We start from the raw sequence: 113,884 nt of genomic DNA on the forward strand, positions 1-113,884 counted from the left end.
TAATCCTCGGCCGACCGAAGGTGCCCCGATATCGCATTCCAGGGCTCAGGCTGAAAGGGTCTAAGTACTACCGGACGCGTGTGTGCGTATGGTTACGTTCCTCTCCGGTGGCACCGGGACACCGAAGCTGGTCGACGGAGTGGAAGCTGTATATTCGCCCGACGAGATAACGATCGTCGCCAACACGGGCGACGATATCGAACTCGGCGGCTTGCTGGTCTGCCCGGACGTCGATACGCTTCTCTTTCAGGGCGGCGACGTGCTCGACCGCGAGACCTGGTGGGGGATCGAGGGCGACACGCACCGAACGAACGCCGAACTCATGGAGATCGCCGATGCGGCTGACCTCCCGGACGGACCGCAGTACCTCTCGGCGGATCGCCAGACTGCGGGTCGGGAAATCGCAAACTGGCGGCGCTTCTCGGGGGGTCGCCGAGTTCATGACGATCGGTGACCGTGATCGCGCCGTCCACATCACGCGAACGAGTCTCCTCGATCAGGGCCACTCGTTGAGCGAGGCCCTGGCCCGACTCTCTTCTGCGTTCGACCTCCCGTTCGATCTCCTTCCGATGAGCGACGACCCGGTCGCCAGCCTCGTCCACACCGAAGACGGGACGATGCACTTTCAGGAATACTGGGTCGATCAGCGCGCCGACCCGACCGTCGAAGACGTCGAATTCCGCGGCTCCGAGGAGGCAAAACCAGCTCCCGGCGTCCTCGAGGCGCTCGAGGAACCAGTCGTCGTCGGCCCGTCGAATCCGGTGACGAGCATCGGGCCGATGCTCGCTATCCCCGGTTTCGTCGACGCGCTCAGCCAGACGACCGTCGTCATCGTCTCGCCGTTCCTCGATGACGAGGCGTTCTCCGGACCCGCCGAAGAGCTGATGGAAGCCGTCGGCGCGGAGCCCTCGACGGCGGGACTCGCGACGACCTATCCGTTCGCCGATGCGTTCGTCGTCGACGAGAACGACGGGACCGAATTCGATCGCCCGACGATCCGGACCGACATCGAGATCGGCTCGAGCGAGGACGCCGAGCGCATCATCCGAACGATCGCCGAGGCCATCGAGACGGTCGAGTGAGCGCGATTATGTTCGACCCACCACTCGCATTGGCAAGTCTCAGCGGGGAGGCGGACGCCGACTGGGCTCGAGCCGGCTCAGAATTCGCCGGGTGTGCGTTCCTCGGCGGCATCGCCATCGACGAACGCTCGCGGACGGGGGCCGGCAAGCTGGTCGATCGAGACCGCGAAGAGTTCCTCCCCGAAGACCCGTTCGCGTTTATCGATAGTCAACTCGAGGCTCTCGAGACGGTCCCGATACGGCCCGCAGTAAACGTCAGGTCCGCAACGAGAGAACCGATAGCGCGTGTCGCCCGCGTCTGTCGAGACCGGGACGCACTGCTCGAAATCAACGCCCACTGCAGACAGGACGAGATGTGCGCCGTCGGCTGTGGCGAACGGCTACTGGCGGATACCGAACGCCTTCGATCGTACGTCGAGACCGCGGTCGAGACGGGAGCCGCGGTCGGCGTCAAGGTCCGGACGGAAGTACCGGGCGTCGATCTGCCGGCGCTCGCGAACGAATTCGAGACCGCCGGCGCGACGTTCGTTCACGTCGATGCGATGGACTCGGAGCACGTGATCGCCGACGTGGCCGAACGGACGGACCTGTTCGTCATCGCGAACAACGGCGTCCGAGACGACGAAACGGTCCGCGAGTACGTCGAATACGGCGCGGACGCGGTCAGCGTCGGCCGTCCCAGCGACAATCCCGTCGTACTCGAGCGGGTCCGAAGCGCCGTCGATACCCACCTCGGTCTCGAGTCGAATTCGATCGAGTCCTGAGAACGAACACCAGCACCAGAAGCGGAATCTGGGAGATAAACGCCTGATAGGCGATACTTCCAGCCATGAACGTCACGTTTTCCTGGCTGATTCCCCTGACCACCGTTTCGGCGAACGACCGCCCCCGCTGGAACGCGCTCGTTTCTCCGCGGCTATCGCTCATACCGAACGCTCGACACCGACGAAAAAACGGAGACGCTTGCGAGAACCGATGACGATCGAACGAACCGCGTCTCGAACCCGTTCCGATCGTCCAGCAAGTCCTAAGCCGACAGCCGACAGATTCGAACGTAGTGCATATGCGAAGTGCTTCCCAGAACGCGGAACTCGCGCTGTTGCTCGAGGTCTGTGGAACGCCGAAACCGGGGAACGTCGACCGGTCGCGGGACCTCGATGACCTGCTCTTCGAACACTTTTTGGCGGGTGCCGTCGCTCTCAGCGCGGACTTCGGATGGCCGAATCGGGAGAGCCGATCGGCCGGTCGTTCGAGCGGAGCGTCGAGGGGATGGCCGAACAGGGCGGCGGGAATACCCAGTTCGGCGCGCTGTTGTTGCTCGTCGCGCTCGTCAAAGCTTCGGACGACGGCGTCTCGCGATCCGCGGTCGAATCGGTCGTCGAGGACACCACCGTCGCGGATGCAAAAGGGTTTTACCGGGCGTTTGAACACGTCGATGTCTTCGTTTCCGAACCGCCCGCCGAACTCGAGGCCCTCGACGTTCGTCGGGGCGACGACGCGATTCCGGCGCTCGAGGCGCGCGGACTGACGCTGCTCGACGTGATGGATCGAAGCGTTCCCGGCGACGACGTGGCTCGCGAGTGGGTTACCGGATTCGAGCGATCGTTCGACGCGGCCAACCGACTCGCCGAAGCAACCGGGCCGGTTGCGGATCGGGCTGCGACGGTGTTTCTTTCCGTCCTCGCGGATCGTCCAGACACGCTCGTTGCGGGTCGCCACGGCGATTCCGTCGCGGCCGAAGTGACGGAACGAGCCGCCGTACTGGTCGAATCAGGCCCAATCGAGGCGAATCGGGACGCGGTCGAATCGTTCTCCGACGAACTCGTCTCCCGGGGTGTGAATCCGGGGACGACGGCGGATTTGACCGCCGCCGGACTGTTCATCGCGCTCGAGAACGAACTGATCGAACTATGAGCGGTGCTGACGGAGACGGCGACCAGGTCGACCGGACGAGCGGGTCAGAAGAGAGAGCGGACTGGCCGGTCACGCTCGAGGGAGTCACGGAGACGGTCGTCACCACGCTCGGGCCGAACGGCCGCTGGAACGCGGCTGCGCTCGGACTGTTCGCCGAAGCGGACGAGAGCGCAGGAGAGGACGACAGGTCGGATGACATCGAGTGCCCCGAAAATGCGATTACCGTGTCTGCGCGCACGTGGGGGAACACGCGGACCCGGCGGAACTTCCACAGGCAGGGGACGGGATACGTGCAGTTTACGCGCGATCCCGTCGACTTCGTCGATGCCGCTCTCTCGATTTCCGAACTCGAAGAGCCCGTCCTCGAGTCGACCGACGCGTGGGTTCGAGTTTCGGTCGAGCAAACCGATACCGGAAGCGAGGACGGCACCCGCTGGGAAGAATGGCAGGTTCGGCCCTCGAGTCGACGGTCGAAACCGAGACGGTACCGACGATAAATCGAGGATTCGGTGCCGTCATCGAAGCGACCGTCGCCGCGTCCAGACTCGACGTCGACGGGTACGACGAGTCCGTCCTTCACGACCGACTCGATCACTACGCATCGGTCGTCGAACGAGCCGGAAGCGACCGGGAACGGGAAGCGCTGTCTCGGGTACGCGAACTCGCGGAGTGGTAGGACCGTCCTGCCCGAGAGTAACAGGACACCAGCGGCCCGATCCCCAACCGTTCGACCAGCGGTTCCAGCGAATTCTCGTCGCCCCCGCACACTCGAATTTAAATGCGATTAGGCGGGACCCCTCCCGTAGATGAGGTTTCATTTCAGAACCGCGACGAGTGTGTTTCGGAAAACGCTCCCGTTCGTGATGCTTCGGCTTGGTATCGGACTGCTTTGTGGGCTTCTCGCCGTCGTCTACTTCGGGGCCATCGCCTGGTTCGGGCGCAGACTGCTCGAGTCGGGGTCGATTTCCGAATTCGTCGCGGTCGTCGGCCTGGTCCTCTCTATCGGACTGTTCGTAGCGGGGTGGCGACTGGTCAGCAGGTATGTACTGTATCTCGTCAAAGTAGCTCATATCGCAGTCATCGCTCACGTTATCGAAACCGGCGAGGTTCCCTCGAATCAGATCCAGTATGGAAAGTCGCAGGTGAGCGAGCACTTTACCGAAGCGAGCGCACTTTTTGCCGTCGACCAGCTGATCAAAGCGGTCATTACCCAGTTCAACGGGGCGGTCGTCTCGTTCTCGAGTCTGGTTTCTGTCGTTCCAAATCTGCAGAAACTCGTTCAGCTTCTCGGAAAGGCGATTGCGATCGCGGCGTCGTATATCGACGAAGCAATCATCGCATACATGTTCACGAATAGCGACCAAAATCGGTGGCGCTCGGCCAGAGACGGGGTGGTCCTCTACGGCAAGAACTGGAGGCCGGTGCTCGGGTCGACGCTGTTGATCGTCGTTGGAATGTACGCCGTGGCTTTCGTACTGGCTTTGGCGCTGATACCGGTTGCAACCACTCTCGGAAGTGTTTCCGGCCAGTACCAGCTACTAGGATGGGCGGTCGTCGTCGGGACGATTGTGACTATCTACACCGGATTTCTCAAACCGTGGGTCAAGACCGTCGTCATCACCACCTTCCTCCTCGAGTCCCGAGAAACGCAGCCCGACAGCGAAATGATGGACAGAGTTGCGGAACGATCGGAAAAGTTTCAGGAACTCGCCGGAAAGGCGGACGGGCGATCGGCTGAGGAGGGTTCTCAGCCACCGAGCGAGAGTATCGCCAGCGGAGACGGGATCCGATAGTCGCGTCCTTCGGTCGAACGAAAAGGGAGTCAATTAAGGCCCTCTAGACGGAAACCCCTCTATGGCAATCAAACCGGCCTACGTCAAAAAGACGGGAGCGCTCCTGTTAGAGCAGTACCCGGACGCGTTCACGACTGACTTCGAACAGAACAAAGATAGCGTCGATAAGCTCACGAACATCGAATCGAAGGGCGTTCGGAACCGGATTGCGGGCTACGTCACGCGAAAGAAGAGCGGAAAGGTCGCTGCCTGAATTTTTCGAGGTGTTATCGCGACGACTACTCTAGTACCGGAGAGTGGTTTCACTATCCATCCGAATGTCGTCCTACCCGGTGAGAAACGTCACAGCGGTCGTCTGTTATTCACCCGAACCGACTCGAGGGCCCCGTTCGATCACGGAGCCGGCCGATCAGTGCTCGTGATCGTCGCCGCCGAATCCGGGCTCCATATACGCGCCAGCAAACAGCGCGACGACGCCGATCCCGACACCGAACGTCAGGATGATGACCCCCTCGAGTATCGGGTCATCACCGGTGACGAGCATTCCCATCTCCGTGTAGCCGTCGACAGCGGCCAGGAGACCGATCAAGATACTCACGACACCGACGGCAGCCGCTCCGATACCGAATCCGCCGCTAAACGGTCCGACACCGGCCGAGTCAGAGGTCGAACCGCTCATTTGGACCACCCGGTCGAGCGATGGGTGGCAACTCGAGTGTCGATCGAATCCGTGTCATCGGCGGGCGACATCGTCATAACTGAACGATTCGGGCGCAGATTGTGTTCCATTGGTCGTACTGTTTGGCTACGTTTTCTTAATATCTTCTATGCTCGTCTCGTGGTCCCGGGTCGAACTCCCCAAAAGTCGACCAAATCAATTTTCGCTGACAGTAGCGTGCGAGGGAAATCCAAACGGTTTTGCGCGCACAAACCCGAGGTGCGGAAAATGACTGTACGTGTAGGAATTCTCGGTGCAACCGGCGCCGTCGGACAGCGGTTGATTCAGCTCCTTGACCCACACCCATCCTTCGAAATCGCGGCATTGACCGCGAGCGCGTCGAGTGCCGGTCGCTCCTACCGCGACGCCGCGAAGTGGCGCGTCGACTCGCCGATCCCTGCCGACGTTTCGGATATGACCGTGACTGGAACTGATCCGGACGAAGTTCCCGACGACATCGACCTCATATTCTCGTCTCTCCCCTCGAGCGTCGGTGCCGAAGTCGAACCGGAGTTCTGTGAGGCGGGCTACGTCCTCTCTTCGAACTCATCGAACGGGCGGATGGATCCGGACATCCCACTGGTGATCCCCGAAGTCAACGCAGAACACGTCGATCTCCTCGAAGTCCAGCGCGAGGAACGCGGCTGGGACGGCGCAATGCTCAAGAACCCGAACTGTTCGACGATCACTTTCGTTCCGACGCTCGCGGCGCTCGCACAGTTCGGGCTCGAGAAGGTCCACGTCTCGACTCTGCAGGCCGTTTCGGGGGCGGGCTACGACGGTGTGACATCGATGGAGATCATCGACAACGCGATCCCGCACATCGGGGGCGAAGAAGACAAACTCGAGACCGAATCGCGGAAACTGCTCGGCGAGTTCGACGGCGTCGAACTCGCGAACAACAGCGTCGAGGTCGCGGCCTCGTGTAACCGGATTCCGACCATCGACGGCCACCTCGAGAACGTCTGGGTCGAAACGGAGGAGGATATCACGGCCGAAGACGCCGCAGAGGCGATGCGGTCGTATCCCTCGCTGGATCTCCGATCCTCGCCCGATCAACTCATTCACGTCTTCGAGGAGCCGGACCGACCACAGCCGCGAATGGATCGCACCCTCGGCGGCGGCATGGCCATCGCCGCGGGCGGCATTCGCGAGTCGCCGTTCGGTCTGCAGTACAACTGTCTCGCACACAACACCATCCGCGGTGCCGCCGGAGCGAGCGTGCTCAACGGCGAACTGTTGCTCGAGAACGGGTTTCTGTAAGCACAAACGGCGTGGGAATTCGACCAGAGTACCGTTCTACTCGTCGAAGTACTCCTACTGTGGAAGCGAAACGACGGGAATGGACGCCTCCCTGACCAGCCGCCGAGCAACGTCTCCCGTAAGCAACTCCGTGATTCGGTTCCCGCTTCGGGGAATAAAGGCGATCGCATCGGCGTTTTTCTCCTGTGCCCCGTCGAACACCGTCTCGACGACATCGGTTCCGTAAAGGACGTCCGTCTCGATATCCCCGGGGGCGTCCGCGAGAGCGCCGCGTGCCGCTTCGAAAATTTCCTCGGCGTACTCCTGACGTTGACCCATCGGTGCCTTGTCTATCCCTCCGCCTGCCTTCTCGATCACGTTCACCAGTGTGACCGTCGCGGTCGGCTCGAGGCGCGGAGCGAGCGCGCTCGCAGTCCGCTCGGCGTCGTCGGGGTCCGCCAGCGGTACCACGATCGTCCCCTCGAACGTCAGTGTCATCGGCTCACCTCGTCGAACGAAGCAGGTCGGCGCGTGAGGCGTCGTGTCTGTGGGTCGGTCTGTCGGCCACTCATTAGAAAGGAGTTCGTCCTAGACGGTTATAAAAGCAATCGAGCGGAGCCGGTCGACGGGCGTTCGTGTTACTCGCTGCTGAGATCTGCATCGACGCGAAGTTCAGAATCGGTTACCGTCGCGACGTTGTCTGCCGGGACCTTGATGTCATCCTCACCCGCTTCTCCGAATCCGAGGCTCTGTATCCACGCGTTCGTGAGTTTCGGCTCGGGATCGACGTATGCGAACTGTTCGATCGCATCGACCTCCGTGACGATACCGATCTGTTCGCCGCGGACATCCATGAGGAACTTGCCTTCGTCTTCCGTCGAGAGAACCGTCATATTCGTCGTACTGTTTCGCCTATGTCACTAAATACATTGTGGAGTCGTCTCTGCAAGGATTCCCCCCTCCGCTCGCCACGAACGTCTCATAGGGTCGGTTGTCCCTGTTTACCAGTTCGTCGCCAGAGGGGGGTGGCGAACGACCGGAAATAACTGACAACCGACCCTATCAAGTCACAACGTGACGTGATTCTCGAGTTCGGCGTCCCATCCCGACTCTGCGATTCGTGTCGCGTTCGTCGCGACGATTTCCGCAAGTCGCTCGTAGTACTGGGGAGTGTGGCCGGCGTTGTGGGGCGTAATCTGGACGTTCCCGAGGTTCCACAGCGGGTGTTCTTCGGGAAGCGGCTCGGGGTCGGTCACGTCGAGCGACGCGCCTCGAATCCAACTCGAGCGCAGTGCATCGACCAGTTCGTCCGTTTCGATGACCGGTCCGCGCGCGACGTTTACGATAACGGCATCGGGATCGAGGGTGAGGAACTCGTCGTGACCGACCAGTCCTCGAGTGTCGTCGGTGAGTGGGCACGCGAGTACGAGGTAGTCGGTCTCGGAGAGTGCATCGTGGAACGCGTCAGCTTCGAACCCGATCACGTCGTCGGTCGGACCGCCCTTTTCGAGAGAGTATCGAACGCCGACCGTGTCGACGTCGAACGGCTCGAGCCGTCGGCAGACGGCCTCCCCGATCGCACCCAGACCGACGATAGTAACCGTCGAACCGCACAATTCGTGGGCCTGGTAGTGTCGCCACTCCCGCCGTCGTTGGCGGCGCTCGCCTTCGTGGAACCGGCGAGTAAAGTACAGTATCGAACCGAGCACGTGCTCGCCGATGTTCGGGCCGTGAACGCCCGAGGCGTTGGTCACCGTTACGCCCCTGTCGCGGAGTTCCTCGAGTGGAAGGTGACCGGTTCCCGCGTACGCGCAGGCGAACACCTCGAGGTTTTCAGCGTGTTCCAGTAGTTCCGAATCGAGCGTCATTCCGGTAACGAACGTCGCGTCGCGAATCTTCTTCCGTTCCGCCGCCGGCGTTCGGGCGAGTTCGACGGTTCGATTTGGGAGGCGGTCACGTAGCGTCTCAACGTACTGCTCGACGGGCATACCGTGCGTTCCTTGGCGAAGAACGAGAACGTCGAATTCGTCGGCCATATCCGTGCTGTTGGGTGGTATCCCCAAAAACGTTCGTTCCCATCCGACAATCGGATACTGTTCGTTGGGACGCTCTATCAACAATGCTGAACCACAGGATAGCGAATACGAATTTCAGGCAGTTTAATATGGCTCGCTGAGTCCGAACGGAGTATGGAACACGTCGACGTCGCGATTATCGGTGGTGGTCCCGCTGGTGCGAGCGCGGCCGAGCGGGCCGCCTACCACGACGCGGAGACCGTCCTGTTCGAACAGGGCGTCCCACGAGAGGACCGTGCGGAAGCCGGTCCCGATTCGACCGACGCCGCGGGGATGCTCGATTACTGGATCGATATCATGGACTTCGAGTTTGAAGAGATCCCAGACGAAGTCGTCCACCGGGAGCTCGATGGAACAGATTTCGTCGGACCCAGTTCGTCAGTGGAGTTGAACACGACCGGGATGGACGCCACCTATCAGAAATTCGGATACACCTTCCACCGTGCCCGAATGGACGACTGGCTCCACGAACGCGCCATCGATGCCGGTGCGGACCTGCGCGTCGGGACCAGCGTCAAATCGATCGATACCGATCTCTCCGGCCCATCACACACGCTGGCGCTCTCGAGCGGCGACGAGGTCGGAGCGGAGTACGTCGTTCTCGCCGACGGCCCACAGCGCCGGGTAACCCTCGATGCACTCGATCAGTTCACGAAACCCGGCTCGAGTATTTCCGAACAACTCTCGCCGCCCGAAGCGAACCATATTGCCTATCAGGAGTACCGAGAGTTCCCCGAGGAACTGTTCGAATCGGATCGACTCAAATTCTGGTGGGGCTACATGCCCGGCGAGACTGCGTACCCGTGGGTCTTCCCCAACGACGGAACGGTCGCCCGCGTTGGCCTCACGATGCCCATCGGAATGACCCTCGACGACGTCGACAACCCCGAGTCGTACAAGCTTCTGAAAGCCACCGACAATGGCATCCCGACCGGTTCGGAGTACATTCGCCGACTGCTCGAGCTCGAGTACGGCGACGAGTACGACATCGAGGAGGATTTCCCGATCGTCGAAGATCGGGGCAAGTCCAAGGGAACCGAGACGTATCCGATTTCGTCGACCCGGCCGGTCGAGTCACCCGTCGGCGCGAACATCGCTGTCGCGGGCGGCGCGATGGGAACGACCTCGGCGTTCCACGAAGGCGGCTACCACGTCGCCGTCCGAACCGGCAAAATCGCGGGTCGACTCGCCGCGACGGACTCGCTCGGGAACTACAACGACGTCTGGAAACGCGCGATCGGCGACGAAATCCGCCGGAACGTCGCGTTCGCCGATATCGTCGCCGACTACGAACCGGACGACTGGGATTGGGCATTCGAAACGGTACGCGAGATGCAGGGCTCGAGCGGCGGAGACTCGATCATTTCGAAGAAGTATTCCGCCGGAATCGGCGCGGCGAAAATCCTCGCGGCGTACAAGAAACGGAAGTTCGCGTACCGGAACGGAAACTACGTTCAGTTCAGCGAGGACGAATACATCTACTGAGTTCGGTTCGTTTTAGAGAGCGACGCTGGGACGACAGCTCGGTCCGCCGGCGGCTCCGTTGTTCGTTCCCGCGGTCACGCAATAGCCTTTAAACGCACGCGGACGCTACTGTCACATGCGTGCCTCAAGTCCCCGTCCGAGCTTACCCATTCGGGTGCGATGATAGAACGGCGAACCCGGGCGCGCGACACACGTTGGTGGTGCGTTTCATCACCGGTCTGGCGGTCCAAACCGCCACACGGATGGTGAGGCCGTCTAACTCACCCGCCCGGCACGAGGGTTAGCCAGCCGACGCGGCATGCCGCCACGGGATGAGGCTGGACGTTAGTGTTCCGGGTGACACTATTCATACCGGTTCGATACTATCCGAACGAGGGGTGTGCGTTCGTCACTGTTACTCGGCAGGTTCGGGCGTCGAAACCTGCACACGATCCTCGAGGACCGCCTGGTCCGGTAATTCGGGGTTCGGCTCTCGGCCGAGCGTGAGCAGTCGTTCGGTGAGCGTGAGTTCGTCGGCGCTGGGACTCGGTTTCTCGATCGCCTCGTGTTCGACGACGACGCCCTCGGATTCGGCGGCGATACGGACCGCACAGAGCTGATACGATGGATAAAACACCGGCGGGAGAAGCCCAGTCACACCGTCTCGACGGTGGAGCCGCTTTAACCAGGTGCCGGTGTTAACGAGCAATCCGCCGTCGATCTCTCGGACGTCGGGACGGTGGGTGTGTCCGTAACAGAATATCGTCGTCTCTGGATCGTCGTCGAAGACGTCTCGAGCGGCCTCCTCGTACGATGCGACGGGATCGACCGTCATCTCGGTATCCATAATCCCGAAGCGATCGATGGTCTTCTTGATATCGCGCTGTAGGAAGTACAGCGGAATCCCGACCAGGAGCAACAAGCCAGTGACGACGACGTTTATCGCGAGCACGTACCAGGCCGCCGTGCCGGCGGTACCGAACTGTCCGAGAAATGCGGTCGCTTCCTCGACGGGCGTCGACCAGACGCCGGCGAGATCGAGTCCCGCGAGGATCGCTAAAATCGCACTTACGTTGAACAACAGGAGGAACGGAACCATCGCGTACCGGATAAGCGGGTTCATCTCGCGGTAGAAGTACTTCGAAATGAGCCAGATCGGCATCCACTCGGTCGGCGTGACGGCCTGGACGTCCTTCAGCCAGTTATACCGTCCTCGGTCGGACACCTGGCCGGCGCGGCTCGTCACGAGCGTGTTATAATAGTATCCGAGCGGCGACGCGTGTGGATTTCCCCAGTCTTCGATACGGTTGTTCGGGTCCTGCTGGTGTCCGTGTTCGAAGTGAATTGCCTGCTCTCCGACGGGCCGGTTGATCGACTGGTCTTGAACGAGATCGATGTTATACTCGGCAAGCCGTTCGACGTATCCGTCGTAGGCGGCCAGTTCGTGGTCGTGATTTCCCGGCAACAGCGTGATCGGCGTGTTCTCGCCGGTCGCACGAAACTGCTCGAACAGCTCCGGATACGCACCTTTTAGCGCGTCGAACTTTTCGATTCCCTCGATGCGAGTGAATTCCCAGAGACCGAACGCGTCACCGTTTATTATCAGTTCGGCGTTCTCGTCGGTCCGCTCGAGACGTTCGAGAAACGAGAGGAGTTCGTCCAGAAACGCAGCCTCCTCGAGTTGCTCGTCGCCCCCGAGATGAATGTCGCTGATAACGTAGTAGACGCGATCGTCGTCACCGTCGACCATTGGGCGACGGTTTCGGGGCTCTCTTTAAAAATATTCGTACCCGGCGGCGTATATGGGTTCTCGAGCGCGAACATCGAATGGCTATGGTCGTCTCGCCGACCGCAGAACATGGTCGGCACGCTCCCGCCAATCGAAAATGTGGTGTCTTATTCACGTCTCCGGATTCGAATGCGTCTAGTATCGATGGCCGACATATCGACGACGCGACGACGGTTCTGTACGACATCGCTCGCGACGGTCGGGGGCGTTTCCGTTGCTGGCTGTCTGGGCGGCGTCTTCAGTGACCCCGACCCTGCCGACGGAAGCGGCGGCGTAACTGATCCGGAGGAATGGATCGACGGAGACGAAATCCACCTGCTCGGATACGCCAGACACTGGGAGGGAGTCGAGCCGGCGGACCTCATCGACGGCATCGAAAATCCCACGCTCGTCCTCGAGGCGGGATCGACCTACGAGATCAGCTGGGAGAACGCGAAAGGTATGCGACACAACCTCGAAATCTGGGACGAGAGCGGGGAAATCGTAGACGACTACGCGACGACAGGCGTGGAATCCGAGGGTGAGACCGAAACGCTCGAGGTTGAAGCGAGCGAGGCGATGGAACAGTACGTCTGTTACTATCACAACGGACATCAGGTCGGCGAAATCGATGTTATTGTGAAGTAAGCTACTCCGTCATCCTCGAACATCGGTCGATTGTGTTATTCGGGCAGAGTTTCAGGTCCAGAAACCGTTACTGAATGTTGATATGGTGGTAACACCTAGCCAGCCCCATGAGCTATTTCAGCCGCCTCAAGACCGGCTTCGTCCTGTCGGTTGCCAGCCTTCGAGTACTTCGATCTCACCCAAAACTCGCGTTGTACCCGCTCGTGAGCGGAATCGCGTCGGCCGTATTCATGGCTGCACTACTCGGACCGCTCTTTCTGGCCAGCGAGATGTCGCTCGGTGGCATCGAGATTGCGGTCTTGTTCGTCGTCTATCTCGGCACGACGTATATCACCGCGCTGTTCAACGCCGGACTGGTCTACTCCGTCGGAGAGGTCTTTCACGGAAACGACCCCCACATCGGGGATGGTCTGCGAGCCGCATCACGAAAGTCGGGAACGTTGCTCATCTGGTCGGTCGTGAGCGCAATCGTGGGTATCTTCATCCAGGCGCTCGAGTCTCGCGGCGGAGTCGGTGCGCAGATTGCCGCGATGATATTCAGCGTCGGTTGGGCCGTCGCGACGTTCTTCGTCATCCCGATTATCGTTTTCCAGGACGACGTATCTGCGACTTCGATGTTTACCGAGAGCGCATCGACGTTCAAAGAGACGTGGGGAGAAACCGTTGGGACCAAAGTTGGACTGGGAATCATCCCTGCACTCATCATGATTCCCGGCATCGTCCTCGCGGTTGGGATCATCGCTGTCTCCCAGAGCCTGGCAATGGTCGCGATTGCCCTCGCCATTGCCGTTTCGTTCGGCGTCCTCTCGATGCTCGTCGGCGGTGTCATTACCGGCGTTGCGAAGACAGCGCTCTACGTTTACGCCACCGAAGATCTCAAACCGGAGGAGTTCAACCAGTTCGACTTCGATTCCATGTTCGAACCGTCGAGCGGAGACACGCAGGACAAATCACGCGGTTCGGGCGGTATACAGGGAACGAAACGTGGAATTTAGCTCGTTCAAGGCGGATTTTCTGAAGTAGAAAAACCGGGCTCCTTTTCATATCAGTCCCGAAACGATAACTTACCAGTGAGTGAGGACTGCGACCTGACGGAATTGCTCGCTGTTCTCGACGACGAGTACGCACGAGCGATCCTCACCGAAACGAGCGTCGAACCCATGTCAGCCAGTACATTGAGCGACCGGTGTGACGCTTCATTGCCGACGATTTATCGTCGACTCGATCGGCTCACGGAGTGTCAACTCATCACCGAAGAAACAGAACTTGCACAGGACGGAAACCACTTCAGCGTCTACTCGGCCAATCTCGACAGCCTCGAGCTTTCACTCGAGGAAGGTGAGTTCTCTCTCGACCTCTCCTATCGCGATCAGGACGTTGCAGATAAGTTCACACAGATGTGGGAGGGGATGCGATGAGCCAGAACGTCGTCAGGCTCGACGAAGCACCACTGTTCGAGATACTGACGGTCGCAAGTCTCTTTCTCGTCGCCCTCGTCGGCACGGTCATCGCCTACCAGGCGTTCCGAGGGTACAGACGAAACGACAGCATGTCGATGCTGTACCTTTCGATCGGTCTTCTGTTACTCACGTTGTTCCCGTTCCTGATCAACGTCTTCATCACGACGGTTATCAGCCCGTCGCAGGTCGTCACCGTGTTCTTCGAGAACACGAGCCGGTTGCTCGGATTGTTGTCCATCATGTATTCGCTGTACGGGCGACACTGACACCGCCTTCGAGTTATGACGTGGGTTCGATTTTTCCGGGTGAGAGACGTGCCCGCCAGCAAGCGGTGCTGGCGAATTGGGTTACAGTCTCGACGTGAACAGATCTGTTCGAGTTAGCACTGAAATTCAGTCGGTTTGATGGAGTATGAGTGGCCCCGGTTGGGAATCGTCGAAATGTCAGAGGTGATTGTCAGAGGCACCTCCCAACCGAGTTGATGATCGAGGAACACGGTCCTTCAGAGCCGGACATCGCGCCCTCGTTCGATGATTGACTCATATAATAGTAATCCCACAACACGATTTTCTGGATCAGAAAACGCTCTTGATAACTATTTATAAACGTCTCGAAGGTGTCTTCCCGTTTATCCGTCGACGCGCTTGAGGAGACCCGTGAATACCTTGAAGCCTCCGACGACGAGATCTCGGGCTACCGGTGCACCGTCGTACAACCAGAGCAACCCGGCAAACACCCCGAGTCCGAGTTGGCCCCAGAGATACGTCGACGGATCACTTGAGAACAGCTCAGCCTGGTACTGATCGAACAGGATCGAAAATTGCTCGAGAAAACCGTGATTGTGCCCGCCGTCTGCAACCGTTACGACCGGCCACAGCATCAATTCGTAGTGAACGACATCTTCACGAACGTACGCGTCAAACACGTCCGACGGTAAATGGAGGAGATAGGCGAGTCCAAACGCGATCCCAGTTCGGGAACGCCCCACCGACCGTGTCCCGATACCGACGACTATCGCGAGCGGGATCGCAAAAAAGATCGAATGCCCGATGGCATACCCCGCCTCGAACACGCCGAACTCCCACGAGAGCGGCTTATCGATGAGGTCCGGGAGAACGGACGCGAAAACAGCGGCGAACGCCTCGAGACCGCCCGGCGAGTCACGATAATAGACGTGACAGAAGAGCGAATACGCCACATATCCAACGATTGCGTGTTCCCAGGGCCACATAGCGGATGGATGCAGTGAGTTGGGATTAGTTATGCATCGCCTGTCAACCGGAAATAGTCACTGACGAACCCGACCTACCGCTCGAGCGCTACGCAACTGCCACGACAAATCGAATCGATGGACGGCCTACTGCCCTCAGTCCGATCGATCCATTCGGTTCTCGTTACGATACTTACGCTCGTGATCTTTCGATACGACTTTCGGGGACCGGCCCGGACAGTGGCGTATGGACCGTGCGGGATTCGTCAAGCTCTCCGTCATCGCGTTCGGCCTCGTCATCTTCAGTTTCTTCGTCCGCGGGTTCAGCCAGTTGCTTTTCGGTCGCGAGATTGCCGAGATTCTCCAGGCCCCGATCGCCGTCATCGGGTTTTCGCTTCTCGTGTACCTGTTCGTCCGTGCGACGCTCGACGCAGTAGGGCTCTGGACCGTTGAAAAAGGCGACGCATAACGGAAGGAAACCGTTTTTCGCGATGCCCACATTAGCAGCGGTATGAGTATTCAGGAACGGGAGGTATCCGAACTCGGCCCCGACGAGCGTGTCGCCTTTTTCGAACGCGACGCCGGCGTCGAGTCCGTCCGTTCGGACGTTCGAGATATCGTCGAACGAGTGCACGAAGAAGGCGATGTCGCCGTTCGCGAGTTCACCGAGCAGTTCGACGACGTCTCGGTCGGAAACCTTGAGATTACGGACCAGTGTGAGCGCGCGTACGACGACCTCGATGGCGAACTACTCGAGGCAATCGATACCGCCGCCGCGAACGTCCGGGAGTTTCACGAGGCACAACTCCCTGAAGACTGGCGCGAGTCCTTCGACGACGGACGAGAACTCGGCAGGCGATTCCGTCCGATCGACCGCGTCGGCGTGTACGTGCCCGGCGGGAGCGCAGCCTACCCCTCGAGCGCGATCATGGGTATCGTTCCGGCCGTCGTCGCCGGTGTCGACCACGTCTCGGTGGTCACGCCCCCAGCGGAACAGATCAGTCCAGTAACGCTCGCGGCGATTCACGCCGCGGGTGCGGATGCCGTCTACAGCGTCGGCGGCGCACAGGGCATCGCAGCACTGGCTTACGGGACCGAGTCGGTTACTCGCGTCCAGAAAATCGTCGGCCCCGGAAACCGATGGGTAACGGCGGCCAAAGCCGAGGTCCGTGGTGACGTTGCGATAGATTTCCTGGCCGGGCCCAGTGAGGTCGTCGTCATCGCGGACGACACTGCCGACCCACAGTTCGTCGCGTCGGAACTAATCGCCCAAGCCGAACACGACGCCAACGCATCCGTCGTCGCAATCACCGATGATGAGACGACCGCCGAAGCCATCACCGAAGCGCTCGAGCGTCAAGCGGACGAGCGCGAGCGCGAAGAAACGATCCGATCAGCGCTCTCGAACGACGCGAGCGGCGTCCTGCTCGCGCGGTCGATGAGCGAAGCGATTCTGTTCACCGAAGAGTACGCCCCCGAACACCTCTCGATTATCGCCGACGACGATGAGGAACTCCTCGAGCGGATCGACAGTGCCGGAAGCGTCTTCCTCGGACCTCACACACCGGTTGCGGCGGGAGATTATGCTAGCGGAACGAACCATGTGCTCCCAACCAACGGCGGCGCACGCGTGACCGGCGGACTCTCGGTCGAAACATTCGTTCGGTCGACGACCGTCCAGCGGCTCTCCGAAACCGGACTCGAGAATCTAGAAAAGACCATCACAACGCTGGCGACAGCAGAGGGGCTCGAGGGCCACGCCGAGAGCGTCCGGATGCGATTCGATCACGAGTAATCTTTCAAAGAACTCTTCAGGGGTTCTCCTTTCGCAATCTGAACACTCTCAACCAGAGAATAGCAGGTGCTGGTTTTACGTGTGAGAATAATGGAGACGAAGACGAGATGCAACCGGACGTCGTCGATCCGACCGATCGGCGGGTGCTCGAACGTAACTACGATTACGCCCAGAAGAACCTCTGGATTCTCTCGATGTGGTACGAGTACGATGTCGAACGGATGGTTGAACTGCTGGCAGTCAACGGCATTCAGCTTTCCCCGAACGACAAAAAACGGTTCGGAGAGTATTACAACGCCGTTCAATCGGATGGTAACAGTACGATCTGATTTTTCATCTAAACTGATAGCCTCTCGAATGGCGTCAACGTTAACATCGTTGCGCGGGAATGGTAGTATATGAGCACCGAAAGTATGGATGGTGGGGACGCGCGACCCCAGATCGAGGTAACCGAGGAAGCCGCAGATCAGGCACGCTCACTGCTCGAGGGGGAAGGGTTAGATGACGATATCGCTGGGCTGCGATTGTTCGTCCAGCAAGGTGGCTGTGCGGGGCTCTCCTACGGGATGCGGTTCGACGACGAACCCGAGGACGACGACACGATATACGAACACCACGACCTGCGTGTCTTCGTCGATCCGGCAAGCCTGAAGTACATCGAAGGAAGCGTTCTCGACTTCGAAAGCGGACTACAAGCCGAAGGGTTTCACGTCGAGAATCCAAATGTCGTCAGCGAATGCGGTTGTGGCGAATCGTTTCGGACGTAAGCCGTTTCGTCGACTACCGGCTCGTTAGATGGCCTCCTCATCTCTCTGTCTCGCGACGGGCGGAAAACGCTTTTAATCAACTATTAGCTCGAGATATAGGTCACTACTCCTCGAGTTCGAACGCGACCGTTACTTCCGCTTGATACTCTCGGCCTTCAGCGTTTGCAATTTCGACGCCGAGTTCGTCGACTTCGATCCAGTACACGTTCTGGAGCGTGTCTTCGGCCCGATCGATCGCATTGTCAGCCGCCGCATCGAAGCTTTCAGTACTCGTCCCGATCAGCGTAATCTTCTTGAAGACCATTGCCTATGCTACTAAGACACAATATCCCTTAAACGTACGGCGAGCGAATTAATCGTCGCCGATGAATCAACGCTTTTGAGGGTTCCGATACCACATTCCGACATGACGACTACTGATGAGTCATGTTCCAAGCCCGCAGTTGGAGAACTCACCCCACCGAATCGGACGCTAATGGGGCCCGGACCGAGCGACGCCAACCCCCGCGTACTTCAGGCGATGAGTACGCCCCTCGTCGGGCACCTTGACCCCTCGTTCGTCGAGATTATGGACGAAGTCCAGGAATTACTGCGGTATACCTTCCAGACAGACAACAAATGGACGATTCCCGTCTCAGGTACCGGCTCGGCCTCGATGGAAGCCGCGATCGGAAACCTCGTCGAACCGGGCGATACGATGCTCGTTCCGACAAACGGATACTTCGGCGGACGGATGGCGTCGATGGCTCGTCGCGCCGGAGGAACCGTCGTTGAAGTCGATGCACCCTGGGGGGAACCGCTCGATCCGAGTACCGTCAAGGAAGCGCTCGCGGAACACGATCCGGACGTCTTCGGATTCGTCCACGCAGAGACGAGTACGGGAGTACTCCAGCCGAACGTTCCCGAACTCACGGCCGCGGCACACGATCACGATGCGCTCGTCATCGCCGACACGGTCACCTCTATCGGCGGTGTCAAACTTCGCGTCGACGAGTGGAACATCGATGTCGCCTACGCTGGCCCCCAAAAGTGTCTCTCCTGCCCGCCCGGTGCGAGCCCCCTCACGCTTTCCGACGAGGCGATGGACAAAGTTCTCGCACGCGAGGAGGAACCCCGATCCTGGTACCTTGACCTTTCATTGCTCGAGGGCTACTGGGGCGAGGAACGCGCGTACCATCACACCGCACCGATCACCAACGTCTACGCACTTCGGGAAGCGCTTCGCCTCGTCGCCGAAGAGGGGATCGAAGCGCGTTGGGCCCGCCACAAACGCCTCGCGGGCGCTCTGAAAGCTGGCGTCGAAGGCATGGGTCTCGAAATGAACGCTCCCGACGAGTACTGGCTCCCAAGTCTGAACGCAGTCCGCGTCCCCGCCGGAATCGACGATGGTGCCGTCTGTGACGCCCTGATCGAACAATATGATCTCGAGATCGCCGGCGGACTCGGTGATCTTTCAGGTGACATCTTCCGTATCGGCTGTATGGGCCACTCCGCTCGACCCGAAAACGTCATTTACGTCGTGACTGCACTCGGCGACGTTCTCGAGTCGATGGGAGCCAATGTCGACCCCGGGGAAGGGGTCACGGCGACGCGTCGCGCTCTCAACACCACTGAATAACCGAAAAACAGTGCCGGACTACGCTGTTGCACGCGGTCCCGGCGGGGCTCGTTCGACCTGATACTCGTCTCCGTCGACCACGATGATCGCCCACTCGTAGTCTGTATTTGTCTGTTTGAGTCGTCTCTCGAGTTCATCTACATCGCTTGGTTGTGCGACGAAACAGTGGAATTCTCCCGATTCGTTCGGGAGGGTTCCTGTCTCGAGGACGGTACTGACGTGGACGACTTTCCATTCTCGCTGGGCTCGAAACTCGGGGCCGTCTCCTTCAACAGTGTATCCGAGCTCTGCGAAGATCGACCTGGCCTGCTCGACGAGTTGCATGTTAACAGGTCCCATTCACTACACTGATACGACGGCACCCGTGATAAAGCTTGGTCTATCCGATACATTCGCCGATAGTAGTGGACGAGTATGGCCTAATTTGTATTAGAATCGCGGAGTAGCTAATAATATCAAGATATCCAATAAGGTTATCGTATAGGTAAGCTATGAATTATCTGTTTGTGATTTTTACTCTCGCTGCTCTTCGTTCGAGATCATGGTTGATTCCTCTGACACGGTGCCCATTCGGTATAGGCGGCTTACCGTCGAAAACTACCGAGACGGACGCCGTGTGAACGAGGATTGCGGAGCTACCGCTCCTCAAGCGTAAATAAAAAAGAGAGCCAACCACGATGGATGACTCTCTTTGGTGCGTAATAAAGTATGAATGGAGGCGGCGAATCAGATTTCCCAGAGGGTCTCCCACTCCAGTACTGACCGAAACGCAGGCAGGCTTATCTTCCGTGTTCGGGATGGGTACGGGAGGAACCCCGCCGCTATGGCCGCCGTAACGCCGAGCTACGGATTCGAACCGCCACACACGCCCACTAACGAGCGTGTGACTCCAGTCTCGGTTACGATGCCGAACCGTGTGTACGTGTAGTCCAGTTCACGCCTGGACCCGTTTCCGGGTCCGTACATGATCCAAATGCGTATGAATGGTGGCTCAATCTGTTAGTGCTCGCGGGCTCAACACCTCGTTGCCTTGGTGCGTACACCCCGAGTCTATCGAACTCGTCTTCTACGAGTGATTTCAGATGGTATCTCTTTTCCAAGTGGGTTTCGAGCTTAGATGCGTTCAGCTCTTACCCCGTGGTGCGTGGCTGCCCAGCACGTGCCCTCTCGGACAACTGGTACACCAGTGGCACCCATTCGTAGTTCCTCTCGTACTATACGAACGTTCTCGTCAGATACCGTAACACCCCCAATAGATAGCAGCCGACCTGTCTCACGACGGTCTAAACCCAGCTCACGACCTCCTTTAATAGGCGAACAACCTCACCCTTGCCCGCTTCTGCACGGGCAGGATGGAGGGAACCGACATCGAGGTAGCAAGCCACCCGGTCGATATGTGCTCTTGCGGGTGACGACTCTGTTATCCCTAAGGTAGCTTTTCTGTCAGCAATTGCCCGCATTAAGCAGGCTAATTGGTTCGCTAGACCACGCTTTCGCGTCAGCGTCGATTGTTGTGCTCGACACTGTCAGGCTTCCTTATGCTCTTGCACTCTTACTCGGGTCTCCGACCCGAGTGAGGAAACCTTGGGGCGCGCTCGATATCTTTTCAAGCGCGTACCGCCCCAGTCAAACTGCCCGGCTACCGGTGTCCTCCGCCAGGAGTGAGAGTCGCAGTCACCATCGGGTAGTATTTCAATGATGCCTCGGTGGCCCGCTAGCGCGGGTACCTGTGTAGTGGCTCCTACCTATGCTGCACAATGGCGACCACGTCTCAGCGACAGCCTGCAGTAAAGCTCTATAGGGTCTTCGCTTCCCCTTGGGGGTCTCCAGACTCCGCACTGGAATGTACAGTTCACCGGGCCCAACGTTGGGACAGTGGCGCTCTCGTTGATCCATTCATGCAAGCCGCTACTAAAGCGGCAAGGTACTACGCTACCTTAAGAGGGTCATAGTTACCCCCGCCGTTAACGGGTCCTTCGTCTCATTGTACTGAGTGTTCAGATACCCGCACTGGGCAGGATTCAGTGACCGTACGAGTCCTTGCGGATTTGCGGTCACCTATGTTGTTACTAGACAGTCGGAGCGCCCGAGTCACTGCGACCTGCCTCTCTCCGAGGCAGGCATCCCTTATTGCGAACGTACGGGACTAACTTGCCGAATTCCCTAACGTCGGTTGATCCCGACAGACCTTGGCTTTCGCCGCCACGAGTACCTGTGTCGGATCTCGGTACGGACAGTGTGATCGTCTTTTCACGGGCTCCAGATTGACCCAGCTTGCGGCATCCCACCATTCATCCGCTTCGTGCCATTACGGCTTCCACGGATTTCGATGGTTACACCGGGCGAATGCCCGGCCTGGGCGGCTCCAAAGCGTCGACTTCTAATTCACACTGGCATAGGAATATTAACCTATTTCCCTTTTGTCTCGTTCGAACTGCGGCGAGACTTAGGACCGGCTAACCCTCAGCTGATCAGCATTGCTGAGGAACCCTTACTCGTTCGGCCGTCGGGGTTCTCACCCGACTAACGCTGCTACTATGACCAGAATTTTCGTTACTGAACGGTCCACACGAAATCTCTTCCATGCTTCCATCCGAACAGTACGCCAACCTACGGAATCACACCTGTAAGGTGTGTCGCTCGGTCTCGGTGGTGGACTTGAGCCCCGATCATTTTCAGCGCGCCGAACCTCGGCCGGTAAGCTGTTACGCTTTTCTTAGAGGGTAGCTGCTTCTAAGCTCACCTCCCGGCTGTCTAGGGCTCGGCACCACTTTCGATCGCACTTAGTCCACACTTGGGGACCTTAACCCAGCTCTGGGTTGTCTCCCTCACGGTACACAGGCTTACCCCGCGCACCGGACTCCTCACGTCAACAGCGTTCGTAGGTTCGGAGTTGGACAGGGAGGCGAACTCCTCTCGGAGGCCGGTCTCCCAATCCGTCGCTCTACCCCACAAACTACCTCGGTGAAGGTCATGCTTCGACATGTTTCGGTTGGAACCAGCTGTTTCCGGACTCGATGGGCCTTTCACCCCTACACATAAGTCACGAGAGGGTATTGTAGGACACCAACTCTAACGGACCTCCACGTGCCTTTCGGCACGCTTCGTCCTGCTCATGCGTAGATCGTCCGGTTTCGGGTCGTGTCCGAGTGGCTCCCCGCGCTTGAACACGGTGACCCTGGTGCAAAGCACTGCGGTCATATCGGTTTCCCTATGCCTTCCCTGATGATCAGGTTAGACTCGCCAATCAGACACACTCTCTGGTTCGTTTTTCAAAACGTACGACAGAACACCGGCTTCCGACACTGCTTACTACAGGTTCGCACCTGATTCATTGTGTGTCGGACCTTGTGTGCCCTGTCGTTCTATCGCCAACTGATTTCACGCCCTATTACACCTCCCTTCTTGGGGTGCTTTTCAGCGTTCGCTCACGCTACTTGTTCGCTATCGGTCTCAAGGAGTATTGAGTCTTTGCGGTCAATGCCCGCAACATTCACGAGGAATATCCAATCCCCGCTACTCTGGAGCTGACGCACATCGTACTTCTTGACGGTACGGGACTGTCACCCTGTTTCGTACTCCGTTCCAGGAGATTTCTCATCAAGTTTCGGATGCTGAATGTCAGTCCGAACACCACATTGCCCGTAAGGGCTTCGGTTTGGACTGTGTCGGGTTCACTCGCCGTTACTAACGACATCGCGGTTGCTTTCTTTTCCTGTCGATACTAAGATGTTTCAATTCTCGACGTTCCCCATTGCGCGAAGCAATTGCGGTGGGGATTCCCATTCGGAGATCCTGAGTTCTTCGCCTCCGTGCGGCTCCCTCAGGCTTTTCGCAGCTTGGCACGTCCTTCTTCAGCTCTTGAGCCGAGCGATCCACCAGCTGGCACAGTAGCCACGTTCTTTCGGATCAGTAGTGACCCGGGAACGGGTCCAGTGGACGCCTGGACTACACGTACACACGGTCTCATCTGCACGCCCGTAGACAGCGGGCCTGCATTAACCCTTCCCACCCACACTTGCGCGGGGTGGTGCATTGGTTCGTTGCTTCGGATTAAATCAACGCCCCGTCTCCCACTTAAGGGACACGATTTGTGATTTAACCCGAGTCATGGACCCACAGGGATTCGAACCCTGGGCATCCTCCTTGCAAAGGAGGCACTCTACCACTGAGCTATGGGCCCACCCCTGTCTGCTCATAGTGCAGTCAGGGGATCAATCGGGAGTGTTAGCCTTGACAGTTCTAAGGTGCTCGCTCGGCCTGACGGTGGTCGAGTGAACGTGTGGACCGAGTTCGCAAAACCGCGTGTGGGCCGGGGCGTCGCCCCGGTCCCGGTCTGTGGAGGTGATCCAGCCGCAGATTCCCCTACGGCTACCTTGTTACGACTTAAGCCCCCTTGCGAAGCCCAGATTCGATCGGCGTTGCGCCGGCCTCATCCGGACCTCACTCGGGTGCTTTGACGGGCGGTGTGTGCAAGGAGCAGGGACGTATTCACCGCGCCCTTCTGAGGCGCGATTACTACCGAATCCAGCTTCATGCGGGCGAGTTTCAGCCCGCAATCCGAACTACGATCGAGTTTCGGAGATTAGCGTCGCCTCTCGGCGTAGCATCCCACTGTCTCGACCATTGTAGCCCGCGTGTAGCCCAGCACATTCGGGGCATACTGACCTACCGTTGCCCGTTCCTTCCTCCAGTTTGGCACTGGCAGTCCTCTTAATGTACCCAACCACCTCAAGGGTGTTGCTGGCAATTAAGGGTGCGGGTCTCGCTCGTTGCCTGACTTAACAGGACGCCTCACGGTACGAGCTGACGGCGGCCATGCACCTCCTCTCAGTGGCTCCAGTAAGCTCATCACACTGACTTTCACTGCACACTGTCGATGCTGGTGAGATGTCCGGCGTTGAGTCCAATTAAACCGCAGGCTCCTCCGGTTGTAGTGCTCCCCCGCCAATTCCTTTAAGTTTCATCCTTGCAGACGTACTTCCCAGGCGGTCTGCTTCACGGCTTCCCTACGGCACAGCACAGGCTCGTAGCCTGTGCCACACCTAGCAGACATCGTTTACAGCTCGGACTACCCGGGTATCTAATCCGGTTCGTGACCCGAGCTTTCGTCCCTCACCGTCGGATCCGTCTTTCCAGAGCGCTTTCGCCACCGGTGGTCCGTCTCGGATTACAGGATTTCACTCCTACCCCAGACGTACCCTCTGGATCTTCCGGTCCCAAGCCATGCAGTTTCCACCGGACGCCTCCCCGTTGAGCGGGGAGATTTCCCGATGGACTTGCGTGGCCAGCTACGGACGCTTTAGGCCCAATAATAGCGGTCATCACTTGTGCTGCCGGTATTACCGCGGCGGCTGGCACCGGTCTTGCCCAGCACTTATTCGCCGACCATCCTACGGTCGGAAAAAGCGAGGACTATATGCCCTCGCACTTGGAGTCCCCTTATCGCACTCTCGTGCAGTGTAAAGGTTTCGCGCCTGCTGCGCCCCGTAGGGCCCGGTATCTTGTCTCAGATACCGTCTCCGGGCTCTTGCTCTCACAACCCGTACCGATTATTGGCACGGTGGGCCGTTACCCCACCGTCTACCTAATCGGCCGCAGCCACATCCTATCGCGCCTGAGCATTTCTAGCTCGCGCCACTCCAGGGAGCGAGCCGTATGCACTATTAACCTCAGTTTCCCGAGAGTATCGTGCTCGATAGGGTAGTTTGGCCACGTGTTACTGAGCTATCTGCTACGAGTCTGAACTCGTACAACTAGCATGGCTAAATCGGACTCCAATAGCAATGACCTCCGGCAGGATCAACCGGAATGCTAAATCCCCTGCGATGCAGGGGGGTTTGGCGGTGAATGGTATAAATACACACTCACACATTGCGTGGTCCACAGTTCGGCGACCAGATCGTCGACCGATCGAGCGTCACCGAACTGTCAAGGCTAACATCAGATCCCATCTTAACGGCGGACCGCAGGGGTAGGATCCTCATTTCCTTCGGACTCTATCATACGTCTTCGAGGGTACAAAACCCCTTCGGAGTATGACCGTCCGAGATGACGAGCCGAGTTGAACGGCCCGTCGATCACGTGTTCGTTGCGTTCATATCCGAACTGCCCTATCCTTATAAGGCCGTCGGATCTGAATCGTCGCCGGAATCGATCACCGGCGCCGGATTTCACGTAACCAATCGTAGACGACGACACCATATAAGGGCGTCGTCTCGAGGCGACCGGGTCGACCCCGGTCGCGGTCACGTTCATATCCAATCCGACTCCACTACTTAAGGTCGTTGCATCGGACCCAGTGTGAGAGTCGGAGACGAACTGCCCTCCGTGCCGGAATCCGGCCAGAGGGGACGTGACATCCTGCGTCACGTCGTTTACATTCATAACGAGGAGACGGTCCCTACATAAGGCCGTCGAACGAATCGTCCTCCGAAAACCGGTACCATGCGACCCCCTTCCAATGGGCACGCCATAGTGTGAGCAGTTACTCGTGAGCCGCGTCCCACTCGGTCGGCTTCCGGAAATTTCCACACTGGTTGCACTTGATCCGGCCCATCGAGTCCATCGCGTTGTCGATGCTCTCACAGTTCGCACAGAACCAACCGTATCGCTGGTTGCAGTCTCGAGACTCGTAGGCGACGAGAAACGGCGCTTTAGAACCCGTATCGCCCTCGGACTCGGAGATGTAGACCGTCCCGTCGTCCGTGGATTTCGTTTGCATAACGCACCGTTGGTGGGCTCGAAATAAATGCGTGTCTTTCCCACAAATTCTCCTCGCGTGTGTCCGTGTGCGCGTTGGATAATCCTGCAGGAGAGACCGACGGAATCAAGCTACCGGTGACGTAATTTCCGGCGAATGTCTCTCCACCTGGTACAGTACTCCGACATCGAAAACGCCTGTGATTACCCTGAACAGATCGGGCGGCTCGCACGAGCAATCAGAACGCGTTCCGACGACGGAACACTGGTCATCGGAACGGGAGATAACACGTCTCCCGGCGTCTTGCCGCTGATGACCGAGGGCCGACAGGTGCTCGAGTTTTACGATGCGGTCGAACCGGACATCGAAACCTTCGGCAATCACGACTTCGACTACGGCTACGAGGCGACTCTCGAGATCGTTCGGAATTCGCCACAGCAGTGGGTGAGCGCGAACGTGATCCGGAACGGCGACACGTTCGGCGCGGAGGAAGGAGTCAAACCGTGGACGACGGTAGAGCGGAACGGAACGACCATCGGAATCACCGGTGTCACGACCCAACAAACCGGGTCGTTGAACCCAATGGCGACGGGAGTGGGGTTTCGCGATCCGATCGATGCCGCGGATGAGGCTGTAGCCGAGCTCCGCGCTGCGGGTGCCGAGATCGTCGTGATCTGTTCGCACCTCGGCGGGGCCGACGGCGACCTCGCGCGTGCGGTCGACGCCGACGTTATTCTGGGCGGCCACGTTCCGAGCACGCGACTCGAGCGGATCGAGGGAACGCTGTTAACTCGACCCGGCGACGGTGGAAGCGCAATCGTCGATGTAACGATCGAGAGCGAGCCGGATTCGAAGATCGTCCGGACGGACGGGTACGAGCCCGCACCAGACGTCGTCGAGGCGTTTCGAGAACTCGAGGTCTCGGCGGGACTGAACGACGTCGTCGCGACGGTCGATGACCCGATCGAACGGACCGAATCGACGCTGTTCGGTGGCGAAAGTCGTGTCGGGAACTTCGTTGCCGATGCCTATCGGTGGGAGACGGGTGCCGACGTCGCCGTCCAAAACAGCGGCGGAATCCGCTCTGGAGCCTCGCTCGAGGGCGAGGTAACTGCGTCGGACCTCATTAGCCTGATTCCGTTCGACGAACCGATCGCAATCGCAGAACTCACCGGAGAGCAACTAGCTGCGGTGTTCGACGACGCAGCGGGCCTCGACCTCGGATTTGCTGAACCCGGCTGGTGGCACGCACACGTAAGCGGGATCTCGCTCGAGTGGGAACGAGAGAACCACGAGGTGACGATTCAGCGGGTAAATGGTGAACCGTTCGATAGCGACGCAATGTACGAACTAGCAACATCGAACTACCTCTTTCATACGGACGACGAGTTCCCGGCGCTTGGGGCCGCTGATCGAACGGAAACGACCGAATCCACTCAGTACGAAGTATTACTCGAGTACGCACGCGAATGTGGAATCGATCCGTCAGTCGACGACCGGGTCCGACCGCGATACTAAACGTTTACCAGCGCGGGGAGTGTTCGAGTGGATGATGACGCTGGTCGTGGTCCCCGTTCGGTACCCACTAACAACACACTCTAAGCGAACGCTCGAGCAGGCTATCAATGTCGCGCGCGAGCGCGAAGGAGCGTTGACTGTCTTGCACGTCAACCTGTATCAGAACGGAAAGAGCGTAACTCGAACCGAACTAAAAGACGCCGTCGAAGAGCACTTCGGGCAACTCAAGAACGTTCGGTACATCGTTCGCACCGGGTTCTTGGTTGAGGAAAGCATTCTCGAGGAAATTGCAGCGGAAGAAGCGGATGTCGCGGTCATCGGAACCAAACAGGTGAGTCGGTTGCGGCGGATATTCAGGCGGTTTACGGATAACCCGAATATCGATCATTACCTGCGTTCGCACCTCGATTGCGAGGTGATCACCGTGGACAAATCACTGAGTTGAGCGACGGAGACTCGGCGGTGTCACTGGCCCGATTCGCGATCGACGGATCCTGCGTTACGAACGACGAGAACGGGAGTCGACGCGTTATCGACGACCCGCTCCGAGACGCTCCCTAACGAAGTCACTTTCTCCCGAGGACTTTTTCCACGGGTTCCAATCACGATGAGGTCGATCCCCTGCTCGTTCGCGTACTCGAGGATCGCCTTCGAGGGAGTTCCGCGTCGGACGGATCCGACCGCGTCGAGGTCCCGCTCGCGCGCCGTAGCTTCGACCGCGTCGACGGCGCGCATTCCCTCGGACTCGAGTGACTCCTCGAGATCCGCCTTCGTCTCGTCGGCGGCCGCAGTCGTAATTCGACTGTCGACGACGTAGAGTCCGTGAACCGTTGCGTCGTTGTCTACTGCGATCGAAACGGCGTGCGAGAGCGTTTCCGGAACGGTGTCGCTGGCGTCCGTCGGAACGAGAATGTCGTCGTACATCTGTCGATCTACCGTGGGATTGGAACGCTGTCCCCATAAAATGACCTCAGGGGGGTTACGATCCGGGCGCATCGGGGTTGCCGTCGCTGGTCTGAAACTCCGTTCGCGGCGCTCGTTCCTGCACGTGCTGGTCCTCGATGGTCGTTCGGGCGACGCCGCTCGTCTCGTCGAAGATGTGATGGGTGTGCGGGTAGGCGAACTCAACGTCGTTTTTCGCGAACCGGCGTCGGATCTCGGCCTGGACGTCCGAGCGGGCGACCGTCTGCTTGTAGGGATGTTCGATCCAGAACCGGACCTGTAAGTTCACGCCGTGATCGCCGTACTCGATAATATCGCAGATGGGCGCCGCACCGTACCGTGCGCTCCCGATTCGAATGTCAGGGCCGCCCGAAATGACGGTATCGACGCTTCGAGCCGCCCGTTGAGCATGGCGTCGAGCGGCTTCGAGGTCGCTTTCGTAGGTGACGTCGAACGCGACGGAGACTCGCGTTCGCTCGTCTTCTGCCGAATAGTTGACGACGTCCCGGCGGTGAATCTCGGAGTTTGGTATCACGAGAAAGGTATTATCGAGCGTGAATATCTTCGTGTATCTGATGGTGATGTCCTCCACGAAGCCTTTGTGGCCTTCGTCGGTGACTTCGATCATGTCACCGATCTCGAAGGGGCGGTCCGAGAGGATGAAGATACCATTGATGAAGCTGCTGATCAGCGGTGCGAGGACGACACCGACGATTGCGGAGATGACGGCGACCGAAAAGAAAATCTCGCCGCCACCGACGCCGAAGATGCTCGCCACGACTGCGAACGTGAACAGGAGAACGCTGACGCGCACGCCCCTGAGAATCGTCCGGGTGACGCTCGGCCGTTCGATTTGTCTGGCGACGGTCCGTCCGGTGAGTCTCACGACGAGCTTCGAGAGATACCAACCGGCGACGAGGACGAGACACGCGAGGAGGATCTCGAAGCCGGCGTCGACGAGCCGTTCTGAATCCCAGTCCGAAAGGAGACCGTAGGATTCTTCGGCCACAGCGAGCTCACCGGCCCTCAGCCAGTCTTCGCGCATAAAAACACACTCTTGTTGCCGGTGGTTAAGCGTTCTGACGGACTCGCCGATGACAACCGAATTTCGAAAACGAGTGTTACTCAATCCATAATAAATCATTTATCCTTCGAGAGCATACGGTGTCACATGTCACAGGACGAGCTTCGCTCGACCGTCGAGCGCGTCGGGGACCGATTCAACCTCGGCGAATACGAAATCGATGCCTATCTGACGGTCCTAGAGCAGGGCCAGCTCACGGCGAGTGAAATCGCGGATCGGACCGATATTCCCCAGCCGCGAGTGTACGACACCGTCCGAAGTCTCAGCGACCGTGGGCTGGTCGAGTTGCGAGAATCTCGCCCGATGAAAGTCGTCGCCATCGATCCCGAGGAGGCCTTCGAGAACGTCCAGAGCTCCCTCGAGCAGATGATCGACGAACTCGAATCCCGGTATACGGCACCCGCTCGAGATACGGAGGCCGTCTCGCTCGTCAAGTCTCGGTCGACAATTCTACGCTACCTCGAGGAGGTAATCGATGCGGCCGAGTACGAGCTTGCACTCTCGCTGACTCCCGATCTGTTGACTCGTTTCGAGGACGAACTGAAGGCGGCCGTCGACGACGACGTGAGTGTCGATCTGATCGTCACTCCCGCCTCAGAGGCGCCCGAACCCGACGAGTTCGATTACCTGGAAGTTGCGACGACCGCGCGTGCCCGAAGAGGAATCACGACGCCAGTCGTCGCCGTCGCGGACGGAAACTATTCGATCTACGCAACGCAGGATGCCCTCCGCGACGACCAGGATCGGTATGGAGTCATTTTCAACCGGTCCGCACTGGGCTTTCTCGTCTCGGGCTTTTTCGGAACTGTGCTCTGGACCACCGCTGAACGGACGCTGGGCGAAAACGGAAAGGGGCGACCCTATCCTCGCCGATACGCGTCGATTCGGCGCTGTGTGAAAGACGTGATCGACGAAGGCGGAGAGTTCTACGCGACAATCGAAGGACGGGACGTCGCCGTTGGCGGTTCGCGCGTCGTGCAGGGACTCGTCACCGACGTTTCCTTCGAAGTTTCCGAAGAGGTCGCCTCGCTAACCCTCGAGACGAACGACGGCGACCTGACCGTCGGCGGTCGCGTGGCAGCACTCGAGGATATCGAGGCGCACGAGATCCGGATCGGCCGACACAAGCCACCGGCGCTCGACGAATAGATCATCGGACATCCACGCTCTGTACATCCCAACTGAGCATTCACGCTCTGTACATCCCAACTGAGTATGGACTCGCATCCGCGCTCAATGAGTGTTTTACTGGCGAAACTCGATATTGATGAGAAGGAGACGACGCAACTCGTCTGTTTGGCTCAGTCACTCGAGAAAGTGATCGGTGACGAGAACGGATCGTCAATGAACGACGGCTGAGTCGACTTGTAAGCTCGTCTTAGACGCGTACAGAATCGAGAGATTCAGTTTTTATTACAACGATTCTAGCGAAGAATTATATTGGGGAGTGCACTCTAGTTGGAAGAGATGGCCCCGAAGGCAAGCGACGAACGTTCCCGGCGAAGGGTTTCCCGGCGGACATTCGTCAAAGCGGCGTCGGTGTCGGCGGCGACGACTGGCGTCGCCGTCGCCGGCTGTCTGGGTCGGGCGCGCCAAGAAGGTACGGTCGTGATGTCCGGCGATACGGACTTCGAGGATATTATGCACGCTGACGGCGACGAGCCGTCGGTTCAGCAGGCGCTCTGGGATGCCGGGCTCGACGAAGACATTACCGTCGAGGTTCAGGCGAGCGTCGACGATTCCGCACAGCGGATGCAGTCATACCAGTCCGCGTTGCAGGCCGGGCGATCCCCGCCGGACATCTTTATGATGGACAGCGGGTGGACGATCCCGTTTATTCTCCGGGAGCAAACGACACCTCTCGAGGAGGAACTCTCGCCTGAGATCATAGAGCGGGTCGAAAACGAGTATCTCGAGGCGGCACTCGAGACGGCTCGCAACCCGGAAACCGACATACTTCACGCAATCCCGTTGTTCCCGGACTTCGGTACGGTGCTCTACCGGCAGGACCTGATCGAAGACGCGGGATACGAGACGGACGGGTGGGGGACCGAGCCGCCGACCTGGCAGGAGTTCTCCGAGGTGACGGGCGATGCGCTCGAGGAGAGTGGCGTCGATTTCGGGTTCACGACGCAGGCGGCGGCCTACGAGGGTCTCGCTTGCTGTACGTTCACCGAGGTGATGTCCACCTGGGGCGGCGGATACTTCGGCGGGACCGAGAACCTGTTCGTCGCGGGTGATCGCCCGATTACCGTCGACTCGGAACCGGTTCTCGACGCGATTCGGATGATGCGGACGTTCATCCACGGGCCAGACGACGAGCACGCGCTCGAGGGGTATCAGCAGATCTGTCCCTCGGCTATCGTTCAATGGTCCGAAGAAGAATCGCTGAGCCCGTTCGCGAACGGGAACGCGGTCGCCCACCGCAACTGGCCCTTCGCGATCGCACAGACCGGCGCAGAGGACGCTTTCGGCGAAGACCTCGGTGTGATGCCGATGCCGTACGCGGTCAGCGAAGACGAGTCGGAGTTCGAGGGTGTCGGCGGAACGGCCGCCGGACTCGGCGGCTGGCACCTCACTCTCAATCCCAACACCGATCGAGTCGACGAGGCGGCGCAGGTTCTGGAGGCGTTCACTCAGGAGGAAGTGATGCTCACCATCTTCGAACTCCAGGGCTTTCTCCCGCCGATTCTCGAGCTGATCGAGGAGGCGGATCCGGACGAAATCGGCCCCGTCGCACGATACACCGACCAGATACAAATCGCCGGGGAGAACGCCGTTCCACGACCCGTTACCGATATCTGGCCCGAGCAATCCGCGCTGATATTCCAGGAGGTAAACGCCGCCTATCGTGGTGCAAAGTCGCCGGAGGGTGCGATGTCAGATCTCATGGACCGACTCGAGGCGAGCGAAGCAGGCGTGGAGGAACAGAATGGCGACTGACACCGATTCCAACCGAGAGTTGCTGGTCGGCGGAGACGGCGAGTCAGAACAGGACCGGACCGGTAACGTGATCACCAACTGGATGGAGGGGCTGAGCGAGGCGGCGTACGCCTACCTGCTTTTGCTTCCGGCGTTCGCGCTCTTGGCGTTTATCGCCTTCTATCCGCTGTTGATGACGTTCGTAATGTCCCTGCGCGAGGACCAAACGAGGGGTGCGGAGCCGTTAGGCGGGTTCGTCGGGATCGACAACTACGCCGACATCCTCACCGGAAACGCGCGACTCGCTCGCCAGTTTCTCGACGTATCGGTCTCGACCTCGTTCCCGTTTATCGACCTCGGCGTTCCGTTTTTGCAACAGGCGCTGTTCGTCACGCTCGCCTTCGCCGTTGTCAGCGTCTTCCTCGAGACGATCATCGGCTTCGGGCAGGCGTACGTACTGGATCAAGACTTTCGTGGACGGCGGTGGGTTCGCGTCGCGATCATCCTCCCGTGGGCCGTTCCGATCGTTATCCAGGGGATGATCTTCTTCCTGCTCTTTCAACCCACGGTCGGCTTCGGCAGCGACCTCATGCAGTGGCTCGGAATCTTCGGGCCCGACCCGCTCGCGGATAGTCAGGACTCGTTTATCATCATCCTCATCGCGGATATCTGGAAATCCTCTGCGTTCATGGCGTTGCTAATTCTCGCCGGGCTCCAGAGCATCGATCGGAGCCTGTATAACGTCGCCCAGGTTGCCGGAGCGTCACCGTGGCAACGGTTCAAACTGATCACGCTCCCGCTGGTGTTGCCCGCCTTGCTGGTCGCGATGTTGTTCCGAACGATGGACGCCATGCGGGTGTACGGACTCATCGAATCGACCGCTGGTTGTACGACCGTTCCGTCGTTGACGTGTCTTGTCGTCGAAGCGATGTTCGGCGGGACTCGCATCTACGCGACGGCCGCCGCCGTTGCGTTCGCGACGGCGCTCGTGATCGGCCTGATCATCTCGGCGTACGTCTTTTTCTTCCGGGATACCGAGGGGGGTGTCTACTAATGACCGGTGATCGAAACCACTCCGAAGACGACGGCGGATCGGCTACGGAACGAACCGGTGATGAAGCCGTTAATCGGGACACTACCCTCGAGAGAGGGACCGAAGCCGGGGCCGAACTCCCGGCAACTCGAGCGGCCGACGGCGGAACGACCGTCGGCGAAACCGACGACGCGGAGCTCCGGCGAGGGTTCTTCCAGCAGTGGGTGGCCGACTCGATCTCGAATCCGGCCCGGGTGTACCGGTCGATGTTCTACGTCGCGACGATCTTCTTCCTGTTGACGACGCTCTTTCCGTTCTACTGGCTCCTGATGGTGGCGCTGACCCCCGAAGGGCAACAACAGGATATCATCCTGACGCCGAACGGATTCAATCCCGGGGCGTTCGTCGAGGTCTTCGAAGTGATTCCGTTCCACTGGTACATGTTCAACAGCTTCGTGATCGCGACGGCGTCGACCATCATCGTCCTCGTCATCGCGAGCCTCGCGGGCTACGCCTTCGGCCGACTCGAGTTCCCGGGAAAAGTTCCCCTATTGTTGCTCGTGTTAGTGATTTCCTTTTTCCCGCCGGCGGCGTTTTTCATCCCGTTGAACGACCTGTTCAACACGCCCGTCGGAATCCTCGAGCCGATCACCGGCGATGGAACGCTGTACAACACGCCCGGGGCGATGGTAATGCCGCTGTCGGCGATCTTCATGCCGCTGGCGATCTTCATCCTGACGACGTTCTACTCGCAGATCCCCGAGGGGCTCGAGGACGCCGCCCGTGTCGAGGGTACCACGCGGCTGGGAGCGCTCTTCCGGGTCATCATCCCGCTGTCGGCACCCGGCGTCGCCACGGCGGGCGTGTTGACCTTCATCGCCGTCTACAACGAGTTCTTCTTCTCGTTTCTGATGACAGACGGCCAGCCCGAGAACTGGGCCCCGATTCTCGAGGGGATCCTCGGTTACCAGGGACAGTACGAAGTGATGTACCACCTCATGGCCGCCGCGAGCATCATCGGGGTCATCCCCGTCGCGATCCTCGTAATCGTGGCCCAGGAAAAGATCGTCAGCGGACTCACCGCGGGCGCACTCAAGGAATAATCACAAACTATGGCACGAGTACGACTCGAACACGTCACGAAACGCTACGAAGATATCACCGCGGTCGACGACGTCAGTCTCGACATCGAGGACGGAGAGTTCCTCTGTCTCGTCGGGCCCTCGGGCTGCGGGAAATCGACCACGATGGAGACCGTCGCCGGGCTCACGAAGCCGAGCGACGGAACCATCTACATTGGCGAGCACGAGGTCACGAACCTCGCGCCGAAAGACCGGGGCGTCGCGATGGTCTTCCAGAACATCGCGTTGTTCCCCCACATGAACGTCTTCGAAAACATTTCGTTCGGACTTCGACTGCGAACCTACGACGACGACGAGATCGAGCGACGCGTCACGCAGGCCACCGATATCGTGCAGTTAGAAGGGATGCTCGAGCGAATGCCCGACGAGTTATCCGGCGGGCAACGACAGCGGGTGGCGATCGCCAGAGCGATCGTGAGGAATCCGGGCGTGTTCCTGATGGACGAACCGCTCGCGAACCTCGACGCGAAACTTCGCGTCCACATGCGGACCGAACTCCAGCGACTCCATCGCGAGTTACAGACGACCGTTATCTACGTCACGCACGACCAGGCCGAGGCGATGACGATGGCCGATCGCATCGCGGTGCTCGACGCCGGAAAGCTCCAGCAGGTCGACCCGCCGCTAATCTGCTACAATGAGCCCGATAACCTGTTCGTTGCCGGCTTCATCGGCTCGCCGTCGATGAACTTCGTGGAGGGCGAAGTCGTCGAAAACGGACTAAAAACCCCGAATTTCCTCGTCAAATTCGACCCGACTCGAGTCCCCGACGTTTCCGTCGGGCAAGCGGTGACACTCGGGATCCGCCCCGAGGATGTCCACCTCACTGAGTTCACCGAATCGGTGACACAGCCGACGGACTCCATTCCCGCTCGAACGGACGTTATCGAACCGATGGGTAACGAGGTGTTCGTCTACCTGTTGCTCTCGGAGGCTGTCGAAGGTGGGATGGAACGGGACCCTGCGTCTTCGCCGGATCAACTTCTGATGAGCGTGACTTCCGACACCGAGATCACCGACGATCAGCCAATCGATGTCGTGTTCGACGGGACGAAGGTGCACCTCTTCGATACCGAGACGGGGACGGCACTCACGCACGGTATCACCGAACTCGGCGGGACGGACGACGGGGCGACGATGACCGAGGCGGACGGATGACCCGCTTTCGCCCATTCGGGCATCACCGGTGAAGCGAAGGGAGACCCATACGGACTGCTGTCAGGCATTTTCGGTGCAACCGAAGGACGGTCGCGGTTGCACCGATAAATCGTTACAGCGGACCGTATCATTCGCTGCAAATCGCCGACGGACCAAAGACCACCGAGTGCGTACCGGTCGGTACTGTTGGCACCACATCAAAACGCTCCCGATCATCGCCGGCGAAACCGAACTCGGATTGATCAGCACCAATGACTCCAGACCGAACTGATATTAAAACGGGAATCATCGGGCTCGGAAACATTGGCCAGTATCACGCCGAGCGACTCCTCGAGCTCGGCGTTCCATTAGTCGGCGGCATGGACGTTGCTCCCGAAGCGCGGAAACGATTCACGCGACGGTACGATGTCGACGTCTACGAGGACCACCAGGAGCTATACGAGGCCGTCGACGCGATTATCATCACGACGCCGAACAAGTTCCACGAACAGTACGCCGTGAGCGCCTTCGAAGACGACCTTCACGTTCTTCTCGAGAAACCGCTGGCCCATACCCTCGAGAGCGCAGAACGGATCGCCGACGCAGCCACACAGTCGTCGGGAGTCACCATGGTCGGATTCAACAACCGGTTCGCAAACACCGTCCAGATCGTCAAAAACCGGATCGAACGAGGCGACCTGGGAACCGTCACACACCTCGAGGCGAACTACGTTCGGAGGCGAGGGATTCCCGGACGCGGGTCGTGGTTTACTCGGCGGGCGATCGCTGGTGGCGGCGCACTTATCGATTTAGGCGTTCACGCGATCGACCTCGCCCTGTACCTGCTCGGGTACCCGAACGTTCTCGAAGTGTCCGGCGTCACGCGCGGCGAGTTCGGCCCGCGCGAGGAGTACGCCTACCTCGATATGTGGGGAAGCGATTCGGGGCCCGGCGAGTTCGATGTCGACGACTCCGCGAGCGCCTTCGTCCGCTGTGAACAGAACCGGACGATTTCTCTCGAGGTGGCCTGGGCGACGAACCGGCCCGAAAACCACGAGTTCGTCGTCCGCGGAACGAACGCAGCCGCGAAATTCGACCTCCTCGAGAACGACCTGGCCTTCCATTCGGCGAGTACGATCGGTCCGGATCACCTCGAGAACACGTCGATAGAAACGCGTCAGAACGATACCCACACGGACGAACAGCAGACGTTTTTCGACGCTATTGTCTCCGATATCGACCTCGAAGACAGCGTCGAGCAGGGGCTCGACGTCCAGAGAATTATCGATGCGATCTACCGCTCGAGCGAGGAGGAGCAAACGATCTCGGTTTCGTACCGATAGCGATTTGGCGTCGGTTTTCCAACAGACGCCCCCGTCTTATTTCGCCGCTGGCGTAAAACGCCCCCCATGGAGATCGGTCTTCACACTCCGCCACTGGCAAACGAGTCGCTCGAGGGCGCACTCGCGTACTGCAACGAACAGGGCGTCACGGCGATCGAACCCGGTGTCGGCGGATTTCCAGGACAGGATCATCTGCCACGAACCGAATACCTCGACGACGCCGACGCACAGGCCGACCTCGAAGACGTTCTCGATACCTACGAGACACGGATCAGTGCACTCGCCGTACACAACAATCCGCTTCATCCGGACGAACAGCGAGCGGATCGAGCTTCGACCGAGCTTCGAGAGGCGATTCAACTCGCGGCCCAACTCGACGTTTCCACCGTTACGTGCTTTTCGGGGCTCCCCGCCGGCGGGCCGAACGACGACGTACCGAACTGGATTACGGCACCATGGCCCACAGAACACGCCGACGCGCTCGAGTACCAGTGGGATCGAGCCCTCGAGTACTGGAGCGAACTCGCGGCGTTTGCGGCCGATCACGGTGTTGACGTCGGGATCGAAATGCATCCGAACATGCTCGTGTACGAACCGCACGGATTGCTTCGATTGCGCGAGGCGACCAACGAGCGGATCGGAGCCAACTTCGATCCCTCTCATCTCTACTGGCAGGAAATTTCGATTACGGACGCGATTCGGTTACTCGGCGAGGACGATGCGATCAAACACGTCCACGCCAAGGACACGAGAATCTACGAGCCGCAGGCTCGAGAGAAGGGCGTTCTCGATACGACCGCCTACGACGACGAGGCGAATCGATCGTGGCTCTTTCGATCCGTCGGCTACGGTCACGACGAAACCCATTGGAAGGACATCGTCTCGACCTTGCGAATGGTCGGCTACGACGACGTTCTAAGCATCGAGCACGAAGACTCGCTCACGAGCTCTCGGGAGGGACTCGAAAAGGCGATCGAATTCCTCGAGCGGGTCCGCTTCGGAACGAATCCAGAAGATGCTTACTGGGCGTAATTAGGGCCGTACGCGACGGCAGCCGAGATAGATGGAATTTCGTGGAATGTGTGCCGTTGCGCTGAGCGCTGTCTCCGATTCGTGAATTCAGTATCGTCGCTGAATCCTCGCTGTCGAACTCCGCTGGCGGTGGCGGGTGGTGTCGTCGATATCCTTCGTTGCGACCTCATTTTCCGATCGAGTTAACCGTATCATCGGACGGACTCGCCTCCGAAACGTCGACCCGACCACCGTCGTAGACATCGACTTCGTATCCTTCGTACGTGAACGTAACCCGAATGTCGGAGTCGTTCTCCTCCGTCGGATGTTCGTCGAACAGTAAATCCAGTGCTTCGGGATCGATCACGGAATACAGTGGATCGTACGCGGGCGGTCGCAACTCCACGACATCGACACCTTCGGCGCTCGCTATGGCTTCGATGATCGCCCGGGTTGGAGGGATCCCTCGATCGGCCGTCGAAGTGTCTCTTGGAGTGACCATATCCCATGGTAACTGTTGACAAGGCATAAGTTTGCTGGTTAATTCCACCGGATCGGGCTATCGTCTACAGATCCCAGAGAGAACCCATCGATTACTCTCGGTCACCTTCGAACCGTGTTCGGGCGTCTTTAAATTTCGTACTGAAGAAGGCCCTCGCTGTTCTCACGAGCCCCTCGACGGTATAATTACGGCCAATATAGACACTAACGAGGGCGAGAAGCGTTCCGGCGATCACGTCCGAAAACCAGTGAATACCGAGATACATCGTCGAGAGTGCAACACTAACGGCGAGAACGCCCGAAAGAGGGACCCACAACGGATACTTCTCTCTGGTGTGTACCGCGAGGAAAAATACCGTCATTGCCATCGATGTATGAAGCGAGGGAAACACGTTCGTGTTGTGATTTATCGAGTGGGTGAGAAAGCCCGATTCTGGGAACGCCGTATAAAGAAGCCCTTCGAATAGCGTTGGGTCGACGTTTCGAGGGCCGTATGCGATAAACACGAAATAACACAGCAGGCCGATTCCGTAGTTGGCGGTGTATGCGAGTATGAGCGTCGAAAGTTCGTCCATCTCACGGAGAGCGAAATACGCGACGAACGGAAACGCGAGCAAGAACGCGTAGCCGTATATATAGACGAACACGAAATACGACGTCAATTCGTCCATCTGGATCGACTGCAAGAAGACAACGGGCGTTTCGCCGAAAAGCGCTCGGTCGATCCCAAAGAGATAATCCGTGATAGCAACACCAGTTACCTGTGTCGAAATCGTCTGAGCGACGTCCTGCGTCGCCCACCTGAGGAACAGCACGCCGAGTAACACAGTCGTCGGAAGCGCGATCCCCTCGAGTCGCCATCGGAAGTCCCGAACTGCCCGAACGAGTTGACGAGGGCCAACGATGACGAGCGTCGCCGTAACGAGCATAGCCAGGACGGCGAGGCCGATCTCGAGAACGACGCTAGCGAAGACCATATTGTGAGAGTACAAACTGCAGGCCACTAATACAAACCGGTTGGGAAACGACGAGTCCCGAGACTACTCTGCAACTGTCATCGCGCAGTGAATGAGTTTCGGTGATACCGAATCGAGACCGCATCGGTGACGGGACCTGGATGCGGTCACTCCAGTAACGTATCATCGTCGTATCGATACCCCTCGTCTTCGAACAAGGTCCGAACCTGGCCCTGGTCAATCTCTCCATCCGATCCAGGGAACCGCAGTACGGAGGCCGTTCCATCGGCCGACCGACTACTATCGTCGGGCGATCGAACACCGGCCAGTTCGGCGTAAGTTTCCGGCTTTTCAGCGTACCCGTCGAAAACCTCCTCGACGACGTGATCCCGGTCGATCAGCCGAGAGACGAGAGAGCGAAACCGTGGGTCTCCGAGCTGTGGGTGCTGGAAGTTGTATCCGACGATATACGCCGAATCGGTCGAGGAATTCACCATCGAAACGTCGCTCTCCTCGACGATCGACCCGGCGTGTTCGGGCGGGAGGTCCGCACCGATAATATCGATGTCGTCGTCCGCCATCATATCGATAAGAACGCCTGGATACGGACCGACGATGTGAAATTCGATCCCATCGTACTGCGGAAATCCGTCGAGAATCGACGGGCGATCCGAAACGGCCGGATCCAAAAGGACGTGATCGTCGAACAGTTCGAACTCGAGTAGCTCGTCCGCTTCGTGTTCGCCAAACCTGAACAGGCCCGAACCGATAGGAGGCTCGTTATCCGTGGTTCGGGCTTCGGTCTGGTACTCTCCGACGAGTTCGGAACGGGACTCCCAGACGTGTTCGGGCAGGATCGGAACGGTGAGTACCCGACTCGCAACCGCTTCGCTGGGCGTTTCGAACGAAAATTCGACGGTCCTCGCTCCAACCGTCGACACGGAATCGACCACCGACTGACGCCCTCTGTACTGTGACGTCGGCACCCCACTTTCTATCTCTCCAAGCGACGTGTCCTCGAAAAACCGTATCGTGAACTCGACGTCGGAGGCATCCAGTGATTCGCCGTCGTGCCAGGTGAGGCCCTCTCGAAGTCTTACCGTCGCCTCGATATCGACGCCCGAATCGTCCCACGAAATGTCGTCGGCTAGCCACGGAACGTACTCGCCGTCGATCCTGCGAGCGAGTGGATCATACAGGAGCTCGAGCAGCGGCCGTTCGCTTCCGACGTCCGCCGCGATCGGGTTGAACCGATCCGAGAGCCCCTCCCCGAACAACCCCACTCGGAGCGGATTGGTTCGGCTTCCGTCCGCAGGCTCGGTCGAAAGCAGGTCGATATACCCCTCGGCACGGTTTGGAGTCCACGATGTTCTCACTTCGTTGCGAGCACCTCCCAGATGGTTCGGGAAGGCCACGACCGAATGGGGGCCGATCTGCTCGAGCGATTCGAATAGTTCCTCGAGCGTTTCTTCGCGCGTTTCGCCCTCGGACGTATGCTGTTCCTCGAGCAGTTCGTCGATTGCCATATTCGAGAAATTAAATGGGTTCTGCCACCCTTCTTCGGTCCTGAACGCCGAGTGAAGCAGATCGCGAAGGGCATCCGGTTCGAACAATCCGGGGTGGCGTCCGACGAAGATGTCGTAATCGCGCTGGATGAGAATTTCTCGGTAGAATTCGCGCTCTGCGACCGGTTCGGTGGTAACTTGGATTCCAGCGTCGACGAGGTTCTCTCTGAGCTGGCTCAGAATCGATGCCGCGATATAGTCGTCGTCCGTCGGGACCGTTTTGATGACTAACGAGACTTGCTCCGGCGTGTTCTCGTCCGACCCAGACCAGAACCGCTCCATGCACCCCGCGACACTTCCAGTTGTCGCTGTGGCAATTCCAGCGAGCAATTGACGGCGGGTGGGTGGAGCGAGTTCCTCCATACGAGACCCGTAGTCACCACGATGTATAGGACTTACTCCCCAGACGACAGCTTTCTTCAAAGCCTGTACTGCCCGTGTGCGGATATCGAAATCGGAAGGGGCGGTATCACCGCTAGCCGCTCTTGGGGTCGCCGATCGAACGCGAACATCATCGGCCCGGATCATTCATGACTTGATGATAGTATTGACTGCTTGACTGTCTTTTCATCGATCGTACGTGGGCCATAACAATACCCGGTATTGGCGACAGAGGAAACGTGGAAACCGTTCCCGACTCGGCCCGGCGGGGTCCCCGCTGACCGCTCTCGGAGAACGGCCACAATCGATAGCTATGAAACTCGCACTCATCGGCTTCGGACAGGCAGGCGGGAAGGTGGTCGACGAGTTCCTGGCGTACGAACGCACGATCGACGGTAGCTTCGTCGAATCGGCAATCGCAGTCAACTCTGCGACGACTGATTTACAGGGACTGGAACAAATTCCCACGGAGAATAGGGTACTCATCGGACAGGCACGGGTGAAAGGACACGGTGTCGGTGCCGACAACGAACTCGGCGCGACGGTGACAGAGGAAGATATCGGCGAGATACAGGGAGCCGTAGATCGCGTCCCGGTTCACGAGATCGACGCATTCCTGGTCGTCGCCGGTATGGGGGGCGGAACCGGTTCGGGTGGTGCCCCCGTCCTCGCGAAACATCTCAAACGAATCTACTCCGAACCGGTATACGGGCTCGGAATTCTCCCCGGTACCGACGAAGGAGGGATCTACACGCTCAACGCCGCACGATCGTTTCAGACGTTCGTTCACGAAGTCGATAATTTACTCGTCTTCGACAACGACGCCTGGCGACAGACCGGCGAATCGATCCAAAGCGGGTACGATCAGATAAACCGAGAAATCGCCGAGCGATTCGGGCTCCTGTTCGCCGCCGGCGAAGTCGGACAGGGCGATCACGTCGCCGAAAGCGTCGTCGATTCATCCGAGATCATCAACACCCTTTCGGGCGGTGGCGTTTCGACGATCGGATACGCCCGAGAGACGGTCGAGAACAGTCAAGACGGACTCATGTCCAGATTCCGCGGGAGCGACTCGCCGGACGAACTATCTGCGACGAATCGACTGACGAGTCTGATCCGAAAGGCGGCGCTCGGCCGGCTCACGCTTCCGTGTGATGTCTCGAGTGCCGAGCGGGGGCTCGCAGTCGCGACCGGCCCGCCGTCGTACCTGAACAGGAAGGGCGTCGAACGCGGACGCACGTGGCTCGAGGAGGAAACGGGAAGCATGGAAATCCGAGGCGGTGATTACCCGCTCGTTGGAGAAAACGAGGTTGGATCGATCGTGCTCCTCTCAGGCGTTACGTCGGTCCCGAGGATTGAGACGCTCCAGCAGGTGGCGATCGATGCAAAGGATCGGAACGCGGACATCCAGGCACAGAGTCAGGATCAGTTCTCGTCGCTCATGGATACCGGTGGCGAGATAGACGCACTTTTCTGACGGGCGTTGTTCCTCCATCGGCTCTGAGAGCAGAACTCGGACAACAACGGCACGTTCGAAATCACGACCGAACCCGATCCTTGCGAGCAGTTCGTTCTCAAAAGTATCGGAGGGAGGGGGAAACCGTTGTTATTGTTTTTGACCATATTTCTAAACAGATTTTTCTTTTTGTAATAGAACTCTACCGTAGAAAGGTGTGATGATGTGCACCGCAACATTGTTATCGCCGCAGTTATTTACCTTCAACAATCATCATGGTTGGGAGACAATGACACAACATGGGATAATCAACACCAAGGTCGGGGTGGTCGGCGCCACGGTACTAATTATTGGAAACGTGATCGGTGTGAGCGCGTTCGTCCTTCCCGGACCCCTCGCAGGCGACGTTGGTCCGGGCGTTATCTTTGCACTGTTGCTCGCGCTGATTCCGCTCGTCTTTGGGATCATCATGTCGCTACAGTTGGGTGGGGCGATTCCGGTCGCGGGCGGTAGTTACGTCTACGCCTCCCGCCTCGTCGGGCCGTTCTGGGGGTTCTTACTCCCGTGGATTACGATCCCCGGCGTCTGGGCCGGAATGTTGTTCATCGCACTCGGGTTCGCGGAGTACGTCGGGTTCGTCTCCGAAACGATCTCGTTCGTTCCGGCGATTCCCGAACTCGCCTTGATTTACGGCTTGCTCATCCCGTTCATTATCTTGAACGTACTCGGCATTCGGATGGTGGCGATCATCCAGTTCCTGATGGTGTCGCTGATCGTCCTTGGAATGACCGCGTTCATCGTTCCCGGGGCGTTCGCCGTCGACACGTCGAACTACACGCCCCTGTTCCCTGAAGGAACCGCGCCCGTTATCGTCGCGATCGTTTCACTGTACTTCCCGTTGCGCGGCTTCCGCCTCGTCGTCGAACTCGGCGAAGAGATGAAAGATCCCGCTCGAAACATCCCGCGCGTACTGGGTCTCTCCGCCGCCATTTCGTTGACGCTGTTGATCGGCCTCGTCATCGTCCTCGTCGGCACGACGAACTGGGAGACACTCGGCGGAATGGACGCCGCAGTCGCACAGGTGTCGATGGACACCGCTCCGGCCTCGCTCACTGCGCTCGTCCTCATCGCCGCGGCGATGGGAGCGCTTACCTCTATCAATATGACCTACACCGCGTACTCTCGTCTCCTGATGCGAGCGGGCCGCGACAATATTATTCCCTCGGCGATCGCTCGAATCCACGAGCAGTACGATTCACCGTACGTCGCGGTGATTCTGCTCGGAGTCCCACCGCTTCTCGTCGCCCCGTTCTCTCCCGGTACCGTGACGCTCTCGGTCGCACTCTCCATGACGATCCTCTTTGGGCTCGCCGTGGCCGGCATCGCGCTCTGGAATCTCCCGAAAGTATACCCCAAGCGGTACGAACACTCGTTGTACAAACTCCCGCCGTGGCTGTTGAAGGTCACCGCGGTCGGCGCAGTCGGATCTGCGGCGTTCCTGTGGGTGCTCGTGGCAACACAGCTACCGCTGATGGTCGGCGTCTTAGTCGGATGGATGGCGCTCGGGTACGTCTTCTACCGAACTCGAGTCTACTGGTTCAACCGACGAGGAATCGATCTCAAGAGTCGAATGGGTCAGCTTCACGAGAGCGAACAGGCCGACGCCGACTGATCAGGCGCGCTCTCGGCGACCAGGGGTGTTCTCGGCGACCAAGGGCGCTCTCGATGAAGGTGTGTTCTCGATGAAGGTGTGTTCTCGATGAAGGTGTGTTCTCGATGAAGGTGTGTTCTCGATGAAGGTGTGTTCTCGATGAAGATGCGTTCTCGATGACCAGAAGAATTGTGCTGGAATCAAGAACGGTTCTCGAGCGGAAGCGCGGTCGTCTCGATCAGATCTCGGTGTCCATCAAGAACGGCGAACCGTTCTTCGCGGCGCGTCTCGAGCCAGTACAGCAGTCGTTTCGCCCACTCGAGTTTTTTCGCTTTCATCGAATCGACGGACGGATCGTCGAAATCCCAGCCGACGAAAACAAGGGTCGAAGCGCCGAGTGCATCCGCGAGGAACGCCGCTCGGTCGCCGTCGGTAAATCCGCCGAAGTTGCGGACGGGACCGGACGGTGACGCCTGTGTCGTCGGAAGGACGAACTCCGACGGACACGCCGGAACGACCTCGCGCACCGCGGAGATGTTATCACCGTGGCCGTGAACGGCGACGGGCGTCCCGCGCTCGGTCAACCGAACGACGGTCTCTGGGTTTTTGTCGAGGTCGGTCACCATACAGTCGACCGCGATGCCGCGATCCTCGAGCGTATCGACCGCCGTCGAGGCACCGAACACGACATCGCAGTCACGAGCGCGGTCGATCGAGCCCGGCGTCTCGAGAGAGGGTCCCGCGCCCGCTATCGCGACGGTTTGGTCCCGGGTACCGCGGAGATGCTCGAGGTCGAACGGCTCCGTTATTTTTGCGAGAATGTCGCGTGCGCGCTCGTCGGCCGACCGATCGAAGCCGAAATCCTGCAAGATAGCTTCGTAGACGGGTTCGAATTCGTTGTATTCCATGCGTTGGGGTCTCGGGGTAGCTCGCGATGATACTCGTTCCATAACTGTAAAGCGGTGCGGTTCCGCTCAGCTTGCGGAGTTTCTCCCAGTTATGGAATGTATACTTCCAATTAAGATGTGTATAGATGCCTCTTTCGGATGTAGTGCCACAATAATTCCGTGTTGTGGGCCGGGGGTCGCCTCCAAAGTACCCCTACCCGGGAGGCCGCCCGGCGTCCATTCCCCTCTTTCGAAGCCTTCGGTATAAGCTTTCTCTTACTGCAAGACATCGGTAATACCCATCCTATAATCAACAATAGTCTTGTTTTCACTGTATAGAACGGTTGAAAGCCGAGAAACAGGATCTATCATCGCTCAACGAAGAATCGTTCTGCTTCATCGAGAGTCCCCTTTGTATATCGGCACCGCCGAGGGCGTCACTGTCTGCTGGAATTCGTTTCTCTGAGCTGTACTCAATTGTGTTCTGCGGTACTCAGTCTCACTGAGCTATACTCAATTGGTTCTACTGTGACCGACGGAGAATCGTTGTGATCGATCGGGTCGCCCCTCGAGTCGGCTTACTCCGATCCGTCGAGAAGCGGCTGATCGCGCTCGGCGAACGCCGACCCGATGCGCGCGGCGTCGCGCGTTTCGGCGACATCGTGGGTTCGAACGATGTGGGCTCCGCGTTCGATCGCCATCGACGTCGCCGCGAGACTTACCGGAAGCCGCTCGTCCGTCTCGCGGCCCGCGATCTCTCCGAGGAAATTTTTTCGGTTGATCGAGACCAGCATCGGTTTTCCGAGCGAGCGGAACTCCGAAAGCCTGCGAAACGTCTCGCGATCGTGCTCGGTGGTCTTGGCCTTGCTCCACCCGCCGAAAGCCGGATCGACGATAGTCTTGTCCGTGAATCCGTTCTGCTTCAACGATTCGTGCACCATATCGACGTAATCCGCTTTCTCGGCCCACACTGGAGATTTGCGATCCGCCCAATCGGTTTCTTCGACCGCACCGGGACGCTCGAGATCCGGTGGACTCGCCATTTTGACGACCGCGGCGTCGTGCTCTCGACAAACGGAGGGCATCTTGGGATCGGCGAATCCGCAGATATCGTTGACCATATCGAACCCCTGAGAAAGCGCCTCGTCCGCGACAGCGGCATACCGAGTCTCGATCGAAAACACCGCATCGCCGGCGATCTGATCGATCGTTTCGAGTGCGACGTGGAGACGGTCGAGTTCTTCTTCAGCCGTCAGGACGTCAAACCGTTTGTTCGCGGACTCGAGGCCGATATCGACGATATCCGCCCCCTCGCCGATGAGTTCCTCGTCAACGTACGCCGCCGCATCGGCGGGGTCGTCGTATACGCTCGGATCGTAGGGCGATTCTTCGCTCACGTTTAAGACGCCCATTACCCGCGCTGGATGCTCGTCACCGATACCCAGTCCAGCAGCGTCGACGCTGTTCATACGGACAGTGAGGAAGGGAGACAAAAAGGTATCGCGGTTGCGGTCAACTGACTCAGTTATCGTCGACTACTATTTCGTACAGTGCTATTGCCCGAGGAATTAGTTCCGGTCAATTACTGGCCGAGTTTCGTCTGCTGATCTTCAGCGTCCGCACCTTCTTCGAGAAGCGCGAGTCGGGAATCTCGCAACAGCACCTTCTTGACGATCGACGGGTTCTCGAGGAGTCGGTGTTTGGCGTGGGCACCGCGGCCCCGCCCTCGACCCTTTCGCTCGGACTGAATCACGTTGAGGAAGTTCTGCTCCTGGAGGATCTCCTGGACGCGACGTTCCGAGAGGATGTCGAAGTCGAGTCGTCTCGCGAGTTCCTTGTACTGATTGTAGATAATCTTCGTCGGAAACTCTTTTTGGGAACTGTTCTGGGTCAATAGGGTGAGCGCGTACAGAATTGCCTTGGCCTGCTGGGGAGATCCCTCGATCAACTCGTTGAACCGATCGGCCTCGGTCTTTTCTTTTGCCTCCCGAACATTTTCGGCAGTCACGCGTGCGTCGTTTTGTTTCTTCGCGAGCCGGCCCGCGTTTCGGAGGATGTCGATCGCTTTCCGTGCGTCACCGTGTTCCTGCGCCGCGAGCGCGGAAGTCAGCGGAATCACGTCGTCCTCGAGAACGCTGTCATGGAACGCGTCCTGGCGCTTCTCGAGTATTTCGACGAGTTGGTTCGCGTCGTACGGCGAGAAGACGAGTTCGTCCCGTGAGAGACTCGATTTGACCCGTTCGGAGAGGTGATCCGGAAAGTCGATCTTGTTCGAGATACCGATGATGCCGATCGCCGAATCCGAAATCCGTCGGTTCTCGCCGGCTCGAGAAAGTTTTCGGAGGATTTCGTCGTCCTCGAGCATATCGATCTCGTCGAGGATAACGATCGTGACGTCGGTGCAGTGATCGATCGTTTGCCAGAGTCGCTTGTAGTAATCGCCCGTTCCGAGTCCGCGGTCGGGAACGGTGATGCCGCTGTTGTCCGGTTCGTTTACGATCTGTGCGATCGTTTTGACGACCGAGGCTTCGGTATTTTGCTCTCCGCAGTCGATAAAGGCGTATTTGACGGTCACGTCGTCGCGTTCAGCTTCCGTGATCACTCGCTGAGTGACCGACCGAGAGATCAGCGATTTCCCGGTTCCCGTCTTCCCGAAGATAAACAGGTGATTCGGCTCGCTCCCAAACACTGCAGGGTTTAGTGCATCGGCAACCCGCTGCATCTGCTCGTCCCGCCCGACGATTCTGTCGGGTCCTGGAAGATGCGTAATCTCGAGCAAACGCTCGTCGGCGAAGATCGGATCATCGTACCGAAAGAGCGGGTCCCGGTCATCGTTGGAGGACATTCCAGTACCGAAACGATACTAATTGGCCTATCATAAACCCATAGGGTTACCTCGCGTGTGTAAATGTTATATGTATCCCTTTTCTGTGGGCTGAAACCCGGCAATTGCGGACTCTCGAGAAAAGAGCTGTTCTCGCGTTTCTATCTGGGGCGTCTTGAGTCGGACCCCCACACCAGTGTCGCGAGTGTAAGAGGGCTGAAAAATGGGAGAGAAGTGTTGACCGTAGCCGACGGGAATCAGTACGCACGCGAATCTATCCAAAGGTGGATCAACACGACGTGCAATTGTAGTACGCAACAAATCGAGCACTAGTACGTCCCTGATCTATTCACAGATCCGATGAGTTCAAGTAACGTGTTCGTTCGAGCCGGACTGCTCGGCTCGTTCTTTCCATACTCGAGTTGAGAACGGTTCGTCCAACGAATCGATCGCAATCCATACGGGCGGGAAATCGAGACGAAATCGCACGCCGTGACAAGGATACTCTCGGTCACGGAATTGACTGTCTCGCGCGCGAAACCGATTTTTGACACGCATCATGGGGGCGCTCCCTGTTCGATTTCGCTGGCTGATTTTCGTCTTCGACCGGATTCGACGAGCGCTCTCGAGGATCTGCTGTGATGGCTGGATACGTCCGATAAGTGGTACCGAATCGCCGCGAAATCTGCACTCGCTCGCGGAACAATCGGGTCCGGTCCGAACCTGAATTCGATCAGCACAGCAAGGGGGAACTTTGCGACGAAGGGACGGGATGCGTGATGCAATGGGACACACACCCCCGTCGCGTTTGTAACGTCAAATGTGGGGGTGGGGTTGTTGAATATCGACGAATTCCGGACCTACCATCATTTTCCAGGCAAGATTACACCCGCGACAAAGGTGTGTTCCCAAACAGAACCCCCACCCACATACACCGTTACAAACGCGAAGGAGGTGTCTCACCCCCAATCAATCCAATCCATTTTCTGAGATCGGTAGAAACCGCCGTATTCAGCGCAGAGACAGCCGAACGCCCTATCAAGAAATGATTACACTAGATTACTATCACTAGACTAGATCAGTTCTAGTTTCCTTCTTCTCTTACTCTACTTACTCTACAAGAACAACAACTAGAATTACCTAGAACTAGCTAGTATAGAACTAGTAGCTAGATGATTAGTAGTTGATGTGGTATAACATGCCACATGCCAATCGGTCGGATCAACCCACTCCACCCGCTCCACTCCACCTCCATTGACTCTATCAATTCCATCAGCCTCGTCCTGTTCTGAAACCTTCTCACGACGCCCGCTTCTTCACGACGCCCGCTCTCTCACCAGGACCGTCCCCTCACTTCCCCTCTTTCTCGAGGCGTCTCTCTATCCACCGGGACTTCCTTCGAACAGACTTCTTTTCCCTGCTCACGCGTAGCCGAGTACATGGCCTCAAGTGATCCACCCGCCGTGGCAGTTGTGGACGCGACGACTCCCGGGAACGTAGGAACCATCGCTCGAGCGATGAAGAACTTCGGCTTCGAGAATCTATTGCTCGTTGACCCGCCGGAACTCGATCCGGATGGCGAAGCCTATGGGTTCGCTGGCCACGCTCGAGACGATATCTTGCCTAACGCCACGGAACTTTCGTTCGACGAACTCGTCGACGAACACCACACGATCGGCTGTACGGCCGTTACGAACGAGGACGACCAGAGCCACGTTCGGTTTCCGTACACGACTCCCTCAGAACTGGCCGAGCGACTACCCGCGGTCGACGCTTCCACAGTACTGATCTTCGGTCGAGAACGCGTCGGCCTCACGAACGACGAACTGAGCCGGGTCGACGAAATCTGTTCGATCCCTGCAAGCGCCGAATACCCCGTGCTCAATCTTGGCCAAGCCGCAACGATCACCCTCTACGAACTCAGGACCCTCACTCTCGAGGATGCAGACACTCAGCTTCCGGACAGAGAACGGGTTCGTGCGCCGGAACCGTTGCTCGAGCGCCTCTACGACCAGTGGGGCGATCTCCTCGTGGAACTCAACCACCCCGAGGAAAAACGGGAGAAAACGATGCGGATGATCCGCCGCGTCTACGGGAGAGCCGATCCAACCGAGGGAGAGGTCAACACCTTCCTCGGCCTGTTACGACGCGCGACGGAACGGCCGGACCAGCAGGTGTCGGAACAGCCGAACCAACAGGCGTCGAAACAGCCGAACCAACAGGCGTCGAAACAGCCGAACCAACAGGCGTCGAAACAGCCGAACCAACAGGCGTCGAAACAGCCAAACCAGCCCCCTTCAGAATCCCGAGATACGTAGTCGATAGCCGTCCCGAATAAGTCGACGAATCAGGCTCGCTTCTGGATCTCTTCGCGGAGTACCTCGCTGACGAGGTCGCCGTCCGCTTTTCCGCGGAGTGCACCCATGCACTCGCCCATGAGTCCGGAGAACGCCTGCATCCCCTCGGATTCGACCTGCTCCTCGTTACGTTCGACAACCTCGACGATCGCTTCTCTGACCTCGTCTTCGCCCGCGGAGCCGAGCCCAGCGTCCTCGGCGGCGTCCTCGGCCGACTGTCCCGGCTCGTTGGCCAGTACCGTCAACAGATCTGGGATCCCCTCGTTCGGAAGCTCACCCCCCTCGGCTAACTCGAAGACTTCCTCGAGGTGGCGCTGACTCAACTTCCCGACCGGAACGTCGTCGCGTCTGAGTTCGGTGAGTGTGGACTCGAGGGTGGTCGCGGCTAGCGTCGGATCGATGCCATCTGCAACCACATCCTCGAAGACGGGCATGTACTTGCCGTAGGCGACCTGATTCGCCAGTCCGGTTCCGAGTCCGCACTCCTCCTGGTAGCGTTCGACCTTTTCCGTCAGGAGTTCGGGTTCGGGGACGTCGCTCGGATCGGGTTCGACGGGCGGCACGTCCGTTTCGGGGTACATCCGCGCGGCACCGGGAAGCGGACGAAGGTATCTGGTCGTTCCGTCGTCGTTCGCCCCGCGCGTTTCCTCCGGGACACCCTCGAGTGCAGTTTGCGCACGCGCTGCGACGGCTTCGATCGCCGACTCCGCAACGTCAGTATCCGCGGCGACGATCGCGACGGCGTCCTGTTCACCGGCACCGACGGCGTCTCGCAACGCCGCAACTTCTTCCGGAGTCACGCCGTAGGCCGGAAGCTCGTCGGTGTGGAAGATGCCACCCGCACCGTGGCGTTTGGCGTGATCCGAGAACTCGGTTCCGAGCCGTCGGTCGGGTGCGATCTCCCGGCCGACGATCCCGTCGAACCCGTAGAGGGGAACGGCGGTCACCGATCCGCCTGAGGATAGCGCGCCGCCGATTACGCCGCTGTCGGTGTTCGCAAAGACGTCCGTTACGTCCTGAGAATCTCCCACAGAAGCGTTTCGATCGTCCAGTTCGGTCACGATCTCGACGAGTTTCGCCTGCCGCCTCACCTCGTTGCGAACGATGTCGTCGATGTCGTCGAGGCTCTGGACGCCCTTGATCTCGACGCGCGCTCCCTCCTCGATGGAGACGTTGACGTCCTGGCGAATCGTTCCGAGTCCGCGCTTGACTTTGCCGGTCGAGCGAAGTAACATACCGATTCGCTCTGCGGCCTCGAGGGCCTGTTCCGGCGACCGAATATCTGGGCTGGTTCCGATTTCGACGAGCGGAATGCCGAGCCGGTCGAGACTGTAGGTCACGCCGTCGTCGGTTTCCTTGACGCGCTGGGCGCTCTCTTCCTCGAGGAGGAGGTCCTCGATGCCGACCGCTCCCTCGCTCGTCTCGATCGAACCGCCCGTCGCGATAAGCGTCGAGCGCTGGAAGCCCGACGTGTTCGAGCCGTCGACGACGATCTTTCGCATGACGTTCGCTTGATCGACCGGGTGCATATCCATCAACTGTGCGACTTCGAGCGTGGTCTCGAGAGCTTCCTCGTCCAGCCGGTGGGGCGGCTCGTCGTCTTCCTCGACCAGACACGTCGAGTCGTAGGCAAGATAGGTAAACTCTCGGTCGACCTTGCTCTCCTCGACGGCGGCGTCGTCGAGTTCGCCGAGCTCACTCCGCGTCGGGTGGAGATAGCGGGTAAACTGACGCGTCGCTTCCTCGGGTTCGCGCAACTCCGTCGGACACTGACAGAACAGCTTCGTCGCCGTATCGAGTTGCTGGTGGATTTCCAGCCCGGCGACGAGTCCGAGTGCCTCGTAATCGTACTCGTCCTCGGTCATTGTCGATGACTCGGAGGTCGAAGGGTAAAAAACCGTTCAGTTCGTCCGGATCAGTTCGTACCCGCTTCTCGCCGAACCCGACCCGAGATTCAATCTGCACCGTCCCGGTAGAGTAGTCGTTACTGTCTCGGAATTAGTCGTTACTGTCTCGGAATTAGTTGTTACCGTCTCGGAATTAGCCGTTCCATCCCGGCGGATTAGCTGTTTCCGTCCCAGTAGATTACCCGTTACCGTCCCGGCGGATTCGACGACTCCGGTGAGTTCGTCTCTGTCGGGTCGGTCGTCGATTTTGCCGGTTCGGATGACTCTCTCGCATCCGGCCCGGCGAAATCGACATCCTCGGCGGTCGCCCGCGAAACTGCCTCGAGAACCCGTTCGGTGTTCGCCTCGAGCGCGCGCACACGACACGTTTCGTACAGTTCTTTGGCTTCTTCACCTGCGAAGTGTCGGTCCTCGAACGACCGCGTTTCGATCACGACGAGCGGTTCAGCCGCGGCGACCGCCTCGAGAACGAGCTGATTGCCCGAGCTGATTCGCACGTCGGCTAATACCACCGCGTCGCTCTCCGAGATTGCTTGCTCCAGCTCTCCGAGATGGCTCTCGGAGAGCGAATCGAAGGGCGGCGCTTCGATCCGTTCGATCTCGAGTCGACGAGCTGTTTCCGCGGCGATATCGCCGCTTGGAACCGGGCCGAGGGAGGTTTCGACGTCCGCATTCCTCAATCGCGCCACCACGCCGACGGCTGCGGATCCGGAGCCAAGGACGTGAACGCGATCGGGAACCGTAGGGGTGTGCGTTTCCGTTTTGCGGCCTCCATCGAAATCAGCGCTTCCGTTGAAATCGGCGTCTTCGGAGGCCGGAAGCGCCGTGACCGTACTCGTTCCGGTGACCGGGTTCTCGGTCACGGCCGCGTTCGAATCGAACACGTCTGAGAGCGTCTCCGCAGATAACACCGCCTCCGGCGTTCCCGTCCGCCGAATGCCGCCGTCGGCGAGCATCACCACCCTGTCGCAGTACCGCGCCGCGAGATCGAGGTCGTGAATTGCCGCACAGACGGCTCGACCGCTGTCGACCAGCTCGCGGACCAACTCGAGGGTTTCGATCTGGTGGTTAATATCGAGACTCCCCGTCGGTTCGTCGAGCAGGAGGGCGGGCGTCTCCTGTGCGACGGCTCGAGCGAGCACGACCCGCTGGCGTTGGCCCCCGCTCACTTCGTCGACCGGGCGATCCGCGAGGGCTTCGGTACGGGTCCGCTCTAGGGCTCGGTCGACCGCGTCCCGATCCTCGCGCGTCGGCGGAGAGAACCGAGATCGATGCGGGTGACGCCCCATCTCGACAACGTCCCGGACGGGAAACGAAAACGAGAGGCTCGTATCCTGCGGGACGACTGAGACGAGCCGGCTCGAGGCCTGCGAGGACACGTCGTGGATATCGACGCCGTCGATCGTAACCCGACCCGCGTCGGGCTCGAGTGCGCCGCTGATGGCGCGGAGTAGCGTCGTCTTTCCGGCCCCGTTCGGACCGACGAATCCGACGAACTCGCCCGGTTCGACGGTGAGTGAGATGTCCTCGAGGACAGCGACATCGTCGAACGAGAGCTCGAGGTTTCGGACGGAAACCGTACCAACCGTTTCGCTCGAATCGCGAGCGTCCAAACCCTCGTCATCGGCCGTTCCGTATCGGTTAGTCATACCGAGTGCACCTCCCGTCGAGTGAGCAGGAAGAGGAAAAACGGCGCTCCGAGCGCGGCAGTGACGATACCTACCGGGACTACGGGCATTCCGAACTCGATTCCCAAGGGTAACGACACAGAATCGAGCCGGGCGATCGTATCCGTCGCGACGAGAAACGATGCGCCTGCGAGCGCGCTCGTCGGGAGCAGGATTCGGTGATCGGGACCGACGATCAACCGCATGATGTGCGGAACGACGAGGCCGACGAAGCCGATGACGCCGGCGACGGCGACTCCCGCGGCGGTGATAATGCTCGCGAGCGCGAGCAAGAAGAGTTTGGTCCGTTCGACGTTGACGCCCAGGTGATGGGCGTCTTCCTCACCTAGCAAGAGAACGTTCATCTCTCGAGTGAACCCGCCGAGGATGAGAACCCCGACGACCGAGATTGGCAGGGCGAACGCGACGTCTCCCCAGGAACTGTTGTGGAGATGTCCCATCATCCAGATGACGGCTTCCCGGAGGTCGTCGCCGCTGTAGACGAGCATGTATGAGATGGCGGCACCGAGAAACGCCTGAACCGCCACACCGGCTAGGAGCAACGTCGCGACGGGCGTCCGTCCGCCCTCGGTCGCGATCGCGTAGACCAGAAAGGCCGTTCCGAGCGCCCCGACGAACGCCGCGAGGTGGAGACCGCCGAAGGGAATCAGTGCGGGAAACGCGATCGCGGCAACCGCGCCGGCGGCCGCGCCCGAGGAAACGCCGATTATCGACGGGTCGGCCAGCGGATTGCGAAAGAACCCTTGCATCACCGTTCCGGCGGCCGCCAACGAAAATCCGACCGTCGCAGCGAGTGCGATTCGAGGGAGGCGAAGCGTCTCGACGATGACCTGATTCGTCGCGGAGACGTCGAACGAGAATACCCCGGCGTACTCGAGGCCCGGAACCGGAACCGACCAGCCGACCACGGGAAGAGAGCCGCTCTCCATCGCGATCCCGGTCGGGATAACGATCGCGTTGAGGATCGCCATTCCGACAGTTGTGGGTTCGATCCAGACCGATCCGAGCCCGGCGCTGACGACCACGACGGCGACGAGAAGGCAGGTCAAGCCGGCCGACCAGGTGACGGTTCGGACCGATCGCTTCATCGAACAAAACCACGCTTGGAGTAGCCAAATATTTGTTGAAGTATCGTGGATACACACCCAGATGAAACAGCAATTGGCAGTGTTTTTGACCGTTTTACTCGTCGTCTCAGCGCTTGCTCCGCTGGTCTCGGCGAGTCCAGTCGCACAAGTCGACGCGGGCGATCGAACGGGCACGGCTGGTGTGGTAGATTCGACGGCGACAACCCCCGCAGATGCACAGTGTGAGTATCCCGTCGAACACACTGATGCGACGGGCGAAACGATCTCCCTTGAGGAGGAACCCGATTCAGTCGTCGCGCTCCAGCCCAGCGATGCGCAGACGATGTTCGAGATCGGTGCCGAGGACCGACTCGACGGAATGCCTGACACACCGGCAACCGAAGATCTCGAGATGGGCGATAGAGAAGCCGTAATGGACGAGGATTACACGGTGCTCGACGAACAAATCGTCGCGCTCGATCCTGATATCGTGCTTGCGGCGAACGCCACGTTCGACGACGACATCGAACAGCTTCGCGAAGCCGGACTTAATGTCTACGTCTTCGATGAAGGAAATTCGATAGACGACGTAAAGGACAATACGCTCACCACGGGCGAACTCGTCGGTGAGTGCGACGGAGCGGAAACCTCGGTCGAGTGGATGGACGAACGGATCGACCTGCTCGAGAACGCGACGGCCGAGGACGCCGACGATCGACCGCTCGCGTTCTACGACATGCGCGCCGGACAAACGGCCGGAACCGAGTCGTTCCAGGACGAGGTGCTGACGACCGCTGGCGTCGAAAACCTCGCCGAACGAGTCGGGCTCGAGGGTTGGGGCGAAGTCGACTCCGAACAGATCGTCGACGAGGACCCAGAATGGATCATCCATCCTGACGACGGAATGGACGAGTACGAGTTCAGCGCCGGCGTTGACGAAACGACAGCCTATGAGGAAGACAACATCTTGCCCGTCGACGATAACACGATGAGTCAGCCCGCCCCGCAGGTCGTCTTCGCTATCGATGAAATCGTCGAAGGCGTCTATCCAGACGCCTACGCAGCAATCGAAGCCGATCTCGAGGAACTCGATGCGGAGTACCGGGACGACGGAGCAAACGACGACGAGGGTGACGACGAAGGGGAGACCACAGACGACGAAAGTGGCGACGATACCATTCCTGGATTCGGCGTCCCAGCCGCTGCGGCGGCACTGATCGCGGCGAGCCTGTTTGCGCTTCGACGTCGCTCGTAGACAGTTCTCTCGTCAGTACGAAACGTTAGAATCCGTCCGCCTGTTCCGACCTCGAACTAATTCGTTCGACTGTTTCGGCCTCGAGTCCCCATCGCTATGAAAAGGGTTTACTCGCGGGCCTTCGCATGGACGAGTATGGTCGAAAACGTCATTTGGCCCGCCTATCTGGATGCGACCTGTTCTCGGGCCGACGGACGACGCGTCCCCGAGGATCTCGCCGTCGACGAGCCCACAGTCGACGAAATCGCACAGGCCGTCCAGCAGATCGGTTACGACGCGGTCGTCGAACGCGATAAGTCCTACTCGAGAGCCCCGTGGGACGAGCGCGGTCGCGTCGTCGTCCGCGGAGCGGAGGATTCGACGAAGAACGATCTGGTTCAGGCCGTGGCGGCCTACGTCGTCGCGATGCGAGAGTGATGCGTCGGGTTGGCCAGGTCGTCCGGATTTCACAGGGACTCGCGATCCTCAGAGCGGACGACGATACGACGGGTGAATCGGCGGACGACATCGACCACGCGATCGGAACGACCGTCCTCGACGATAACCTCGAGGAGATCGGACGCGTCGTCGACGTGTTCGGTCCCGTAGACAAACCGTACCTTGCGGTGACGACCGACGACGACGTCCACAAACCGTCGTTGGTCAGTACGACATTGTACGCTCGGTAGTCATGTTCATTTTTGAGGTCGTCCCGTTTCGTTTCGAGTCTCATCTTTGATAGGGTCGGTTGGGTTGGAAGTCATTTCCGTCCATTCGCCACCCTCGTTCTGGCGACAAACCGGGAAACAGGTATAACCGACCCTATGAGCGCCTAGATGCCCGTCATCGAGCTATTCGACTCTCCCTCCTCGAAGAAGAAAACACAGATACCATAGGGATCCAAAGACCCCTACATGAACGATCGGGCTCGGATTGTCCTCGCGGTCGGCGTGACGGTACTGCTGTTTCTCGGCGTCCAACTCGGCGCATTAGCCCTAGTCGAACCGTTCCACGATTCCGACCGCCAGGCCGTCGAGGACCCTACGGATCCAACTAACAGCGCGATCTACTTTGCGGTCATCCTCGTCGCTACCGGACTGATGCTCGCGGCATTTAAATACGACGCCGAGCGATTGATTCGAGGGTTGATCATCGGCGTGAGCGGCATGCTTGCCTGGTTCGTCTTCATGGAAATCATCCCGCCGGTTGTCACGGTTGGGTCGGTAAACGCGGTCGCAGTGCTGGCCGCCGCTGGCGTCGCGGGTGCACTCCTTTTGTATCCCGAGTGGTACGTCATCGACACCGCCGGAGTGGTGATGGGTGCCGGCGCTGCTGGGTTGTTCGGCATCAGTTTCGGCTTACTCCCGGCAATCCTGTTTCTCGCCGTGCTCGCAGTGTACGACGCGATCAGCGTCTACAAAACCGAACACATGCTCGATCTTGCCGACGGCGTAATGGACCTCAAGATCCCCGTCATCTTCATCGTCCCGACGACGCTTCCCTACTCCTATCTCTCCGAAGGGAGTACCGACGGCGTCCTCGAGGATACGTCGAGTTCGGAGAGCAATGAGAACGCTTCGAACGCGAGGACAACTACGAAAGACGAAGACACGCAACTCGAACAAAACGGTGGCTCAGAGAGCGGTGGCGCAAACGGCGGTGCACTCCTCGAACAGCGCGAAAAAGACTCGGATACGAGCACGGACGAAACGAATGAGGATAGCGGTAGCGACCAGGAACGCGGTCGAGACGCCCTCTTTATCGGACTTGGCGACGCGGTGATCCCGACGATATTGGTTGCAAGCGCCGCGTTCTTCATAGAAGCGGGCACGATCGACGTTCCGGGAATCGCATTGAACGCACCGGCGCTCGGCGCGGTCATCGGAACCAACATCGGCCTCCTTATTCTGATGTATATGGTGATGAAGGGGAGAGCCCACGCCGGCTTACCGCTACTCAACGGCGGCGCAATCGCCGGCTATCTCGTCGGGGCTCTTGCAAGCGGGCTGTCGATTATGACCGCGTTCGGTCTCTAAGTTATGGCCGCGTTCAGTCTCTAAGAAGTCGTCACTCGTCCCCGTGCTCGACACCTTCGATCAAGCTGTCGATCCGCTCGTTTTCGTCGGGGATGTCCTGCGGATAGACGCCCGCGAAAACCAGGTGATCCTCTTTATTGTCGAGTTGGCAAAGATCGACGAAGACGCCGACGCTCCCTTCCTCATCGAGTTCTGCTTCGCCCTCGTAGGTCGCAATCGATATCGCCTGTGAAAGCGTCTCGAGTCGTCGTTGACCGACGTCTGTCTGGGTATCCACGGAAAGCTCTTCGTACCGATCCTGCACGAGTTCGAGAAGTTCTCCCGGCCCCATCTCTCCGATGGGGTTGTGATTTTCTCCGGCAATCTCGACCTGTGGCGTCGCGATCGTTCCGAACACGCCGGCCTCGATTTCACCGAGGCCGAGCACCGATAGGTCGATCGTTCGACTGTACTCGTTCGCGTAGTTCGTCACTTCGACCGTCTCGCTCGCGACCGATTCTTCTTCGACCCACTCATCGGTTCCGTCGTGCTCGTAGCCAGTTTCCTCGAGCGCGTGGCCTGAGACCGCAGCGGGTATCGCCTCGTACGTGGTCAAATCCTCGAGAAAGCTTCCGATACACCCCGCAGTGAGTCCACTACCCCCGGCCCCGACGGTTGCGATGAATACTCGTCGGTTCATAGTACTCGGCCACTTCCGGTAGCAGTAAAAGTATCGTGTGCCCTCCCGACTCCACCGTCGTGTAATCCGATCCTACCGGTGGCGAAAGTGGGGCTCAACTGGGTTATTCGTCGGTTTCGAGTCGGTACGTCGCCCCGTCGTCCGTGTCCTGCACTTCGACGCCAAGGGCCTCGAGTTCGTCTCGCAACTCGTCGGCGCGCTCGTAGTTTCCTCGGCCGCGTTCTTCTTCACGAACGTCGAGAACGAGTTCGACGACATCCCCTGCGAGCTCAGCAGACCCGGTCGTCTCGCCGTCGAAGGAGAGTCCGAGGACGCTACCGAGTTCCTCGAGCGTTTCGACGGCGCGGCGGAGCCCGCGGTAGTCGAAATCGCCGTGCTCGGTTTCCGCAACCGCATCTACATGACGGTTGATCGCCGTCGCGACCTCGAGCAGGGCCGATTGGGCTTTTCGGGTGTTGAAATCGTCGTTCATCGCCGCCGTAAACTCGTCTCGAGCGCTTTCGACCGCGTTTCGAAGCTCGTCGTCTTCGGCTTTCGTTTTCGCGTCGGGTGAATCGACGGCGCCGACGGCGGTTTCGTAGGCTCGTTCGAGCCGATCCCAGCGCTCTCTGGCTTCGGCGATCGTCTCATCGGAGTACAGCTGTTTGCTGTTGTACGAGCCGGCGGTGAGGAACGTTCGGAGCGCGTTCGTTCCCCACGCGTCGACGGCATCGCTAACGGTGACGAAGTTGCCCAGACTCGAGGACATCTTTTCGTCGTCCATCTGGAACAACTCGCAGTGGAGCCAGTAGTTCGCGAACTGGTGGTCGGTTGCCGCCTCGGATTGAGCGATCTCGTTTTCGTGGTGTGGAAAGACGAGGTCGCGTCCGCCGACGTGGATGTCGAGCGTCTCGCCGAGGTGGGTCATGCTCATCGCCGAACATTCGATGTGCCACCCGGGACGGCCCTCTTCCCAGGGGGAGTCCCACGTCAGCCCCTCGGGCGGTTCGCCCGCGACTCCCTCGTGGCGGTGTTCCTTGATCGCGTCCGGATCGACGCCGCCGGCCTTCCAGAGCGCGAAATCAGCCGGATGGCGCTTCTCGCTTCGTTCGTCCGGTTCGCCCTGTTCTTCGATCTCCTCGAGATTTTGATTCGAGAGCTTCCCGTACTCCTCGAACTGCGTCACATCGAAGTATACCGATCCGTTCGATTCGTACGCGTAGCCCTTTTCGATCAGCGTTTCGACGAGTTCGATGATCTCTGGCACGTGTTCGGAGACTCGAGGGTAGACTTCCGCTCGGAGGAGATTGAGCGATCGCATATCCGAAATCGTCCGATCGATGTACGTCCGAGCGACCTCCGCTTCGCTCTCACCGAGGTCGTCTTCGCCCACGCGTGCGGCGATCTTCTCGTTAACGTCGGTGAAGTTCTCGACGTGTCGAACGTCGTAGCCGAGATACTCGAGCCAGCGGTGCATTACGTCCACGTGCACCCACGAGCGTGCGTGGCCGAGGTGGGGCGGGTCCGAAACCGTCAGGCCACAGTAGTAGAGCAAGACGTTATCGGGGTCCTGTGGCTCGAACGGCTCGGATTCACCCGTCAGCGTGTTCGTTATACGTAGGGTCATTACGTTTCCGTAACCACGGATCGAAGTTAAAGCGTTGGATAGGGTACGAACTCTCTGGTCGTTCGGGAACCTCCCCGGCCGGGTCCCGGCTGAAGGGAACGGCTAGGAGCGTTTGCGGACAAAACTATCCGCCGTGAAAGAGACAGTATGGTAACAAGATAAGAAACGTTATGTGCTTCTCTCTTATCATCTGATACAATGGGTGAAAAGGAATCGGGAAGGGGACACGCTGACGACGGTACTACGTTAGTCTCCCCGATCGGCCCTGAGACCGTTCCATCGGCGTTTATCGGCGTTGCCATCCTTTCGCTGATCTGGTTCGTACTAAGCGTTTACCGCATTACGTTCTCGGTATCCCTTCCCGACTTTCTGGAGGTAACAGGGATAACCTACACGGGGGTCAGCGTTCTCTTCGGCGCGTTTTTCAGCGGGTACGCACTAAGCCAATTCCCCGCAGGCCTCCTCGCCGATCGTTTCGATCCTGAAACGATTATCGCATCCAGCATTCTGGCGACTACCGTTGCGCTCGGTTCGCTCTCCGTCGCTAGCAGTTACGCACACGTCTTCCTCGCTGTTCTCGTTATCGGATCCGGAATCGGGAGTTATCGAGCAGTCAGCCAGATCGCGGTCGCTCACACTGTTCCCGATAGGATGGAAGGGGCTGCGTTGGGACTGCTCACCGCTGCGAACCCGTTGGGATACGTGGTGGGTCCCGTCGCTATCGCGATATTACTCACGAAATACGACGTCTATACGGTACCGCTTTTACTCGCTCTCGTTCCCGTCCCGCTCGTTTTGCTCGCTTATCTCGTGAACCCCGTATCGATTCGATCCGCTTCGAAGGTCGGGCGTGGGCCGACTGCGCGACAGGCGCTTTCGACGTTCAGAGAGCATCTGTGTGCGACTACCACGCTTCTAGTGATCGCGTTCGGAACGGCGTTCACGACGACGTCGAACTCTCTTCTGGCTATTCTTCCGCTATATCTGGTCGAAACGACATCGCTTTCGCTTACGGTCGGTGGTCTTTACGCCGGAGGCATATTCGGCGTCGGGGCGATAGCGGCTCTCATCGGCGGCGTTTTCAGAGATCGGGTCGGTGCTATCCCAATTCTCGTTGCCGGATTCGTAACCGCCGCCGTTGCGCTCGCTGTGCTCTCGTTCGTTTCTTCGCTACCGCACGTTCTCGCCACGCTCGCCGTGTTCAGCCTCGGCCTGAACAGTATCCTTCCCGCTCGGGATCGTGTTATTAACAGCCACGCAAGCGACTGCTCCGATCGGCATACGGGTGCGATGATCGGCGGACTTCGGTCGCTTTGTTATCTCGGCGGCAGTCTTGGGGCCGTACTGGTTGGCCTCGGTTTTGCGAGGTTCGGAGTGACCGTCGGATTCAACTCGCTGATAGCGGTACTCGTAATCGGTGCAATTTGCGTTACAGCGCTGTGGAACGTCGAAAACAGTCGATACTGAGGGAAGTTTTACCCGCTTCGTGATGTCGGGGTTTCCTCGAGCACACGTTCGATCGTTCGAACGGCGTTCGCTCCCGCCAGTCGCTCGACGACGACGATCACCGCCCCGTCGCTGAACCCCGCGCCGACGACCTCGATATCCTCGAACTCGAGCGCCTGCAAAGCTGCACCCAAATGCGATGGATCGACGGCCCCAGACGCGAAAACGGCGGTATGTCCGTCACCGTCTGGACCGAACGGCGATCCGCCGACTGAGAGTACGTTCTCGAAATCGGCACCCTCCCCGTCAACCTGAACCGGTCCGATACCGCTTTCCATAGTGACGCGGATCTCCGGCGATTTTGCGTCGTACTCCGGAAGCTCTTCTGCGTATCGGCGAAGCGCCGTCGCGACGGCTTCGTTTTCGCCGTCGACATCGAGAAAGCGTGCGCCGGCGGTGTAGTTGATAACGCCAGCGCGCAGTGCGGTAATCAAAAACGGATGATTCCGTGCCGCCCGGCGCGTCTCGCTCGCGAGGGACATATGCTCACTCGGGAAGTCGACCAGCATAAACGACGTGGATGTACGAGCGCTGGGCGGTACGGCCGTACCGCGGCGCTTTTGCCTCGAGGACCCCAAGCTACCGATATGAATCCAGCAGACGTCGAGGACCTCATCGAATCGGAGCTCGAAGACGCCGACGCGACCGTCACGCGGGCGAGGGGAGAACACGACGACGACCACCTCGCCGCGACGGTCGTCTCCCCGGCGTTCGACGGCCTTTCGTTGGTCCAACAACACCAGAACGTGTACGACGCACTCGACGGGCACATGACGACCGATATTCACGCTCTCGAGCTATCGACCTACACGCCCGAAGAGTACGAGGACGCCTCGTAACCGACCGAGATAACCCTACATTTATCGTTCAGAACTAATACGATACTGACATGGAGTCTCTTAATTCCCGGATTCGACTGCTATGGATCGCACAAGGTGCGATCGTCGCAGCGATTCTCGGCGCGGTGCTCGTCGGTGTTGATCGAATAGTTGTCGACGTTCCGATGGAGGTGATCGCCGCGGTGATCGCGGTCGCCGCAATCCTCGGAATCGCCTACGCGGTTCGGCTCTATCAGGTCTGGCAGTTCGAACTGCAAGACGACGCCCTCTACTTAGAGCGAGGGGTCGTGACGTTCGTCGAAACTGCGGTGCCGTTCGTTCGGGTCCAACACGTCGATACCCAGTTCGGCCCCATCGAGCGCGCGCTCGGCCTCTCGAGCGTCGTCGTCTACACTGCAGGATCGCGAAACGCGGATGTCCGGGTTCCCGGATTGACGCCCGACCGTGCCCGGAGTTTGCAGGATACGCTCCGAGAACTGGCCGTCGAGAGCGATACGGACGACGCCGTATGAATCGACTTCACCCATTGAGTGCCGTCACGCTGGCACTTCGGCGTGCGCTTGCCGGGTTATTTATCGCCCTCACGGTTGTCACCGGGCTTGCCGCCTTCGTCGACTTTGTTTCGGGCGCCTGGATGACCGTCGCCGTCCCGCTCGGGTTCCTCCTCGGTGGAACTTACGGAATCGTCTACTACTTTCGGTTCGAGTACGAGATCACTGACACTACGTTTGACGTTTCCTCAGGCGTTTTCTCGAGGCGGTCTCGAGAAATACCCTACAGACGAATCCAGAACGTCGACGTTCGGGTCGGTATTCTCCAGCGGCTCCTCGGTCTCGCCGTCGTCTCGATTGAAACCGCAGGCGGTGGCAATACAGAAGCCGTCTTGAATTTCGTCAGCGAGGAAGAAGCAAACCGGCTTCAGCGGGAGATTCGTCGCCGAACTGCAAAGGCGACGGAAACGCGATCGAAGTCTTCGGCGGATGACCTCGAGGACGTTCCAGCGGCCGATTCAGAGTCCGTTCGGGACCGAAACGAAGCGGGAGATCCGATCGAACACCCCGACGAGACTGTAGATGGTCGGGGTGGGGAGCCATCAGCCGACTCCGCATCGACTTCGACAGTCACTCAGCGACGGGATCACGCCAAACGGGAAAAATCGCTGTTCGATCTCGAGGCTCGAGAGCTGCTCTTGTACTCGTTCACGTCGTTCCGTCCGGCAGTGGGTGCGGCGCTCCTGTTTTTCGTCTTCATCGCTATCGACCCGGTGATCAATCATCTGCTCACCGTCGCACAACCGGTCGGCGGACCCGAAAACCTCGAGACGGGAACCGCCGGAAATTACGGTATTTTGACGGCTGTTTCGTTCGTCTACGCGGTTGCGGTCACGTATCTCGTGAGCGTCGCCTACACGTTCGCAACGTACTACGGCTTCAAACTCAGCCGTGCCGGCCAGGACTTCGTCTACGAACGCGGACTGGTACAGCGCTATAGCGGCTCGATTCCTGCCGGAAAAATTCAGTCGGTCACCGTGACCGACAACCCGCTACAGCGGCTGATCGACTACGCGGGAATGTGGATCGAGACGGCCGGCTACGGCCCGGAAAGCAGTAGCGGCAGTCAGTCCGCTGTTCCGCTCGCCCGGAAGTCACGGGTCTACGAGTTCACCGAGCGACTGACCGGAGCTGAGACGCCAAAGTTCCTCAGCCCGCCAGAACTGGCTCGCAGACGGTACCTCGCCCGGTACTCGATTATCGCAGGAGTGATCGTTGCCATCGCGTTCGGCGTCTCGCTGGCGACGACGCTCGAGCAGTGGTACCTCTCCGCGGTCGTGTTCGTCGCCGTTCCGCCCGCGGCTCACCTGCGTTACGTCAACATCCAGTATTTCGTCGGCGAGGATCACCTCGTGGTTCGGCGCGGCTTCTGGCGTCGTCGAACGACCGTCATCCCCTATTACCGCATTCAGACGGTTTCGACGCGCCGGTCGGTCTTTCAGCGACGGCTCGGTCTCGCCTCGGTCGTCGTCGATACCGCGAGTTCTAGTTCGTTCTCGATGACCGCACCGACGATCTATGACCTGGAACTCGAGGACGCTCGAGACGTAAACGTCACCAGTCGAAAACAGCTCCAGCGGACGTTGCGCGAGCGAGCCCGGGACGATGATCTCGGGTTAACTGTAGACTTTACTTGACCGGTCTGTAGCCCTTCGAAACCGCACTTTCGATCGATCGCCGTGTGTCATCTCCGCGCCGCTTGCCGCCGTTGGCGTCGGGCTTTCGGTGGCTTTTACCTGACTCACCGACACACTCCGCGTATGGCAGACGATGACGAGTTCCGCATCGAGGAGGACAGTCTCGGCGAAATGCAGGTTCCCAAAAACGCCTACTGGGGCGCACAGACCCAGCGGGCGATCCAGAACTTCCCCATCTCGGGAATCTCGTTCGGACGGCGGTTCGTTCGGGCCCTCGGCGTCGTCAAGAAGGCCGCGGCACAGGCGAATCGAGACCTCGGGCTCGTCGACGACGAAATCGCGGAGTCGATCATCGAAGCAGCCGACGAGGTCATCGCGGGCGAACACGACGATCAGTTCCCCGTCGATGTATTTCAGACCGGTTCGGGAACGTCCTCCAACATGAACGCGAACGAGGTTATCGCGAACCGCGCCGCCGAAATCATGGGTGCAGAGGTCGGTGACCGCGTCGTTCACCCGAACGACCACGTCAACTATGGTCAGTCCAGCAACGACGTGATCCCCACGGCCATGCACGTTGCGTCCCTCGAGGCCGTCGAAAAGGACATCATCCCGGCGCTCGATACGCTTCGTGAGTCCCTCGAGCGGAAAGAAGACGAGTTCGACGATGTCGTCAAGACCGGCCGAACGCACCTTCAGGATGCGACGCCGGTCACGCTCGGCCAGGAGTTCGGAGGCTACCGGGCTCAGGTCGAAAAGGGACTCTCCCGGGTTGATAAGGTCCGCGATCACCTCTCGGAACTCGCACTCGGCGGAACCGCGACCGGAACGGGCCTGAACACCCACGAGGAGTTCCCCGGCCGCGCGGCAGAGTACATCACCAAAGAGACGGGCGTTCAGTTCCGCGAAGCCGACAATCACTTCGAGGCCCAGGCGGCCCACGACGCGATGTCCGAGGCACACGGCGCGCTTCGAGTCGTCGCCGGCTCGCTCAATAAGATCGCAAACGACCTCCGATTGCTCGCATCCGGTCCTCGAAACGGACTCGGCGAACTCGAGCAGCCCGAAAACCAGCCCGGCTCCTCAATCATGCCCGGCAAGATCAACCCCGTCGTCGCCGAGGCCGTCAATCAGGTACACAAACAGGTTATCGGCAACGACGCCGCGGTCTCTGCCGCCGCCGCGGAAGGCCAGATCGATCTCAATCTCTACAAACCCGTCCTCGCGCACAACTTCCTCGAGTCCGCTGAACTGATCGCCAACTCGAGTTCGATCTTCGCGGATCGATTCGTCGACCCGATCGAAGCGAACCGCGACCACTGTGAGTCGGCAGTGCTCGAATCGATGGCGCTCGCGACCTCGCTCAACGTCCACATCGGCTACGACAAGGCTAGCGAAGTCGCCAAAACGGCGCTCAAAGAGGACAAAACCGTTCGCGAAGTCGCCCTCGAAAAGGAGTACCTCACCGAGGATGAGGCTGACGAGGTTCTCGATCCGGCCAAGATGACCGAACGAGGCATTCTCGGCCAGGACGAGTAGACCGGAAGACTGACCGGTCGTAACACAGGACGTGACTTATTTCAGACACTAACTCCGGACGAGATCGCGCTCGCTTATCGCTTTCGAGAGGCGGAAAACGAGAGCTTTCGAATCCGAGGACTCCTCTCGTCGTTCGTTTGCGTTCGTGGAACTGAATCGATAGAAAGGACGCCGACCAGAGCCGCTCGTGTCGAATAAGAGAACCCAAGCAGTTTTTACGGATGCTGTCGTCTGACGAAACATGCACACCTGTCGTAACTGTAATCAGTCGTTTCAGACTGAACTTGCGCTCGAGCTGCACCGGGATTCGTGTAAGAAATCACAACTTTACTGTCACGTTTGCGGGGATCGATTTCGCGAGGGCGATGCGACGCGTGACGGATGGCACTACGAATGCCCGAACGACGATTGCGATGGGAACGGACTGCAAGAGGATATTTTCAACGTCGGGGACGTCCGAACTGCGACGCAGTAATTCGTCTGGGTGTCACTGATTCGGTTCTACGACGCGCTCATTTCGATCTGAAGGCCCCTCGAGTACGCCGCTTGTGGCGTCTCCGCTCTGGATCCGGTTTGGGGCGTTGGCCAGGATGGTTCAGTCCCAGCCACCGCCTCGGAGAAGTTGGGTAGCATCTGTTGAGTGTCTTCAGGGAGAAAATATGATATAGCGAAATACGCTTTACTTGCCCGATTCGAGACGGCAGTCATTGAGTATGATTGTAGTAAACGAAATAACCATATTAGCATTCGATAGAAAAACCGCTCAGAAAAGGGAGTAGATGTTCTGCTCGTAAACCGTTCGAACCTGATCTCCCCAGTTGTGCGTGTAGGTATCGATGACGTCGCTCGCGACATCTCCGCGGAGATACTTCACGACACCTCGGTCACCGGTCCGATCCCGAAGATGCGTGGTGAAAAAGTGCCGGAAGTAGTGAGGCGTCACGTTTTCGGTTGCACCGCCACCCGTGCGATACCAGCCCCGTTCTCGAGCGTGTTTTTCGACGATATATCGAATATCGGCCGGAGTAAGCCGCGCTCCCCACGAATCGCCGGTATCGAGAAAGAGCGGTTCCGCAGGAGAGCGACCGTCGGGGCGGATCGCGAGCCACTCGAGGAGAACCCGACGGAACTCCTCATCAACGGGGATAATCGTGTCCCGTTCCCGTTTGTTCGACGCAGTTCGCTCCGCTCCGTTGGTGGTTGCCCCTCGAGAAGGCTCTGCGGAGACGAACAACGAATTCGGTCGGCGCTCGAGTTGAACGCGCGGGTCCAGGTCGTACTCGAGGGCCGAAACGTCCATATCGAGGTCTCGAACGTCGAGATTACAGCATTCACCGACACGCATCCCCGTTTTGAGCAGGGTAACGACGACCGCTCGCTCGAGGGGGTGACCGATCGAGTCGACGAACGAACGCATTTCCGAAATCGAGATATCCCGCCGCGTGGGGTTCGTATCGATTGATTCGGACATCTCCTCCATGACCAGCGCCATGGGATTGTCCTCGAAGGTTCCGACGCGGCTCATGTAGTCGTAAAACCGGTTGAGATACGAGGCGTAGGTCGCGATCGTACTCGGTTTTCGGCGCCCTCGAAGGGAATGGATCCAGGCCATACACTCGCGTCGTTCGGCGTCGCCGGGTGAATCGACGTCGGCGAACTCCGAACCGATGTAGCTCTCGAATTCTCGGAGAACGCGTTCGTAGGCCTCGAGCGTCCGTTCGCTTTTCCCGTGATATCGCTGATCGTCCAGGAAGTACTCGATTGGGTCGGAAACGGCTTCAGCCGAGTCGACTTCAGTCGCCACCGGTATCACCGGTAGTGGTGTATCCGCCGTGGCGGCCGCTGTATCGAATCCGGTTTTCGGCCTGGAGTTCCTCGAGCGTCTCCTCGAGCCGTTCTTCGATGTTGTCACTTACTGCCTCGAGGAGTTCCTCCCACGAGTACGTGTCAGAAGAAAGTAAATTGAGCACCCGTGTTTCGAGGCCGTTACCCCCAGGGGTAGCGTCCGGAGAACGGGGTTCCTCAATCGGGGAATCGAACCCCTTTCGTCCGGCTTGAACCATCGTTCGAATGAATTCGCTCTGGCTCATTCCGAGTTCCTCGGCGTGGGATTTCCACTCGTCTTTCTGGTACTCGGGAACGTAGGTTTTTACTGATTTCCGAGATGTTTCGGTCGACTCCGCCATACTGAACGCATTCGATTCTCGGACCTTCAATCTATCCCATATTTCGAGCTAAGTAATCTTATCTCGAATATCATGACTCTATTGGCACCAAATACAGCCCCATGGTTCAACATATAACTACTACAAAACCCCACAGTTCGAGATAAAATTGAGGTACTCCAGCGACGACTTCGTTCAATAACAGTGAGTCTCCAATCGAGAGGTCACATATATCACTTCACTTATGCTGTTCGATCCAATATAATTCCGTATTTGGGGGGAGAGAATAAATAACGTCAAAACGCAGGTTGCAGTGAGCGATTTCTCCACCTTTCCGAATAGTTTGGGGCGCTAGTGAACGTCCCCAAATCTGCATCTCTCTCGATCTCGAAAATCGCTCTCTGTAGATCCAGTCGCTCGGCCTCGCGCATCGATCTGTATCGATAGGTCACGTATTCGTTCGGCGATATTTTCGGAGTCGTTCATCAGTCGAGAAGTACGCGTCTCGAGGCGGACGGATCGGTATCGGTGGTCGAAATCGGTTCGCTTGAGCAGAGAACAGGGTCAAATACTGTGGTGGTGGGAATTACGCAACCATCACCGAAACGCCTTCACAGTCCACTCAGGGCCTTTTGGCAGGGCTACAGACTCCGCTAGTTCCGACGTCGAGCATTTGTTGTTGCGTTCTGGTGGATGCCTTCATCGCTCGACTATCCGTTTCACGAAAACGGGAATTCGAGTCGAAGTTGTGAGTCCTCATGGGCCTGTAGACGCAGGAATCCTGAGTCAAGCGAATCGAAGTGGTTCGAGACGGCGAGCCGTCTCGTCATGCCGAAAGGCGAAAGCGCCTTTCGTCGCAATTCGCGTACGTCGCAAATCTTCAATTTGCTCAGCGGTGGGGTATTCGAGTTTACCAATCTCATCGAGCATCAACTAGTGCAAATCTGGAGGGGTACTCACGGTCCGTGGCGGGTGGGATTGCTGGGAGTGGCCAACCCTCGGAACTCCTCTCCTCGGCACACCGATTCTCGGCATCTGCCGCCCCTCGTGGTTGTTTTTTGCCCAGCGGGGGGTCGAGTCAGTGTCAACAGATCGGGAGCGCAAATTCCGTAGTATTGGGCCTGTTACACGGATAACCTGGGTCGTGTGCTATCGAGAGGTGTTGAATTACTTTGCGGGCGCTACCCCCTGGTTCGGCACCGCCGGATCCGCCTCGAACCGTCTCTTCCGGATGATCAAACTAGCCTTCCTCGTCTCTGACGGTAATCCATTGATCACACTACCGACGACTCCCGCGTTCGGGGTTGGTCGAGTACCTGGAGTGGTTTCTCGAGCACGAATTCGTTTCCGACGAGGTCTATTTGTGGGGGAGTTCTGAAGCGGTGAGCGCTCTCGTTCGTCCCAACTGTCCTTGTTGTTATCGAAGCTCTCTCTCTCTCTCGTTTATTAGTATTGGTCACTGCTACTTCATTCGTAATGATTGGTTATTTGATGATATGGCTGTGGCCGAAGTGGAACAAATAAATTCTATGTCGCTATACCGAAGGACTGGGGTGATTCCAGCGAAGTAGCTGATTACCGCTTGGATTGGTCTGCCGGTCAATAGAATTTCACCACGACGGTACAGGTAATCGGTACTTCAGACTTCGGATAGGTTAGATATATCTCTTCTTCCAGTTCGTTGTGGAGACGCTCAACCTCACGCTCAAGGCGCTCCATGCGCGAAAGAGACATTTAATTCATAATGATGGAAGACGTAATCAGCCTTATCGAACTGCATACGATGGGCGTTGATCTGATCACTGATGTTCAAAGATAGGGGGATAATGCACAGGTCTGCTGGTGGCCACTTGCCAATCTGATGGATTTCACGGATCACTGTTCACAACTGACCCGCCCTTTCTCTGAAGTAGGAGAAGATATCAGTCGTCGGTATCGTCACAGACGATCCCCCGGAGCTTGTCGGTAAAATCACCAACTACGAACGAGGAACAACTTGAGGAATACGATCATCATGGTGTAACAAGGGTTCTATGATACCCTTGCAGACACTATTCAACCCATCAGACATTACCAATGGCCAAAAGAAATAATATAGTGTAGTATGACTATCATCATAGGGCACAAGATGATAAAAGCCGTCGTTCAGTGCTCAAGGCATTGAGTGGAACAATTGCTGCAATTACAGTCACAGGATTAGGTTCACAGTCCGTACTTGCGGATGATTATGATGACGTAGATCTGAATGAGAACGAAGAAGAAAAAGCAAAAGATCTTCTATCAAAACTTCGAGAATCCGCAAACCCAGAAGAAAAATTTGAGAAACTAGAGGAGGATGAAAAGGACCTCGTGTTGGAAAGCCTCAAACCAACTGATGTCTCGGTTGACCTCCCAGACAACATTGTGGGCATTCTTGATTCCGGGAAAGAGGTGACAGCTGATTATACTGGAACGAACCCTATTTCAGGCGACCTTTGGACATTCACTGCAATACTTGAGTGGTCCTATGATGGTACTGAGGTCACTTCAGTTGACCGAACCGTTTCCCTTGGAGAAACCCATGAGATTGGCTGGTCATATGATGGGACAGAAGTTGAAGATGTTAGCGGTGGAGAAGGAGAGAATTCGGTCACATATCTCACAGAAGGAGATTTCAATCTCTGTTTCCAAGGATGTATTCAATCAGCAAGTCCAGTTATAGAAATTGACGGATATGCTGATGGAGACTGGGATGCAGATTCGAGAGAATAGAACGTAGATTTATTTTCCAATCCGATTAGGCAATTTCCCTTCTGCAATAATATATAGCCCAAACCCAATCATTACCAAAAGTAGGGTCACAACTACAATTCCTAATGGGTGAGCAAATGTTATAGGGATCATGAACTGCCAAACAATAAACGGTGTTATTGCTAATATACCAATCACTAAAATTGCTCGAAAGATTTGATTCGTTTTTGACGAAGTATCTGATCCGCTATCTGAGACCGTTGATGCTGTATTTCCTTCTGTTCTCATACACATCGGTATTTTATGGAAGCATAAATAGGTGTCTGTCTATTTAGGAGTGATTGGCAATAGTCTCGGATTTGTGGATTAAACCCATTTTCTTGGAGAAGTAAATAATGATGAAATAAGTCATGAGTTCACAACAGCAACCTGATGCAGAGTCAACTGTCGATCAGATCAACGAAAAGCGAGCCGAAGGCAAAGAGCAGATTGTCGAGATTACTAGTGCTGGCGGTAGCAAAGTTCTGGAACATGTAGATAATGCGTTCGTCTCCTCAGAAGACAAGATTGCGGTGAGCCACTGGGGTGGAATGGAGTTATACGACCCTGACAGGATCGATAACGTGACGCCGTCAGAACCCCAACCAAAGACGAGGTACGGTGTCTTCGCCGGTTCTGGTAGCCTGTGGACCGACTACAGTAGTGAGCGAAAAGCGAGGGAGACGACTGAAGAGTTCGATGAAGAAGCGCCTGAAAATGTACCAATATACCAGAAAGTCAAATTTTAATGCCATCCGATGAGTCAGGCAGCGAAGAAACTGAACGCTCGACAGTTTGGTGTGACTTCCTGGATCACAAGTGGGAGGACGTGATTGAAATTCCTGGACACAGTCTCTAGAAGCGTTGTGAATTATGTGGCATAAATAGCAGGTTGAAGTAGTATATTCAACGGACAAAAATTCAACTTTATTGCAGACGATTATATCTCCATTAGTTCGGACACAACATACGGATATCAGCTGAATAGCTATTTTTTACTTTTACCGCGGTATCGTACACCTTTTACGTCAACGAGACCAACAGTCAGGAAATGTCGAAGGCCTCGGAGGGATCGACGGCGGGCTTGCGCGAGTTCGATAAGTACGAACTCGATTTCTCGTGCACCGTCCACATCGATGGTCCAATAGAGGTTCATGTCGAGAAGACTGCTGTGGCCTCTGACGCACCAGACATCGACTATCTTGTTTCGAAAGTTCAATTCGACGGCGAGATTCCCGACTCTCGAGCCAAGTGGCACCACAACTACAAGCCGATCGAGTTCTGGATGTTAGCCCATATTCTCCGAGAGGCACGCGGGCTCAACATCTCCGAGCTGCACGACCGTCTCCACGAACCGGATGACTTCGCATTACTCATCGGCTTCCTCGATCGCCAGGATCAAAGGGCCGATCCGCCGGGCTACACACAACTCCGTGATATCTGGGAAGAGACGTTCACACCCCGGCACCGAGGCGCGTGTAAGGTGATCTCCGAGCGACTCGTCGAGTACGCCCGAGATGAAGGGCTTCCGGCACCCGAACGTGTCTTCACACCCGACGACGTCAACGCCGACGAAGCTGACGAGGACGACCCGACGATCCGCGAACTGACGGTTGAGAAGACAGGGGATGTCTGGGAGCACATGTGTCCGATGGTTCTCAAACACTGGGAGCTGAAACGGCACCACAACTGGCAGGTCCCCGACTCCACGTTCTTCGACGCGCAGGCCTATCTCGCCACCGAAAGCGACGACGTTTTCCCCGAGAGTGGGCTGGGCAACATGAGTGCGAAATCCGATCACGACCGTGTTCACTACCCCAGCACTCACCGGCGGGAGCTCAAGAAGTTCGAGATAAACGAAATCCGTGAACTACTGCAATCCGTAACCCGCGATCTCGTCCGTAAGGCTCGGCGTGAGGGCGAACTTGTCGGGAAACTGGCCGTCGCCATCGACCAGACGAAAGGGCACCCGTGGACTGGCGAGATCGAGCACAACGAGGACGGCGACAATATCGAGCCGTGGATTCTCGGCTACAAGAACGACAACGACACGCGAACACAGTACTACTTCCAGTGGGCGACCGTCCAGGTCGTCGGCCTGGACATCCCGATCGTCCTCGACGCGGTCCCGGTGCGGCGCGGGATGACGAAAGGCGAGATCGTCGACGAGCTGCTTGCGACGGCGACCGACCTCGTCGATGATATCGAACTTGTGATGATGGATGCTGGCTTCGACAGCGAAGCCGCGAAAAACGCCGCCGAAAAGCACGACGTCTACTACCTCAACCGGAAAAGTAAGAACGAGACCGATAAGCGCCGGATGTGGAGCATGTGGGAGAACGGCGAGACCATCCGCATTTACGATCAAGAGCAACGACTCGGGATGCCGACGCGAAAGACGCTGTACGTCCCGAACATCGGGTTTGACGAGGACGATGAAGATGACGGGGATGACTCGAGCGATAGTCTGCGCCAGGAACTGATCAGGGACTTCGGTGCCGTCAACGAGGACGAGTTCGACGACGACTCGCCGTTTGAAGAACTACTCTCAGACATCCGCGAAGAGGAAGAAGAGGCCGCTGACAACGTGAATATCGGCGAAGTGTACGTCCCCTTCGAGACCAACCATCCACTGGCCGACAAGCGTCAGAAGTGGGGGCGTGACGAGATTCCGAAGCGGGAGCAACAGCACGCAGCGGCCCGGATGATTCGGACGTACGGCAATCGCTGGGGTATCGAGAACGGCTACAAGAAGATCGGCCAGTTCTTGCCCCGCAGCGGGAGTAAGGACCACACGCTCCGGTTCTTCGGCTTCGCATTCGCGTGTACGCTCTACAACGCCTGGCGGCTCGTCGATCTCCTGGTCAAGCTATCCGTCGAGGACGATCCCGAGTACACGCCGCTCGTGACGGCAAGCCGGTTTCTCGCCGTCGCCGAAGGACAGTTCGGGCTCAAGCCGCCGCCGAGCGCCTGATTTTGATCCGTGTTAGCTAACTCGTGAGCTACTGCTGTATCCAGAGCGGCGCTGAATAGCCGATTCTTCTCTCTACGTTGGCAATATCCGAACAGTGGCAAGTCGAGAGAACCAATTTCTGCGTGATTTATGGCGAAATAATCGTGGCACCAAGCGATAGAATCGCTACTTCGGTGGAATCAGACTGGGTGTGGGTCGAGATGAACGCCCATCTCACAGAACAAATCGTTTTGACCCTGGAACCGAACTCTGGGGATAGATGCTACTCTCCGGAACAGTTATCGCCGACTCGAGGACCGTACTCGATGACGGTGCGGTCGTCGTCGAGGGATCCCAAATCGCTGCGGTCGGGGAGCGAAGCGATCTCCGCGATCGGTATCCGGACCTCGAGGAGCACCGGTACGATATTTTGGCACCGGGGCTCGTCGGCGGCCACATCCATTCGGTCCAAAGCTTGGGTCGGGGAATCGCCGATGATTCGGAACTCCTCGAGTGGCTGTTCGAGTACGTTCTCCCGATGGAGGCGTCGCTGTCGGGCGACGAGATGGAGATCGCAGCGAAGCTCGGCTACCTCGAGATGATCGAGAGCGGGACGACGACCTGTATCGATCACTTGTCGGTAAACCACGCCGACAGGGCGTTCGAAGCCGCCGGAGAGAGTGGAATTCGCGGCGTACTCGGAAAGGTGCTGATGGACCAGCGATCGCCCGAGGACCTCCTCGAAGAAACGGAGGAGGCACTCGCCGAGTCCGAGCGATTGATTCAGGAGTACCACGGTTCGTTCGACGACCGAATTCGATATGCGGTTACCCCCCGTTTCGCCGTCTCGTGTACGGAGCAGTGTCTTCGCGGGGCTCGGGAACTCGCAGACGCTTACGACGGCGTTCGAATTCACACGCACGCAAGCGAGAATCGAGGCGAGATCGAAACCGTCGAATCGGACACCGACATGCGAAACATCGAGTGGCTGGACGAGGTCGGACTCACCGGCGAGGACGTCGTGCTCGCCCACTGCGTCTGGACGAACGAACGCGAACGGGAGATCCTCGCCGAGACGGGAACCCACGTCACCTACTGTCCGTCCTCGAACATGAAACTCGCGAGCGGCGTTGCGCCGATTATGGACTATCTCGAGCGCGGAATCCCGGTTGCGCTCGGAAACGATGGCCCGCCGTGTAACAATACGCTCGACCCGTTCACGGAGATGCGACAGGCGAGCCTGCTCCAGAAGGTCGACCGACTCGATCCGGTTGCCATCCCCGCCGAGGATATTCTCGAGATGGCGACGATAACCGGCGCGAGGGCGGCGGGCTTCGACGAACTCGGTGCACTGCGAGAAGGATGGCGGGCAGACATTATCGGCATCGATACCGACAAAACGCGTGCGACGCCGTTACACGATCCGATCTCACACCTCGTCTTCGGAGCCCACGGTGACGATGTCGAGTTCACCATGGTCGACGGCGATGTGCTCGTCGAGGACAGCGAAGTGCGTTCGCTTGATGCGCGGGCAATTCGTCAGGAAGCGTCCGAGATTGCGCTCGATCTCGAGGCGTACCGAGAGCAGACCGAGGACGCGCATCCGTGATCGAATTCAGTCGTTCGTCGCGATCGCTTCGATTTCTATGCCGACGCCTTTCGGTAGGTTTGCCACTTCGAACGCGCTCCGAGCCGGCGGCTCGTCGTCGAAAAAGTCCGCGTACGTGTCGTTCATCTCGTCGAACGCGTCGATGTCGTCGAGAAGAACGGTGACTTTGAGAACGTCGCTCATCTCGAGCCCTTCCTCGGCCAGGACCGCCTCGACGTTGGTGAGACTCTGTTCGGTTTGTTCGGCGATCGGTTCGTCCTCGAGTAGTTCACCTGAGGGAGTCAGTGGAATCTGTCCCGCGGTGAAGACGAGGTCCCCGTTCGTCGTCGCCTGACTGTACGCGCCGACGGCCGCCGGTGCGTCGTCCGTACTGATGATTCGTTTCATGAGTAGCCGTTACCGCCCGACCGCTTAACTTTTGGCGACCGCCCGGTGGCGACTCCTGAACGCGAACCACCGGACCCGACCGAAGCTGGTTGGTCAGTCGTCGCTGGCGGTCGGGACGTCGCTATCAGGACTGTCTGGATCGTCGAACAACGGACTCGAGTCGCCCGGCACGAACGTGTTCAAAAGCAGTGCGGAGAGTCCGGTCATGATGACGGCTTCGCCGAAGAACGTCTGTGCACCCTGTGGAAGCCCCTGCAGTGCTTCGGGGACGACCGCGACGCCGAGACCGAGACCCAGGGAGGTCGAGATGATGACCATATTTCGCCGGTTCATGTTCACGTTCAAGAACAACAGACGCATTCCGCTCGCAGCGACCATGCCGACCATGACGAGAACGGCACCGCCGAACACCGCGTCCGGAATCGTCGTCACCACGGCTCCGGCGACCGGGATCAGTCCCATGATCGTCAGGAAGATACCGCTGATTCCGACGACGTGTCTGCTCATGATACCCGTGAAATTGACGATCCCGACGTTCTGAGAGAACGAGGTGACCGGGAACGAACTGAAGATAGCGCCGATCGAACTCATGAAGCCGTCAGCGAAGATACCCCCTCGAAATTCCTCATCGTCGGGGTTTCGTCCCTCAGCAGCGGTGATTCCGGACATGTCTCCGACCGTCTCCATCGCGGAAACGAGAAACAGGAACGCAAACGTGACGATTGCGACCGGATCGAAGGCGTAGCCGAACTCTCCGGGCGTCGGGATCTCGAACAACCCTGCATTGGCGATCGGACTGAAGTCGACGACCCCGACCGCGATTGCGACGAGGTAACCGACGAGGATTCCGATGAAGACGCTCAAGATGCGCGCCATTCCCTCGAGGAAGAGGTTAAACAACACGGCGATCAGCAAGACGAGACCAGCGAGGCCGAGGTTCTGTACGGATCCAAACTCCGAAGCCGTCGGGTCCCCACCCGCGGAGTACTCCATCCCCGTCGGGATGAGGTAGAGTCCGATGATGATCACGATCAGTCCCGTTACCAGCGGCGGGAAAAACGGCTTGATGCGCCTGAACTGCCACCCGATCAGCCCCTCGACGACGATTCCAGTTACCAGTATCGCACCGAAGACGGCCGCCAGCCCCTGTTGGCTCCCAATGGCGCTGGCCGCACCGAGGAACGTAAAGCTCGTTCCCATGACGATCGGGAGTTTCGCACCGACCGGTCCGATCGTGTATGCCTGTATAATCGTCGCGAGTCCAGAAAACAGCAACACCATCTGGACGAGATACCCCGTATCTGCGGCCCCCAATCCGACTTCGCTCGCAACGAGGACCGCGACCGCGGTCGACGGAACGATCATCACCAGAACGTGTTGAATGCCGAGCGGAATCGCCTCCGACAGCGGCGGCTTTTCGTCGAGTTCGTACGCGAGGTCTATTTCGCCATCCCTCTGCCCAGACATGAAGCGTTGTCTTTCACCTCTCAAATCCGGCATTTATAGCTTCTTTTCTCGAGGAACGTCGTTTCTCCGTCGTTGGGCCGGGACCAATCAATAGCTTTTATTCGCGCCACAAGAAGTATCGGCATGGAGCAACTGGAGCGGTCGGTCCACGACGCGCCGATCATCGAGAAGGACGACTACGAGTATCTCGTCCATCCGATCAGTAACTGCGTCCCGATGTTAGAGCCGAGCCTGCTTCGAGAAGTCGTCACGCGAATCGTCCGGGCGGCAGATCTCGAGAACGTCGATAAAATCGTCACTCCGGCCGCGATGGGGATCCACATCTCGACCGCCGTCTCGCTGACGACCGATATCCCGCTTGTAGTCATCCGCAAACGCGAGTACGGACTGGAGGGTGAAGTTTCACTCACGCAGGAGACGGGCTACTCGAAGAGCGAGATGTACATCAACGATGTCGACGAGGGAGACAACGTCCTCTTGCTCGACGACATGCTCAGCACCGGCGGAACCCTCCGGGCGATCACCGAAGCGCTCGAGTCGATCGGCGCGAACATCGTTGACATCGTCGTCGCGATGCGAAAAGTCGACGGCGGCGACGCGATGGTCGACAGCGAGTACGACGTCACCTCGTTGCTCGAGATCGTCGTTCGCGACGGCGACGTGACCGTAATTCAAGACGAGGAGGAACGCCGTCTCGTCGAAGATCAGTTCGCAAATTGAACGAGCGGTGTTTTACGGATGGTGTGCGTCAAGAGGCCCGTGATCCGTACTGTTCTCACTCGCCGATACCGACCGCGAGTTCGGTTTCCGTGTCGCCGTCCGCTAACAATGACCGAACGCCAGCGATAGTCTCGTCCGCTTCAACGGTGTTTTCCATCAGTACCGTCTCGCTCGGAAACAGCTGTTCGCCGAGCAAGAGGCCGTGCTCTCGAGCGGTTGAGCCGGTAACCGTCAGGTAGACGCCGACGCCGGCGTCGGCAATGGCCGCTTCCTCTTCGATCGTCGGATCCGGATGCTCGAAGCGGATGCCTTCGAGCGCTTCCGTGCCGAGAACGGCCTGTACCAGCCGTTCGTACCGCGGCACGATACACAGCGGTCCGGTGTACTCCTCGAGGAACGCTCGGTCGATCGATTCGGACGACGGTGTCGCGTCCGGGGTCGCCATCAGCGTGTGATAGACGGTATCCCCCAGACCAGTGACGACTTGCACGTCGGTGTCCGACGGATCGATCCGGGCGTTGATATCCGCGATGCGCTGTAGCGGGTCCGCACGCAGTTCGACAACCTCCTCGAGGACGAGGTCGGCGCTGTCGAATCCCAGCGCGAATTCGTGGGTGCGAAGCGCGCGAAACGGTTCCTCTCGGCCGACGAGTTGTACCGACGTTCCGGACGGAACGCCGTCGGCTCCCTCGAGCGGGATGGTGACGCTATCGAAGACGATCCGACGCGGTTTCCCCGCGCGGTCGTCGCGCAAGAGGGTATACTCGGGTTCGGTTGGGTCGTCGACGGTGCTGTAGTCTGCGAGACGATGGTACACGTCGCGGTCGCACGAAAGGGTGTCTTTCGTGAGCGCTTTCTCGTGACGAAGCGTCGAACTGACGTCGTCCGCGAGGTCGTCGACTCCCAGTCGGGTCGCCAACCGATCCAGTACTGACTCGAGTGGTCGTCCTTTTCGAGGAATCGCGATCGGGATCGTCTCGCCCATTGGCCCAAAATCCACAACCGAGCAGTAAACGAGTTGCGTTTTGTCGCTCCGGGAGTCAGTTAGAGAACATCGAACCGAGCTGATCGCGCCAGTCGTTCAGTTCGGCGATGTCTTCCGAAAGCGTCTCGACCTCCGTCTCGACGTCTTCGACCGTCTGTTCGACTTCCGAAACGGTTGCCTCGACGTCGTCGACCGATTCCTCGACGGTCGAGACGGTCGTTTCGACGCCCTCGACGGTTTCTTCTACTTCCGAGACCGTTCCTTCCACGTCGTCGACGGACGCCTCGACCGTCGTAACGGTGTCTTCGACGTCTTCGACCGTTTGCTCGACTTCCGAGACCGTTCCTTCTACGCCCTCGACGGACGCTTCGACGGCTTCGATATCCTCGACCACGCCGCCGACATCGTCCTCGAGCTCGGTGACGTCGGACTTGGTCGTCCCAACATCATCTTGGAGGTCGTCGACGACGCTTTGGGTCTCTCCGATCTCGGATTCGAGGTCGTCGAATCGAGTATCGATGCCGTCGACTTCCTCCGAGAGGGTATCGAGTTGGTCCGTCGCCGAGTTCAGCTCCTCGCCGAACAGCGCCGTCTCGGATTCGACGTGATCGACGTCCGAAACGACCTCCTCAAGCTCGGATTCGGTGGCGCTAACGCGTCCCTTCATCGAGCCGAGTTCCGATTCGACGCCCTCGAGTTCGGATCTGAACTGCTCGATGATCTGCTCGCCGGTCCCGTACTCGTCGAGGAACTCTTCGATCGCCCCCGAGTAGGCGGCCACTTCCTCGACGCGTGATTGGAGGTGGTCGACCCTCGCGAGATCCGGGCCGTTCATTTCGATATCGAGCTCGGAACGAAGGATCTCGAGATCGCGTTCGCTAACGGATCCGGATCGGATTTCGTCCGCGAGTCGGGCACTGACGGAGTGAGGTTCGTCGGTTGGTGTCGCGCCCACGTCCGTCTCAGACTCGGATTCGCCGTCGTCGGCTGGCTCCGTCTCGAGTTCGTCGTCATCGGCCGTCTCGGGCGCTGATTCCTCGTCGCCACGCGCATCGGCTTGGTCGGAGTCGGCGTCGGCGTCCGTGTCGGGCCCGAGACCGAGTTCGGCTTCGGGATCGTCGACCGACTCCGTCTCGTCGTCTTCCGGACCCGGAATGTTGTCTTCCTCGAAGTCGAGGTCGACACCGGCGGAATCCGCCGTATCGTCGTCCTGGGTCCCTTCTGTCTCCGCGCGGTCCTCGTTTTCATCGTCTTCCGCGTCGTTCTCGAGGCCGAGATCATCGGCGTCGTCCGCCTCGGAAGCGGCTTCGTCCGCCGCAGGTTCGTCCACGGCCGGTTCTTCGGGGGAGGACTCGTCGTCGAGACCGGGGACAGCGTCGGAGTCCCCGGAAATCATGTCTTTGACGACCTGATTCCGGTCGTCGGTGATGATTTCGTCGATCATGGTGTCGTCGACTTCGTCGCTGGCCGCCGACTCGGATCCGCTCTGTGAGTCGTCTCGGCCGTCCGTATCGCCGGCCGACTCGTCCCTATCCGCGCTCGTTTCGACGTCGACGGTCGTCGAATCGGTCAGGAATGGAGCCGCCTCCGACTCGTCTCCGATGCGGATGCCGTAGACGGTGACGAGCGTCTCTTCGGGGGAGAGCGTTCGCGTAAATTCGACGTGATGGTCCTGGAACGCGGTCCAGTCTTCGCTGTAGTAGTTGGGATGGAACCCGACGCCGTCCATCGGGAACGATTCGGGAATCTCCTCGGAAACGTTGACGGTGATCGCTTCGTCGCGGTCCGAGTCGATTTCGAATCGAATTGCAGGGACCGGGAATTCGTCGGCTGCAAATAGTTTCCGAACAGTCACCCCATCAGAACGTGTTTCGATTACCTCGTCTATGTCAGCGGCTGAACTCATGAGAGCAATATTAACTTACCATTACTATAAATTGCACGGCAGTGTCGGCAGTGGCGATTTGAACCGTCAGGAGGCTAAACCGCCCAAAAATTGGCCATTCCGGCTCGGCGAGTGCAGGAAACGGACCGAACCCGCAGACGGATCAGAGGTCGACTCTGTCTCCGATTTCGATGATCTCGAGGTCCGTTGGATATTCGAAACTGTTCGCATGGTGAAAGAGTGCCTTTGGGTCCGCGGTCAGCCCTCGCCACATGTCCCAGTGACTCGGACAGAGGGTGTCGAGTTCGAGCGCGCTTGCCGCTTCGACGATCTGGTTTTCGTCGTTGTACCAGCGGGTTCGTTTCGGCTCGCCGGTCTCCTTGTCCGGAACGTTGCCGACGGTACCGAACGCGAGGACGCCGATGTCTATCTCGTACTCGTCGCCGATCCGCTCGAACTCGTCCGACGGTTTCGTATCGCCGCCGTGGAAGAACGTCCCCGCCTCGTGCTCGATAACGTAGCTAACCGGATGGGTTGCGTCGGGATCGTTCGCCTTCTCGATGTGTACGGTAAACTCGCCGATTTCGACTGTATCGCCCTCCGTAACCTCTTCGAACTGCTCGTCGGTAACGTCCCACTCGTCGGTCCAGCCCTCCTCTCGAGTGACGGCGAGGCTGTCGTCGGGGCCGTACAGCGTGGCACCGGTGTTCTCGAGAATCGGGGCCTGGCTCGGGCCGTCGACGTGGTCCGTGTGTTCGTGCGTTGCGAGGATCGCATCGGCGTCGGTGATATCTGCCGGATCGAAGGGGATCGGAATCATCCGAACGGTCCGCGGTGGGTCTCCGATTCCCACGTAGGGATCGATAAACACCGTCGTCCCGTCGCTCCCTTTCAGTGCGAATCCGTTACAGCCGAAGTACCAGATAGCGACGCCATCCGGGTCAGCATCCTCGATCGAACGAACAAGCCACTCGTCCCAGTCGCTCGTTGTCATACGTGTGTTTGTTCGGAGTGAGTGCGTAAGTGTTGTCGTTTCGGCTTCAGTTCGCGATAGCTGGAGTCAGACCGTTTTCGACGGAACGCTTCGAGAAGAGTCGGTCCAGTGGTTGAATTCTCACTAGGCCGAGGCCGAAAGGTCAACGATCATTGCTGCCTCGTCGTCTCGGTCTTCTGGCGTTCGGGACCGAACCAGGTTCGCCTCAGGGTCGTACTCGATCAGCCCGGCGTCGGCGAGCAGCGGCAGATCCGTGTGGGTGATGAGTCCCTGAATGCGCTTCCAGTCCCCGGTCGAAACCGGTCGGTTTTGGTCGTCTCGAAGTCGCTGGCTGAGCTCGACCGAAACTGACTCGACCGTTATAGCGTGGGATTTTTCTGCAAGACTTTCGAGAACGTATCGACGACGCGGATCGGCTACCGCATCGAACAGCGCATCCATTTCTTCGGCGTTTTTCTCCGAAAACTCACAGATGTCTTGAATATCTGCCTCGAGATCGGCGGGGTCGACGGTTGCCGTCGCGCGCCTGGTCTCGGTATCGTAGGCGATCAATCCCGCATCCGAAAGAATCGGGAGATGACGATGGTGCAAATCGACCAGAAGAGACTCGGTAGACCCGGTTTGTAGCTCTTCGTCGCTACTCTCGAGTCGTTCCGCGAGGTCCGACGCCGCGACCGTCGACGTTGGCGAGTCGAACAACAGGGTAACGAGACGCCGCCGAACAGGGCTAGCAATCGCGTTAAGCACGGCATCGAGTTGTTTCTCGTCGCCAGTTGCATGTTTACTCGTCGGACCGTACGCATAGTTCGTCATTACTGCTTCTGGGGACGCCATCTCATTAAGCACGTTCCCAAACTCTGTAGGACTGTTCGAATGAACAGTCGCTCCGCTAGCACTGTTCGCTCGTTGCAACGGATCCAGCATAATCGCACAAATCGTAAAAAATGGCCGCTCCGTGTCGTATTTCGGACTGCAATTTTCCAGGGGTTGTCTAGGATCGGCTCACTCTCCCTTCCCTAATCCCAGCGCGAACGATCCAAGTCCGGTGATCACGAGAACGAAATCCAGTATACCACCGAGCACCGGGACTGCAGAGACGAGAGAAACGAGCAGTGCTCCAACGACCAATCCTTGCCAATACCGTGACCCGCCGACGAGCGAGGTTCCAACCGCAACCGTTGCCAAAACGCTGCCGAGCAAGAGGGCGATCACGAAAACGATCATGCCGGGAATAAGGACCAACACACCGACGATCGTGATGATGAGAACGACTGCGCTTCCGATAGCGATGACGAGTGCCAGCAGTCCGTACAGGAACGATTCACCGGGCAGGGAGCGCATACGGTCGACGTTTCGCTTCGACGATTCCGGTGTAATTGCGAGAACGAGCGTCCCGATGAGCAACGTTATCACGAACTGACCGACGATTTCGCCGAGGATCGAAACCGTGGGAGGAGTCGGTGATTGAGGTCCAGGGCTCACCTGTGTGATGGAACCGAGCAATGAACCCAGCTCGACACTCACTGGGACCGCGATGGGGGATATGCCTCTATCGAGAGTTGAAGCTCATAACTGTTTTATGAGTGACAGATTACTGAAACTGCCTTACCAGGTACCGTGGAAGGTATCGAACTCGAGGCTATCGAGCGGTTCGTGGCCGACGGCGATTTCGTACTCGCCGGGGGTGAGCATCGGCTTGTGGAACTGCGGGCCGTCGTCGGTCGTGATCCGCGGACAGCCGGTGTTGACGAACGCGTCCATGTCGAAGTTCCGAAGCCGGTCTGGCGTGACTTCGTCCATCGTGATGAGGTAGGCGTTGTCGTTTTCGTCGAGAATGTCCTGGGCTTGCTCCCAGCGACCCTGGCCGATTTTGGTACAGAAGATGACGCCCCACTTTTCGGCGTCCATCGCGCGGTGGATCGCGCCGTAGCGCTGTTTCATGAACTTTTCAGTATCCGCAACGGTGACGACGTTGTTGACCGGGTCGGCGATGACGACGTGTTTGTCGGGGTGTTCCATCGCGAGGCCCAGTGGATGGAACTTGCCGCCGCCGACGTAGAGTATCTGATTCGCCGGCACGTCGGCGCTCGCGTAGTTACAGCCGAGCACCTGCCCTTCGTGGGTCAACCGTTCGTCGCCGCGACGACTGTCGACGTCGTACCCGTGTTCCTCGAGGAATTCCCGCATCTCTTCGTAGAGGTTCATGTGCTGGGCCGTCGTCACGAGGCCGACGTCGGGGTCGTCTTCGGGATCCTCGAGCGTTTCGAGAGCCTCTTCCATGATCGGCGTAACGTCGACGTTCGAGAACAGGGGGACGTAGATCACCTTGTCCGTGTCCTTCATCGGCGAGTGGCCGAAGTGGACGAAGACGTCGGTGCGTTTCATCAGGTACGTATCGAGGTCGCAGGCTCCGTAACAGGGCTGGCCTGAGAGCATGATCGTCACGTCCTCGCCAACGCGTTCTCGAAGGTCGTCGGCGACCTTCGGCCCGCGGCGCTTGAGGCCTTCTGGGAACTGAAGTCCGACTTTGGTGGCGTCGCGTTCGTTAATCTCGTCGACGATCCGCTCGAGTTCGTAGTCCCACTCTCGATCGTGCTTGAGGCTCATCCCGGTGTTTCGGAGGTCTCCCTCGCTGTACTCCGACTGCTGGCTCATTACAATTTCATTCGTGGGCGCACGTAAAACGGCGGCGCTTTCCGTCCCAATCACGAAATCGGTCCTTTCGGCCCTCGTCATGGAGGGATAATTTTCCAACCAAGTTTGGCGACACTGTGAGGGTACTGTTGGGTATCGTCACGTTCTCGTGGTCCGAAAAGTCATGGTACTGCAGTCTAAATGGGGTGTCAATGGTAGCACGAGGCGATTCGGACGGATACCTATTCGACCTCTACCGCCAATACATTGGCGAGCCGTCGGGTCGAAACGACATCTATGTTGGATTTGGCCTGTTCTTCGGTGGTATCGGACTCGCGGTTACAGCGTTGGTGCTTTTTATCTGGGGGAGCACCCACGAACCCCGGTCGACGACGTATGTAATGTGGACGGAACCGGCCTACGGGTTCGGGATGCTGTCGCTTCCGGCGATGATGCTCGGCATAGTCGTTTTGTTACCCTCGAACCGACGGATGTTGTATACGTCCGTAGCGGGTGCAACGGTGACATTCGTTGCCGTCATGGGATTCTTCTATGCGTATCCCCTGGACTGGAACGGCCACGGACAGGATTACACGGTGGAAGTCGTCGCAGTGTACGCGGTCGGCGTCGCGGGACTCATCGCGTCGACAGGCGGCGCACTGATCGCTCACTATCTCGAGCTCGCACAATCGGCTGGAGTCGGGGGCGGGAGTTCGCTCGAGGAAGAAGAGGTGGACGAGTCCTATACCGATGCGGAGATTCAACAGGATATCGACGCCGCAATGGAAGACGTCGAACTCTCCTGGGGCGGCGTCGAAAAGGGCGACAATACGAGCCTGAGTTTTAGCGGTCACGAGTTCGACAACGTCGAGATTGACAACACCGCGACGACGACCCGATCGTCCGGCGTCGATTCGCAGGTGGCGGGGCTCAAGGGGCTCAAAGGCGGCGAAACGAAGACGACGACCTCGAGTTCGTCCGTCGAGGACCAGACGGCGAAACTCAAAGAACTCAGGGAACAAAAGCGGGCCGAAGAAATGGCAACGGACGACTCAAGCCGTGCCCTCGAGACCGTGACAAAACCGTTCGGTTCAGTTGCCGAACGGTTGCGCGAACTCTTAGGTCGAAATTAATTCCGTTGCAACGGTACAACTGTCAGTTATCGTTACCGTGTTCGAGATAAAAATAATCCACATAGATTTATAAGTTGTCGGTGGCCTTCCCAAACTATGGCCAAAGGCCTAGACGTTGGGACAATGAACATCCTGTCTGCCCAACAGGATGGCGACGACACGGTATTCGTACAGCAACGCAACTCCTTCGTAGAAATAGAGTACTCGGATATGGCCGAGCAGATGCTCTCCCGAAGCGAAGTCCTCCACATCCGAAAGGACGACAAAGTGTACGTCGTTGGCGACGACGCGCTGAACTTCGCGAACATCTTTAACAAGGAAACGCGGCGACCGATGAAACACGGGATCCTCTCGAACGACGAGAAGTCCGCCATCCCGATGATGAAACTCATCATCGAACAGGTCGTCGGCGAACCGACGTATCCGGACGAGAAGCTCTACTTCTCGACCCCAGCAGATCCGATCGACGACGATCTCTCGACGCTTTACCATCAGAAGACGATCGAGTCGTTCCTGAACGATATGGGATACGACGCCGAGCCGATCAACGAGGGGATGTCCGTCATCTACTCCGAACTCGCGGACAACAACTTCACCGGTCTCGGTATCTCCTTCGGTGCAGGGATGACGAACGTCTGTCTGGCGTACTACGCGGTCCCTGTCATGAAATTCTCCGTCGCCCGCGGTGGCGACTGGGTCGACGAACAGGCCGCTCGAGCGACCGGCACGCCGGTCGACAAGGTTACATCGATCAAAGAAGACGACTTCGAACTCGACTTCACGACGGACATCGGCGGCGTCGAAGGTGCCCTCTCGATTTACTACGAGAACCTTCTCGATTACGTCATCGAGAACATCGTCAGCGAGGTCGACGAGGAGGACGTCGAGGAAGGACTCGACGTCCCCGTCGTCGTCACCGGCGGGACTTCGAGCCCGAGCGGGTTCGAGGACCTGTTCCGTGACCACCTCGAGGACGCGAACATTCCGTTCTCGATCAGTGGCGTTACGCACGCGAACGAACCGCTCTACAGCGTCGCACGTGGTGGCCTCGTCGCCGCCCGTTCGGACGAAGACGTTGACCACGACCGCGACGACGAAGAAGTAGAAGCGGCCACGGCGAACGAATAGAACGACTCGAGCCGTCGGATTTCGCTATTCCGCCGTTATTCTGGCACTATTCAGACACTGTTTTTCGTAGTGAGATAGCTATTCTTTGTCGGTGCCCTCAGTCGCGTCGTAGAACCGATTGAACGCGTCCCGCCACGATTCGAGTTCGGAAAACTCCCGTTCGTGCTCGACCGGGACATCGGCGTACCCACAATGGCTGCACGTCACCGTCGTCACGTCGGCGAGCGAAAGCCGCTCGAGCGGGGACGAACATCGTGGACACTTCTCCATACAGGTTCCTGTTACGGCACGTTCTTAACTTTATCTCAGACTCGCTTGAGCGAGTACCGATTCGCCGCTGAATCTGACTACTTATTTGTCTCGGTTCGAGCTACTCCGGGAGTGTCTCAAACGGAATGGGATATAACTACTAGACATTTACAAAACCTTTTGTATGCGGCTTACGTATCCCCGTGCAATGAGTACGTCATCGAACCCCACCATCGATCAAACGATCGAGCGGTGTCAACCCGAAGACATCACCCCGGTTCGGCTCGAGGCAAAGACCGTCGAATCGACATCGCCCAGTTACCTTCGCGAACTCAAATACGAACTGCAAGAAAACGGCCTCTTTCCCACTGGACTGACGATCGAGGCCTCGTTCGACGAAGATTGTTCGCTCGTCACCCAACAGGAAGCCGACCGAATTCGACAGTATGTTCGCGCCGGTTCGTTCCTCGGCGTCGGCTCGGTCCACGTTTCCGTCGACGACGTGGCAAATCCCGAAAAGGTTCGACCCGCACTCGACGCTTGCTTCGAGCGAGCACGACGGGACGGAATCGCACTCGAGATCGATTCGTCGGTTCCGCTCGAGCGGTGAGCGTTCCCTCGAGGCGAACGCTCGCGCGTCGGTTAGAGGGCGTTGCGGATTTTCGGGAGCCATCTGCTGACTTAGAGCAGTATCTCACGCCGGCCGAAGTCGCGGCCCATATCTGCCATTTCGCTTCGTTGCAGGGAGATTTAGCCGACGAAACCGTCGTCGATCTGGGAACCGGAACCGGGATGCTCGCGATCGGTGCTGGTCTCTGCGATGCCGACCGCGTTGTGGGGATCGATACCGATCCCGACGCGCTCGCTCTCGCTCGTCGAAACGAGCAGTCTGTACTCACCGGCCATTCCGTCGACGGTGTTTCGAGCGAGGAATCAATGGTTCGCACTCCTCTCGAGTGGGTCCGCGGTGACGTCACCCGCCCGCCGTTGTCAGTTACTGACGCGACGGTGCTCTCGAACCCACCGTTCGGTGCTCAGCGAGGGAATCGCCACGCCGACCGCGACTTTCTCGAGACGACCCGCTCGATTGCAAAGACGTCGTACACGATCCACAACGAGGGCAGTCAGGAGTTCGTCGAATCCTACGCGAGCGACGCCGGTGGAACCGTTACCCACGCGTTCCGCGCGACATTTTCACTCGACAATCGACTCGCGTTTCACACCGACGACTCTCGGGAACTCGAGGCGGAAGTGTTCCGAATCGAATGGGACTTGGGCGCTCAGCAGTAACGCTCGACGACGCCGAAGCGGTGTCGTTAGTTGATTTCGTTGTACTCCTCTTTTTCTGCGACTTGAACGATCGTTCCGTCGGCAATCGCGTAGATTCCGCCATCTTCGAGGACGAATTCGATGCCGTCGGCCTGGGTAGTCTCGCTATCATCGGGAACCGCAACGGCTGTCGATTTGACGGTCTCACCGTCGTCGTTGGTCAGTTCGACCTCGAGGACGAACTCCTCGTTCTCGGTCCCGATCGTGACTGTCCGATCGTCGATCTGAACGTCTGCCATCGACTCATCGGCGGTAAACGCCAGTTGTTTCTCCGCATCCGATTCGGAAAGCCAGATCTGGTAGACCGGGTCGTTACCCGTTGGCACCCAGCCGGTCCGTTCGACGTGGACCGTTTCTCGCCAACCGGGGCCGCCGACCGAAACCGTTTCTTCGCCACTGAACTCGAGTTGATGGGCCGTCACGGTCTCTTGCCAGATGTGGCGTTCCTCGCTCGAGACGATGACGCCGTTCGATTCGACCGTTGTATCCTGTCCGAACGCGCCGATGTCGATGACGCCGACGAGTTCGTTTTCTTCGCCTTCGACGTACTCGATCGTGTAGTCCTCGACGGTGATCGAGTTGTCCGCAGTCTCGGTCTCTCCCGAAATGACGAAGAGATTCACTGGAAGCGCGGGTCCTGAAATGGCCGCAACAACGAGGATGATAACGAGGAACGCGGCCTGTCGTCCACTGAGCGCCGAAAACGCGCCCGAATCACGCGGGTAGCTTCCGCGATTGATAGCGTCGACCCGTTCGAGATTGTCTCTCGTCTTGTCTCGACTCGAGGCGCCGATCTCGAGGATACGATCGATCGTGGCATTCGTACGAATCTCGCGGCTGGCAGTCGACGAGCGAGTGAATCCCTCTCGAACTCTTGTGGGAACGAGTGGCCGTTCCGAGGCGGTGACTGCCAGCGTAACGACGAGTGCGAGCGCGGTGACGATCGCAATGCCAGGTCCCTGGAATAGATAGTAGATGTTCTGATCGCCGAACCAGTAAATCTGCCACAGTCCCTGTGCGAACCCGAAGATGAGAATCGCGATCCACAATCGAAGTGCGTTCGGCCGATAGTTCCGACGATGGAGGAGTATCGCACCGAGGATAAAGCCGATGAAAAACCCGAGCGCGTGGCCCTGAATGGCGACGTTCGCCCACGACGGAGCCATCGCAGGGCTCGGTTCCGCGATATACACGCCGACCGGAGTCAATAGCGCTCGATACGTCGTCAACAGGATGGTTTGGCCGCCGAGTATCGCCACGATCGTGTGAATTGGGTATCGAACGATCGCAAAGCCAGCAAACGCGAAGACGATGCCGGAGAAGCCGATCACCGGACCGAGCGCAAACAGGCTCGTGACGAGTCCGATCGCGACGACTGCCAGCGGAAAGATGACGAACGCCCGAATCCGTGGATTCGTCCACATCGACGCCATCGAGCGCTCTTCACGCCAGTTCGGATGCTTATTTCGATCGTTTGAGTACTCGTCTCGTCCGTTCGGGTAGTGACCCCACGCGTACTCAGCGATCGGTGCGACGACGAGCGCTCCGAAGAAGTTACTCAGAAGGTGCCCCGAACTCGCGTGGGTAAACGATGCAGAGGCCATTCCGAGCGGGTAGTAGTACGACCACGCTCGATAGGGGATCGACACCGGATCGCTGAAATCGGAGATTCCGTCCTGTACGAAGAGATACACGGCGAGGACGAACGCGAGAACGATGACGGTTCCCCACGGAACGCCGAGAACGAATCGGGAACGAAGTACGTCTCGCCATCGCCGTTCGGGTTCGTGCACCCACCTGATGGCCACAATCGATACGATGATCGTCGCTGCGAGGATGAGTCCCAGCACGACCCCGATCGGATCCATATCCCTCCCGTTCGAGCGAAGCTGTATAGGGGTTTATCTTCGCGCGCTCGTCGAACAGCAGGTACCCCAAACTGGACGAACGGCGTCTTCGAAAGGTACAAGCACGTGACGCTCGGATGAAATCGTATGGAATTGCGGGTCACCGAACGCACGGAGACCGAGCTTTCGATCGAGATCGGTGGAGAGGATCACACGTTCATGAACGTGCTCAAAGGCACACTCCTCGAGCACGAGGACATCGCCGCGGCAACCTACGACGTGAACCCGGAACAGTCGGGTGGACAGACCGAACCCATCCTGACGATCAAGACTGAACCGGGTACCGACCCGATCGACGCGCTCGAGGAGGGTGCAGGAAACATTCGCGATAAGACGACGGCGTTCCGCAACGCGTTCGAAGCGGCAGTCTAATTCTGGTTCGATGATGTGCGGTCGATCCCACTATCGTTGAGAGCCGTAGTGCTCGAGAACCGAGACGATACAGGTTGGGAGACGACGGTTGAGCACGACGCATCGTAATCACAACGTGATATCCGTCTCAGCACGCGGTGTACAGGACGAGTATCGATCCGTCGGGTCCGACGTGGATATCGATTCCTTCCGCGTCGAACTCCGGCCGTTCGATGTCCTGTGTCTCCATCCTCTCGAGTAGTTCGTCCGCAACGTCGTCCGCGAGTTCGCTTTCGGTTTCGTACTCTTCAATCGAGGAGTCGGCCAGAAGCTGGTAGCCCCGTGGCTCCTGTTCGCAGGTGAGATCGAACTCCGCTGGATTCGCGCGTTCGCCGCCGTCATCGTCAGTGTATGCATCGACAACGAGGCGTTGGTTTTCGGCGGTCGCGAACTCCTCGAGACCGTCATCGTACGCGAGCGGTTCGTCGAGTTCACCCCCGCCGTCGGTTTCCGCTTCGCCGGTCGCCTCCTGTTCGGCAGTGAGTCTTTCGTGGACTAACAGCGCCGTTTCCTCGAGGTCGATCCCCTCCGCTTCGGTATCCTCGCCGGGAAGATCAGTCCCGACTCCCGGTAGAACCGATAACGGGACGATGCCGGTCGCGAATAAGGCGACGACGAGCGCGATCACGACGATGACCGGCGAGTACGGTTTCGCAACCTCGAGCCACCCGGGCACCTCGAGATCGTTGTCGACGTCCTCGAAGGTCTGTCTGGTTTTCTCGAGGGTGTGGTTTCCACAGCGGGCACAGGGTGGCGAGTTCCGCATGTGCTCTCGCCCGCAGTTCGTACAGGTCCAGACATAGGTCGGCGCCGTGTCGACCGTGCCGTCGTCCGCCTCGGCGTCCTCGCCTCGATTGAACGAATTGTAGCCGCAGCTATCACATGGGGGATCGTTCGACTCGTGTGGTTCATCGCACCACGCACACCGCCACGTCACTGTTAATAGCGGTCGACCGCGCGTGCATAAGGATATTGAATCGCATTCCGTCCTCGAGATTCGACTCGTGTGCGCGGACTCGAGATCGATCCGTAAACGCGGGCTCGAGAAGAGAGGTCGAACACCGAGAGGGCAAACAGGAGGTGATTGAACGCCGACGGAACGCAGTATTCGCTCACCGGCGAACTGGAACGTCTCGCTCTGCCAGGTGGTCCTTGACCTCGCTGACGGAGTACTCGTCGAAGTGGAAGATCGAGGCGGCGAGTCCGGCGTCCGCATCGGCTTCGGTGAACACTTCATCCATGTGTTCGGGGCCGCCACAGCCCGACGAGGCGATAACTGGCGTGTCGACCGCCTCGCAGACGGCCGTCGTAAGCGGAATGTCGTAGCCGTCTTTCGTCCCGTCCCGATCGATCGAGTTGACGAACAGCTCGCCCGCGCCACGAGACTCGACCTCGCGGGCCCACTCGATCACGTCGACGCCGGTTCCTTCGCGCCCGCCCTTTTTCGTACACTCGAACCAGCACGACTCCCCGTCGATTTCGACGAAATTCTCGCCGGCCTCGTCGTAGCGACGGCGCGCGTCCACGCTGATCACGATGCACTGACTGCCGAACGCCCGAGCCCCCTCGTTGACGAGTTCGGGCCGCTCGAGCGCGCCGGTGGTGATCGAGACCTTGTCGGCTCCCGCGCGAAGCGTCTCTTTGATGTCTTCGGTCGTCCGAATCCCACCGCCGACTGTCAGCGGGATGAACACCTCGTCGGCGACGCGGGAAACGACGTCGAGCATCGTTTCGCGACCCTCCGCGGAAGCGGTGATATCGAGGAAGACGAATTCGTCAGCACCGGACTCGTTGTACGCTTTGGCCATTTCGACCGGATCGCCGGTATACTTCAGATCCTCGAAGTGGACGCCGGTGTAGACGGCGGGATTTCCCTCGTCGTCGAGGTCGACGTCGATACAGGGAATGACTCGTTTCGTGAGCATACCGTCGTGTTGGGGCGACCGGCGTTTGACGGTTTCGACCACGACATGGGTTCGACACATTCGAGGCGTTCTTCGAATCGCTCTTTCCGACCAATCTCCTCACAAGTACGTAGGAGGCCTTAAGTGATCGAAACCGAAAGGGATCGGTATGGCAGACGACAGCGAACCCGCAGTGGACGGCGATTCGGGAGCCGACGTCGGTCACGATCTCGAGGCGGACCGAACGACCGCACCGATGGACGACTTCCCGCTGAGGTACGTGGGGATCGGTGCGATCGTTCTGGTCGTCGGACTGGCAATTAGTTACGCTCTTCCGCTTCTGGCAGTCTGAAGAGAAGAAATCGAACCGCGAATCAGAAAACGTACTCGTCGTCGTGGCCCATCATTCCGTCGTCTTCGAGGCCACTGCCACCTGTTTCGTCTTCGTCCATCGGTCCGCTCGTTTTGTAGGCCTTGATTCCTGTCGATAGGAGGTCTTCGACCGCTTCCTCCCGGTTGACGAACTCACCGCGCTCGACCATTTGCGCAATTTGCATCTCGAGGTGTTCTGGGATGGTGATCTCTACTTTCGGCATCTGACTCGCGTTTCGGCAAGGGGGTATTTAGATTTGACGGGGATTGTGCACACCTGGGAACGCTGGGGCGAAACGAATGATCGACAGTAACAGGATGAAATCGACTCAGTTGGTCCGAGCGTCACAGTTCGGCGGCAGAAAGATCGAAACGAGGGGATCGCCCTCGAGCAATCGGTAGCCGTCGTGGATACGAATCGTTGTTCCCGAACTACTTGTTGCCCATCATCGAATCGATGGTGTTCTTGATGGTCGAACCGGGCTGGGTGACCATCTCGAGTTGCTGGCGCATTTTTCGCTGGTTGAAGTAGCTCGCGAACGCGAGAATCGTCGGCGGCCAGAGGCCGACGAAGAGACCGCGCTGGCGGTCGCCGCGGATGAAAAAGTAGTACCACGACAGCCCGACCGACGCGGCCGATGCTAACAGTGCGGGCCCGAGTGCCTGTTCGCCGACTTCCTGTGCTTGCTCTCCGGAAACGCCTTCCGTTCCCATCTCTTGTTTTGAAGCCATGCATCAACACGGTCAACGAGATCGTACTAATTCGTGGCGAGGGTTCCGAACGGTACCACCAAATTGAACGCCTGAGAGACTGTTTCAGGTGGGTTTCGAGGGATCCGCCGTCCGTTGAATTAGACATTTATTCGCTGTTCGTCGACGGGGTCTCTGGTGGGAACGGGCGTTCAAACTAAATCGCGAACGGATCGCCGCTATCTGCCGCCGATTTCGCCCCTCTGATACTGTCGGCTATAAATCCTTCACAATTCTGTCGCCTCGGGGGCGAGAATATTCACACGGTTACAGCCGGCAGCATGACTCCACGCTGTCTCCCCGCCGACCTCGAGATTCCCGAGCGCTGTGTAACGGCTCGCTCAAGCGGTACATCTACCTGTATAGGCCCTAACGGTCGGACATGAAAGACGTCACCGACTGCTACGAGGAGTTTGGGGACGAACGGCTTCCGCCGGGACAGCGCGAAACGACCGAGTTTCCGGTCCTTTCCAAGAGCGGAACGCCGCCGTTCGACCCGGAATCCTGGCAGTTTACCGTTACGGGTGCAGTCGAGGAAGAACGCTCGTTTTCCTGGGCGGAGTTTCGGAACCTTCCCGCCGAAACTCAGCGCCAGGATTTTCACTGCGTGACCGGCTGGAGCACGTTCGATCGCGAGTTCACGGGCGTTTCGTTCCCCGAACTCGCCGATCTGGCGAACGTTCGGGACGACGCCGTCCACGTCATGTTCTCTGCGATGGACGACTACACGACGGACCTGCCTCTCGAGGAGTGCATGCGTGAAGACGTGCTGTTCACGTGGGAACTCGACGGCGAGGAGTTACCCCGAGACCACGGTGGACCACTTCGCGTCGTGACGCCGCACAAGTACGCCTACAAAGGAGCGAAATGGGTCGACGGCGTCGAGTTTTTAACCGAATCCGAACTCGGCTACTGGGAGCGCCGTGGTTACTCCGAGACGGCGAATCCGTGGCGTGAGGAACGATATAGTTAGGCTGAAGGCACGCCGGTCCCGAGGAATGGTCGATGGAGCGACCGTCGGGTGGACGGGAGGTGGCAGGAACGCTCGCACGAGACGTCCCCGAGTATCACAGTTGCAGTTGCGAACTCGAGGGCGTCTCCTTCGGGGCCGTAGTCGACAGCAACGACGAGCCACGCATCCAGTGGGCGACCCCCGACGGACTCGAAATCGCTGGGACCGGCGTTGCGACGCGATTTCGGGCGAACGGACCGGGAAGATTCGACGCGCTTCGGTCCGAGGCGAGACGAACGTTCGATCGGCTCGAGTACGACGGTCCGGCAGTCGCTCGACCGCGGGCGTTCGGCGGCGTGGCGTTTCACGACGGTCACGAGCCGGACGGATCGTGGGACGGATTCGAGGCGGCTTCGTTCGTCCTTCCCGCGGTTCAGGCCACGCGAAGGGATGGCGGCGTCTGGCTCACGGCGACCGCGACGGACGAAGACGAAGCGACCGACCGCCTCGAGCGGTGGAGACAGCGCCTCGAAGAGTTGCCTTCGATGCGCCCGAGCGGTAGCGGCCCCGGTGTCGACGGGACCAGCAGGTCGACGACATCGGACGAGTGGACCGAACAGGTCGAAACCGCCCTCGAACGCATCGAACGGGACGAACTCACCAAAGTCGTCCTCGCGCAGTCGCTGACGGCGACGCTTGACGGCGATGTCGACGTTCCGGCAACCCTCGAGCGATTGCGGCGAAAGTACCCGAACTGCTATCGGTTTTTGGTCGGCCACGAAACGGGCGGGACGTTTTTCGGCGCACCGCCCGAGCGACTCGTCTCCAAACGCGGCCGGACGGTCGAAACGGAGGCGCTCGCCGGGTCGGTTCCACGGGGTGATAGCCTCGAATCCGATAGCGAATTCGCGACGACGTTACGAGAGAGCGGGAAGGTACAGCGAGAACACGGGCTCGTCGTCGAGGCGATTCGGGATCAGCTCGACCCGCTGGCTGACTCCGTGACCGTTTCCGAGCAAACGGTTCGACAACTGGCGACGATACAGCACCTCCAAACACCGATCACAGCAACGCTCGAGGAAGACTGTCACGTCCTCGAGATCGTCGAGGCGCTCCACCCGACGCCAGCAATGGGTGGCGTGCCGCCGACGAACGCGTGGGAGACGATTCAGTCAACCGAGGAGTTCGATCGCGGCTGGTACGCGGCCCCGATCGGCTGGTTCGACGGGAGCGGCGACGGCGAGTTCGCAGTCGGGATTCGGTCCGCAGTCGCCACCGATCGTTCGGTGACACTCTTTGCGGGCAACGGCATCGTCGAGGACAGCGACCCGGCCGAAGAGTGGGACGAGGTCCAGCTCAAGTTCAGGCCGATTCTCGACGAACTCCAATGACGAACGCACCGAACGAGGCGACGCTGTGGGCCCGCCTTCTCGTCGAGGAGCTGGCAGCGGGGGGACTCGAGGCGGTCTGTATCGCACCGGGAAGCCGTTCGACGCCGCTTACGGTCGCGTTCGCACAACACGCCGGTATCGAAGTCTTTTCGCACCTGGACGAACGCTCCGCGGCGTTTTTCGCGCTCGGACGGAGCCGACGGACGGGTGAGCCGACCGCGCTCGTCTGTACATCCGGCACGGCGGCCGCGAACTTTCACCCGGCCGTTATCGAAGCGAATCAGGCTCGAGTGCCGTTGCTCGCCCTCACGGCCGACCGTCCCCCGGAACTGCGCGACAGCGGCGCGAACCAGACGGTGGACCAGGTCAAGCTCTACGGCGATTCGGTTCGGTGGTACGCCGAACTCCCCGAGCCCAGAGCCCAGCGTCGACGCGTGCGTTCGCTGCGAACGACGGCGGCTCGAGCGCTCGCGAAGACGACCGGGACGCCGGCGGGACCGGTTCACCTCAACTGTCCGTTCCAGAAACCGCTCGAGCCGACCGAGGTGTCGGGGGCGGTTCCGGCGGACTTCGAGGAAACGGCGGCCGGAAGCGGTCGAGACGGGCCGTCCGTCGAGACGACGCAGGGGCGGCTCGAACCGTCAGTCGAGGACCGTCGAATCGTCGCTCGAGAACTCGAGACTGCGCGGCGGCCGCTGATCGTCGCCGGGCCGGTGGACCCCGTTGGCCACTCGAGTACCGATTCTCTGGGTGTCGACCCCGAATCAGTTCGACGGCTCGCTCGAGCGGCCGACGCGCCGGTGCTCGCGGACCCGCTTTCGGGGTGCCGATTCGGCTCTCATCTCGAGGAATCACCCGACGCCCCGCTGATTTTCGGGGGGTACGACACGTACGTTTCGGAACTGCCAGCGGCGGACGTCGTCCTCCGGTTCGGTGCGTCGCCGACATCGAAACCGCTTCGCCAGTACCTGGCCGAGAGCGCCGCTCGACAGTTTCTCGTCGACCCGGCCGCCGAGTGGCGCGAAGCCACGTTCACCGCAACCGATCTGATCGGCGCGGACCCGGCGGCGGTCGTCGACGGCGTGCTGAACGAACTCGAGGGAACTCAAGGGAGAGAAAACACTGCAAAGAGGACGGAAGACACCCCAGTAAGCTGGACTGAACGATTCGAACGGGCCGAACGGGAACACTGGCGGGTTCACGGTCGAACGATAATCGACGGTGATGGCCGAGACGGTGACAGCAATGACGAAGAGGCCGATCCCGAACCGCTCGAGGGTTCGATCCTCTCGACCGTCTTTTCCGAGGCCCCGGATCCGGCGTCGATTTTCGTGTCGAACAGTATGCCGATCCGGGACGCGGATCGATTCGGCAGGCCGCGGCCGGCGGAGTTGACGGTGCTCGCGAATCGCGGTGCGAGCGGTATCGACGGTATCACCAGCACGGCACTCGGCGTCGGCAGCGCGACGGACGACCCGCTCGTGCTGGTCACCGGCGATCTGGCGTTTTACCACGATTCGAACGGGTTGCTCGCCGTCGACCGCTGCGACGTCGACGCGACCATCGTCGTGCTCGACAACGACGGCGGCGGCATCTTCCACATGCTCCCGATCGAGGCGTTCGACCCGCCGTTTACCGGCCAGTTCAAGACGCCACACGGCCTCGAGTTCGACTCGCTGGCCGAGTTCTACGACCTCGAGTTCGAGACCGTCGACCCCGCGGCGTTTCCCGAACGATACCGAGCGTCGACCCGTCGCGAGGGAACACAGGTGTTGCACGTCGAGTTCGACGCCGAAGCGAGCCACCGGCGTAGAGAAGCGCTCGCGGACCGAGTTCGGTCCAGTCTGTAGCGTGGCAAACGAGGGGGCGGAACCGCGAGCCGAACCTATTTCACCGCCAAGGGCCCAGTTTTGGACATGGTTTCAGAACACTTCGACCCGGAGCGGTGGGAACCGATCGAGGAATTCGACTTTCGCGATCTCACCTACCACCGAGCGGTCGACTCGGGAACCGTTCGGATCGCGTTCGATCGCCCCGCAGTACGCAACGCGTTTCGACCGGGCACCGTGGACGAGCTGTACGACGCGCTCGAGCACGCCAAACGCCAGACCGATGTCGGCTGTATTCTGTTGACGGGGAACGGCCCCTCGCCCGAAGACGGCGGCTGGGCGTTCTGTTCCGGCGGCGATCAGACTGTTCGCGGTGAAGACGGCTACCAGTACGAGGACGACGAGGTGAGTGAGGCGCAACACGCCTCTGATAACGCGAGCGGGCAGAGCCCGCGAGCGCGAGCGTCTGAACAGGGCCGACTGCACATTCTCGAGGTCCAGCGACTCATCCGCACTATCCCGAAGGTCGTCGTCTGCGTGGTTCCCGGCTGGGCCGTCGGCGGCGGCCACTCGCTCCACGTCGTCTGTGACCTCACGCTCGCGAGCGAGGAACACGCGAAGTTTCTCCAGACGGATCCCGACGTGGCGAGCTACGACGCCGGCTTCGGCTCCGCGTATCTCGCGAAACAGATCGGCCAGAAGAAAGCTCGAGAAGTGTTCTTCCTCGGGAAAACCTACTCCGCCGAGGAGGCCGAAGAGATGGGGATGGTCAACGAAGTCGTTCCCCACGAGGACCTCGAGGAGACGGCCCTCGAGTGGGGCCAACGGATCAATTCGAAGAGCCCGACGGCGATGCGGATGCTCAAGTACGCGTTCAACATGACCGACGACGGCATGGTCGGCCAGCAGGTCTTCGCCGGCGAAGCGACGCGGCTCGGATACATGACCGACGAGGCAAAGGAAGGGCGGGACGCGTTTGTCGAGGGGCGAGAGCCGGACTTTTCGGAGTACCCCTGGCAGTACTAGGGTTCTCGCGAACCAGTTGTGGGCACGCTTGCACTACTCGAGGCGTTCCGAACGATCGACATCCGCTCGAGCGCCAGATAATCGAATCGAGCCAACTGTTCAACCGCAATGCCAACGTTGACACTCCCTGAAGTGGGACACTCGAGTAATGAGTACGGCAACGGTTTCGCGGACGAAAGCCTGGGTGATGGCCGCTCGGCCACAGACGTTGCCGGCGGCCGCAGCACCGGTTATCGTGGGCGTCGGACTCGCTGTCTCCGCGGGAGTATTCGCCCCACTGCCGGCGCTGATGGCGTTCGTGGGGGCGGCGCTGATTCAGGTCGGGACGAACTTCGCGAACGACTACTACGACGCCAAGAAAGGAGCAGACACCGATGATCGCGACGGGTTCACTCGAGTGACCCAATCCGGGCTCATCGAGCCCGGACAGGTCAAACTCGCAACGATCGTTACGTTCGGACTCGCGATCCTCGTCGGAACGTATCTGGTATACGTCGGTGGCGTCCCGATTCTCGTGATCGGGCTCGTGAGCGTCTTCTGCGGGTGGGCCTACACTGGCGGCCCCTACCCGCTCGGCTATCACGGACTGGGCGACCTGTTCGTCTTCGTCTTCTTCGGCGTCGTCGCCGTGATGGGGACGTTTTACGTCCAGGCCGCTTCGGTCTACGCAGACCCGTTGACGACGTCGGTTCCGGACGGAACGGTCACGATGACGGCGTTCGTCGCGAGCTTACCGGTCGCCGCAGTTTCGACTGCGATTCTCGTCGTCAACAACGTTCGGGACAGAGAGACCGACCGCGAAACGGGCAAACACACGCTCGCGGTTCGGCTCGGCTACGGGTGGAGTCGCGTCGAGTTCATCGCGCTTCTCGTCCTCGCCTACGCGGTCCCAATCTGGTTCTGGCTCGGTGACGGCTTCGGACCTGCCATCCTGTTACCGCTTCTGTCGATTCCCTACGCCGCGATGATCACACAAACGATGTTGAACCGAACCGACGGAGACGCCCTCAATCCCGCGCTCGAGGACACGGGGAAACTGCTCACGATCGTCTCGATACTCCTTGCCGCGGGGTTGATACTCGGATGACGCCGACGCTTTCGTTCCGGCGCTTCTCGCTCCCGCTCGAGTCGCCACTCGAGACCGCTCACGGACGAATCGAACAGCGCGAAGGCTTTCTCGTGAAACTGACCGATGGCGACGCCGTCGGCTACGGGGAGGCGACGCCTCTCCCTGGGTGGACGGAATCGCTCGAGGCGTGCGAACGTGGGCTCGAACAGGCGAGAGCGGTGCTTTCTACGGAAGGAACAAGCCGAGCGATCGACACCGTCGACGACCACGTGGCGGCCCGCCACGGTGTGACGCTTGCGGTCGCCGATCTGCGCTCCGCTCGCGACGCGACGCCGCTGTACCAGTACCTCGGCGGGGACGCGCTCGTCGGCCGGGTTCCGGTCAACGCGACGATCAGCGACGGAACGCCGGGGGAGACCGCCGAGGCGGTCGAGACGGCCGTTTCGCGAGGATTCGACTGCTGTAAGCTGAAAGTCGGCGTTCGTCCCGTCGAAACGGATATCGAACGCGTTCGGCAGGCTCGAGCGGCGGCCGGTCCGGAGGTCGAGCTTCGAGCTGACGCGAACGGGGCGTGGACCATCGAGGAGGCCGAATCCGCGATCGAGGGGTTCGCCGACTACGGCGTCTCGATCCTTGAACAGCCCCTCCCGGCGGGTGCACTGGAGGGCCACGTGGCGTTGCGCGGCCGAGGCGTCGGCATCGGCCTGGACGAGGGACTGCTCGAGCACGGCGTCGACGCGATCTGCGAGGCAGGTGCGGCGGATGCGATCGTTCTGAAACCCATGGCGCTCGGTGGGCTGGATATCGCCCAGCAAATCTCCGCGTGGCTTCGCGAACTCGAGGTCACGCCCATAGTGACCACGACCATCGACGCCGTCGTCGCCCGAACGGGTGCCGTCCATCTCGCGGCGGCGATCCCGGACCTCCCCGCCTGCGGACTCGCGACGGGTGAGTTACTCGCCGAGGATCTGGGGCCCGATCCCGTCCTGTTCGAAAGCGGTTCGGCGGTCGTTCCGCAGGCGAAGGGTCTTGGGGTTTCGGGCCTCTGGTCCGAGTAATGCGCGAGTCCGTCGACTGGCCGACTGCGGATCTGCTGACTCATCGGCGCGAGACGACGCCCGAGAAAACTGCGGTAATCGACACCGAGACCGACCGCCGGTGGAGCTACCGCGAGTTCGATTGCCGCGTGGACCGCGTCTCAAACGCTCTCGAGTCGATTATCAAGGCTCAGGCTACCAGCAATAGTGACGGGCCGCCCCGAGTCGGCGTCCTGATGGAGACTCGCCCTGCGTTCGCGAGTCTCGTCTTCGCCGCGATGCGAACCAGGTGCGTTCTCGTCCCCCTGAACGTCCGCGAGACGGCGACCGAGATAGAATCGAAGATTGAGCGAACAGATCTCGAGGCCGTCATCTGCGAGCGAGAGACGGAACTCCTGGCCGTCTCGAGCACGGCCAGACCGGTTTTCTCCGTCGACGAGCCGACCGATTCGGGCTCGAAGTCCGTTCGCGTTCGACCGCTTCCGGCGGACTCGGGCGAGGCCACGACGGCTCCCGAACCGACCGTTCTGGATCGAGACGATCCGTTTCTGATCCTCTTTACCTCTGGAACGTCCGGCGAACCAAAGGGAGTTCGACTGACAGTCGGAAACCTCGTCTCGAGCGCGACTGCGTCTGCGTTTCGGCTTGGCGTTCTTCCGACGGATCGCTGGCTCTGCTGTCTTCCGATGTATCATATGGGCGGACTCGCCCCTGCGGTCCGGTCTGTGCTCTACGGGACGTCGCTCGTCATCCAGCGTGAATTCGAGCCGGAAGCGACCGCTCGAGCAGTTGATGAATACGATATCAGCGGCGTCTCGCTCGTTCCGACGATGTTCAAGCGACTGCTCGAGGCAGGCTGGAGCGAGCCCGATTCGCTCCGATTCGTTCTGCTTGGCGGCGCGCCGGCCTCGAGCGAGCTACTCGAGCGGGCGCGAGAAGCCGACGTGCCCGCTTTTCCGACCTACGGAATGACCGAAACGGCTTCACAGATATCGACGGCGACTCCCGAACAATCGCGGGCGCACGACGGAACCGTCGGCCAGCCGCTCGCTGTGACCGATGTCACTATCGCCGACGAGGACGGCGAGCCAGTATCGCGCGGGGAAACGGGGGAAATCGTCGTTTCGGGACCGACGGTGACGCCGGGCTATCTCGAGGACGAGCACACCGCAAAGGCGTTCGACGAACACGGACTGCACACGGGTGATATCGGCTACCGCGATCGGGACGGCCGACTGTGGGTGCTGAACCGGCGGAGCGACCGAATCGTGACGGGCGGCGAGAACGTCGATCCCGGCGAAGTCGCCGACGTCATTCGTGCCTATTCTGCGGTCGAGGAAACCGCAGTCGTCGGCCTGTCGGATCCGGAGTGGGGCGAGCGCGTCGGGGCGCTGGTCGTCCCGTCCGGCTTTGCGGAGAACGTGTCCGCAGGCGACCTACTCGGGTTCTGTGATGGCCGACTGGCGCGGTTCAAGCAGCCGAAAACGATCGGTTTTACCGATTCGCTTCCGCGGACGTCATCTGGTACCGTGGACCGAGACGCTGTCCGGGATCTCCTCGGGGACGACGGGATCGATGCGGCGGCGCTCGAGTGAGGAGTGCGACGATCGGGCGATAGCATATATACGCCAGGGTCCTACGTGTCGCTCGTGTGCACTCTGACCCTCGCCTGGCAGGTTTTCGACGACGCGCCCGTCGCCGTCGCGGCTAACAGGGACGAGGCCCTCGAGCGTCCGTCGACGCTCCCCAACATCTATCACGAGGAGCCGCTGGTGGTCGCGCCGCGGGATACGGAAGCCGGTGGGACCTGGATCGGGTACAACGAGCACGGCGTCTTCGCGGGAATCACGAACCGCTGGACCGACGCGGATCTGGCCGGTGATCGCTCTCGAGGATTGCTGGTCGGCGACGTTCTCGAAGCCGAGTCGGCGGTCGAAGCGGCTCGGACGATCGAGACGGTGACCGACAAGCACGAGTACAGCGGGTTCAATCTCACCGTCGCCGACGCGGAGCGGGCCTACTGTTACACGTGGGACGGCGAACTGGACCGCCTCGAGTTCGATCCGGGAGTCCACGTCGTGGTCAACGTCGCCGTCGACGACGCGGTGGCGATTCCGTCAGTTCGCCCGGAACTGGCTCGAGTGCAGGCGAGTAACGCCCGAGCGGTTCGGGAGGAGCTCGAGGTGGATCCTGGCGAACTCGCAGACGAGTGGCTCGAGCGGGCGGGTGACGTTCTGGGCGACCACGAGTACGGCGTCTGTATCCACCGGGACGGATTCGGAACGCGGTCGTCCTCGCTGATCGCACTCGGCGAAACGACGACCTACGAGTTCGCGGACGGTCCGCCGTGTCGAACCGCCTACGAGGAACTGTCCTCGGTCGGCGACCTCGAAGGCCACATTTAAGCGCCTTGCCCACTGTCTTTGTGGTATGCGCGCACATCCGTCCGTAGCCACGAGTACGCTCGCGAGGTGGGCACCGTGAGTCTCTCGACCGCCGAAGCCGAACTCTCCGCGGATGAACGAGCGGGTCTCGAACTCGTCCGCAACTCCGGGGGCATCCACCAGAGCGACTTCTGGAAGGAACTCGATGTCTCTTCGCGAAAGGGGAGCCGAATCGTCGAGTCGCTCGTCGAGAAGGAACTCGTCGACCGCGAAGATACGGTGTACAACGGACACAACACCTACTACATCACGCCGACCGCTCGAGATCTGGACTTTACGCTCCTGATGGCCGGCGATATGCTCTCGCCGTTCATCGGCGAGGAAGAGGTCGATCCCAACAGCGACGCGTTCTCGCAGTGGATCATGAACCTCGCGTATCAGGACTGAGTAACGCTCTTTCGCGATCACTTCCAGTCGTCGTCGATCTCCGAGCACGCCGCCAATTCTTCCGATGCCGTCTCTCGCTGAGGCTCGTTCTTCCCAGTCGTTCCCTAACGTGATCGCTTTCCCGCTTACTCGAGTGCGCTACCGGCCCGAATAATCTCCCGTTCGCCGAAGGCGGGCCCGACGAGTTGGACGCCGACTGGGAGCCCGTCGGTCTCGCCCGCAGGAACCGAAATCGCTGGCAGGTTAGCGAGGTTTACCGGCACGGTGTTGGCGTCGGCGAGGTACATCGTCAGCGGGTCCTCGAGGCTCTCGCCGAGTTCGAACGGCGGAACCGGCATCGTCGGCGAGGCGAGCACGTCGGCTTCCGAAAGCGCCTCGTCGAAGTCCTGTTTGACCCACGCTCTGGCGTCCTGTGCCTTTTTGTAGTACTTGTCGTGGTAACCGGCCGAGAGCGCGTACGTGCCGAGCAGGATGCGGCGCTTGACCTCGTCGCCGAACCCTTCCTTTCGAGCCTGCGAGAACGCCTCGTTCCAGTTGTCGTTTTCCCCCTTCTCGCCGGCGGCGTGACCGTACCGGACGCCGTCGAACCGCGCCAGGTTCGAGGAGGCTTCCGACATCGCGATCACGTAGTACGCTTCGACGGCATGTTCGACCGACGGGAGGCTGACTTCCTCGTAGGTCGCCCCTTGGGCCTCGAGTTCGTCGATCGCGTCCCAGAACGTCTCGACGACGCCCTCGTCCGCTCCCTCGAGCAGCTCCGTTGGAACGCCGATAGTCAGGCCGTCGACGTCCCCATCGGCGGCAGACGCGTACGATTTTCCGTCGGTGTCGTTCTCTGTCCCCACTGGCGGCTCGCGGGTGGTCGCATCTCGTTCGTCCGGACCCGCGATAACGTCGAGTAGGGAGGCGGCCTCCTCGACGCTCGAGCCGAAGGGGCCGATCTGTTCTAAGCTGTTCCCGTAGGCGACCAGTCCGTACCGCGAGACCAGTCCGTAGGTCGGCTTGATGCCGACGACGCCACAGAAGGCGGCCGGACAGCGGATCGAACCGCCGGTGTCGGATCCCAGCGCGAGGTCGGCCTCGTCGGCGGCGACGGCCGCGGCTGAACCTCCCGACGAACCGCCGGGGACGTGTCCCGGTGCGGCGGGGTTGTCAGTCGATCCGAAAAAGGAGGTCTCGGTCGTCGTTCCCATCCCGAACTCGTCCATGTTCGTCTTTCCGACGATGGTTGCACCGGCGTCCTTGAGCCGGGAGACGACCGTCGCGTCGTAGGGCGGGACGTACTCCTCGAGCATTTTCGACCCGCAGGTGGTCCGGACGCCTTCGGTCGAAATGTTGTCCTTGACGGCGACGGTTTTGCCGGCCAGTGGCCCGTCGTCGTCGCCCGCTATCGTCTCGTCGGTGATGAAGATATTCTCGGACATGATCAGGAGACGTTCGGCCCTTTGAAGTAGCCGTCCTCGGTTTCGGGGGCGTTCTCGAGTGCCGATTCGCTGTCGAGTGAGTCACGAACCTCGTCGGGTTCCATGACGTTCGTGAGCTCTGCGTCCTGGTCCACCGCTGGAACCTCGTCTAACGTCTCGAAGTACTCGAGGATATCCGCGAACTGGCCGGTGAACTGTTCGATCTCGTCGTCCTCGAGATCGACCCGGGCCAGCGACGCGACGTGGCGGACGTCCTCCGGAGTAACGGCGTCGTCGCTCATATACAATCGCACCGGCCTGTCGGGAGTAAGCGTTTCGATACGATCGACGGGCGGTTCATGCTGTCGGCTGTAAGTCGTTCAAGATTCTCGTCGCCTCGGGGGTGCGAGAATCTTTCTATAGTTACAGCAGACAGTATCAGCAGACCCGTGACTCGCTTTTCCGATAGCCGTTACGCTGTCATCGCGACGTGCCTTGAGCGCTCATAATTCGATATTACCCGAGAATAAGATAGAGAAACCGTCGCATACTCAAGCATGTTCAACTCGAGCCGACTGGTATGAACTGTGACAATTGCGGAGCGAACGACGAAATCGCGTACACGCTCAAAACTCATCCGGCGACCGAATCAAATCCTGCGACTGACTTGGAACCGACCTCAAGCGAAGCGTCCGCCGAACCGAGCGAAGCGTCGGAAGAATCGATCGACTTGCGGTTTTGCTCCGCCGACTGCCTTCAGGAGTGGACTACCGTTCCGTCGGCGACTTTCGGCGACGAGCCGTCGATTCGGCGGCGACTCCGGTTGACGGATCAGTCCCGGATAGTGGACGGATCGCGATAAGTCGATTCGGGGCGTCCCTCGATAGGTCGGTTCGACGCAAACCTCAGTAGGTCGGACTTTCTTCGGCGACGCCGTCTCGAGCGTTTGCGACGCGACCGAACACGAACAGGGCGTCGGAGAGCCGATTGAGGTACGTGACCGCGACCTCGTTGATCTCCTCTTCGCCGGCCAGTGCGACGGCGCGTCGTTCCGCTCGCCGACAGATCGTCCGCGCGTAGTGAAGCCCGCTTCCGAGATCCCCGCCGCTCGGAAGGATAAACGACGTCAGGGGCTCGAGTTCCTCGTCGTACTCGTCGATCCACCCCTCGAGGAGGTCGACGTGTTCGGGTTCGATCTGGGGGTCGTCGTCGTCCGGTTCCGGGTTCGCGAAATCGGCCTGCACGACGTGGAGGTGGTTTTGAATCTCCCGGAGTTTCGTCTCGAGGTCGTCGTAATCGGTCGGCCGAGTCGTTCCGATGACGGCGTTTAGTTCGTCGACCGTGCCGTAGGCTTCGATCCGGTGGCTCGCCTTCGACACCCTTTCCATCGTCCGGAGATCCGTCTGTCCGTCGTCTCCGCGGCCGGTATAGATGTCCATGCCAGAGACGTTCACGACCTGCTCGCATAATGATGGCGGTGGCAAGGAGGGTATCGGACTCACAGTCTATGGCTCCTTACAACTCGAGCTTTCGATCATTCCCAGTTGGTTGCAACGGGGCGAACATATTGGTAGTCGGGACAGCAACGTCTCGACGAGAACGGGTATCATGGCACAGGCAACACTCGCGATAACGATGCCGGAGCAGGTATGGATTCAGCAGGTGTCGACCGCACACCCTGATTCGACGTTTCGCGTCCTCGCCGCTGTCCCCGATTCCGAATCCGGATTCGCCCTCGTAGAGATCGCCGGACCCGACGTTCCGGGCGTCGTCGAAGCGATGACCGGGCACGAACAGATAACGGAACTTTCGACGATCCAGCGCGGCGAGGGGAAGGTGACGGTCCACTTCGAAACCACCGATCCGCTGCTCCTCTTTTCCTCGCGGGAGTCGGGCATGCCGATCGAGCTTCCGGTCGAGATTCAGAACGGAATGGCGACGATCGAGGTGACGGGAACCCGTCAGCGACTCGCGAATCTCGCCAGCCAACTCGAGCGATTCGGCATTCAGTACCGGATCGAAACCGTTCGCGAGGACCCTCACGAGCGCCAGTTGCTTTCGGAACGGCAACTCGAGGTCGTCGTCGCGGCAGTCGACGAGGGGTACTATGATACGCCGCGGCGGTGTTCGTTGACCGAACTCGCCGATCATCTCGACATCGCAAAATCAACGTGCAGCGAAACCCTTCATCGAGCGGAGGAAGCGGTTATCAAACGGTTCGTCGAGAACGTTTCACACGTTGACGAATTCGCGGACACGAACGAGCCAATTGCCTCGACGTGATTCCCGGTTGAGCCGGTTCGGTAACGGTAATCGTTGTTCGGAGTGCAACAATAGAACTCCCGGCAATTTCAACCCATTTCCTTATAAACTAGCGAATATATTCGCATCAATTCTCGAGCGCTGGAAATCGACTCGACACTTGAAACAGATCTAGTGGTGAAAACGGTATAGAGGTTCCACTAATGAACGAAAATGATGGCGTGCGGACATGTATGATGCACGTGTATCCAACAGCCACATCGGAGGTGTTCTAACCCGATGAGCGCAGACGACGAGTCGTTCCACCCGCTCGGACAGGAGTGGGAGGACGATCTCGAAGCAATGCTCGATGATACCGAGTACGATACCGACCTCGGGATGCAGATGGCCGAAGACGCCATGCGAGTCACCAAGGGCGAACTCTCCGAGGCCGAGTTCCACGAACAGTATCACGAGGATATGATGGAGGAGTTCGGCCAGGACGACCGGCCGACCGAGCAAGCCTTAGAGGAGATGGAAGCGAACGCTTCCAACGCACTCGAGGCGTTCGAAGGCGACGAGGATATGGATCGTCGCGAAATGATGAAGAAGATGGGTGCGGGGGCCGCCTTCCTCGGACTCGGTGCCGCGGCGACCTTCGGCGACGACGAACCAAGCGTCGACGCCGCCGCGCAGGAAGACGACGATGACAACGACGGAACCCAGTGGGGGATGGTCATCGACCTCGAGCAGTGTGACGGTTGTCTTTCCTGTGTTCAAGCCTGTGCCGAAGAAAATCAGCTCGACGCCGGCGTGAACTGGATGTACGTCCTAGACTACGAGGATCCCGAAGAGGATCTGAACTCCGGACGCCAGCGACTCGTCCGTCCGTGCCAGCACTGTTCGGACGCGCCGTGTGAGAAGGTCTGTCCGACGACGGCCCGACACACGCGTGAATCAGACGGACTCGTCCTGACGGACTACGAAGTCTGTATCGGCTGTCGATACTGTCAGGTTGCCTGTCCGTACGGCGTCAACTACTTCCAGTGGGGCGAACCCGATGTAGCCGCCGAAGCAATCGATGACGACCACGTCTACGATGAGCGCGGACGCCCTGTCGATAGTCGTGCGCCCCGCGGCGTCATGAGCAAGTGTACGATGTGCCCGTCCCATCAGGACGGTCAGCAGGGCGAAGAAATGATCGGAACGACTGCTTGTGAAACTGCTTGCCCGCCGGACGCGATTCAGTTCGGCGACATGAACGATTCCGAAAGCGCTCCCCAGCAGTATCTCGATAACGTCGCACTGACGCGTGCGAAGTCCGAACTAGCCGGTGACAACTTCGCACCCGAAGAGGGACTCGACTACGACGAACTCGAGGAAGACGATCTGGACGATGCTGAGGAAGACTTGCTCGAAGCCGTTAGAATCCTCGACGGCGAGGACGAACCCGCCGAAGATGATGACGATGACGGAATGACCGAGACCGAAGCGGAACGGATCATTCAGGGCGAAGAAGGCTCGCACGCCTCGACGTTCAAGCTGCTCGAGGATATCGGCACGAACCCGAACGTCGTCTACGTCGGTAACGAACCAGGTCCGAACGCAGAGCAGACCGAAGGACCGGTCGATTACGAGCAGATGGACTACGAGCGAGCCGACAATGGTGAGGATCAGGTCCTCGCCGACGTTCGAAAGGACGTTACCGACGAAGGAACTGTCGACCTCGATTACATCTCCGAGAGGATGCCGATATGAGCACCAAGACGCCAAACGAGGACGACATCCTCCGACCGATTCGCAACACGTCGAAGAACTACTACATCCTCTTCGGCGCGGCGTTGTTGGCGTTTGCGGCGTTCCTCGTGGGCTGGGCCTACCAGCTCCAGCAGGGATTGGTCGTCACCAACCTCTCGGACTGGGGTAGCGGTGGCGGCGTCACCTGGGGACTGTACATCGGCGCGTTCATCTGGTGGGTCGGGATCGCCCACGGCGGCATTATCCTTTCCGCCGCCGTTCGACTGCTCGGCATGGACCGATACATGCCGGTTGCCCGCCTCGCAGAGATGCTGACGCTCGCCGGTCTCTCGGCCGCAGGATTCTACATTCTCGTTCACATGGGCCGACCGGACCGCATGGTCACGAGCGTTATCGGTCACTACCACATCACCGTACACAACTCGCCGCTGGTGTGGGACGTGACGGTCATCACGGCCTATTTCGTGCTGACCGCGACCTACCTCGCACTGACGATCCGATACGACGTGACCCGACTCCGCGATCAGTTACCGGATCACTTTGATCCGATCTATAACGTGCTGACACTCGGATACTCCGAGAGCGAGGACAAGATCATCGAGCGGATGGTCTGGTGGCTCGCACTCGCGATCATCATCATGGCGCCGCTGTTGCTTCACGGCGGCGTTATTCCGTGGCTGTTCGCCGTCCTCCCGGGCATGCCCGCCTGGTTCAGCGCCGTGCAGGGTCCGCAGTTCCTCACGATCGCGCTGACTTCGGCGATCAGTGGCGTGATCCTCATCTCTGCGGCCTTCCGGTACGCTTACGACTGGGATCACATCATCACTGACGACGTCTTCCGCGGCCTCCTGCTGTGGCTCGGTTTCTTCAGCCTGCTGTTCCTCTGGCTCCAGCTCCAGCAGAACGTCGTCGGTATGTTCGCCGCACCGCTGGACACGGCCGTCGCACAGGAAGCGACGCTGTTCCACCCGATCTATCTCCTCTCGATGGGGATGGTCTTCGGGACGCTGGTCTACATCTTCGCACAGACCATTCGGCCGTCGCTGTTCACGCGAACTCGTGCGATGGCAGCCGGAGTGACGGTGCTTCTTGCGACCCTGATGGAGAAGATCCTCTTCGTCGTCGAGGGCTTCCTGCACCCGACGTTCGAAATCTACGCGGCTACTCCTGGGGTGTACTTCCCGAGTTTGATCGAGTGGCTCTCACTGGTCGGGACGGTCGGCATGGTAGTGCTGTTCTTCCTCGTCCTGGCCAAGGTCGTTCCCGTGGTCGAACTCCACGCGATCGAACACCTTCGCGAAGATCACGGTCACGAACCGGCAGACGAAAGTGCGAGCAAACAGGAGGTTGAAGCATGATTGCCGCACTCTCAAACGGCCTCTCGCACGTCCTCTATCACGGCTACGAGGGCACCGAAGGAATAACCGGTTTCCCCAACATCGGTACCTTCCTTATCTTCGGCGTGGTCCTCGTTCCGGTGTACGTCATGATCGCAGCGTGGTTCGTCGGCAAGCCTCGAGGAACGAATTCGGGCCTGCTTGGCGTCTCCTATCTCGTTGGCATCACGGCCCAGATGTGGATCGGGATGTTAATCCTCACCCTGATCATCAGCGTTGTATTCTACGGAGGGGTGCCGGAGCCGTTCACTTCCGTCGGGCCGTAATTCCGCCGAGTACTGTTTCTCTCTTTTTGCACTAACGATAACAGATTTGCGCGATTCGTCGCTGTTCGCCGTTGTCCGTACCCGCTAGCTGAATTTTCGAGCCCCAAACCATCACACGTATCCCGTTCCACCCCTACCTTTCGTGTAGAGCATCTCGACGCACCATGAGTATCACAGAACACGAACTCAAAATCGAACTCGAGAGCATCGAGGATCCGATGATCGGCGACGACATCGTCTCGCTCGGTCTGATTAATAGCCTCTCGATCGAGGACGGAACGGCGAACATCTCGCTCGCGTTCAACGCCCCGTACTCACCAGCCGAAATGGAGATCGGGACGGAGATTCGCGAAGTACTCGCCGAAAACGGGCTCGAGGCGAGCCTCCAGGCCAACGTCAGTGGCGAGATGGGATTCGACGACGAAGTCCTTCCTCGAGTGCGAAACGTTATCGCCGTTTCCTCGGGGAAAGGAGGCGTCGGCAAGACGACGGTCGCCGCCAACATCGCCGCCGGTCTCGAGGCACGCGGAGCGATGGTCGGCCTTCTCGACGCAGACATTCACGGCCCGAACATTCCACGAATTCTGCCGGTCGAGAGCGAACCGGGAGTGTCGCCGGACGAAAACCTCGTCCCGCCGCGATCCGACGGCGTTCGCGTCATGAGTATGGGATTCATGATGGAAGACGACGACGATCCGGCGATTCTCCGGGGACCGATGGTCAACAAGTTCATGATGAAGTTCCTCGAGGGCGTCGAGTGGGGTCGACTCGACTACCTCATCGTCGATCTGCCGCCGGGAACCGGTGACGCGTCGTTGAACCTCCTGCAATCGATGCCGGTCGACGGATCGATCATCGTCACGACGCCACAGGAGATGGCGCTCGATGACACGCGAAAGGGAATCAACATGTTCCAGAAACACGACACGCCGATCGTCGGCGTCGTCGAAAACATGAGCTCGTTTATCTGCCCGAGCTGTGACGACGAACACGAACTATTCGGTGATCAGGGCGAGGGCGTCGAGAAGATCGTCGACGATTTCGACATTCCGATCCTCAACAGAATTCCGATGCATCCCGATTTCGGTGCCGATGGCGGCACGGGAACCGTCGCGAAGGATACGGAAAGCGATGTTTACGATGCTGTCGACGAACTCGTCGCAAACGCCGCGGACCGAATCGGTGAAATCAACAGACAGCAAGTCGCCGACCACAGAGGCGAACAGGCCCGGAACGCAATTCCAACCGAAACGGACAACTAGGAGCGACTCGACCGTCGTTTTCGAATTGCGGGTTCGTTGTGTGAAAGGATTCGCCGCTTACCGCGTCTATTCCTCGAGTAGCGAGTCGATATACTTCGAGACGTGATCGTCGATCCGGCGTTTGTACCCGGCTTGCCTCGCGAGCCGATCGAGTTCTCGAGCGATCAGACTGCCGTACTGAACGGCCTTTTTGTCCCGATAGGCGACCTCTCTGGGAAGGTAGTCGGTTGCAACGGATCTGAGTCCCTTCTTCCTCGTGTTTTTGTCGGCGAGCAGGTCGTCCGGAAGTCGAAGCGCCGCGTCGACGACGGCGTCGTGAAGGAGCGGCGCGACGGGTTCGACGCCCGCCGCCCGGATCGTACAGATATCGCGGGGCAACTGACTCGGAAGCGTCGCGATGCTTTCGCGAACCGCT

Annotated in this window: 105 protein-coding genes, 1 tRNA gene, 3 rRNA genes and 5 pseudogenes (1 of these 114 cut by a window edge); 66 read left to right on the top strand and 48 right to left on the bottom strand. The window is 59.1% G+C overall.

The window, feature by feature from the left end; all coding sequences use genetic code 11:
- Positions 1-88 precede the first annotated feature (88 nt).
- The 6 genes and pseudogenes from cofD to ACYQ14_RS01585 all read left to right on the top strand — a co-directional run bounded on the left by cofD (position 89) and on the right by ACYQ14_RS01585 (position 5,042).
- Positions 89-1,082: pseudogene (gene cofD, locus ACYQ14_RS01560) on the top strand (2-phospho-L-lactate transferase).
- 8 nt (positions 1,083-1,090) lie between these two features.
- The gene (locus ACYQ14_RS01565) at positions 1,091-1,846 is read left to right on the top strand and encodes a tRNA-dihydrouridine synthase (RefSeq protein WP_459884162.1); all 756 of its coding nucleotides are present in this window, start codon (positions 1,091-1,093) and stop codon (positions 1,844-1,846) included.
- Between the two features lie 299 nt (positions 1,847-2,145).
- Positions 2,146-2,996, top strand: a pseudogene (locus ACYQ14_RS01570) (triphosphoribosyl-dephospho-CoA synthase).
- A pseudogene (locus tag ACYQ14_RS01575) lies at positions 2,993-3,672 on the top strand (DUF447 domain-containing protein). Before ACYQ14_RS01570 ends, ACYQ14_RS01575 begins: the two co-directional pseudogenes overlap by 4 nt.
- A 130-nt stretch (positions 3,673-3,802) precedes the next feature.
- Complete coding sequence (locus ACYQ14_RS01580; protein ID WP_459883521.1) at positions 3,803-4,789, top strand: hypothetical protein; 987 nt, start codon at positions 3,803-3,805, stop codon at positions 4,787-4,789.
- Between the two features lie 61 nt (positions 4,790-4,850).
- Entirely contained in the window at positions 4,851-5,042 is a 192-nt protein-coding gene (locus ACYQ14_RS01585; protein ID WP_283838739.1) for a 30S ribosomal protein S17e, read from the top strand.
- A gap of 156 nt (positions 5,043-5,198) precedes the next feature.
- On the opposite strand, the gene ACYQ14_RS01590 is transcribed toward ACYQ14_RS01585, so the two are convergent.
- Positions 5,199-5,468, bottom strand: coding sequence for a hypothetical protein (locus tag ACYQ14_RS01590; RefSeq protein WP_459883525.1), 270 nt, complete (start codon positions 5,466-5,468; stop codon positions 5,199-5,201).
- 267 nt (positions 5,469-5,735) lie between these two features.
- Here ACYQ14_RS01590 and asd point away from each other — a divergent pair, with 267 nt between their 5' ends.
- On the top strand, positions 5,736-6,770 hold the full coding sequence (asd, locus tag ACYQ14_RS01595; protein ID WP_459883527.1) for an aspartate-semialdehyde dehydrogenase: 1,035 nt from the start codon (positions 5,736-5,738) through the stop codon (positions 6,768-6,770).
- Positions 6,771-6,824: 54 nt separating this feature from the next.
- Here the strand turns inward: asd and ACYQ14_RS01600 are convergent, their stop codons facing one another.
- The 3 genes from ACYQ14_RS01600 to ACYQ14_RS01610 all read right to left on the bottom strand — a co-directional run bounded on the left by ACYQ14_RS01600 (position 6,825) and on the right by ACYQ14_RS01610 (position 8,785).
- On the bottom strand, positions 6,825-7,247 hold the full coding sequence (locus ACYQ14_RS01600; RefSeq protein ID WP_459883529.1) for a universal stress protein: 423 nt from the start codon (positions 7,245-7,247) through the stop codon (positions 6,825-6,827).
- A gap of 140 nt (positions 7,248-7,387) precedes the next feature.
- On the bottom strand, positions 7,388-7,642 hold the full coding sequence (locus tag ACYQ14_RS01605) for a hypothetical protein (RefSeq protein ID WP_283838743.1): 255 nt from the start codon (positions 7,640-7,642) through the stop codon (positions 7,388-7,390).
- 174 nt (positions 7,643-7,816) lie between these two features.
- Positions 7,817-8,785: a D-2-hydroxyacid dehydrogenase gene (locus tag ACYQ14_RS01610; RefSeq protein ID WP_459883531.1), complete on the bottom strand. Its 969-nt coding sequence runs from the start codon at positions 8,783-8,785 to the stop codon at positions 7,817-7,819.
- Between the two features lie 153 nt (positions 8,786-8,938).
- Between ACYQ14_RS01610 and ACYQ14_RS01615 the strand changes: the two genes are divergently transcribed.
- Complete coding sequence (locus ACYQ14_RS01615; protein WP_459883534.1) at positions 8,939-10,309, top strand: NAD(P)/FAD-dependent oxidoreductase; 1,371 nt, start codon at positions 8,939-8,941, stop codon at positions 10,307-10,309.
- Between the two features lie 394 nt (positions 10,310-10,703).
- Here ACYQ14_RS01615 and ACYQ14_RS01620 read toward each other — a convergent pair whose 3' ends face one another.
- Positions 10,704-12,038, bottom strand: a complete 1,335-nt coding sequence (locus tag ACYQ14_RS01620; RefSeq protein WP_459883537.1) for a metallophosphoesterase — start codon at positions 12,036-12,038, stop codon at positions 10,704-10,706.
- A 183-nt stretch (positions 12,039-12,221) separates the two neighbouring features.
- Here ACYQ14_RS01620 and ACYQ14_RS01625 point away from each other — a divergent pair, with 183 nt between their 5' ends.
- The 4 genes from ACYQ14_RS01625 (at position 12,222) to ACYQ14_RS01640 (ending at position 14,430) form a co-directional block, all read left to right on the top strand.
- Complete coding sequence (locus tag ACYQ14_RS01625) at positions 12,222-12,704, top strand: hypothetical protein (RefSeq protein WP_459883539.1); 483 nt, start codon at positions 12,222-12,224, stop codon at positions 12,702-12,704.
- 107 nt (positions 12,705-12,811) lie between these two features.
- Complete coding sequence (locus ACYQ14_RS01630; protein ID WP_459883542.1) at positions 12,812-13,699, top strand: DUF6159 family protein; 888 nt, start codon at positions 12,812-12,814, stop codon at positions 13,697-13,699.
- Positions 13,700-13,774: 75 nt separating this feature from the next.
- Complete coding sequence (locus ACYQ14_RS01635) at positions 13,775-14,122, top strand: helix-turn-helix domain-containing protein (protein ID WP_459883545.1); 348 nt, start codon at positions 13,775-13,777, stop codon at positions 14,120-14,122.
- The gene (locus ACYQ14_RS01640) at positions 14,119-14,430 is read left to right on the top strand and encodes a DUF7521 family protein (RefSeq protein ID WP_459883547.1); all 312 of its coding nucleotides are present in this window, start codon (positions 14,119-14,121) and stop codon (positions 14,428-14,430) included. The genes ACYQ14_RS01635 and ACYQ14_RS01640 overlap by 4 nt, the downstream gene beginning before the upstream one ends.
- A 362-nt stretch (positions 14,431-14,792) precedes the next feature.
- On the opposite strand, the gene ACYQ14_RS01645 is transcribed toward ACYQ14_RS01640, so the two are convergent.
- Positions 14,793-15,395 (bottom strand): metal-dependent hydrolase, encoded by a 603-nt coding sequence (locus ACYQ14_RS01645; RefSeq protein WP_459883550.1) that lies wholly within the window; start codon positions 15,393-15,395, stop codon positions 14,793-14,795.
- Between the two features lie 226 nt (positions 15,396-15,621).
- On the opposite strand from ACYQ14_RS01645, the gene ACYQ14_RS01650 reads away from it, so the two are divergent.
- From ACYQ14_RS01650 to ACYQ14_RS01665, 4 genes are all read left to right on the top strand, one after another.
- Positions 15,622-15,843: a hypothetical protein gene (locus tag ACYQ14_RS01650; protein WP_459883553.1), complete on the top strand. Its 222-nt coding sequence runs from the start codon at positions 15,622-15,624 to the stop codon at positions 15,841-15,843.
- A 42-nt stretch (positions 15,844-15,885) separates the two neighbouring features.
- On the top strand, positions 15,886-17,169 hold the full coding sequence (gene hisD / locus ACYQ14_RS01655) for a histidinol dehydrogenase (RefSeq protein WP_459883556.1): 1,284 nt from the start codon (positions 15,886-15,888) through the stop codon (positions 17,167-17,169).
- 107 nt (positions 17,170-17,276) lie between these two features.
- Complete coding sequence (locus ACYQ14_RS01660) at positions 17,277-17,498, top strand: hypothetical protein (protein WP_459883558.1); 222 nt, start codon at positions 17,277-17,279, stop codon at positions 17,496-17,498.
- Between the two features lie 69 nt (positions 17,499-17,567).
- On the top strand, positions 17,568-17,936 hold the full coding sequence (locus ACYQ14_RS01665; protein ID WP_283838755.1) for a HesB/IscA family protein: 369 nt from the start codon (positions 17,568-17,570) through the stop codon (positions 17,934-17,936).
- Between the two features lie 103 nt (positions 17,937-18,039).
- Here the strand turns inward: ACYQ14_RS01665 and ACYQ14_RS01670 are convergent, their stop codons facing one another.
- Positions 18,040-18,240, bottom strand: coding sequence for a dodecin (locus ACYQ14_RS01670; protein ID WP_459883561.1), 201 nt, complete (start codon positions 18,238-18,240; stop codon positions 18,040-18,042).
- Positions 18,241-18,342: 102 nt separating this feature from the next.
- Here ACYQ14_RS01670 and ACYQ14_RS01675 point away from each other — a divergent pair, with 102 nt between their 5' ends.
- Positions 18,343-19,554: a pyridoxal-phosphate-dependent aminotransferase family protein gene (locus ACYQ14_RS01675; RefSeq protein ID WP_459883563.1), complete on the top strand. Its 1,212-nt coding sequence runs from the start codon at positions 18,343-18,345 to the stop codon at positions 19,552-19,554.
- A gap of 18 nt (positions 19,555-19,572) precedes the next feature.
- On the opposite strand, the gene ACYQ14_RS01680 is transcribed toward ACYQ14_RS01675, so the two are convergent.
- The 6 genes from ACYQ14_RS01680 to ACYQ14_RS01705 all read right to left on the bottom strand — a co-directional run bounded on the left by ACYQ14_RS01680 (position 19,573) and on the right by ACYQ14_RS01705 (position 26,278).
- Positions 19,573-19,878: a DUF7116 family protein gene (locus tag ACYQ14_RS01680; protein ID WP_283838760.1), complete on the bottom strand. Its 306-nt coding sequence runs from the start codon at positions 19,876-19,878 to the stop codon at positions 19,573-19,575.
- A 389-nt stretch (positions 19,879-20,267) separates the two neighbouring features.
- Positions 20,268-20,389, bottom strand: a 5S ribosomal RNA gene (gene rrf, locus ACYQ14_RS01685).
- 146 nt (positions 20,390-20,535) lie between these two features.
- A 23S ribosomal RNA gene (locus ACYQ14_RS01690) occupies positions 20,536-23,457 on the bottom strand.
- A 208-nt stretch (positions 23,458-23,665) separates the two neighbouring features.
- Positions 23,666-23,737 (bottom strand) — tRNA-Ala (locus ACYQ14_RS01695).
- A 156-nt stretch (positions 23,738-23,893) separates the two neighbouring features.
- A 16S ribosomal RNA gene (locus ACYQ14_RS01700) occupies positions 23,894-25,367 on the bottom strand.
- Together the 16S, 23S and 5S rRNA genes with 1 tRNA gene alongside form the textbook arrangement of a ribosomal RNA operon.
- 674 nt (positions 25,368-26,041) lie before the next feature.
- On the bottom strand, positions 26,042-26,278 hold the full coding sequence (locus tag ACYQ14_RS01705) for a DUF5816 domain-containing protein (RefSeq protein ID WP_283837286.1): 237 nt from the start codon (positions 26,276-26,278) through the stop codon (positions 26,042-26,044).
- Positions 26,279-26,413: 135 nt separating this feature from the next.
- On the opposite strand from ACYQ14_RS01705, the gene ACYQ14_RS01710 reads away from it, so the two are divergent.
- Together ACYQ14_RS01710 and ACYQ14_RS01715 are read left to right on the top strand one after the other, a co-directional pair.
- Positions 26,414-27,775 (top strand): bifunctional metallophosphatase/5'-nucleotidase, encoded by a 1,362-nt coding sequence (locus ACYQ14_RS01710; RefSeq protein WP_459884192.1) that lies wholly within the window; start codon positions 26,414-26,416, stop codon positions 27,773-27,775.
- Between the two features lie 34 nt (positions 27,776-27,809).
- The gene (locus ACYQ14_RS01715; RefSeq protein WP_283837288.1) at positions 27,810-28,220 is read left to right on the top strand and encodes a universal stress protein; all 411 of its coding nucleotides are present in this window, start codon (positions 27,810-27,812) and stop codon (positions 28,218-28,220) included.
- A gap of 20 nt (positions 28,221-28,240) precedes the next feature.
- Here the strand turns inward: ACYQ14_RS01715 and ACYQ14_RS01720 are convergent, their stop codons facing one another.
- Together ACYQ14_RS01720 and ACYQ14_RS01725 are read right to left on the bottom strand one after the other, a co-directional pair.
- Positions 28,241-28,699: a universal stress protein gene (locus tag ACYQ14_RS01720; protein ID WP_459884196.1), complete on the bottom strand. Its 459-nt coding sequence runs from the start codon at positions 28,697-28,699 to the stop codon at positions 28,241-28,243.
- 55 nt (positions 28,700-28,754) lie between these two features.
- Complete coding sequence (locus tag ACYQ14_RS01725) at positions 28,755-29,762, bottom strand: mechanosensitive ion channel family protein (protein ID WP_459884198.1); 1,008 nt, start codon at positions 29,760-29,762, stop codon at positions 28,755-28,757.
- A 126-nt stretch (positions 29,763-29,888) separates the two neighbouring features.
- On the opposite strand from ACYQ14_RS01725, the gene trmB reads away from it, so the two are divergent.
- From trmB to ACYQ14_RS01765, 8 genes are all read left to right on the top strand, one after another.
- A complete protein-coding gene (gene trmB / locus ACYQ14_RS01730) occupies positions 29,889-30,950 on the top strand; it encodes an HTH-type sugar sensing transcriptional regulator TrmB (protein ID WP_283837292.1) in 1,062 nt (353 codons plus the stop codon).
- Positions 30,951-31,037: 87 nt separating this feature from the next.
- Positions 31,038-31,160, top strand: coding sequence for a hypothetical protein (locus ACYQ14_RS01735; protein WP_459884200.1), 123 nt, complete (start codon positions 31,038-31,040; stop codon positions 31,158-31,160).
- 108 nt (positions 31,161-31,268) lie between these two features.
- Positions 31,269-32,744, top strand: coding sequence for an extracellular solute-binding protein (locus ACYQ14_RS01740; protein WP_459884202.1), 1,476 nt, complete (start codon positions 31,269-31,271; stop codon positions 32,742-32,744).
- Positions 32,734-33,777 (top strand): carbohydrate ABC transporter permease, encoded by a 1,044-nt coding sequence (locus ACYQ14_RS01745; RefSeq protein WP_459884204.1) that lies wholly within the window; start codon positions 32,734-32,736, stop codon positions 33,775-33,777. Before ACYQ14_RS01740 ends, ACYQ14_RS01745 begins: the two co-directional genes overlap by 11 nt.
- The gene (locus tag ACYQ14_RS01750; RefSeq protein ID WP_459884206.1) at positions 33,777-34,859 is read left to right on the top strand and encodes a carbohydrate ABC transporter permease; all 1,083 of its coding nucleotides are present in this window, start codon (positions 33,777-33,779) and stop codon (positions 34,857-34,859) included. The genes ACYQ14_RS01745 and ACYQ14_RS01750 overlap by 1 nt, the downstream gene beginning before the upstream one ends.
- Positions 34,860-34,868: 9 nt before the next feature.
- The gene (locus tag ACYQ14_RS01755; protein ID WP_459884209.1) at positions 34,869-36,056 is read left to right on the top strand and encodes an ABC transporter ATP-binding protein; all 1,188 of its coding nucleotides are present in this window, start codon (positions 34,869-34,871) and stop codon (positions 36,054-36,056) included.
- A 251-nt stretch (positions 36,057-36,307) separates the two neighbouring features.
- On the top strand, positions 36,308-37,378 hold the full coding sequence (locus ACYQ14_RS01760; protein WP_459884212.1) for a Gfo/Idh/MocA family protein: 1,071 nt from the start codon (positions 36,308-36,310) through the stop codon (positions 37,376-37,378).
- A 66-nt stretch (positions 37,379-37,444) separates the two neighbouring features.
- Positions 37,445-38,410: a sugar phosphate isomerase/epimerase family protein gene (locus ACYQ14_RS01765; RefSeq protein WP_459884214.1), complete on the top strand. Its 966-nt coding sequence runs from the start codon at positions 37,445-37,447 to the stop codon at positions 38,408-38,410.
- A 166-nt stretch (positions 38,411-38,576) separates the two neighbouring features.
- Here the strand turns inward: ACYQ14_RS01765 and ACYQ14_RS01770 are convergent, their stop codons facing one another.
- From ACYQ14_RS01770 to ACYQ14_RS01780, 3 genes are all read right to left on the bottom strand, one after another.
- Positions 38,577-38,891, bottom strand: a complete 315-nt coding sequence (locus ACYQ14_RS01770; protein ID WP_459884217.1) for a HalOD1 output domain-containing protein — start codon at positions 38,889-38,891, stop codon at positions 38,577-38,579.
- A 91-nt stretch (positions 38,892-38,982) separates the two neighbouring features.
- On the bottom strand, positions 38,983-39,867 hold the full coding sequence (locus ACYQ14_RS01775; protein ID WP_459884220.1) for a phosphatase PAP2 family protein: 885 nt from the start codon (positions 39,865-39,867) through the stop codon (positions 38,983-38,985).
- Between the two features lie 146 nt (positions 39,868-40,013).
- Positions 40,014-41,774: an ABC transporter substrate-binding protein gene (locus tag ACYQ14_RS01780; RefSeq protein ID WP_459884222.1), complete on the bottom strand. Its 1,761-nt coding sequence runs from the start codon at positions 41,772-41,774 to the stop codon at positions 40,014-40,016.
- Positions 41,775-42,105: 331 nt separating this feature from the next.
- On the opposite strand from ACYQ14_RS01780, the gene ACYQ14_RS01785 reads away from it, so the two are divergent.
- Both ACYQ14_RS01785 and ACYQ14_RS01790 read left to right on the top strand, forming a co-directional pair.
- Entirely contained in the window at positions 42,106-43,269 is a 1,164-nt protein-coding gene (locus tag ACYQ14_RS01785) for a tubulin/FtsZ family protein (RefSeq protein ID WP_283837307.1), read from the top strand.
- A gap of 268 nt (positions 43,270-43,537) precedes the next feature.
- On the top strand, positions 43,538-44,920 hold the full coding sequence (locus tag ACYQ14_RS01790) for an APC family permease (protein ID WP_459884225.1): 1,383 nt from the start codon (positions 43,538-43,540) through the stop codon (positions 44,918-44,920).
- A 179-nt stretch (positions 44,921-45,099) separates the two neighbouring features.
- Here the strand turns inward: ACYQ14_RS01790 and ACYQ14_RS01795 are convergent, their stop codons facing one another.
- From ACYQ14_RS01795 to ACYQ14_RS01805, 3 genes and pseudogenes are all read right to left on the bottom strand, one after another.
- A complete protein-coding gene (locus ACYQ14_RS01795; RefSeq protein WP_459884227.1) occupies positions 45,100-45,807 on the bottom strand; it encodes a 6-hydroxymethylpterin diphosphokinase MptE-like protein in 708 nt (235 codons plus the stop codon).
- 546 nt (positions 45,808-46,353) lie between these two features.
- Positions 46,354-47,255, bottom strand: a pseudogene (folP, locus tag ACYQ14_RS01800) (dihydropteroate synthase); the annotation flags it as partial.
- A 113-nt stretch (positions 47,256-47,368) separates the two neighbouring features.
- The gene (locus ACYQ14_RS01805; protein WP_283837311.1) at positions 47,369-48,631 is read right to left on the bottom strand and encodes a Cdc6/Cdc18 family protein; all 1,263 of its coding nucleotides are present in this window, start codon (positions 48,629-48,631) and stop codon (positions 47,369-47,371) included.
- 1,418 nt (positions 48,632-50,049) lie between these two features.
- Between ACYQ14_RS01805 and ACYQ14_RS01810 the strand changes: the two are divergent.
- Positions 50,050-50,784 (top strand): annotated as a pseudogene (locus ACYQ14_RS01810) (RNA methyltransferase); the annotation flags it as partial.
- Between the two features lie 173 nt (positions 50,785-50,957).
- Here ACYQ14_RS01810 and gatE read toward each other — a convergent pair.
- The 3 genes from gatE to btuC form a co-directional block, all read right to left on the bottom strand.
- A complete protein-coding gene (gene gatE / locus ACYQ14_RS01815; RefSeq protein WP_459884230.1) occupies positions 50,958-52,832 on the bottom strand; it encodes a Glu-tRNA(Gln) amidotransferase subunit GatE in 1,875 nt (624 codons plus the stop codon).
- A 227-nt stretch (positions 52,833-53,059) separates the two neighbouring features.
- A complete protein-coding gene (locus tag ACYQ14_RS01820; protein WP_459884233.1) occupies positions 53,060-54,523 on the bottom strand; it encodes a heme ABC transporter ATP-binding protein in 1,464 nt (487 codons plus the stop codon).
- The gene (gene btuC / locus ACYQ14_RS01825; protein ID WP_459884235.1) at positions 54,520-55,650 is read right to left on the bottom strand and encodes a vitamin B12 ABC transporter permease BtuC; all 1,131 of its coding nucleotides are present in this window, start codon (positions 55,648-55,650) and stop codon (positions 54,520-54,522) included. The genes ACYQ14_RS01820 and btuC overlap by 4 nt, the downstream gene beginning before the upstream one ends.
- 61 nt (positions 55,651-55,711) lie before the next feature.
- Here btuC and ACYQ14_RS01830 point away from each other — a divergent pair, with 61 nt between their 5' ends.
- From ACYQ14_RS01830 to ACYQ14_RS01845, 4 genes are all read left to right on the top strand, one after another.
- Complete coding sequence (locus ACYQ14_RS01830) at positions 55,712-56,884, top strand: PGF-CTERM-anchored ABC transporter substrate-binding protein (protein ID WP_459884237.1); 1,173 nt, start codon at positions 55,712-55,714, stop codon at positions 56,882-56,884.
- A 135-nt stretch (positions 56,885-57,019) separates the two neighbouring features.
- Positions 57,020-57,301: a signal recognition particle subunit SRP19 gene (gene srp19 / locus ACYQ14_RS01835; RefSeq protein ID WP_283837321.1), complete on the top strand. Its 282-nt coding sequence runs from the start codon at positions 57,020-57,022 to the stop codon at positions 57,299-57,301.
- Positions 57,301-57,552, top strand: a complete 252-nt coding sequence (locus tag ACYQ14_RS01840) for an H/ACA ribonucleoprotein complex subunit GAR1 (RefSeq protein WP_459884238.1) — start codon at positions 57,301-57,303, stop codon at positions 57,550-57,552. The genes srp19 and ACYQ14_RS01840 overlap by 1 nt, the downstream gene beginning before the upstream one ends.
- 225 nt (positions 57,553-57,777) lie before the next feature.
- Positions 57,778-58,899, top strand: a complete 1,122-nt coding sequence (locus tag ACYQ14_RS01845) for a presenilin family intramembrane aspartyl protease PSH (protein WP_459884240.1) — start codon at positions 57,778-57,780, stop codon at positions 58,897-58,899.
- A gap of 31 nt (positions 58,900-58,930) precedes the next feature.
- On the opposite strand, the gene ACYQ14_RS01850 is transcribed toward ACYQ14_RS01845, so the two are convergent.
- Together ACYQ14_RS01850 and cysS are read right to left on the bottom strand one after the other, a co-directional pair.
- Positions 58,931-59,578, bottom strand: a complete 648-nt coding sequence (locus ACYQ14_RS01850; protein WP_459884242.1) for a DUF6517 family protein — start codon at positions 59,576-59,578, stop codon at positions 58,931-58,933.
- Positions 59,579-59,681: 103 nt separating this feature from the next.
- Positions 59,682-61,184 (bottom strand): cysteine--tRNA ligase, encoded by a 1,503-nt coding sequence (gene cysS, locus ACYQ14_RS01855; RefSeq protein WP_459884244.1) that lies wholly within the window; start codon positions 61,182-61,184, stop codon positions 59,682-59,684.
- A 198-nt stretch (positions 61,185-61,382) separates the two neighbouring features.
- Between cysS and ACYQ14_RS01860 the strand changes: the two genes are divergently transcribed.
- The gene (locus ACYQ14_RS01860) at positions 61,383-62,651 is read left to right on the top strand and encodes an MFS transporter (protein ID WP_459884246.1); all 1,269 of its coding nucleotides are present in this window, start codon (positions 61,383-61,385) and stop codon (positions 62,649-62,651) included.
- A gap of 8 nt (positions 62,652-62,659) precedes the next feature.
- Here the strand turns inward: ACYQ14_RS01860 and ACYQ14_RS01865 are convergent, their stop codons facing one another.
- On the bottom strand, positions 62,660-63,172 hold the full coding sequence (locus ACYQ14_RS01865) for a DUF7523 family protein (protein ID WP_459884248.1): 513 nt from the start codon (positions 63,170-63,172) through the stop codon (positions 62,660-62,662).
- 105 nt (positions 63,173-63,277) lie between these two features.
- Between ACYQ14_RS01865 and ACYQ14_RS01870 the strand changes: the two genes are divergently transcribed.
- The 5 genes from ACYQ14_RS01870 (at position 63,278) to ACYQ14_RS01890 (ending at position 67,731) form a co-directional block, all read left to right on the top strand.
- Complete coding sequence (locus ACYQ14_RS01870) at positions 63,278-63,529, top strand: BolA family protein (protein ID WP_283837329.1); 252 nt, start codon at positions 63,278-63,280, stop codon at positions 63,527-63,529.
- Positions 63,530-63,579: 50 nt separating this feature from the next.
- Positions 63,580-64,041 (top strand): PH domain-containing protein, encoded by a 462-nt coding sequence (locus ACYQ14_RS01875; RefSeq protein ID WP_459884250.1) that lies wholly within the window; start codon positions 63,580-63,582, stop codon positions 64,039-64,041.
- Complete coding sequence (locus ACYQ14_RS01880) at positions 64,038-65,717, top strand: PH domain-containing protein (RefSeq protein ID WP_459884252.1); 1,680 nt, start codon at positions 64,038-64,040, stop codon at positions 65,715-65,717. Before ACYQ14_RS01875 ends, ACYQ14_RS01880 begins: the two co-directional genes overlap by 4 nt.
- A gap of 123 nt (positions 65,718-65,840) precedes the next feature.
- Positions 65,841-67,256 carry a class II fumarate hydratase gene (locus tag ACYQ14_RS01885; RefSeq protein WP_459884255.1) on the top strand — a complete coding sequence of 472 codons (1,416 nt, stop codon included), beginning with the start codon at positions 65,841-65,843 and terminating at the stop codon, positions 67,254-67,256.
- Between the two features lie 241 nt (positions 67,257-67,497).
- Positions 67,498-67,731 (top strand): HVO_2901 family zinc finger protein, encoded by a 234-nt coding sequence (locus tag ACYQ14_RS01890; protein WP_459884257.1) that lies wholly within the window; start codon positions 67,498-67,500, stop codon positions 67,729-67,731.
- Between the two features lie 288 nt (positions 67,732-68,019).
- Here the strand turns inward: ACYQ14_RS01890 and ACYQ14_RS01895 are convergent, their stop codons facing one another.
- Complete coding sequence (locus ACYQ14_RS01895) at positions 68,020-69,060, bottom strand: tyrosine-type recombinase/integrase (RefSeq protein WP_459884259.1); 1,041 nt, start codon at positions 69,058-69,060, stop codon at positions 68,020-68,022.
- Positions 69,050-69,442: a DUF5805 domain-containing protein gene (locus ACYQ14_RS01900; RefSeq protein WP_459884262.1), complete on the bottom strand. Its 393-nt coding sequence runs from the start codon at positions 69,440-69,442 to the stop codon at positions 69,050-69,052. The genes ACYQ14_RS01895 and ACYQ14_RS01900 overlap by 11 nt, the downstream gene beginning before the upstream one ends.
- A gap of 2,139 nt (positions 69,443-71,581) precedes the next feature.
- On the opposite strand from ACYQ14_RS01900, the gene ACYQ14_RS01905 reads away from it, so the two are divergent.
- Positions 71,582-72,172 (top strand): hypothetical protein, encoded by a 591-nt coding sequence (locus ACYQ14_RS01905; RefSeq protein ID WP_459884265.1) that lies wholly within the window; start codon positions 71,582-71,584, stop codon positions 72,170-72,172.
- 9 nt (positions 72,173-72,181) lie between these two features.
- Here ACYQ14_RS01905 and ACYQ14_RS01910 read toward each other — a convergent pair whose 3' ends face one another.
- On the bottom strand, positions 72,182-72,439 hold the full coding sequence (locus ACYQ14_RS01910) for a hypothetical protein (RefSeq protein WP_459884268.1): 258 nt from the start codon (positions 72,437-72,439) through the stop codon (positions 72,182-72,184).
- Between the two features lie 122 nt (positions 72,440-72,561).
- Here ACYQ14_RS01910 and ACYQ14_RS01915 point away from each other — a divergent pair, with 122 nt between their 5' ends.
- From ACYQ14_RS01915 to ACYQ14_RS01925, 3 genes are all read left to right on the top strand, one after another.
- Complete coding sequence (locus ACYQ14_RS01915) at positions 72,562-72,939, top strand: hypothetical protein (protein ID WP_459884270.1); 378 nt, start codon at positions 72,562-72,564, stop codon at positions 72,937-72,939.
- Between the two features lie 302 nt (positions 72,940-73,241).
- On the top strand, positions 73,242-75,164 hold the full coding sequence (locus ACYQ14_RS01920; RefSeq protein WP_459884272.1) for a transposase: 1,923 nt from the start codon (positions 73,242-73,244) through the stop codon (positions 75,162-75,164).
- A gap of 259 nt (positions 75,165-75,423) precedes the next feature.
- On the top strand, positions 75,424-76,752 hold the full coding sequence (locus ACYQ14_RS01925; RefSeq protein WP_459884275.1) for a 5'-deoxyadenosine deaminase: 1,329 nt from the start codon (positions 75,424-75,426) through the stop codon (positions 76,750-76,752).
- A gap of 6 nt (positions 76,753-76,758) precedes the next feature.
- Here the strand turns inward: ACYQ14_RS01925 and ACYQ14_RS01930 are convergent, their stop codons facing one another.
- Positions 76,759-77,139, bottom strand: coding sequence for a Rid family detoxifying hydrolase (locus tag ACYQ14_RS01930; protein WP_459884277.1), 381 nt, complete (start codon positions 77,137-77,139; stop codon positions 76,759-76,761).
- Positions 77,140-77,232: 93 nt separating this feature from the next.
- Entirely contained in the window at positions 77,233-78,606 is a 1,374-nt protein-coding gene (locus tag ACYQ14_RS01935; RefSeq protein ID WP_459884280.1) for a uracil-xanthine permease family protein, read from the bottom strand.
- Between the two features lie 123 nt (positions 78,607-78,729).
- Between ACYQ14_RS01935 and hpt the strand changes: the two genes are divergently transcribed.
- Positions 78,730-79,326 (top strand): hypoxanthine/guanine phosphoribosyltransferase, encoded by a 597-nt coding sequence (gene hpt, locus ACYQ14_RS01940; RefSeq protein ID WP_459884283.1) that lies wholly within the window; start codon positions 78,730-78,732, stop codon positions 79,324-79,326.
- A gap of 55 nt (positions 79,327-79,381) precedes the next feature.
- Here the strand turns inward: hpt and ACYQ14_RS01945 are convergent, their stop codons facing one another.
- The 6 genes from ACYQ14_RS01945 to dph2 form a co-directional block, all read right to left on the bottom strand.
- Positions 79,382-80,311 (bottom strand): phosphoribosyltransferase HisG-related protein, encoded by a 930-nt coding sequence (locus ACYQ14_RS01945; protein ID WP_459884285.1) that lies wholly within the window; start codon positions 80,309-80,311, stop codon positions 79,382-79,384.
- Between the two features lie 55 nt (positions 80,312-80,366).
- A complete protein-coding gene (locus ACYQ14_RS01950; protein WP_459884288.1) occupies positions 80,367-82,217 on the bottom strand; it encodes an ICP22 family protein in 1,851 nt (616 codons plus the stop codon).
- A gap of 142 nt (positions 82,218-82,359) precedes the next feature.
- Positions 82,360-83,190: an MBL fold metallo-hydrolase gene (locus ACYQ14_RS01955; protein ID WP_459884291.1), complete on the bottom strand. Its 831-nt coding sequence runs from the start codon at positions 83,188-83,190 to the stop codon at positions 82,360-82,362.
- Positions 83,191-83,313: 123 nt separating this feature from the next.
- Positions 83,314-84,003: an ArsR/SmtB family transcription factor gene (locus ACYQ14_RS01960; protein ID WP_459884294.1), complete on the bottom strand. Its 690-nt coding sequence runs from the start codon at positions 84,001-84,003 to the stop codon at positions 83,314-83,316.
- A gap of 189 nt (positions 84,004-84,192) precedes the next feature.
- On the bottom strand, positions 84,193-84,714 hold the full coding sequence (locus ACYQ14_RS01965) for a DUF8173 domain-containing protein (protein WP_488193323.1): 522 nt from the start codon (positions 84,712-84,714) through the stop codon (positions 84,193-84,195).
- An 81-nt stretch (positions 84,715-84,795) separates the two neighbouring features.
- A complete protein-coding gene (dph2, locus tag ACYQ14_RS01970) occupies positions 84,796-85,845 on the bottom strand; it encodes a diphthamide biosynthesis enzyme Dph2 (protein WP_459884298.1) in 1,050 nt (349 codons plus the stop codon).
- Between the two features lie 191 nt (positions 85,846-86,036).
- Between dph2 and ACYQ14_RS01975 the strand changes: the two genes are divergently transcribed.
- Together ACYQ14_RS01975 and ACYQ14_RS01980 are read left to right on the top strand one after the other, a co-directional pair.
- Complete coding sequence (locus tag ACYQ14_RS01975; protein WP_459884300.1) at positions 86,037-86,957, top strand: cell division protein CdpA domain-containing protein; 921 nt, start codon at positions 86,037-86,039, stop codon at positions 86,955-86,957.
- 96 nt (positions 86,958-87,053) lie between these two features.
- Positions 87,054-88,085: a disk-shape morphogenesis protein volactin gene (locus ACYQ14_RS01980; RefSeq protein WP_283837360.1), complete on the top strand. Its 1,032-nt coding sequence runs from the start codon at positions 87,054-87,056 to the stop codon at positions 88,083-88,085.
- A 78-nt stretch (positions 88,086-88,163) separates the two neighbouring features.
- Here ACYQ14_RS01980 and ACYQ14_RS01985 read toward each other — a convergent pair whose 3' ends face one another.
- Positions 88,164-88,355, bottom strand: a complete 192-nt coding sequence (locus ACYQ14_RS01985) for a hypothetical protein (protein WP_459884302.1) — start codon at positions 88,353-88,355, stop codon at positions 88,164-88,166.
- Positions 88,356-88,542: 187 nt separating this feature from the next.
- Between ACYQ14_RS01985 and ACYQ14_RS01990 the strand changes: the two genes are divergently transcribed.
- Positions 88,543-88,944, top strand: a complete 402-nt coding sequence (locus tag ACYQ14_RS01990) for a DUF7961 family protein (protein WP_459884304.1) — start codon at positions 88,543-88,545, stop codon at positions 88,942-88,944.
- The gene (locus ACYQ14_RS01995) at positions 88,941-89,624 is read left to right on the top strand and encodes an METTL5 family protein (protein ID WP_459884306.1); all 684 of its coding nucleotides are present in this window, start codon (positions 88,941-88,943) and stop codon (positions 89,622-89,624) included. The genes ACYQ14_RS01990 and ACYQ14_RS01995 overlap by 4 nt, the downstream gene beginning before the upstream one ends.
- 26 nt (positions 89,625-89,650) lie before the next feature.
- On the opposite strand, the gene ACYQ14_RS02000 is transcribed toward ACYQ14_RS01995, so the two are convergent.
- The gene (locus ACYQ14_RS02000) at positions 89,651-91,531 is read right to left on the bottom strand and encodes a rhomboid family intramembrane serine protease (RefSeq protein WP_459884308.1); all 1,881 of its coding nucleotides are present in this window, start codon (positions 91,529-91,531) and stop codon (positions 89,651-89,653) included.
- Positions 91,532-91,657: 126 nt separating this feature from the next.
- Between ACYQ14_RS02000 and ACYQ14_RS02005 the strand changes: the two genes are divergently transcribed.
- On the top strand, positions 91,658-91,942 hold the full coding sequence (locus tag ACYQ14_RS02005; protein WP_459884310.1) for a DNA-directed RNA polymerase subunit L: 285 nt from the start codon (positions 91,658-91,660) through the stop codon (positions 91,940-91,942).
- 127 nt (positions 91,943-92,069) lie between these two features.
- On the opposite strand, the gene ACYQ14_RS02010 is transcribed toward ACYQ14_RS02005, so the two are convergent.
- Together ACYQ14_RS02010 and hisF are read right to left on the bottom strand one after the other, a co-directional pair.
- Positions 92,070-92,918: a hypothetical protein gene (locus tag ACYQ14_RS02010; RefSeq protein WP_459884312.1), complete on the bottom strand. Its 849-nt coding sequence runs from the start codon at positions 92,916-92,918 to the stop codon at positions 92,070-92,072.
- A 175-nt stretch (positions 92,919-93,093) separates the two neighbouring features.
- A complete protein-coding gene (gene hisF / locus ACYQ14_RS02015; RefSeq protein ID WP_459884314.1) occupies positions 93,094-93,906 on the bottom strand; it encodes an imidazole glycerol phosphate synthase subunit HisF in 813 nt (270 codons plus the stop codon).
- Between the two features lie 148 nt (positions 93,907-94,054).
- Here hisF and ACYQ14_RS02020 point away from each other — a divergent pair, with 148 nt between their 5' ends.
- Positions 94,055-94,237 (top strand): DUF7550 family protein, encoded by a 183-nt coding sequence (locus tag ACYQ14_RS02020; RefSeq protein ID WP_459884316.1) that lies wholly within the window; start codon positions 94,055-94,057, stop codon positions 94,235-94,237.
- Between the two features lie 22 nt (positions 94,238-94,259).
- Here the strand turns inward: ACYQ14_RS02020 and ACYQ14_RS02025 are convergent, their stop codons facing one another.
- Positions 94,260-94,481 (bottom strand): ribbon-helix-helix domain-containing protein, encoded by a 222-nt coding sequence (locus ACYQ14_RS02025; protein ID WP_459884318.1) that lies wholly within the window; start codon positions 94,479-94,481, stop codon positions 94,260-94,262.
- 208 nt (positions 94,482-94,689) lie between these two features.
- A complete protein-coding gene (locus ACYQ14_RS02030; RefSeq protein WP_459884320.1) occupies positions 94,690-94,989 on the bottom strand; it encodes a hypothetical protein in 300 nt (99 codons plus the stop codon).
- Between the two features lie 400 nt (positions 94,990-95,389).
- Here ACYQ14_RS02030 and ACYQ14_RS02035 point away from each other — a divergent pair, with 400 nt between their 5' ends.
- The 9 genes from ACYQ14_RS02035 to ACYQ14_RS02075 all read left to right on the top strand — a co-directional run bounded on the left by ACYQ14_RS02035 (position 95,390) and on the right by ACYQ14_RS02075 (position 105,142).
- A complete protein-coding gene (locus tag ACYQ14_RS02035) occupies positions 95,390-95,980 on the top strand; it encodes a sulfite oxidase-like oxidoreductase (protein ID WP_459884322.1) in 591 nt (196 codons plus the stop codon).
- Positions 95,981-96,012: 32 nt separating this feature from the next.
- Positions 96,013-97,350 carry an isochorismate synthase gene (locus tag ACYQ14_RS02040; RefSeq protein ID WP_459884324.1) on the top strand — a complete coding sequence of 446 codons (1,338 nt, stop codon included), beginning with the start codon at positions 96,013-96,015 and terminating at the stop codon, positions 97,348-97,350.
- Positions 97,347-99,200 (top strand): 2-succinyl-5-enolpyruvyl-6-hydroxy-3-cyclohexene-1-carboxylic-acid synthase, encoded by a 1,854-nt coding sequence (gene menD, locus ACYQ14_RS02045; RefSeq protein WP_459884326.1) that lies wholly within the window; start codon positions 97,347-97,349, stop codon positions 99,198-99,200. Before ACYQ14_RS02040 ends, menD begins: the two co-directional genes overlap by 4 nt.
- A gap of 66 nt (positions 99,201-99,266) precedes the next feature.
- On the top strand, positions 99,267-100,205 hold the full coding sequence (locus tag ACYQ14_RS02050; protein ID WP_283837380.1) for a 1,4-dihydroxy-2-naphthoyl-CoA synthase: 939 nt from the start codon (positions 99,267-99,269) through the stop codon (positions 100,203-100,205).
- A gap of 148 nt (positions 100,206-100,353) precedes the next feature.
- Complete coding sequence (locus ACYQ14_RS02055; RefSeq protein ID WP_459884328.1) at positions 100,354-101,292, top strand: 1,4-dihydroxy-2-naphthoate polyprenyltransferase; 939 nt, start codon at positions 100,354-100,356, stop codon at positions 101,290-101,292.
- Positions 101,289-102,332, top strand: coding sequence for a mandelate racemase/muconate lactonizing enzyme family protein (locus ACYQ14_RS02060; protein WP_459884330.1), 1,044 nt, complete (start codon positions 101,289-101,291; stop codon positions 102,330-102,332). The genes ACYQ14_RS02055 and ACYQ14_RS02060 overlap by 4 nt, the downstream gene beginning before the upstream one ends.
- Complete coding sequence (locus tag ACYQ14_RS02065) at positions 102,332-103,906, top strand: class I adenylate-forming enzyme family protein (RefSeq protein ID WP_459884332.1); 1,575 nt, start codon at positions 102,332-102,334, stop codon at positions 103,904-103,906. The genes ACYQ14_RS02060 and ACYQ14_RS02065 overlap by 1 nt, the downstream gene beginning before the upstream one ends.
- Before the next feature lie 54 nt (positions 103,907-103,960).
- Positions 103,961-104,716 (top strand): NRDE family protein, encoded by a 756-nt coding sequence (locus ACYQ14_RS02070; RefSeq protein WP_459884334.1) that lies wholly within the window; start codon positions 103,961-103,963, stop codon positions 104,714-104,716.
- A 75-nt stretch (positions 104,717-104,791) separates the two neighbouring features.
- On the top strand, positions 104,792-105,142 hold the full coding sequence (locus ACYQ14_RS02075; protein ID WP_283837386.1) for a helix-turn-helix transcriptional regulator: 351 nt from the start codon (positions 104,792-104,794) through the stop codon (positions 105,140-105,142).
- A 125-nt stretch (positions 105,143-105,267) separates the two neighbouring features.
- Here ACYQ14_RS02075 and gatA read toward each other — a convergent pair whose 3' ends face one another.
- Together gatA and gatC are read right to left on the bottom strand one after the other, a co-directional pair.
- Positions 105,268-106,566, bottom strand: coding sequence for an Asp-tRNA(Asn)/Glu-tRNA(Gln) amidotransferase subunit GatA (gene gatA, locus ACYQ14_RS02080; RefSeq protein ID WP_459884337.1), 1,299 nt, complete (start codon positions 106,564-106,566; stop codon positions 105,268-105,270).
- A 2-nt stretch (positions 106,567-106,568) separates the two neighbouring features.
- Complete coding sequence (gatC, locus tag ACYQ14_RS02085; protein ID WP_283837390.1) at positions 106,569-106,847, bottom strand: Asp-tRNA(Asn)/Glu-tRNA(Gln) amidotransferase subunit GatC; 279 nt, start codon at positions 106,845-106,847, stop codon at positions 106,569-106,571.
- A gap of 278 nt (positions 106,848-107,125) precedes the next feature.
- Between gatC and ACYQ14_RS02090 the strand changes: the two genes are divergently transcribed.
- Positions 107,126-107,407, top strand: a complete 282-nt coding sequence (locus ACYQ14_RS02090; protein WP_459884341.1) for a hypothetical protein — start codon at positions 107,126-107,128, stop codon at positions 107,405-107,407.
- A 43-nt stretch (positions 107,408-107,450) separates the two neighbouring features.
- On the opposite strand, the gene ACYQ14_RS02095 is transcribed toward ACYQ14_RS02090, so the two are convergent.
- Positions 107,451-107,984: a cob(I)yrinic acid a,c-diamide adenosyltransferase gene (locus tag ACYQ14_RS02095; protein ID WP_459884344.1), complete on the bottom strand. Its 534-nt coding sequence runs from the start codon at positions 107,982-107,984 to the stop codon at positions 107,451-107,453.
- Positions 107,985-108,153: 169 nt separating this feature from the next.
- On the opposite strand from ACYQ14_RS02095, the gene ACYQ14_RS02100 reads away from it, so the two are divergent.
- From ACYQ14_RS02100 to ACYQ14_RS02120, 5 genes are all read left to right on the top strand, one after another.
- The gene (locus ACYQ14_RS02100) at positions 108,154-108,828 is read left to right on the top strand and encodes a helix-turn-helix domain-containing protein (RefSeq protein ID WP_459889953.1); all 675 of its coding nucleotides are present in this window, start codon (positions 108,154-108,156) and stop codon (positions 108,826-108,828) included.
- A 258-nt stretch (positions 108,829-109,086) separates the two neighbouring features.
- Positions 109,087-110,544, top strand: coding sequence for a 4Fe-4S ferredoxin N-terminal domain-containing protein (locus tag ACYQ14_RS02105; RefSeq protein ID WP_459884346.1), 1,458 nt, complete (start codon positions 109,087-109,089; stop codon positions 110,542-110,544).
- Positions 110,541-111,902, top strand: coding sequence for an NrfD/PsrC family molybdoenzyme membrane anchor subunit (gene nrfD / locus ACYQ14_RS02110; RefSeq protein ID WP_459884348.1), 1,362 nt, complete (start codon positions 110,541-110,543; stop codon positions 111,900-111,902). The genes ACYQ14_RS02105 and nrfD overlap by 4 nt, the downstream gene beginning before the upstream one ends.
- Positions 111,899-112,207 (top strand): hypothetical protein, encoded by a 309-nt coding sequence (locus tag ACYQ14_RS02115; protein ID WP_459884351.1) that lies wholly within the window; start codon positions 111,899-111,901, stop codon positions 112,205-112,207. The genes nrfD and ACYQ14_RS02115 overlap by 4 nt, the downstream gene beginning before the upstream one ends.
- A gap of 164 nt (positions 112,208-112,371) precedes the next feature.
- On the top strand, positions 112,372-113,469 hold the full coding sequence (locus tag ACYQ14_RS02120; protein ID WP_459884353.1) for an Mrp/NBP35 family ATP-binding protein: 1,098 nt from the start codon (positions 112,372-112,374) through the stop codon (positions 113,467-113,469).
- 66 nt (positions 113,470-113,535) lie between these two features.
- Here the strand turns inward: ACYQ14_RS02120 and ACYQ14_RS02125 are convergent, their stop codons facing one another.
- Positions 113,536-113,884: the 3' end of an asparagine synthase C-terminal domain-containing protein gene (locus tag ACYQ14_RS02125; protein ID WP_459884356.1), read on the bottom strand. The gene runs 779 nt beyond the window's last position; the window shows 349 of its 1,128 coding nt (coding positions 780-1,128); the start codon falls outside the window, past its right edge; its stop codon occupies positions 113,536-113,538.

The organism is Halostagnicola bangensis, assembly GCF_054653435.1.

Bases quoted from the DNA above. Each gene is read 5' to 3' on its own strand.
- ACYQ14_RS01565 (WP_459884162.1), top strand. From the start codon at position 1,091: ATGTTCGACCCACCACTCGCATTGGCAAGTCTCAGCGGGGAGGCGGAC.
- ACYQ14_RS01580 (WP_459883521.1), top strand. From the start codon at position 3,803: ATGAGGTTTCATTTCAGAACCGCGACGAGTGTGTTTCGGAAAACGCTC.
- ACYQ14_RS01585 (WP_283838739.1), top strand. From the start codon at position 4,851: ATGGCAATCAAACCGGCCTACGTCAAAAAGACGGGAGCGCTCCTGTTA.
- ACYQ14_RS01590 (WP_459883525.1), bottom strand. From the start codon at position 5,468: ATGAGCGGTTCGACCTCTGACTCGGCCGGTGTCGGACCGTTTAGCGGC.
- asd (WP_459883527.1), top strand. From the start codon at position 5,736: ATGACTGTACGTGTAGGAATTCTCGGTGCAACCGGCGCCGTCGGACAG.
- ACYQ14_RS01600 (WP_459883529.1), bottom strand. From the start codon at position 7,247: ATGACACTGACGTTCGAGGGGACGATCGTGGTACCGCTGGCGGACCCC.
- ACYQ14_RS01605 (WP_283838743.1), bottom strand. From the start codon at position 7,642: ATGACGGTTCTCTCGACGGAAGACGAAGGCAAGTTCCTCATGGATGTC.
- ACYQ14_RS01610 (WP_459883531.1), bottom strand. From the start codon at position 8,785: ATGGCCGACGAATTCGACGTTCTCGTTCTTCGCCAAGGAACGCACGGT.
- ACYQ14_RS01615 (WP_459883534.1), top strand. From the start codon at position 8,939: ATGGAACACGTCGACGTCGCGATTATCGGTGGTGGTCCCGCTGGTGCG.
- ACYQ14_RS01620 (WP_459883537.1), bottom strand. From the start codon at position 12,038: ATGGTCGACGGTGACGACGATCGCGTCTACTACGTTATCAGCGACATT.
- ACYQ14_RS01625 (WP_459883539.1), top strand. From the start codon at position 12,222: ATGGCCGACATATCGACGACGCGACGACGGTTCTGTACGACATCGCTC.
- ACYQ14_RS01630 (WP_459883542.1), top strand. From the start codon at position 12,812: ATGAGCTATTTCAGCCGCCTCAAGACCGGCTTCGTCCTGTCGGTTGCC.
- ACYQ14_RS01640 (WP_459883547.1), top strand. From the start codon at position 14,119: ATGAGCCAGAACGTCGTCAGGCTCGACGAAGCACCACTGTTCGAGATA.
- ACYQ14_RS01645 (WP_459883550.1), bottom strand. From the start codon at position 15,395: ATGTGGCCCTGGGAACACGCAATCGTTGGATATGTGGCGTATTCGCTC.
- ACYQ14_RS01650 (WP_459883553.1), top strand. From the start codon at position 15,622: ATGGACCGTGCGGGATTCGTCAAGCTCTCCGTCATCGCGTTCGGCCTC.
- hisD (WP_459883556.1), top strand. From the start codon at position 15,886: ATGAGTATTCAGGAACGGGAGGTATCCGAACTCGGCCCCGACGAGCGT.
- ACYQ14_RS01660 (WP_459883558.1), top strand. From the start codon at position 17,277: ATGCAACCGGACGTCGTCGATCCGACCGATCGGCGGGTGCTCGAACGT.
- ACYQ14_RS01665 (WP_283838755.1), top strand. From the start codon at position 17,568: ATGAGCACCGAAAGTATGGATGGTGGGGACGCGCGACCCCAGATCGAG.
- ACYQ14_RS01670 (WP_459883561.1), bottom strand. From the start codon at position 18,240: ATGGTCTTCAAGAAGATTACGCTGATCGGGACGAGTACTGAAAGCTTC.
- ACYQ14_RS01675 (WP_459883563.1), top strand. From the start codon at position 18,343: ATGACGACTACTGATGAGTCATGTTCCAAGCCCGCAGTTGGAGAACTC.
- ACYQ14_RS01680 (WP_283838760.1), bottom strand. From the start codon at position 19,878: ATGCAACTCGTCGAGCAGGCCAGGTCGATCTTCGCAGAGCTCGGATAC.
- ACYQ14_RS01705 (WP_283837286.1), bottom strand. From the start codon at position 26,278: ATGCAAACGAAATCCACGGACGACGGGACGGTCTACATCTCCGAGTCC.
- ACYQ14_RS01710 (WP_459884192.1), top strand. From the start codon at position 26,414: ATGTCTCTCCACCTGGTACAGTACTCCGACATCGAAAACGCCTGTGAT.
- ACYQ14_RS01715 (WP_283837288.1), top strand. From the start codon at position 27,810: ATGACGCTGGTCGTGGTCCCCGTTCGGTACCCACTAACAACACACTCT.
- ACYQ14_RS01720 (WP_459884196.1), bottom strand. From the start codon at position 28,699: ATGTACGACGACATTCTCGTTCCGACGGACGCCAGCGACACCGTTCCG.
- ACYQ14_RS01725 (WP_459884198.1), bottom strand. From the start codon at position 29,762: ATGCGCGAAGACTGGCTGAGGGCCGGTGAGCTCGCTGTGGCCGAAGAA.
- trmB (WP_283837292.1), top strand. From the start codon at position 29,889: ATGTCACAGGACGAGCTTCGCTCGACCGTCGAGCGCGTCGGGGACCGA.
- ACYQ14_RS01735 (WP_459884200.1), top strand. From the start codon at position 31,038: ATGAGTGTTTTACTGGCGAAACTCGATATTGATGAGAAGGAGACGACG.
- ACYQ14_RS01740 (WP_459884202.1), top strand. From the start codon at position 31,269: ATGGCCCCGAAGGCAAGCGACGAACGTTCCCGGCGAAGGGTTTCCCGG.
- ACYQ14_RS01745 (WP_459884204.1), top strand. From the start codon at position 32,734: ATGGCGACTGACACCGATTCCAACCGAGAGTTGCTGGTCGGCGGAGAC.
- ACYQ14_RS01750 (WP_459884206.1), top strand. From the start codon at position 33,777: ATGACCGGTGATCGAAACCACTCCGAAGACGACGGCGGATCGGCTACG.
- ACYQ14_RS01755 (WP_459884209.1), top strand. From the start codon at position 34,869: ATGGCACGAGTACGACTCGAACACGTCACGAAACGCTACGAAGATATC.
- ACYQ14_RS01760 (WP_459884212.1), top strand. From the start codon at position 36,308: ATGACTCCAGACCGAACTGATATTAAAACGGGAATCATCGGGCTCGGA.
- ACYQ14_RS01765 (WP_459884214.1), top strand. From the start codon at position 37,445: ATGGAGATCGGTCTTCACACTCCGCCACTGGCAAACGAGTCGCTCGAG.
- ACYQ14_RS01770 (WP_459884217.1), bottom strand. From the start codon at position 38,891: ATGGTCACTCCAAGAGACACTTCGACGGCCGATCGAGGGATCCCTCCA.
- ACYQ14_RS01775 (WP_459884220.1), bottom strand. From the start codon at position 39,867: ATGGTCTTCGCTAGCGTCGTTCTCGAGATCGGCCTCGCCGTCCTGGCT.
- ACYQ14_RS01780 (WP_459884222.1), bottom strand. From the start codon at position 41,774: ATGGAGGAACTCGCTCCACCCACCCGCCGTCAATTGCTCGCTGGAATT.
- ACYQ14_RS01785 (WP_283837307.1), top strand. From the start codon at position 42,106: ATGAAACTCGCACTCATCGGCTTCGGACAGGCAGGCGGGAAGGTGGTC.
- ACYQ14_RS01790 (WP_459884225.1), top strand. From the start codon at position 43,538: ATGACACAACATGGGATAATCAACACCAAGGTCGGGGTGGTCGGCGCC.
- ACYQ14_RS01795 (WP_459884227.1), bottom strand. From the start codon at position 45,807: ATGGAATACAACGAATTCGAACCCGTCTACGAAGCTATCTTGCAGGAT.
- ACYQ14_RS01805 (WP_283837311.1), bottom strand. From the start codon at position 48,631: ATGTCCTCCAACGATGACCGGGACCCGCTCTTTCGGTACGATGATCCG.
- gatE (WP_459884230.1), bottom strand. From the start codon at position 52,832: ATGACCGAGGACGAGTACGATTACGAGGCACTCGGACTCGTCGCCGGG.
- ACYQ14_RS01820 (WP_459884233.1), bottom strand. From the start codon at position 54,523: ATGACTAACCGATACGGAACGGCCGATGACGAGGGTTTGGACGCTCGC.
- btuC (WP_459884235.1), bottom strand. From the start codon at position 55,650: ATGAAGCGATCGGTCCGAACCGTCACCTGGTCGGCCGGCTTGACCTGC.
- ACYQ14_RS01830 (WP_459884237.1), top strand. From the start codon at position 55,712: ATGAAACAGCAATTGGCAGTGTTTTTGACCGTTTTACTCGTCGTCTCA.
- srp19 (WP_283837321.1), top strand. From the start codon at position 57,020: ATGGTCGAAAACGTCATTTGGCCCGCCTATCTGGATGCGACCTGTTCT.
- ACYQ14_RS01840 (WP_459884238.1), top strand. From the start codon at position 57,301: ATGCGTCGGGTTGGCCAGGTCGTCCGGATTTCACAGGGACTCGCGATC.
- ACYQ14_RS01845 (WP_459884240.1), top strand. From the start codon at position 57,778: ATGAACGATCGGGCTCGGATTGTCCTCGCGGTCGGCGTGACGGTACTG.
- ACYQ14_RS01850 (WP_459884242.1), bottom strand. From the start codon at position 59,578: ATGAACCGACGAGTATTCATCGCAACCGTCGGGGCCGGGGGTAGTGGA.
- cysS (WP_459884244.1), bottom strand. From the start codon at position 61,184: ATGACCCTACGTATAACGAACACGCTGACGGGTGAATCCGAGCCGTTC.
- ACYQ14_RS01860 (WP_459884246.1), top strand. From the start codon at position 61,383: ATGGGTGAAAAGGAATCGGGAAGGGGACACGCTGACGACGGTACTACG.
- ACYQ14_RS01865 (WP_459884248.1), bottom strand. From the start codon at position 63,172: ATGTCCCTCGCGAGCGAGACGCGCCGGGCGGCACGGAATCATCCGTTT.
- ACYQ14_RS01870 (WP_283837329.1), top strand. From the start codon at position 63,278: ATGAATCCAGCAGACGTCGAGGACCTCATCGAATCGGAGCTCGAAGAC.
- ACYQ14_RS01875 (WP_459884250.1), top strand. From the start codon at position 63,580: ATGGAGTCTCTTAATTCCCGGATTCGACTGCTATGGATCGCACAAGGT.
- ACYQ14_RS01880 (WP_459884252.1), top strand. From the start codon at position 64,038: ATGAATCGACTTCACCCATTGAGTGCCGTCACGCTGGCACTTCGGCGT.
- ACYQ14_RS01885 (WP_459884255.1), top strand. From the start codon at position 65,841: ATGGCAGACGATGACGAGTTCCGCATCGAGGAGGACAGTCTCGGCGAA.
- ACYQ14_RS01890 (WP_459884257.1), top strand. From the start codon at position 67,498: ATGCACACCTGTCGTAACTGTAATCAGTCGTTTCAGACTGAACTTGCG.
- ACYQ14_RS01900 (WP_459884262.1), bottom strand. From the start codon at position 69,442: ATGGCGGAGTCGACCGAAACATCTCGGAAATCAGTAAAAACCTACGTT.
- ACYQ14_RS01910 (WP_459884268.1), bottom strand. From the start codon at position 72,439: ATGAGAACAGAAGGAAATACAGCATCAACGGTCTCAGATAGCGGATCA.
- ACYQ14_RS01915 (WP_459884270.1), top strand. From the start codon at position 72,562: ATGAGTTCACAACAGCAACCTGATGCAGAGTCAACTGTCGATCAGATC.
- ACYQ14_RS01920 (WP_459884272.1), top strand. From the start codon at position 73,242: ATGTCGAAGGCCTCGGAGGGATCGACGGCGGGCTTGCGCGAGTTCGAT.
- ACYQ14_RS01925 (WP_459884275.1), top strand. From the start codon at position 75,424: ATGCTACTCTCCGGAACAGTTATCGCCGACTCGAGGACCGTACTCGAT.
- ACYQ14_RS01930 (WP_459884277.1), bottom strand. From the start codon at position 77,139: ATGAAACGAATCATCAGTACGGACGACGCACCGGCGGCCGTCGGCGCG.
- ACYQ14_RS01935 (WP_459884280.1), bottom strand. From the start codon at position 78,606: ATGTCTGGGCAGAGGGATGGCGAAATAGACCTCGCGTACGAACTCGAC.
- hpt (WP_459884283.1), top strand. From the start codon at position 78,730: ATGGAGCAACTGGAGCGGTCGGTCCACGACGCGCCGATCATCGAGAAG.
- ACYQ14_RS01945 (WP_459884285.1), bottom strand. From the start codon at position 80,311: ATGGGCGAGACGATCCCGATCGCGATTCCTCGAAAAGGACGACCACTC.
- ACYQ14_RS01950 (WP_459884288.1), bottom strand. From the start codon at position 82,217: ATGAGTTCAGCCGCTGACATAGACGAGGTAATCGAAACACGTTCTGAT.
- ACYQ14_RS01955 (WP_459884291.1), bottom strand. From the start codon at position 83,190: ATGACAACGAGCGACTGGGACGAGTGGCTTGTTCGTTCGATCGAGGAT.
- ACYQ14_RS01960 (WP_459884294.1), bottom strand. From the start codon at position 84,003: ATGACGAACTATGCGTACGGTCCGACGAGTAAACATGCAACTGGCGAC.
- dph2 (WP_459884298.1), bottom strand. From the start codon at position 85,845: ATGAGCCAGCAGTCGGAGTACAGCGAGGGAGACCTCCGAAACACCGGG.
- ACYQ14_RS01975 (WP_459884300.1), top strand. From the start codon at position 86,037: ATGGTAGCACGAGGCGATTCGGACGGATACCTATTCGACCTCTACCGC.
- ACYQ14_RS01980 (WP_283837360.1), top strand. From the start codon at position 87,054: ATGGCCAAAGGCCTAGACGTTGGGACAATGAACATCCTGTCTGCCCAA.
- ACYQ14_RS01985 (WP_459884302.1), bottom strand. From the start codon at position 88,355: ATGGAGAAGTGTCCACGATGTTCGTCCCCGCTCGAGCGGCTTTCGCTC.
- ACYQ14_RS01990 (WP_459884304.1), top strand. From the start codon at position 88,543: ATGAGTACGTCATCGAACCCCACCATCGATCAAACGATCGAGCGGTGT.
- ACYQ14_RS02000 (WP_459884308.1), bottom strand. From the start codon at position 91,531: ATGGATCCGATCGGGGTCGTGCTGGGACTCATCCTCGCAGCGACGATC.
- ACYQ14_RS02005 (WP_459884310.1), top strand. From the start codon at position 91,658: ATGGAATTGCGGGTCACCGAACGCACGGAGACCGAGCTTTCGATCGAG.
- hisF (WP_459884314.1), bottom strand. From the start codon at position 93,906: ATGCTCACGAAACGAGTCATTCCCTGTATCGACGTCGACCTCGACGAC.
- ACYQ14_RS02020 (WP_459884316.1), top strand. From the start codon at position 94,055: ATGGCAGACGACAGCGAACCCGCAGTGGACGGCGATTCGGGAGCCGAC.
- ACYQ14_RS02025 (WP_459884318.1), bottom strand. From the start codon at position 94,481: ATGCCGAAAGTAGAGATCACCATCCCAGAACACCTCGAGATGCAAATT.
- ACYQ14_RS02030 (WP_459884320.1), bottom strand. From the start codon at position 94,989: ATGGCTTCAAAACAAGAGATGGGAACGGAAGGCGTTTCCGGAGAGCAA.
- ACYQ14_RS02035 (WP_459884322.1), top strand. From the start codon at position 95,390: ATGAAAGACGTCACCGACTGCTACGAGGAGTTTGGGGACGAACGGCTT.
- ACYQ14_RS02040 (WP_459884324.1), top strand. From the start codon at position 96,013: ATGGAGCGACCGTCGGGTGGACGGGAGGTGGCAGGAACGCTCGCACGA.
- menD (WP_459884326.1), top strand. From the start codon at position 97,347: ATGACGAACGCACCGAACGAGGCGACGCTGTGGGCCCGCCTTCTCGTC.
- ACYQ14_RS02050 (WP_283837380.1), top strand. From the start codon at position 99,267: ATGGTTTCAGAACACTTCGACCCGGAGCGGTGGGAACCGATCGAGGAA.
- ACYQ14_RS02055 (WP_459884328.1), top strand. From the start codon at position 100,354: ATGAGTACGGCAACGGTTTCGCGGACGAAAGCCTGGGTGATGGCCGCT.
- ACYQ14_RS02060 (WP_459884330.1), top strand. From the start codon at position 101,289: ATGACGCCGACGCTTTCGTTCCGGCGCTTCTCGCTCCCGCTCGAGTCG.
- ACYQ14_RS02065 (WP_459884332.1), top strand. From the start codon at position 102,332: ATGCGCGAGTCCGTCGACTGGCCGACTGCGGATCTGCTGACTCATCGG.
- gatA (WP_459884337.1), bottom strand. From the start codon at position 106,566: ATGTCCGAGAATATCTTCATCACCGACGAGACGATAGCGGGCGACGAC.
- gatC (WP_283837390.1), bottom strand. From the start codon at position 106,847: ATGAGCGACGACGCCGTTACTCCGGAGGACGTCCGCCACGTCGCGTCG.
- ACYQ14_RS02090 (WP_459884341.1), top strand. From the start codon at position 107,126: ATGAACTGTGACAATTGCGGAGCGAACGACGAAATCGCGTACACGCTC.
- ACYQ14_RS02095 (WP_459884344.1), bottom strand. From the start codon at position 107,984: ATGGACATCTATACCGGCCGCGGAGACGACGGACAGACGGATCTCCGG.
- ACYQ14_RS02100 (WP_459889953.1), top strand. From the start codon at position 108,154: ATGGCACAGGCAACACTCGCGATAACGATGCCGGAGCAGGTATGGATT.
- ACYQ14_RS02105 (WP_459884346.1), top strand. From the start codon at position 109,087: ATGAGCGCAGACGACGAGTCGTTCCACCCGCTCGGACAGGAGTGGGAG.
- nrfD (WP_459884348.1), top strand. From the start codon at position 110,541: ATGAGCACCAAGACGCCAAACGAGGACGACATCCTCCGACCGATTCGC.
- ACYQ14_RS02115 (WP_459884351.1), top strand. From the start codon at position 111,899: ATGATTGCCGCACTCTCAAACGGCCTCTCGCACGTCCTCTATCACGGC.
- ACYQ14_RS02120 (WP_459884353.1), top strand. From the start codon at position 112,372: ATGAGTATCACAGAACACGAACTCAAAATCGAACTCGAGAGCATCGAG.